At 36.6% G+C, this 115,343-nt stretch carries 106 protein-coding genes, 1 tRNA gene and 1 riboswitch (1 of these 108 running past the window's edge); of the genes, 22 read left to right on the top strand and 85 right to left on the bottom strand.

Annotated features, from left to right (window positions below; all coding sequences use genetic code 11):
* From AB3I20_RS10705 to AB3I20_RS10695, 3 genes are all read right to left on the bottom strand, one after another.
* Nucleotides 1-100, bottom strand: the beginning of a protein-coding gene (locus AB3I20_RS10705) for a LacI family DNA-binding transcriptional regulator (protein ID WP_067485049.1). 848 nt of this gene lie to the left of the window's left edge; only the first 100 of its 948 coding nucleotides appear in the window; the start codon lies at nucleotides 98-100; the stop codon falls past the left edge of the window.
* 273 nt (nucleotides 101-373) lie between these two features.
* Complete coding sequence (locus AB3I20_RS10700) at nucleotides 374-1,150, bottom strand: alpha/beta fold hydrolase (RefSeq protein ID WP_368027301.1); 777 nt, start codon at nucleotides 1,148-1,150, stop codon at nucleotides 374-376.
* Complete coding sequence (locus tag AB3I20_RS10695; protein ID WP_067485042.1) at nucleotides 1,147-1,545, bottom strand: hypothetical protein; 399 nt, start codon at nucleotides 1,543-1,545, stop codon at nucleotides 1,147-1,149. The genes AB3I20_RS10700 and AB3I20_RS10695 overlap by 4 nt, the downstream gene beginning before the upstream one ends.
* Nucleotides 1,546-1,682: 137 nt before the next feature.
* Between AB3I20_RS10695 and AB3I20_RS10690 the strand changes: the two genes are divergently transcribed.
* Together AB3I20_RS10690 and AB3I20_RS10685 are read left to right on the top strand one after the other, a co-directional pair.
* On the top strand, nucleotides 1,683-2,225 hold the full coding sequence (locus tag AB3I20_RS10690; RefSeq protein WP_067485041.1) for a DUF2179 domain-containing protein: 543 nt from the start codon (nucleotides 1,683-1,685) through the stop codon (nucleotides 2,223-2,225).
* A gap of 159 nt (nucleotides 2,226-2,384) precedes the next feature.
* Nucleotides 2,385-2,999, top strand: coding sequence for a hypothetical protein (locus AB3I20_RS10685; RefSeq protein WP_067485039.1), 615 nt, complete (start codon nucleotides 2,385-2,387; stop codon nucleotides 2,997-2,999).
* A 37-nt stretch (nucleotides 3,000-3,036) separates the two neighbouring features.
* Here the strand turns inward: AB3I20_RS10685 and AB3I20_RS10680 are convergent, their stop codons facing one another.
* The 7 genes from AB3I20_RS10680 to AB3I20_RS10650 all read right to left on the bottom strand — a co-directional run bounded on the left by AB3I20_RS10680 (nucleotide 3,037) and on the right by AB3I20_RS10650 (nucleotide 13,474).
* Complete coding sequence (locus AB3I20_RS10680; protein ID WP_368027300.1) at nucleotides 3,037-3,903, bottom strand: DUF1803 domain-containing protein; 867 nt, start codon at nucleotides 3,901-3,903, stop codon at nucleotides 3,037-3,039.
* A gap of 90 nt (nucleotides 3,904-3,993) precedes the next feature.
* Complete coding sequence (locus AB3I20_RS10675) at nucleotides 3,994-4,920, bottom strand: manganese-dependent inorganic pyrophosphatase (protein ID WP_086271049.1); 927 nt, start codon at nucleotides 4,918-4,920, stop codon at nucleotides 3,994-3,996.
* Between the two features lie 86 nt (nucleotides 4,921-5,006).
* A complete protein-coding gene (gene pflA / locus AB3I20_RS10670; RefSeq protein WP_368027299.1) occupies nucleotides 5,007-5,768 on the bottom strand; it encodes a pyruvate formate-lyase-activating protein in 762 nt (253 codons plus the stop codon).
* 81 nt (nucleotides 5,769-5,849) lie between these two features.
* Nucleotides 5,850-8,078, bottom strand: coding sequence for a formate C-acetyltransferase (gene pflB / locus AB3I20_RS10665; protein WP_067485029.1), 2,229 nt, complete (start codon nucleotides 8,076-8,078; stop codon nucleotides 5,850-5,852).
* 278 nt (nucleotides 8,079-8,356) lie between these two features.
* The gene (gene parC, locus AB3I20_RS10660) at nucleotides 8,357-10,804 is read right to left on the bottom strand and encodes a DNA topoisomerase IV subunit A (RefSeq protein ID WP_067485026.1); all 2,448 of its coding nucleotides are present in this window, start codon (nucleotides 10,802-10,804) and stop codon (nucleotides 8,357-8,359) included.
* 11 nt (nucleotides 10,805-10,815) lie between these two features.
* The gene (gene parE / locus AB3I20_RS10655) at nucleotides 10,816-12,861 is read right to left on the bottom strand and encodes a DNA topoisomerase IV subunit B (protein WP_368027298.1); all 2,046 of its coding nucleotides are present in this window, start codon (nucleotides 12,859-12,861) and stop codon (nucleotides 10,816-10,818) included.
* A gap of 184 nt (nucleotides 12,862-13,045) precedes the next feature.
* Nucleotides 13,046-13,474, bottom strand: a complete 429-nt coding sequence (locus tag AB3I20_RS10650; RefSeq protein ID WP_368027297.1) for a CoA-binding protein — start codon at nucleotides 13,472-13,474, stop codon at nucleotides 13,046-13,048.
* A 94-nt stretch (nucleotides 13,475-13,568) separates the two neighbouring features.
* On the opposite strand from AB3I20_RS10650, the gene plsY reads away from it, so the two are divergent.
* A complete protein-coding gene (plsY, locus tag AB3I20_RS10645; protein ID WP_067485017.1) occupies nucleotides 13,569-14,204 on the top strand; it encodes a glycerol-3-phosphate 1-O-acyltransferase PlsY in 636 nt (211 codons plus the stop codon).
* A 55-nt stretch (nucleotides 14,205-14,259) separates the two neighbouring features.
* Here plsY and AB3I20_RS10640 read toward each other — a convergent pair whose 3' ends face one another.
* The 10 genes from AB3I20_RS10640 to ylqF form a co-directional block, all read right to left on the bottom strand.
* On the bottom strand, nucleotides 14,260-15,135 hold the full coding sequence (locus tag AB3I20_RS10640; RefSeq protein ID WP_071869353.1) for an aldose 1-epimerase family protein: 876 nt from the start codon (nucleotides 15,133-15,135) through the stop codon (nucleotides 14,260-14,262).
* Between the two features lie 62 nt (nucleotides 15,136-15,197).
* Nucleotides 15,198-15,989, bottom strand: a complete 792-nt coding sequence (gene codY, locus AB3I20_RS10635) for a GTP-sensing pleiotropic transcriptional regulator CodY (RefSeq protein ID WP_067485011.1) — start codon at nucleotides 15,987-15,989, stop codon at nucleotides 15,198-15,200.
* A gap of 16 nt (nucleotides 15,990-16,005) precedes the next feature.
* Nucleotides 16,006-17,403 (bottom strand): ATP-dependent protease ATPase subunit HslU, encoded by a 1,398-nt coding sequence (gene hslU, locus AB3I20_RS10630; protein ID WP_067485008.1) that lies wholly within the window; start codon nucleotides 17,401-17,403, stop codon nucleotides 16,006-16,008.
* A 12-nt stretch (nucleotides 17,404-17,415) separates the two neighbouring features.
* A complete protein-coding gene (gene hslV, locus AB3I20_RS10625) occupies nucleotides 17,416-17,964 on the bottom strand; it encodes an HslVU peptidase proteolytic subunit (RefSeq protein WP_067485006.1) in 549 nt (182 codons plus the stop codon).
* A 32-nt stretch (nucleotides 17,965-17,996) separates the two neighbouring features.
* Complete coding sequence (gene xerC, locus AB3I20_RS10620) at nucleotides 17,997-18,896, bottom strand: tyrosine recombinase XerC (protein ID WP_067485004.1); 900 nt, start codon at nucleotides 18,894-18,896, stop codon at nucleotides 17,997-17,999.
* Nucleotides 18,897-19,131: 235 nt separating this feature from the next.
* Nucleotides 19,132-20,454 (bottom strand): FADH(2)-oxidizing methylenetetrahydrofolate--tRNA-(uracil(54)-C(5))-methyltransferase TrmFO, encoded by a 1,323-nt coding sequence (gene trmFO / locus AB3I20_RS10615; protein WP_368027296.1) that lies wholly within the window; start codon nucleotides 20,452-20,454, stop codon nucleotides 19,132-19,134.
* Between the two features lie 18 nt (nucleotides 20,455-20,472).
* A complete protein-coding gene (topA, locus tag AB3I20_RS10610; protein ID WP_067484998.1) occupies nucleotides 20,473-22,551 on the bottom strand; it encodes a type I DNA topoisomerase in 2,079 nt (692 codons plus the stop codon).
* 129 nt (nucleotides 22,552-22,680) lie between these two features.
* Entirely contained in the window at nucleotides 22,681-23,538 is an 858-nt protein-coding gene (gene dprA / locus AB3I20_RS10605) for a DNA-processing protein DprA (protein ID WP_071869356.1), read from the bottom strand.
* A gap of 59 nt (nucleotides 23,539-23,597) precedes the next feature.
* Nucleotides 23,598-24,362 carry a ribonuclease HII gene (locus AB3I20_RS10600; RefSeq protein ID WP_067484993.1) on the bottom strand — a complete coding sequence of 255 codons (765 nt, stop codon included), beginning with the start codon at nucleotides 24,360-24,362 and terminating at the stop codon, nucleotides 23,598-23,600.
* Nucleotides 24,355-25,215, bottom strand: a complete 861-nt coding sequence (gene ylqF, locus AB3I20_RS10595; RefSeq protein ID WP_067484988.1) for a ribosome biogenesis GTPase YlqF — start codon at nucleotides 25,213-25,215, stop codon at nucleotides 24,355-24,357. Before ylqF ends, AB3I20_RS10600 begins: the two co-directional genes overlap by 8 nt.
* A gap of 256 nt (nucleotides 25,216-25,471) precedes the next feature.
* Here ylqF and AB3I20_RS10590 point away from each other — a divergent pair, with 256 nt between their 5' ends.
* A complete protein-coding gene (locus tag AB3I20_RS10590; RefSeq protein WP_075491767.1) occupies nucleotides 25,472-25,870 on the top strand; it encodes a VOC family protein in 399 nt (132 codons plus the stop codon).
* 195 nt (nucleotides 25,871-26,065) lie between these two features.
* Here AB3I20_RS10590 and AB3I20_RS10585 read toward each other — a convergent pair whose 3' ends face one another.
* The 7 genes from AB3I20_RS10585 to AB3I20_RS10555 all read right to left on the bottom strand — a co-directional run bounded on the left by AB3I20_RS10585 (nucleotide 26,066) and on the right by AB3I20_RS10555 (nucleotide 31,242).
* Complete coding sequence (locus tag AB3I20_RS10585) at nucleotides 26,066-26,977, bottom strand: RICIN domain-containing protein (protein ID WP_143139936.1); 912 nt, start codon at nucleotides 26,975-26,977, stop codon at nucleotides 26,066-26,068.
* A 249-nt stretch (nucleotides 26,978-27,226) separates the two neighbouring features.
* Entirely contained in the window at nucleotides 27,227-27,778 is a 552-nt protein-coding gene (gene lepB / locus AB3I20_RS10580) for a signal peptidase I (protein ID WP_368027307.1), read from the bottom strand.
* Between the two features lie 102 nt (nucleotides 27,779-27,880).
* Nucleotides 27,881-28,108, bottom strand: coding sequence for a YozE family protein (locus tag AB3I20_RS10575; RefSeq protein WP_067484975.1), 228 nt, complete (start codon nucleotides 28,106-28,108; stop codon nucleotides 27,881-27,883).
* Nucleotides 28,105-28,623: a peptide-methionine (S)-S-oxide reductase MsrA gene (gene msrA, locus AB3I20_RS10570; RefSeq protein ID WP_368027295.1), complete on the bottom strand. Its 519-nt coding sequence runs from the start codon at nucleotides 28,621-28,623 to the stop codon at nucleotides 28,105-28,107. The genes AB3I20_RS10575 and msrA overlap by 4 nt, the downstream gene beginning before the upstream one ends.
* Before the next feature lie 36 nt (nucleotides 28,624-28,659).
* Nucleotides 28,660-29,340: a YpmS family protein gene (locus AB3I20_RS10565; RefSeq protein WP_082294057.1), complete on the bottom strand. Its 681-nt coding sequence runs from the start codon at nucleotides 29,338-29,340 to the stop codon at nucleotides 28,660-28,662.
* The gene (locus AB3I20_RS10560) at nucleotides 29,337-30,230 is read right to left on the bottom strand and encodes an SGNH/GDSL hydrolase family protein (protein WP_067484969.1); all 894 of its coding nucleotides are present in this window, start codon (nucleotides 30,228-30,230) and stop codon (nucleotides 29,337-29,339) included. Before AB3I20_RS10560 ends, AB3I20_RS10565 begins: the two co-directional genes overlap by 4 nt.
* Nucleotides 30,231-30,399: 169 nt before the next feature.
* On the bottom strand, nucleotides 30,400-31,242 hold the full coding sequence (locus tag AB3I20_RS10555) for a DegV family protein (RefSeq protein ID WP_067484967.1): 843 nt from the start codon (nucleotides 31,240-31,242) through the stop codon (nucleotides 30,400-30,402).
* Between the two features lie 129 nt (nucleotides 31,243-31,371).
* Between AB3I20_RS10555 and AB3I20_RS10550 the strand changes: the two genes are divergently transcribed.
* A complete protein-coding gene (locus AB3I20_RS10550; protein ID WP_368027294.1) occupies nucleotides 31,372-32,025 on the top strand; it encodes a hemolysin III family protein in 654 nt (217 codons plus the stop codon).
* 94 nt (nucleotides 32,026-32,119) lie between these two features.
* Here the strand turns inward: AB3I20_RS10550 and AB3I20_RS10545 are convergent, their stop codons facing one another.
* The 8 genes from AB3I20_RS10545 to AB3I20_RS10510 form a co-directional block, all read right to left on the bottom strand.
* On the bottom strand, nucleotides 32,120-32,614 hold the full coding sequence (locus AB3I20_RS10545) for a dihydrofolate reductase (protein ID WP_368027293.1): 495 nt from the start codon (nucleotides 32,612-32,614) through the stop codon (nucleotides 32,120-32,122).
* A 14-nt stretch (nucleotides 32,615-32,628) separates the two neighbouring features.
* Complete coding sequence (locus AB3I20_RS10540; protein ID WP_095803524.1) at nucleotides 32,629-33,576, bottom strand: thymidylate synthase; 948 nt, start codon at nucleotides 33,574-33,576, stop codon at nucleotides 32,629-32,631.
* A gap of 11 nt (nucleotides 33,577-33,587) precedes the next feature.
* Nucleotides 33,588-35,474, bottom strand: a complete 1,887-nt coding sequence (locus tag AB3I20_RS10535) for an ABC-F family ATP-binding cassette domain-containing protein (RefSeq protein ID WP_368027292.1) — start codon at nucleotides 35,472-35,474, stop codon at nucleotides 33,588-33,590.
* Between the two features lie 155 nt (nucleotides 35,475-35,629).
* Nucleotides 35,630-37,732, bottom strand: a complete 2,103-nt coding sequence (locus AB3I20_RS10530) for a sodium:proton antiporter (protein ID WP_067484955.1) — start codon at nucleotides 37,730-37,732, stop codon at nucleotides 35,630-35,632.
* Between the two features lie 12 nt (nucleotides 37,733-37,744).
* Complete coding sequence (locus tag AB3I20_RS10525; protein ID WP_067484952.1) at nucleotides 37,745-38,020, bottom strand: hypothetical protein; 276 nt, start codon at nucleotides 38,018-38,020, stop codon at nucleotides 37,745-37,747.
* Between the two features lie 309 nt (nucleotides 38,021-38,329).
* Nucleotides 38,330-38,785 carry a hypothetical protein gene (locus AB3I20_RS10520; RefSeq protein ID WP_067484949.1) on the bottom strand — a complete coding sequence of 152 codons (456 nt, stop codon included), beginning with the start codon at nucleotides 38,783-38,785 and terminating at the stop codon, nucleotides 38,330-38,332.
* 447 nt (nucleotides 38,786-39,232) lie between these two features.
* Nucleotides 39,233-40,441: a CCA tRNA nucleotidyltransferase gene (locus tag AB3I20_RS10515; protein WP_067484946.1), complete on the bottom strand. Its 1,209-nt coding sequence runs from the start codon at nucleotides 40,439-40,441 to the stop codon at nucleotides 39,233-39,235.
* 38 nt (nucleotides 40,442-40,479) lie between these two features.
* Nucleotides 40,480-40,827 (bottom strand): nucleotide pyrophosphohydrolase, encoded by a 348-nt coding sequence (locus AB3I20_RS10510; RefSeq protein ID WP_071869072.1) that lies wholly within the window; start codon nucleotides 40,825-40,827, stop codon nucleotides 40,480-40,482.
* Between the two features lie 151 nt (nucleotides 40,828-40,978).
* Between AB3I20_RS10510 and AB3I20_RS10505 the strand changes: the two genes are divergently transcribed.
* Nucleotides 40,979-41,869, top strand: a complete 891-nt coding sequence (locus AB3I20_RS10505; protein WP_067484940.1) for a YitT family protein — start codon at nucleotides 40,979-40,981, stop codon at nucleotides 41,867-41,869.
* Nucleotides 41,870-42,145: 276 nt separating this feature from the next.
* Here the strand turns inward: AB3I20_RS10505 and AB3I20_RS10500 are convergent, their stop codons facing one another.
* Genes AB3I20_RS10500 through AB3I20_RS10490 form a run of 3 tightly spaced genes read right to left on the bottom strand, consistent with a single transcriptional unit; the run spans nucleotide 42,146 to nucleotide 45,037 of the window.
* On the bottom strand, nucleotides 42,146-42,721 hold the full coding sequence (locus AB3I20_RS10500; protein WP_071869071.1) for a ReoY family proteolytic degradation factor: 576 nt from the start codon (nucleotides 42,719-42,721) through the stop codon (nucleotides 42,146-42,148).
* A gap of 12 nt (nucleotides 42,722-42,733) precedes the next feature.
* Entirely contained in the window at nucleotides 42,734-43,987 is a 1,254-nt protein-coding gene (locus tag AB3I20_RS10495; RefSeq protein WP_075491761.1) for a tetratricopeptide repeat protein, read from the bottom strand.
* Complete coding sequence (locus tag AB3I20_RS10490; protein ID WP_067485102.1) at nucleotides 43,988-45,037, bottom strand: hypothetical protein; 1,050 nt, start codon at nucleotides 45,035-45,037, stop codon at nucleotides 43,988-43,990.
* 711 nt (nucleotides 45,038-45,748) lie between these two features.
* Here AB3I20_RS10490 and AB3I20_RS10485 point away from each other — a divergent pair.
* A complete protein-coding gene (locus tag AB3I20_RS10485; protein ID WP_067484931.1) occupies nucleotides 45,749-46,336 on the top strand; it encodes a cell envelope integrity protein TolA in 588 nt (195 codons plus the stop codon).
* Nucleotides 46,337-46,560: 224 nt separating this feature from the next.
* Here AB3I20_RS10485 and AB3I20_RS10480 read toward each other — a convergent pair whose 3' ends face one another.
* The 12 genes from AB3I20_RS10480 to AB3I20_RS10425 form a co-directional block, all read right to left on the bottom strand.
* On the bottom strand, nucleotides 46,561-47,544 hold the full coding sequence (locus AB3I20_RS10480; RefSeq protein WP_270660579.1) for an N-acetylmuramoyl-L-alanine amidase: 984 nt from the start codon (nucleotides 47,542-47,544) through the stop codon (nucleotides 46,561-46,563).
* Entirely contained in the window at nucleotides 47,544-47,945 is a 402-nt protein-coding gene (locus AB3I20_RS10475; protein WP_270346456.1) for a phage holin family protein, read from the bottom strand. The genes AB3I20_RS10480 and AB3I20_RS10475 overlap by 1 nt, the downstream gene beginning before the upstream one ends.
* Before the next feature lie 68 nt (nucleotides 47,946-48,013).
* The gene (locus AB3I20_RS10470) at nucleotides 48,014-48,715 is read right to left on the bottom strand and encodes a glycerophosphodiester phosphodiesterase family protein (protein ID WP_270346488.1); all 702 of its coding nucleotides are present in this window, start codon (nucleotides 48,713-48,715) and stop codon (nucleotides 48,014-48,016) included.
* Nucleotides 48,716-48,737: 22 nt separating this feature from the next.
* On the bottom strand, nucleotides 48,738-50,822 hold the full coding sequence (locus tag AB3I20_RS10465; RefSeq protein ID WP_271027187.1) for a BppU family phage baseplate upper protein: 2,085 nt from the start codon (nucleotides 50,820-50,822) through the stop codon (nucleotides 48,738-48,740).
* Nucleotides 50,823-50,836: 14 nt separating this feature from the next.
* Nucleotides 50,837-51,967, bottom strand: a complete 1,131-nt coding sequence (locus AB3I20_RS10460) for a BppU family phage baseplate upper protein (protein ID WP_095803519.1) — start codon at nucleotides 51,965-51,967, stop codon at nucleotides 50,837-50,839.
* Between the two features lie 12 nt (nucleotides 51,968-51,979).
* Nucleotides 51,980-54,874: a phage tail spike protein gene (locus AB3I20_RS10455; RefSeq protein ID WP_368027291.1), complete on the bottom strand. Its 2,895-nt coding sequence runs from the start codon at nucleotides 54,872-54,874 to the stop codon at nucleotides 51,980-51,982.
* Nucleotides 54,871-55,659 (bottom strand): distal tail protein Dit, encoded by a 789-nt coding sequence (locus AB3I20_RS10450; RefSeq protein WP_368027290.1) that lies wholly within the window; start codon nucleotides 55,657-55,659, stop codon nucleotides 54,871-54,873. The genes AB3I20_RS10455 and AB3I20_RS10450 overlap by 4 nt, the downstream gene beginning before the upstream one ends.
* 9 nt (nucleotides 55,660-55,668) lie before the next feature.
* Nucleotides 55,669-57,294, bottom strand: a complete 1,626-nt coding sequence (locus AB3I20_RS10445; protein ID WP_368027289.1) for a hypothetical protein — start codon at nucleotides 57,292-57,294, stop codon at nucleotides 55,669-55,671.
* Nucleotides 57,295-57,309: 15 nt separating this feature from the next.
* Nucleotides 57,310-57,594: a hypothetical protein gene (locus AB3I20_RS10440; RefSeq protein WP_231885462.1), complete on the bottom strand. Its 285-nt coding sequence runs from the start codon at nucleotides 57,592-57,594 to the stop codon at nucleotides 57,310-57,312.
* A gap of 53 nt (nucleotides 57,595-57,647) precedes the next feature.
* The gene (locus tag AB3I20_RS10435; RefSeq protein WP_067484904.1) at nucleotides 57,648-57,995 is read right to left on the bottom strand and encodes a tail assembly chaperone; all 348 of its coding nucleotides are present in this window, start codon (nucleotides 57,993-57,995) and stop codon (nucleotides 57,648-57,650) included.
* Nucleotides 57,996-58,084: 89 nt separating this feature from the next.
* Complete coding sequence (locus AB3I20_RS10430) at nucleotides 58,085-58,588, bottom strand: phage major tail protein, TP901-1 family (protein WP_067485098.1); 504 nt, start codon at nucleotides 58,586-58,588, stop codon at nucleotides 58,085-58,087.
* Between the two features lie 252 nt (nucleotides 58,589-58,840).
* Nucleotides 58,841-59,248 (bottom strand): transcriptional regulator, encoded by a 408-nt coding sequence (locus AB3I20_RS10425; RefSeq protein ID WP_067484901.1) that lies wholly within the window; start codon nucleotides 59,246-59,248, stop codon nucleotides 58,841-58,843.
* 266 nt (nucleotides 59,249-59,514) lie between these two features.
* Here AB3I20_RS10425 and AB3I20_RS10420 point away from each other — a divergent pair, with 266 nt between their 5' ends.
* Nucleotides 59,515-59,850: a helix-turn-helix domain-containing protein gene (locus AB3I20_RS10420; RefSeq protein WP_071869064.1), complete on the top strand. Its 336-nt coding sequence runs from the start codon at nucleotides 59,515-59,517 to the stop codon at nucleotides 59,848-59,850.
* A gap of 12 nt (nucleotides 59,851-59,862) precedes the next feature.
* Complete coding sequence (locus tag AB3I20_RS10415; RefSeq protein WP_368027288.1) at nucleotides 59,863-60,207, top strand: ImmA/IrrE family metallo-endopeptidase; 345 nt, start codon at nucleotides 59,863-59,865, stop codon at nucleotides 60,205-60,207.
* A gap of 122 nt (nucleotides 60,208-60,329) precedes the next feature.
* Here AB3I20_RS10415 and tnpA read toward each other — a convergent pair whose 3' ends face one another.
* The 8 genes from tnpA to AB3I20_RS10375 form a co-directional block, all read right to left on the bottom strand.
* The gene (gene tnpA / locus AB3I20_RS10410) at nucleotides 60,330-60,785 is read right to left on the bottom strand and encodes an IS200/IS605 family transposase (RefSeq protein WP_368027287.1); all 456 of its coding nucleotides are present in this window, start codon (nucleotides 60,783-60,785) and stop codon (nucleotides 60,330-60,332) included.
* Between the two features lie 201 nt (nucleotides 60,786-60,986).
* Nucleotides 60,987-61,262 (bottom strand): HU family DNA-binding protein, encoded by a 276-nt coding sequence (locus AB3I20_RS10405; RefSeq protein WP_002290178.1) that lies wholly within the window; start codon nucleotides 61,260-61,262, stop codon nucleotides 60,987-60,989.
* A 243-nt stretch (nucleotides 61,263-61,505) separates the two neighbouring features.
* Entirely contained in the window at nucleotides 61,506-62,816 is a 1,311-nt protein-coding gene (der, locus tag AB3I20_RS10400; protein WP_067484889.1) for a ribosome biogenesis GTPase Der, read from the bottom strand.
* 188 nt (nucleotides 62,817-63,004) lie between these two features.
* Nucleotides 63,005-64,237: a 30S ribosomal protein S1 gene (rpsA, locus tag AB3I20_RS10395; protein WP_368027286.1), complete on the bottom strand. Its 1,233-nt coding sequence runs from the start codon at nucleotides 64,235-64,237 to the stop codon at nucleotides 63,005-63,007.
* Nucleotides 64,238-64,386: 149 nt separating this feature from the next.
* Entirely contained in the window at nucleotides 64,387-65,064 is a 678-nt protein-coding gene (cmk, locus tag AB3I20_RS10390; protein ID WP_071869061.1) for a (d)CMP kinase, read from the bottom strand.
* A gap of 41 nt (nucleotides 65,065-65,105) precedes the next feature.
* On the bottom strand, nucleotides 65,106-65,723 hold the full coding sequence (locus AB3I20_RS10385; RefSeq protein ID WP_067484880.1) for an SAG1386/EF1546 family surface-associated protein: 618 nt from the start codon (nucleotides 65,721-65,723) through the stop codon (nucleotides 65,106-65,108).
* Between the two features lie 66 nt (nucleotides 65,724-65,789).
* A complete protein-coding gene (locus AB3I20_RS10380; protein WP_368027285.1) occupies nucleotides 65,790-67,199 on the bottom strand; it encodes an ATP-dependent DNA helicase RecQ in 1,410 nt (469 codons plus the stop codon).
* Nucleotides 67,183-68,217, bottom strand: coding sequence for a helix-turn-helix domain-containing protein (locus tag AB3I20_RS10375; protein ID WP_368027284.1), 1,035 nt, complete (start codon nucleotides 68,215-68,217; stop codon nucleotides 67,183-67,185). Before AB3I20_RS10375 ends, AB3I20_RS10380 begins: the two co-directional genes overlap by 17 nt.
* 31 nt (nucleotides 68,218-68,248) lie before the next feature.
* On the opposite strand from AB3I20_RS10375, the gene AB3I20_RS10370 reads away from it, so the two are divergent.
* Nucleotides 68,249-68,470 (top strand): ferredoxin, encoded by a 222-nt coding sequence (locus AB3I20_RS10370; RefSeq protein WP_067484872.1) that lies wholly within the window; start codon nucleotides 68,249-68,251, stop codon nucleotides 68,468-68,470.
* 191 nt (nucleotides 68,471-68,661) lie between these two features.
* On the opposite strand, the gene AB3I20_RS10365 is transcribed toward AB3I20_RS10370, so the two are convergent.
* The 16 genes from AB3I20_RS10365 to AB3I20_RS10290 form a co-directional block, all read right to left on the bottom strand.
* Nucleotides 68,662-69,402 carry an alpha/beta hydrolase gene (locus tag AB3I20_RS10365; protein ID WP_368027283.1) on the bottom strand — a complete coding sequence of 247 codons (741 nt, stop codon included), beginning with the start codon at nucleotides 69,400-69,402 and terminating at the stop codon, nucleotides 68,662-68,664.
* Between the two features lie 188 nt (nucleotides 69,403-69,590).
* Nucleotides 69,591-70,931: a M20 family metallopeptidase gene (locus tag AB3I20_RS10360; protein WP_075491236.1), complete on the bottom strand. Its 1,341-nt coding sequence runs from the start codon at nucleotides 70,929-70,931 to the stop codon at nucleotides 69,591-69,593.
* Between the two features lie 130 nt (nucleotides 70,932-71,061).
* A complete protein-coding gene (locus tag AB3I20_RS10355) occupies nucleotides 71,062-72,582 on the bottom strand; it encodes a YfcC family protein (protein WP_071869055.1) in 1,521 nt (506 codons plus the stop codon).
* Between the two features lie 390 nt (nucleotides 72,583-72,972).
* Nucleotides 72,973-73,578, bottom strand: a complete 606-nt coding sequence (locus AB3I20_RS10350; RefSeq protein WP_067484859.1) for an ECF transporter S component — start codon at nucleotides 73,576-73,578, stop codon at nucleotides 72,973-72,975.
* Between the two features lie 124 nt (nucleotides 73,579-73,702).
* Nucleotides 73,703-73,828: riboswitch (FMN riboswitch) on the bottom strand.
* 82 nt (nucleotides 73,829-73,910) lie between these two features.
* Nucleotides 73,911-74,627 (bottom strand): pseudouridine synthase, encoded by a 717-nt coding sequence (locus AB3I20_RS10345; RefSeq protein ID WP_067484857.1) that lies wholly within the window; start codon nucleotides 74,625-74,627, stop codon nucleotides 73,911-73,913.
* A complete protein-coding gene (scpB, locus tag AB3I20_RS10340; protein ID WP_067484853.1) occupies nucleotides 74,627-75,202 on the bottom strand; it encodes an SMC-Scp complex subunit ScpB in 576 nt (191 codons plus the stop codon). Before scpB ends, AB3I20_RS10345 begins: the two co-directional genes overlap by 1 nt.
* Entirely contained in the window at nucleotides 75,186-75,956 is a 771-nt protein-coding gene (locus AB3I20_RS10335) for a segregation/condensation protein A (protein ID WP_280522225.1), read from the bottom strand. The genes scpB and AB3I20_RS10335 overlap by 17 nt, the downstream gene beginning before the upstream one ends.
* A 17-nt stretch (nucleotides 75,957-75,973) precedes the next feature.
* Nucleotides 75,974-76,324, bottom strand: coding sequence for a GNAT family N-acetyltransferase (locus tag AB3I20_RS10330; protein WP_067484850.1), 351 nt, complete (start codon nucleotides 76,322-76,324; stop codon nucleotides 75,974-75,976).
* Between the two features lie 18 nt (nucleotides 76,325-76,342).
* A complete protein-coding gene (xerD, locus tag AB3I20_RS10325) occupies nucleotides 76,343-77,230 on the bottom strand; it encodes a site-specific tyrosine recombinase XerD (RefSeq protein ID WP_067484847.1) in 888 nt (295 codons plus the stop codon).
* Between the two features lie 105 nt (nucleotides 77,231-77,335).
* On the bottom strand, nucleotides 77,336-77,794 hold the full coding sequence (locus tag AB3I20_RS10320) for a Fur family transcriptional regulator (RefSeq protein ID WP_067484844.1): 459 nt from the start codon (nucleotides 77,792-77,794) through the stop codon (nucleotides 77,336-77,338).
* A 108-nt stretch (nucleotides 77,795-77,902) separates the two neighbouring features.
* Nucleotides 77,903-78,766, bottom strand: coding sequence for a S1 RNA-binding domain-containing protein (locus AB3I20_RS10315; RefSeq protein ID WP_067484841.1), 864 nt, complete (start codon nucleotides 78,764-78,766; stop codon nucleotides 77,903-77,905).
* 170 nt (nucleotides 78,767-78,936) lie between these two features.
* Complete coding sequence (locus tag AB3I20_RS10310; RefSeq protein ID WP_368027281.1) at nucleotides 78,937-81,174, bottom strand: cell division site-positioning protein MapZ family protein; 2,238 nt, start codon at nucleotides 81,172-81,174, stop codon at nucleotides 78,937-78,939.
* Nucleotides 81,175-81,449: 275 nt separating this feature from the next.
* A complete protein-coding gene (gene rpoD / locus AB3I20_RS10305; protein WP_067484835.1) occupies nucleotides 81,450-82,559 on the bottom strand; it encodes an RNA polymerase sigma factor RpoD in 1,110 nt (369 codons plus the stop codon).
* A gap of 23 nt (nucleotides 82,560-82,582) precedes the next feature.
* The gene (dnaG, locus tag AB3I20_RS10300) at nucleotides 82,583-84,421 is read right to left on the bottom strand and encodes a DNA primase (protein ID WP_368027280.1); all 1,839 of its coding nucleotides are present in this window, start codon (nucleotides 84,419-84,421) and stop codon (nucleotides 82,583-82,585) included.
* Between the two features lie 181 nt (nucleotides 84,422-84,602).
* Nucleotides 84,603-86,915 (bottom strand): cation-translocating P-type ATPase, encoded by a 2,313-nt coding sequence (locus AB3I20_RS10295; RefSeq protein ID WP_176694874.1) that lies wholly within the window; start codon nucleotides 86,913-86,915, stop codon nucleotides 84,603-84,605.
* Between the two features lie 179 nt (nucleotides 86,916-87,094).
* Nucleotides 87,095-87,727, bottom strand: a complete 633-nt coding sequence (locus tag AB3I20_RS10290; RefSeq protein WP_075491228.1) for a lysozyme family protein — start codon at nucleotides 87,725-87,727, stop codon at nucleotides 87,095-87,097.
* A gap of 211 nt (nucleotides 87,728-87,938) precedes the next feature.
* Between AB3I20_RS10290 and AB3I20_RS10285 the strand changes: the two genes are divergently transcribed.
* Nucleotides 87,939-88,655 (top strand): alpha/beta fold hydrolase, encoded by a 717-nt coding sequence (locus tag AB3I20_RS10285; protein WP_095803511.1) that lies wholly within the window; start codon nucleotides 87,939-87,941, stop codon nucleotides 88,653-88,655.
* 12 nt (nucleotides 88,656-88,667) lie between these two features.
* The gene (gene mprF, locus AB3I20_RS10280) at nucleotides 88,668-91,262 is read left to right on the top strand and encodes a bifunctional lysylphosphatidylglycerol flippase/synthetase MprF (protein WP_368027304.1); all 2,595 of its coding nucleotides are present in this window, start codon (nucleotides 88,668-88,670) and stop codon (nucleotides 91,260-91,262) included.
* A 70-nt stretch (nucleotides 91,263-91,332) separates the two neighbouring features.
* Here the strand turns inward: mprF and tuf are convergent, their stop codons facing one another.
* Nucleotides 91,333-92,520 carry an elongation factor Tu gene (tuf, locus tag AB3I20_RS10275; protein ID WP_067484820.1) on the bottom strand — a complete coding sequence of 396 codons (1,188 nt, stop codon included), beginning with the start codon at nucleotides 92,518-92,520 and terminating at the stop codon, nucleotides 91,333-91,335.
* A 292-nt stretch (nucleotides 92,521-92,812) separates the two neighbouring features.
* Here tuf and AB3I20_RS10270 point away from each other — a divergent pair, with 292 nt between their 5' ends.
* Entirely contained in the window at nucleotides 92,813-93,166 is a 354-nt protein-coding gene (locus tag AB3I20_RS10270; protein ID WP_067484818.1) for a YxeA family protein, read from the top strand.
* A 104-nt stretch (nucleotides 93,167-93,270) separates the two neighbouring features.
* Here the strand turns inward: AB3I20_RS10270 and AB3I20_RS10265 are convergent, their stop codons facing one another.
* Nucleotides 93,271-94,275: a nucleoid-associated protein gene (locus AB3I20_RS10265; RefSeq protein ID WP_067484815.1), complete on the bottom strand. Its 1,005-nt coding sequence runs from the start codon at nucleotides 94,273-94,275 to the stop codon at nucleotides 93,271-93,273.
* Between the two features lie 181 nt (nucleotides 94,276-94,456).
* On the opposite strand from AB3I20_RS10265, the gene AB3I20_RS10260 reads away from it, so the two are divergent.
* The 3 genes from AB3I20_RS10260 (at nucleotide 94,457) to AB3I20_RS10250 (ending at nucleotide 96,539) form a co-directional block, all read left to right on the top strand.
* Entirely contained in the window at nucleotides 94,457-95,308 is an 852-nt protein-coding gene (locus AB3I20_RS10260) for an aldo/keto reductase (protein WP_067484812.1), read from the top strand.
* A 16-nt stretch (nucleotides 95,309-95,324) separates the two neighbouring features.
* Nucleotides 95,325-95,570 carry a hypothetical protein gene (locus AB3I20_RS10255; protein WP_067484809.1) on the top strand — a complete coding sequence of 82 codons (246 nt, stop codon included), beginning with the start codon at nucleotides 95,325-95,327 and terminating at the stop codon, nucleotides 95,568-95,570.
* Nucleotides 95,571-95,822: 252 nt separating this feature from the next.
* Nucleotides 95,823-96,539 (top strand): hypothetical protein, encoded by a 717-nt coding sequence (locus AB3I20_RS10250; RefSeq protein ID WP_071869050.1) that lies wholly within the window; start codon nucleotides 95,823-95,825, stop codon nucleotides 96,537-96,539.
* Between the two features lie 85 nt (nucleotides 96,540-96,624).
* Here AB3I20_RS10250 and AB3I20_RS10245 read toward each other — a convergent pair whose 3' ends face one another.
* The 3 genes from AB3I20_RS10245 to AB3I20_RS10235 all read right to left on the bottom strand — a co-directional run bounded on the left by AB3I20_RS10245 (nucleotide 96,625) and on the right by AB3I20_RS10235 (nucleotide 100,677).
* Nucleotides 96,625-97,584, bottom strand: coding sequence for an RICIN domain-containing protein (locus tag AB3I20_RS10245; RefSeq protein ID WP_270608507.1), 960 nt, complete (start codon nucleotides 97,582-97,584; stop codon nucleotides 96,625-96,627).
* A 66-nt stretch (nucleotides 97,585-97,650) separates the two neighbouring features.
* A complete protein-coding gene (locus tag AB3I20_RS10240) occupies nucleotides 97,651-98,004 on the bottom strand; it encodes a hypothetical protein (RefSeq protein ID WP_218658146.1) in 354 nt (117 codons plus the stop codon).
* Between the two features lie 225 nt (nucleotides 98,005-98,229).
* On the bottom strand, nucleotides 98,230-100,677 hold the full coding sequence (locus AB3I20_RS10235) for a hydroxymethylglutaryl-CoA reductase, degradative (RefSeq protein WP_368027279.1): 2,448 nt from the start codon (nucleotides 100,675-100,677) through the stop codon (nucleotides 98,230-98,232).
* A gap of 184 nt (nucleotides 100,678-100,861) precedes the next feature.
* Between AB3I20_RS10235 and AB3I20_RS10230 the strand changes: the two genes are divergently transcribed.
* Nucleotides 100,862-102,022 carry a hydroxymethylglutaryl-CoA synthase gene (locus tag AB3I20_RS10230; protein ID WP_067484797.1) on the top strand — a complete coding sequence of 387 codons (1,161 nt, stop codon included), beginning with the start codon at nucleotides 100,862-100,864 and terminating at the stop codon, nucleotides 102,020-102,022.
* Nucleotides 102,023-102,162: 140 nt separating this feature from the next.
* Here AB3I20_RS10230 and AB3I20_RS10225 read toward each other — a convergent pair whose 3' ends face one another.
* Together AB3I20_RS10225 and AB3I20_RS10220 are read right to left on the bottom strand one after the other, a co-directional pair.
* Entirely contained in the window at nucleotides 102,163-102,894 is a 732-nt protein-coding gene (locus tag AB3I20_RS10225; protein ID WP_311798292.1) for a class I SAM-dependent methyltransferase, read from the bottom strand.
* A 95-nt stretch (nucleotides 102,895-102,989) separates the two neighbouring features.
* Entirely contained in the window at nucleotides 102,990-105,665 is a 2,676-nt protein-coding gene (locus AB3I20_RS10220; protein ID WP_311798293.1) for a cation-translocating P-type ATPase, read from the bottom strand.
* A 349-nt stretch (nucleotides 105,666-106,014) separates the two neighbouring features.
* Here AB3I20_RS10220 and cls point away from each other — a divergent pair, with 349 nt between their 5' ends.
* Nucleotides 106,015-107,466 carry a cardiolipin synthase gene (gene cls / locus AB3I20_RS10215; protein WP_067484788.1) on the top strand — a complete coding sequence of 484 codons (1,452 nt, stop codon included), beginning with the start codon at nucleotides 106,015-106,017 and terminating at the stop codon, nucleotides 107,464-107,466.
* A gap of 104 nt (nucleotides 107,467-107,570) precedes the next feature.
* Here cls and AB3I20_RS10210 read toward each other — a convergent pair whose 3' ends face one another.
* The 3 genes from AB3I20_RS10210 to AB3I20_RS10200 form a co-directional block, all read right to left on the bottom strand.
* Nucleotides 107,571-108,011, bottom strand: coding sequence for a universal stress protein (locus tag AB3I20_RS10210; RefSeq protein WP_067484785.1), 441 nt, complete (start codon nucleotides 108,009-108,011; stop codon nucleotides 107,571-107,573).
* Nucleotides 108,012-108,077: 66 nt separating this feature from the next.
* Nucleotides 108,078-109,484: a C69 family dipeptidase gene (locus AB3I20_RS10205; protein WP_368027277.1), complete on the bottom strand. Its 1,407-nt coding sequence runs from the start codon at nucleotides 109,482-109,484 to the stop codon at nucleotides 108,078-108,080.
* Nucleotides 109,485-109,636: 152 nt separating this feature from the next.
* Complete coding sequence (locus AB3I20_RS10200; protein ID WP_067484779.1) at nucleotides 109,637-111,031, bottom strand: glycoside hydrolase family 1 protein; 1,395 nt, start codon at nucleotides 111,029-111,031, stop codon at nucleotides 109,637-109,639.
* A gap of 150 nt (nucleotides 111,032-111,181) precedes the next feature.
* Between AB3I20_RS10200 and celB the strand changes: the two genes are divergently transcribed.
* The 4 genes from celB to AB3I20_RS10180 all read left to right on the top strand — a co-directional run bounded on the left by celB (nucleotide 111,182) and on the right by AB3I20_RS10180 (nucleotide 115,029).
* Nucleotides 111,182-112,450: a PTS cellobiose transporter subunit IIC gene (celB, locus tag AB3I20_RS10195; RefSeq protein ID WP_067484776.1), complete on the top strand. Its 1,269-nt coding sequence runs from the start codon at nucleotides 111,182-111,184 to the stop codon at nucleotides 112,448-112,450.
* Between the two features lie 126 nt (nucleotides 112,451-112,576).
* Complete coding sequence (locus tag AB3I20_RS10190) at nucleotides 112,577-113,296, top strand: GntR family transcriptional regulator (RefSeq protein WP_067484773.1); 720 nt, start codon at nucleotides 112,577-112,579, stop codon at nucleotides 113,294-113,296.
* A 131-nt stretch (nucleotides 113,297-113,427) separates the two neighbouring features.
* Nucleotides 113,428-114,399, top strand: coding sequence for a ring-cleaving dioxygenase (locus AB3I20_RS10185; protein WP_095803508.1), 972 nt, complete (start codon nucleotides 113,428-113,430; stop codon nucleotides 114,397-114,399).
* Nucleotides 114,400-114,429: 30 nt separating this feature from the next.
* Entirely contained in the window at nucleotides 114,430-115,029 is a 600-nt protein-coding gene (locus AB3I20_RS10180; RefSeq protein WP_368027275.1) for an alpha/beta hydrolase, read from the top strand.
* A gap of 208 nt (nucleotides 115,030-115,237) precedes the next feature.
* Here AB3I20_RS10180 and AB3I20_RS10175 read toward each other — a convergent pair.
* Nucleotides 115,238-115,321, bottom strand: a tRNA-Leu gene (locus tag AB3I20_RS10175).
* Nucleotides 115,322-115,343 lie beyond the last annotated feature (22 nt).

The following is a 115,343-nucleotide window of genomic DNA, read 5'->3' as shown; positions in this document are numbered from 1 at the left end:
CTTTCAGCTCATCAGTGACTTGTTCAGGATGATTGATAACCCTTGATACAGTCATCTTTGAAACATTTGCTAATTTTGCTACGTCTGCTAGAGTTGTCATAGCTCTACCTCTTTCTAACAAAAATTTCGCGAATACAGCTCACGATGAAGGACATAGACCAATTTATTTCAACTTCTATTATACCGAAATTCATCTCATTTTATAGTCAAGTTTCCATATCTTTTCTATCATTAAACAAAAAAGTCAAAAAAAAAGAGATTGGAATCAAAGAAATTTCCAACCTCATTTTTCTAGAGATAAGTACTTTGCTCAAAAAAGTCAGCTCTTTATTCAAAAATCCTCATTCTATTTTCACTACTAAATACTATTCTCTTACATCTTTCCTTCATGATTTTCTTTAATCAAACACTTGTAAAAAAATTCAGCAGCTTCTTCCATCAATGGAATTTCAACTAAATGACCTTGCTTTTCTGAAGGATGAAAAATAATTTGTCGTCCCGCTTTGGTCCATTGATTCGCCTTCACGAAATCAGCGGTTTGCTTGAAAGGAATTTTTTCATCTTCCTTTCCATGCCAGAAAAACAAAGGTCTTCCTGCTAAACGTTCAGGGCTTAAAGATAAATCATATCTTTCTACCCAAGAAATCAATTCAAAATAGTCCTTAGGTAAACGAAAGCCGAATTCTTTTGCACGGGCTTGAATTCCTTGTCCATAAGCAAGGGGCGCAGGAGAACCCATTAGACAGGCTCCTGCAATTAGCTTAGGATGCTGACTAAGTAATGCACAAGTAGTCATCCCTCCCATTGAAACACCACCTACAGCTACTTTTTCATGTAAAAGTCCACGTTTATCAAGATGTTCTATTAGTGTGTCAAATTCAAATAAATTACCATAAATACTATTCCAAAACGTATATGAAGGAATGGAGGATACCGGTTGTTTTCGCTCCCCATGATTCATTGCATCTGGCAAAATAACTCGAATCCCATATTGAGCAATCTTTCTGCCTTGTGTCAAAACTAATTCCTTACTTGTCTGCCAGCCGTGATAATAAATGACCACTGGAATTTTTGTCTGTTTTAGTTCCTCTAAAACAATTTCTAATACAGGAATTGCTTTCACATTACGTTTCATCATGATTGGGTTCATTTCGAGTCACCTAACTTAATTAAATTTATATGTTGAAAAAATAACCAGCTACTACTTAAAAATTGAAAAAAACTAACACTACCAAAAAGCAGTAAAGCTGGCCTTAAATACCATTGTGGAAATAAAAAAAGAGCAACGATTCCGATTATTCCTAAGATCAGAGTTAATAACGGATAAATCGAAAAACGAAGAAAACTCGCTACACCACCAAACATACTTCCAATAAAAAGTACTAAAAAGAAAATAACACTTATCAGGAAGTAATCAATAATGGATAACGGAAAGAACAGATTTTCTACCTCAAACGTTTCTTGAACAGCATAAACAGCTAAATACACACTAAAGATCATACTTAATAGATGGCTAACACAAATCAGTTGATTGATTTTTTTCATTGCATCACCTACTCACTGTCTTTATAATATAATTATAATCATTTTTTAATTTATTTCAAATGAAGATACTTTAAATTTTTCCCAATTTTTGTTTTTTTTGCTATTGTAGAGAAGAAAGATATAGAAGGAGTGGTTTGATGGTTGATCCAAAAATGTTACTGATGATTTTTATTATCAATTTTGCGTATATTACGCTAAATACCCTACGATTTATGCTGACAATGAAAGGGTATCGTTTAATTGCACCACTTGTTAGTATGGTTGAAATAATCATTTATATTATGGGACTTTCGCTGGTCCTTGATCGTTTAGATAATCCTTTAAATCTATTTGTTTACGCACTGGGCTATGCTGTGGGGATAAGTGTTGGCATCTTAATCGAAGATAAATTAGCGCTTGGCTACATCATGGTTACAACAATTTTACCAACGAATACTTCGGAAGATAAAAACCTTCCTCGAATTTTACGAGAAAATGGCTATGGTGTTACACAGACTTCTGCAATGGGGCTTGAAGGTGAACGTTTAGTTTTAGAAATTCTTTCCCCTCGTAAAAGTGAACGTGAACTATATAACTTGATTAAAACAGTTGAAGAACGTGCATTCATTATTTCCTACGAACCAAAATATATTTCTGGTGGATTTTGGACAAAAAAAGTTCGGAAACGTCAGAAAAATTAAGTTTTACTAATTGAAAAATCAAAAGTGTTTTCTCCTACCGGATCAGACAATATTACTTGTTTGATCCGGTTTATTTTTGTCTAAACCTCGACAAAAGCTCATTGTTTTGTTATGATAATATATGCAAACTATCATTTTCAGTATCGGAGAACAAGTTGAATGAATCGAAAAACAATGATTTATCTCCAATTAGCTTCACTATTTGGACTCTCGGCAATCCTATTCTTTGCACTACATACCTTTTCTACAACTTCTGATGCACCAAATCATGCGCTGGGATGGCTCTTACTAGATTACTCAACGCTTAATACGCTAGACCAAAGCGCTGGTTTACTTATCTTGTCTTCTTTATCATCGCTTCTGTTTGCAATCTTTTTTTCACGCTACGTCTACCTAGAAAAAACAGAAGCATTAGCAGAAGCTTCCTTTATTTTTATCGCACTAAAATTGTTTTCCTTTTTAGCTGTGTTACTGTACACCTTTAATCAAAATTCGCTGTTCTTTTTCATTTTAAATGGCTTGGTTGTCACCTTAGCAATTTTTTCTTTCTTTTTCTTCGCATTGGTTTTTAAAGAATTAAAATTAAGTCCTTTTTTCTGCTGGGTCTCACTCATTTGTTTTGGTTATAATTTCTTTGCCTTTTTGTTTCTGGCATTTGCACCAACAATTCAAACAACGATTATTCAAGATGTAAGTAATTGCTTTGATTTCTTATTTGTGATTTGTTTAGCATTTCTAATGTGGCAATATCAACGAAACAAATCCTATAAGTAAAAAGACAGACAAACGATTGAACGTTTGTCTGTCTTTTTTATTTTGCTTTGATATAAGAATACACCGTTAAACCAAGTGTTTTTTTCACTTCTTCGTAAATTCTTCTGTTAACAAAAGCAAGTTCCGATTCTGTTAAATCAACAATCTCAGCAAACTGGATGGCAGTCAACTCTTTTTTACTCTCAAGAACTGGTAACAGTAATTCAAACGTTGGTTCTGCTTGAATTGTCTTCGTTTGGATTAAGGATTCCAAAAAAATATTTGGACGACGATTTTTAAATTTATTTAATCGAACGCGCTCAATAATCACTTCTACTTGATCAAAATAATAGGATTCATTCACATCTCCCAGCAAAGTTGCTAATGAAAAGAAATCGGGGAACTGCGTAGGTTTATTTTTTTGAACGAAGAAATAATTAGCCAATGTTACTGGAAAATTTTCTGTAGTAGAAATCGAAACAAATTGATAGTCTTCATTTCCGGCAATTGTTTTTCGTGTCGTTTCCCCTTTTCCCTCATAACCATAAAAAGCCTGATTGTCTTCTTCAAAACAAGTGGACCAAAGTGTTTCTCCCACGATGAATTGTTGTTCCACTTGGGAAAATTTAGACAACTGTTCACTTAATCGTTGTACTTGATTAGCTATGATTTCTTGATAGCTAGCTTCATTTTCTGTAAAGATGGGAAAGTTTAACTTATACCTTCTTTCCTCACGCAGAATTAGTCCAGCTTCAATTAGTTGATCCAAAAAGTGTTCAAACTTTCGCTGAGGAAATACTTTTTTTAATTCTCTCAAAATGACCGGCTCAGGCTGTTCATTTAAATAAGTAATAACTGGTGAGAACAGCGGATCAGCCACCAATTTTTGATAAACTTTATTTTTTGGTGAATAAAAATAATTCATTTGCTCCCTCATTCCATTTAAATTTTATCTTTTATTCGTGATAAAAAAAGCTGAGTCGTAGTTTACACTCGACTCAGCTAGATCAGTAAATTAACTAAAAACTTCTGTTAATTGAGGAACAACTTGTTTTTTACGAGAAACAACACCTTTTAAAAATGCACGATTGTTTGTTAATTTTGTTTGGAATGCTGCTTCAACTTTTTCTTTGTCATCTCCAGCAACTAATAATTCTGAGTCGCTATCTAAAATATTTGTTACGACTAAGACAAACAAATCATAATCATTTGTAGTCATTTCTTCAGCCATTGCTGCTTCTAACTCAGTTTGACGATCCATTACTTCATTCAAATCAACCGTGTTGACTTGGGCAATGCGGACGTTTTTGTCACCCATTGGAAAACTTTTTGCGTCTAAATCAAGCAAAGTTGCAGCTGATTTATCACTTAATTTTGTACCAGCTTTTAGCATTTCTAAACCATAAACATTTAGATCCACTTCTGCGATTTCTGCAAGTTCTTGCGCTGCTTTTTCGTCTTCTGGTGTAGAAGTTGGTGATTTGAATAGCAATGTATCAGAAACAATAGCAGAAAGCATGATTCCTGCTATTTCTTTTGGAATGCTTACTTGATTTTCTTTGTACATTTTTAAAACGATTGTACTTGTGCAACCTACTGGCTCTGCACGGTAGTATAAAGGATTAGCTGTTTCAAAATTTGCGATACGATGATGATCAACTACTGATAAAATCGTTACCTCAGCAATATCTGAAATACTTTGTTGAAATTCATTATGGTCAACCAACATGACAGCTGCATCTTCTGCTTTCGCTGACTCTACTACGCGAGGTGCCGCTAAACCAAATGATTCCAAGGCAAACTGTGTTTCTTCATTAGGCGTTCCTAATGCTACAGCTTCTGTTTGTTTGCCTAATTCATTTTGTAAATGTGAGAATGCAATCGCCGCTCCAATTGCATCGGTATCTGGATTTTGGTGTCCAAAAACTAAAATTTTTGACATGTCATTCGCTCCTTTGTTCTTTCTCCTATTTAATAATAGCAAAAAAACGGAAAAGAGCAATACTAACTTCCTTTTCCGTTTCAAAACTATCTAGTTAAATATTCTTGGTAATCTTCTGTATGCAGTAGTTGTTTTGCGTTTTCTACACGCTCTTTCGTTGGTGGTTCAATTCCATCCAGTGGGTATTTCAAGCCTAATGTTTCCCATTTATATCGACCCATAGTGTGGTAAGGAAGAATCTCCACCTTATCAACATTGTTCAACGTTTTAATAAACTCATCTAACCGAATCAGATACTCATCGTAGTCACTACGTTCAGGAACAAGGACGTGTCTAATCCAAACTGGTTTACCGATTTCTGACAAATATTTTGCCATTTCCAAAATGTTTTGGTTCCCATTTGCTGTCAAAATCTTATGTTGATCGTTATCGATATGTTTGATATCAAATAATAACAAATCCGTGTATTCCATTAGTTCTTCAAATTTACTGAAAAACGGTTCTTCGCGGGAGAATGGTTTGCCACAGGTATCAATCGTTGTATGAACCCCTTGATCTTTTGCTTTTTTGAAAAGATCGATTAAAAAATCTAATTGCAGTAATGGCTCACCACCACTAATGGTAATACCACCTTTATCTCCCCAAAATTCTCGGTAAGCAAGTGCTTCATTTAACACATCGTCTGTTGTACGTTCAACACCACCGCCAATATTCCAAGTATCTGGATTATGACAAAATTGACAACGCATCCGACATCCTTGCATAAATGCGATAAAACGGATACCAGGGCCATCAACGGACCCAAAACTTTCAGTTGAGTGAATAAAACCTGTTACAGGTGTTGTCATAGACGTGTCCTCCTAATAATGACTTTTCGAGTAAAAAAAGGCGAATCGACTGAATCAGTCCATCCGCCTCCTTGACTTTTGTTACATTGATTCGTGCATTGTACGTGCAATTACATCGTTTTGTTGTTCGCGTGTTAACTTAATGAAGTTTACTGCATATCCAGAAACACGGATAGTTAATTGAGGATATTTTTCTGGATGTTCTTGGGCATCCAATAAAGTGTCACGGTTGAACACGTTGATATTCAAGTGGTGACCCATTTTCTTCGCATAACCATCAAGCATTGTTGCCAAGTTTTCTTCTTGCGTTTCTTCGTCGCGACCTAAAGCTTTAGGTACGATTGAGAATGTATTTGAAATACCATCTAATGAATATTCATATGGTAATTTTGCTACTGAAGACAAGCTTGCTAATGCTCCGTGTGTATCGCGACCATGCATTGGGTTAGCACCTGGTGCAAATGGTTCGCCTGCGCGACGGCCATCAGGTGTATTACCAGTTTTCTTACCATACACAACATTTGAAGTGATTGTAAGAATTGACGTTGTTGGTGTTGAATCACGATAAGTTTTGTTACGTTTAACTTTTGTCATGAATGTTTTTAATAATTGAATAGCAATTTCATCTACACGATCATCATTGTTACCATATTTAGGGTAGTCGCCTTCAATTTCGTAATCTTCAACAATTCCATTTTCATCGCGAACTGTACGAACAGTTGCATATTTGATTGCTGATAATGAGTCAACTGCTACTGAGAATCCAGCAATACCAGTTGCCATTGTACGCAAGATGTCTGTATCTTGTAAAGCCATTTCAATACGTTCGTATGAATATTTATCATGCATATAGTGAATGATATTCAATGTATTTACATATAATTCAGTAATCCAGTCCATCATAACGTCGTATTTTTCCATTACTTCATTGTAATCAAGAACTTCTGAAGTAATTGGTTGATATTTAGGTCCAACTTGTGCTTTTGATTTTTCGTCAACCCCGCCGTTGATTGCGTATAACAATGTTTTCGCTAAGTTTGCACGAGCTCCAAAGAATTGCATTTGTTTACCGATTCGCATAGCTGATACACAACAAGCAATTCCGTAGTCATCGCCCCAATGTTTACGCATAACATCGTCATTTTCGTATTGGATAGCTGATGTTTGGATACTCATTTTAGCACAGAAAGTTTTAAAGTTATGTGGTAAACGAGTTGACCATAGAACAGTTAAGTTTGGTTCTGGAGCTGGTCCTAAGTTTGATAATGTGTGTAAGAAACGGAAACTATTTTTAGTTACCATGTGGCGTCCGTCTTCACCCATACCAGCGATTGATTCTGTAACCCAAGTTGGGTCCCCTGAGAACAAAGCGTTGTAATCCGGTGTACGAGCAAATTTTACAAGACGTAGTTTCATAACGAAATGGTCAACGATTTCTTGTGCTTCTTCTTCAGTGATAACGCCATTTTGTAAATCACGTTCTACATAGATGTCTAAGAATGTTGATGTGCGTCCTAATGACATTGCCGCACCATTTTGTTCTTTGATTGCTGCTAAATATCCAAGGTATAACCATTGGAAAGCTTCTTTTGCATTTGTAGCAGGTTCTGAAATATCGAATCCGTAGATATTGCCGAGTTCTTTCAATTCGCTTAACGCACGAATTTGTTCGTTCAATTCTTCACGTTGACGAATAATATCATCTGACATGATACCAATACCACAGTTAGATAAATCAACTTGTTTTTCTTTAATCAAATAATCTACACCATAAAGTGCTACTCGACGATAGTCACCAATGATACGTCCACGTCCATAAGCATCTGGAAGACCAGTGATAACACCTGAACGACGTGCTGCACGAATTTCTGGTGTGTATGCGTCGAAAACGCCTTGGTTATGTGTTTTACGATAGTCACGGAAAATGTGAGAAACTTCTGAATCAATTTCAAATCCGTAAGCTTCAGCTGCTTGTTCAGACATTCTGATTCCACCAAATGGTTGTAAGCTGCGTTTGAATGGTTTTTCTGTTTGGAATCCAACAACCGTTTCCAAATCTTTGTTCAAGTAGCCTGGACCATGTGAAGTAATTGTAGATACAACTTTAGTATCCATATCTAATACGCCACCAGCTTCACGCTCTTGTGTGTTCAATTCCATTACTTGATCCCAAAGTTTTGTTGTTGCTTCTGTTGGGCCAGCTAAAAATTCGTCATTACCGTCATAAGGGGTATAGTTTTCTTGGATAAAATCTCTAACGTTTACTTCTTCTTTCCAGGTTTTTCCTTTAAATCCATTCCATTGCTCCATTGTATGGACCTCCTAAAAGTTTCTGTTTTATGTAACAGTTTTTACGTGATTAGTATAACACAGAGCGTCATCTTTGCAAGGGTTTTCTTGTTTTTTCTTTAACAATTTTTAGATTTTAATTGATGTATCTTTAAACAATGCTTTAATACCAAGCATTAGGCATTGTGAACACTTTCATCTTTTAATAAAAAAGTAAGATTTCTTCGATATTACAAATGAAAAAAGGAGCACGAACTGTACTACTACAGTTCGTGCTCCTTCAAGAAAAAATGATACAGTTATTCTTCGATTTTTGGGACGGGTGCTTCAAGTACAGCAATAATCTCTCCGCCTTGCTTTTCGTCCAACACAAATGAACCATTCGACGTACGATCACCAATTGGAAAATCAGTTGGATTAAATTCCACTTGTTTGCCCTTTTGATTCACGATTGTTAGCTCACGACTTGTTCCTTCAGACATATAAATAACTCGGTGAGGGTTTTTCTTTAGTTCTCTTAAAACTTGCACCCCACGTTTTGCACGTGATGTTTGCGAGATTTCTTGTGCAAGCATTCGTTTGACGGCTCCTCTTTGTGTGACGATTACGATTGGTGTATCGCCTTCAGCAAAAACTAATAAGCCATTGATGACTGTGTCATCATCTTTCAGATTGATTGCCTTCACTCCTGCTGCTTTTGCACCGACGACTGGTACTTCAACTAGCGGATACCGTAAGCCAATCCCTTGATGCGTAACTAGAAAGACGTCTAAATCCGCTTGTCCTTCTTCCAAATAAACAGCTACCAACTCGTCCTCATCTTTTAGTTTCATTGAGCTGAGCGGACGACTCTTATACGTACGCCATGGTTCAAACTCAGTCATTCTAGTCTGTTTGATCATGCCATTTTTACTAATAAAGATAAAGGTTTGTTCTGGTTGTATTTTCGTATATGGGAACACTGCGATAATTGATTCATCCATTGATAAATTCAAAATCGTTTGTGAAATGTGCTCACCAACTTCCTTCCATTTTAGATCTGGTAACTCATGGACTGGACGATAGATCACATTCGCTTTGTTCGTCACAAACAAGACATGATCTAATGTACTTAATTCACCAGTATACAAAAGATAATCGCCTTCACGCATACCAATCTCTTCTGGCTTCGAAGCACTATAAGAACGCAAGCTGCTTCGTTTCACATAACCTTCACGCGTTACGCTAACGACTACGTCTTCTTGCGCAACCAACACTTTCGTATCAATTTTTATTTCTTCGATTTCATCTTCGATTTTTGTAATACGTTTCGTTGCATAATTTTTCTTCACTTCACGTAATTCTTTTTTCATCAATGAAAACAGCTCTTTGTCATCTGAAAGAATTTTATTTAGTTCCGTAATTTGCGCAATCAATTGTTCAGATTCTTTTTGAAGATCAGTAATATCGGTGTTTGTTAAACGGTAAAGTTGCAGCATCACGATTGCTTCTGCTTGTTCTTCAGTAAACTGAAAAACATCCACTAAGTTTTTCTTTGCATCACGTTTATCTTTACTTTCACGAATTGTCGTAATCACTTGATCTAAAATCGATAATGCTTTCATCAAGCCTTCCACAATGTGTTGACGTTTTTGTGCCTTTGCCAAATCATACTGGCTACGTTTCGTAATGACATCTTTTCTATGTCCGATATAACTGCTTAAGATATCTCTTAGCCCAACTTGATGTGGTGTCATATGATCAATGGCTACCATATTAAAGTTGTAGTTGATTTGTAGTTCCGTGTTTTTAAATAAGTAATTTAGGATCCCTTGTGCGTTTGCATCTTTTTTTAATTCCACAACAATTTGCAAACCTGTTCGATCACTCTCATCACGAACTTCAGCAATTCCATCTACTTTTTTATTTAAACGCACTTCATCAATTTTTTTCACAAGGGTTGCTTTATTCACTTCGTAAGGAATTTCTGAAATGACAATTTGTTCTTTGCTTCCTTTGATTGCTTCAATTTTGGTTTTAGAACGTAGAATCACTTTTCCCCGTCCGGTTTCAAAAGCTTTTTTGATTTCATCTTTTCCCTGCAAGATTCCTCCTGTTGGAAAATCAGGTCCTGGGATAAACTCCATTAGTTTATCTAAACTTGCATTAGGGTGGTCAATCAGATAGATAGTTCCATCAATGACTTCTCCTAAATTATGCGTTGGTATCTCGGTCGCATACCCTGCTGAGATACCAGTTGAACCATTCACCAATAAATTCGGATATCTAGCGGGTAAAACAGTTGGTTCTTTTTCAGTATCATCAAAGTTCCAAACCATATCAACCGTATCTTTTTCAATATCCGCTAACATTTCACCACTTAGTTTAGACAGACGCGCTTCTGTATAACGCATTGCCGCTGGAGGATCGCCGTCCATACTACCATTATTCCCGTGCATTTCAATCAGCACTTCTCGAAGCTTCCAGTCCTGGCTCATCCGAACCATTGCTTCATAGATACTACTGTCTCCATGTGGGTGATAGTTACCCATGATATTTCCGACTGATTTCGCAGATTTACGGAATCCTTTATCATAGGTATTTCCATCTTTGTTCATTGCATATAAAATCCGACGTTGGACTGGCTTTAACCCGTCACGAATGTCGGGTAAGGCACGCTCTTGAATAATATATTTTGAATAACGTCCAAATCGGTCACCCATTACTTCTTCTAAGGTTAATTCTTGGATTTCTTGTCGATTTTCCATCAGGTGACCTCCTATTCTACATCAAACAACTGAATTGGCTTTTCAATCTCTTCATGCTCTTCATCTAATCGTTCGCTTGAAGTTGAAGCTGTCATTTCAGTGTCTTCTTTTTTTTCTAAAATACTACCGTCTTCTTCCATTGTAAATTGGACGTGGCTTTCAATCCATTTTCTCCGAGGTTCAACTTTATCCCCCATTAATGTCGTCACACGTCGTTCTGCTTGTGCCGCATCATCAATTCGAACACGAATTAATGTCCGTGAAGTTGGATCCATCGTTGTTTCCCATAATTGGTCGGCATTCATTTCACCTAACCCTTTATACCGTTGCAATGAATAACCTTTCCCAACTTTTTTGATTTCTGCAGCTAATTCTTCATCTGTCCAAGCATATTCAACCACTTGCTTCTTCCCTTGGCCTTTTGAAACTTTGTATAAAGGTGGTAAAGCAATATAGATCTTTCCGGCTTCAATTAATGGTTTCATATAGCGATAGAAGAAAGTTAACAATAGCACTTGGATATGCGCACCATCCGTATCTGCATCGGTCATGATAATGATCTTGTCGTAGTTACAATCTTCAACAGAAAATTCTGGTCCTACGCCTGCACCAATCGTATAAATCATGGTGTTGATTTCTTCATTTTTCAAAATGTCTTGCAATTTCGCTTTTTCTGTATTGATTACTTTTCCTCGAAGTGGCAAAATTGCTTGGAATTTACGATCTCGTCCTTGCTTGGCAGATCCACCAGCAGAGTCTCCTTCGACTAGATAAAGCTCATTCTTTTTAGGATTACGCGATTGTGCAGGGGTCAATTTACCTGATAACAAAGATTCGCCTTTTTTGCGTTTTTTACCATTACGGCTTTCTTCTCGCGCTTTACGTGCAGCTTCTCGCGCTTCACGAGCCTTCACTGCTTTTCTGACCAACATTTGGCTCATTTCACTGTTTTCTTGTAAATAAAAGCCCATTTGTTCGCCAATGACATTATCAACGACTGTTCGAGCAACTGGCGTACCCAATTTTTCCTTGGTTTGACCTTCAAACTGTAATAAGTTTTCTGGTACACGAATTGATAAAACCGCCGCTAAGCCTTCACGAAAATCGCTACCTTCTAAGTTCTTATCTCGCTCTTTCAAAAGTCCAACTTTACGAGCGTACTCATTATAAGCTTTCGTCATCGCTGTTTTCATTCCTGCTTCATGCGTACCGCCATCTTTCGTCCGTACATTATTAACAAAAGACAAAATATTCTCCGAATAGCCATCATTGTATTGATAAGAAACTTCCACTTCGATACCGTCTTTTTCACCAGAAAAATAGACAACAGGTGTCAATGTATCTTTTTCTTCATTCAAGTATTCGACAAATTCTTTGATTCCTTCTTCATAATGAAAAACTTCTGTAACCTCTTCTTCACCGCGAAGATCACTTAACGTAATTCGAACGCCTTTCAAAAGAAAAGCGGACTCGCGCAAACGCTCTGATAATATCTCATATGAAAATTTCACTGTTGAAAAGATCGTATCATCCGGTAAGAAATGAACCGTGGTTCCATTTGCTTTTTTTGTTTTACCAAGTTTTTTTAATGTCCCCTGTGGCTTACCACCGTCTACAAATTTTTGTTGGTATTCAACACCATCACGAACAATAGTTACAGTCAACCATTTTGATAAGGCATTTACCACACTGGCACCGACACCATGCAGTCCACCAGAGGTCTTATAACCTCCTTGACCAAACTTTCCTCCAGCATGTAGCACTGTAAAAATCACTTCAACCGTTGGAATTCCTGAAGCATGCATTCCAACTGGCATTCCGCGACCGCTATCTACTACAGTGATACTGTTATCTTTATGTATCACTACATCAATTTCATTTCCATAGCCTGATAAAGCTTCATCGACTGCATTATCAACAATTTCATACACTAAATGATGTAAGCCTCGGCTATCAGTGGAACCGATATACATCCCTGGTCGTTTTCTAACTGCTTCCAATCCCTCAAGAACTTGGATAGAAGCATCATTATATTCATTGATTACTTTTTTTGCCAAGGCAAACGCTCCTTCAATAATACTTGCGGAATTTAAAAGACCGCATCGAACTAATCATACTAAAAAAAACTGCGAAAAAAAAGAGGTTGGGAAAAAATCAAGAGAAACAGTCACCCAACCTGCTTTTAATTAACACCTTTCGCACATTAAAACTTTATTTATTTGGTCGTTGCACTTGCTCAGACTAGTTATCGTCCATTTTAGCTAGTTCAATTTTTATACAACGATTCATCACGATATCTTTTCGACCGGCAGCTTGTAATAATTTTGCTGCCTCTTCATTTTCAATTCCTAATTGTGCCCAAAAAACTTTTGCATCTGTTTGCAAAAAGTCCTGTGCTACTTCAGGTAAAAATTCACCACGTCGAAAAATATTAACAATATCAATTGGTTCTGTAATCTCTGTCAGATGACCATAAACTTTTTCACCTAGTACTTCTTGTCCAGCCAAAATTGGATTCACAGGAAAAATTTGATATCCTTTTTCTTGTAATAACTTCGCGATTTGGTAACTTGTTCGTTCTGGTTTATTACTCAAACCGACAACAGCAATATTTTTTGCTGACTTTAAATAATCAAAAATTGTTTCTTGGGTTGGATTTTCAACTGCCATCCTACTCATTCCTTTCATTCGTGAATTTCGATTGTTCCTACTACTCATTCATGCTAAAATAAACATTAGTTTTCAACTTGAAAGAGGTAAAAAAATGAAATTGATCTTATTACTTATTGTAGCATATCTTTTGGGTTCTATTCCTTCCGGCGTCTGGATTGGAAAAATCTTTTTCAACAAAGACATTCGTGCATATGGTAGTGGAAACACTGGAACGACCAATACCTTTCGTGTATTAGGCAAAAAAGCAGGAATCGTTGTCTTACTAATGGACATCTTAAAAGGAACACTGGCAACTTGTCTGCCAATTATTTTTCACATCACGACAATCAATCCACTTTGGTTTGGGGTCTGTGCAATCCTCGGTCATACTTTTCCGATTTTTGCAAAATTCAAAGGCGGAAAAGCAGTCGCAACCAGCGCCGGCATGCTCCTAGGTTTCAGTCCCATTTTCTTCGTCTACTCTGCAACAATTTTTGTCGTAAGTCTTTACTTCACCAGCATGGTAAGCTTAAGCAGTATGATCAGTGCTGTGTTGATTACTTTATCAACGATTTTCTTACCGTATATTGCACCGGTTATTTTACCTGAACATAATTGGCTGTTAACTATCATTGCTTTCTTAGTGTCATCTTTTATTTTTCTTCGTCACAAAGAAAACATTCAACGTATCAAAAACAAAACTGAAAGTCGAATTCCTTTTGGTTTAAATAGCAGCAAAAAAAAATAATTTTTCTTTCTCAAAAAAAGTGAACTGCGACATTTGTCGTAGCTCACTTTTTTGTTTATTTCACGGTGATTGAGTATTTTGTTTGGAAAATTTCATGAGCACCTAATTGATTGATTCCCACTTTTTCCATCAGACTTCCATTACTATTCACCGTATCCGCAATCCCACACCAAGGTTCGATACAAACAAACGGCGCTTCTTTTGGATAAGGTGACCAAATACCAACGTAAGGCATATCTTTATAGCTTAATGTCACACTGTGGCGTGATTTTTCACTACGAATCGAATAGGCATTTAGTCCTTTCGTTTCAAAAACAAGTGCATCTTGGTCAAACAACTCACGATCTAATGCCAAGTTCGTATTTGTTTGCCCCAATGTTCGTTGATCTAAATCGATATAAGGTCCTGCCAATGGTAAACGTAATCTTGATTTTCTTGGCGAGAAGGCCAAATAAAAATCATCAAACGACAAGCCTTCTTCCAATGGTACATTAAACGCTGGATGCCCACCAATTGAAAAATACATTTCTTCTTCTCCAACATTTTCCACTTGGTAATGAACAGTTATTCCGTCGCCACCTAATTCATACGTGATGACTAACTCGAAGTCAAACGGATAATTTTTTTTCGTTTCTGGTGTACTTTTCAACAGAAAACTTGCTTGCTCTGGTCCTTGCTCAATAACTTCAAAATCCATATCTCTTGCAAAACCATGTTGCCCCATCGAATACGTTTTCCCTTGATACATGTATTCGTCATTTTTCAAACGACCAACAAATGGGAAAAGAACCGGTGCATGACGTCCCCAAAATTCTGGATCCCCTTGCCAAATATATTCAAGATTATGCTCTTTTGATTGTAAGCTAATTAGTTCTGCTCCATGTTCAGCTATTTTAGCAATAAGCTGATCATTTTGAATAATTACGGTCATTGTGACTCCCCCATTTTTTGAAATTGCTACTGCCCTCAGTGAACTGAAAAATAAGATTCCGTTTAGTAGCTATGTTTTGCTAATTCTTCTTTAAAACGTGAATTAAGGACTTTTAAGTAGGTTCCTTTCATTCCCAAAGAACGTGATTCAATGATACCTGCAGACTCCAATTTGCGCAAAGCATTAACGATCACGGAACGAGTAATTCCGATTTCATCGGCAATATTTGACGCCGTCAAACGACCTTCGTCGCCATCAAGCGCATGGAAAATTGCTTGAACTGCTTTTAATTCACTGTAAGAAAGAGTATTGATTGCCATTTGCACAGCTGTGGCACTTCGCACATCTTCTTCAATGCTACGTGACTGTTGGTAAAGAATTTGCATTCCTACAACTGTTGCCCCATATTCCGCTAAAACTAAATCATCGTCAGTAAATGCTTGTTCCATTCGTGACAAAATAATTGTTCCTAAACGTTCTCCCGCACCAAAAATCGGTACGACTGTCGTTAAGCCAAATGGATATTTTTCTCTTGACTCTACTGGAAAAGCTGTAATTTCACTAGTGATTGGAATATTTGCTTCTGTCTTAACTAGTTGATCTACGGTATCTGTGTAAGAAAGTGGAAATTGTTTTTCAACGAACATAGTTTTCACACGTTCATTATTCACATCATGACGTTCATTATAACCAAGTAGCACGCCATCGCTACCAATGATATACGTATTACTGTCCAACACTCCACCTAGTGTCACTGCCATTTTGTCATACGGTAAATCAGCATCCATATCAAAGGTATTTTTTTGTTGTAAAAGTTTGTTGATCTTTCGGGTTTTCGTTAGCAAATCCGTCATAGTCGTCCTCCGATTCTTAAAGTATATAGCGGCTTAGATCTTCATTTTGTGCAATTGAAACCAATTTGTCATTGACATATGCTTCTGTAATCGTAATCTCACCCATCTGCATATCTGGTGCCTCAAATAATAAATCTTCTAATAATTTTTCCAAGATTGTGTGTAAACGGCGTGCACCGATGTTATCCGTGTCGCGATTCACATCAAAAGCAATTTGCGCGATTCGTTCGATTGCTTCCTTAGTAAACGTAACGGAAACATTCTCCGTTTCAATCAATGCAATATATTGTTTGATCAATGCATTATTAGGTTCTGTCAAAATTTTCACAAAATCTTCCGCTGACAAATCATCTAATTCGACGCGAATCGGGAAGCGTCCTTGTAATTCTGGAATCAAATCACTTGGTTTGGATAAATGAAAGGCACCTGAAGCAATAAATAAAATATGATCTGTTTGTAACGTACCATATTTCGTGTTGACTTGTGAGCCTTCAACAATTGGTAAAATGTCGCGTTGTACACCTTCTCGAGAAACTTCACCAGACTGTTGTGATTTTGAAGTCACTTTATCGATTTCATCGATAAAAATAATACCACTTGACTCAGCCAATTTGATTGCTTCGCTATGAATATCTGCATCTTTCACAAGTTTAGCAGATTCTTCACGAATTAAAATTTCGCGTGCTTCTTTTACTGTGACTGTTCTTTCTACTTTTTTAGTCGGTGTTAACGCGCCTAATGTCTCATTCAAATCAATGCCCATTTGTTCCAAGCCATTGTTCATCATTGGCGCGGACTTCTTTTGTTCTTCCACTTCGATTGTCACTTCACGCGTATCCAGCAAGCCTTTTTCCAATTGTTCCAAGACGGTGCGACGATTAACTCGAATGTCTTCGGTGATTTCTTCTTGTGGTTCAGCCTGTTGTGCAGAGGCATTGAACATGTTCATCATTTGTTCAAATTGGTTTGTTGATTGTTTTTGTTCCTTCTTGATACCAGGTACTAAAACTTTCACTAACCGTTTTTCAGCATTTTTCTTGGCTTTTGTATACACACGACTGTATTGTTCTTTCTCAACAATTTGAATCGCGTTTTCGACCAAGTCACGAACCATTGATTCTACATCTCGGCCAACGTAACCAACTTCTGTAAATTTAGTTGCTTCCACTTTGATGAATGGCGCATTGACGATTTTTGCAAGTCGACGAGCAATTTCTGTTTTCCCAACCCCTGTTGGCCCAATCATCAGCATATTTTTAGGTGTAATATCTTGTTGCATTTTTTCATCTAACTGGAGTCTACGGTAGCGGTTTCGTAAAGCGACAGCCACAGATTTTTTAGCTGCTTCTTGTCCCACGATGTATTGATCCAACTCACTCACGATTTGTCTTGGTGTTTGTCTTAATTCATTCATTCTAATCACCTCTTATAATTCTTCTACAATGATATTATGGTTTGTGAAGATACAAATATCCGCTGCGATGTTCAACGCATTTTCAGCAATCTCTTTTGCACTCATCTCATTTTGTGCATAATTTTTCATTGCACGTGCAGCGGCTAACGCAAAGTTTCCGCCAGAACCAATGGCTAAAATACCATCATCTGGTGTAATCACTTCACCTGTTCCAGAAACTAACAGCATTTCCTTATCATTCATAACAATCAACATTGCTTCTAATTTCTGCATGGATTGTTGTGTTCGCCATTCTTGTGCTAACTCAACAGCCGCACGTTGTAGATTGCCATTATATTCATTCAGTTTACCTTCAAATTTTTCTTCCAAAGTAAAGGCATCTGCTACGCTTCCAGCAAAACCAACAACAACTTCGTCATTATAAATTCTGCGAACTTTGCGAGCTGTTCCTTTCATAACAACAGATTCTCCCATTGTTACTTGACCGTCTCCAGCCATTGCAAATTTTCCGTCTTTTTCAACTGCACAAATCGTGGTTGAATGAAATTGTGATTCTACCATTTGTAGACCCTCCTAATAAAATAATATCCTTGCTACGCTCGTGGATGAAAAGAGCGATAGTTTTTTTGTAAACTTTCTTTCGTCACATGGGCATAAATCTGAGTTGTAGACAAATTCGCATGCCCTAATAATTCTTGAACTGTCCGCATATCTGCACCATTGTTCAATAAATGCGTTGCAAACGTATGACGCAACATATGAGGATGAATATCACTATCTAGACTACTTTTCTTGATTATCTGATTTAGTATATATTCGATTCCAGTTGGTGTAATTGGATCACCATGGTGGTTAACAAAAACAAAATCGTGCTCTTTATGGTATTTATTCATCAAGAACGAACGACTTTTTTCAAAATATTCTTGTAAAGCTTCTTGAGCAAAGGATCCCAGTGGCGCATATCTTTCTTTGTTTCCTTTTCCATGAATCAACATTACCTCTGCTTGAAAGTCGATGTCCTTAACCTTTAACCCACTACATTCACTTAAACGGATACCAGAACCATATAAAACTTCTAGTACTGCTCGATCTCTGAAGTCCAACGGTTTATCCCCAGCAACGCTTTCAAACAAAGCCTGCATTTCATTTTCATAAAAAAAGCGCGGTAACCGAATATTTTTTTTCTTTAAATGGACATAAGAAAAAGGATTTTCCTCGATCAGTTCTTCTTTTAAAAGATATTGATAAAATGAACGCAAACTGGCAATTTTTCTGCTAATTGTGTTTCTACTGTATTCTTTATCTGATAAAAAACCTAAATAGACTCTCACATCTAAGTGATCAATACTCAACAAATTTTCCTCACCAGATTCTTTTAGAAAATCTTTGAAGTCATCAATATCTTCCTTGTATGCTTGACGCGTCTTATCCGAGTATCCTCGTTCAACAATCAAATAGCGTAGAAACTTTTCTTCCCAGCTTTGTTCTGCCATTTTTTCACCTTCCTTACAATCCCAGAAATAAATTTAGCATAGCCCTTATAAAAAAACAAATAAATTGTCAGAATTTAATCAATATTTCTAAGTTTGTTCACAATTCGCACAATTTTTCGTTTTGTTTTCATTTTTCTCGCTAATTTTTCAGTGAAGCATTCATTTTACGCGACAAAAAACTTAGTAAATTATGAATAGCTCAATCATAACTTACTAAGTCGCTTCGTTTTTTTGTTTATTTTGCAGGAATAAGCGAAGCTAATTCTGCAATCACTTTTTCATTAGCTGCTAATGCTCGGTTTGCTAATGCTTCATAACGTGATTTTTTATCACGAATTCGTTCAGGTAGTTCTGGGAACAACCCGTAGTTTGCATTCATTGGTTGGAAATGTTTTCCTTCGGCATGCGTGATATAGTACGCCATACTTCCAATCACTGTTTCTTGTGGGAAGACAACAAGCTCTTCTTCTTTTGCAAGTCGTGCAGCATTGATTCCAGCTAACAACCCACTAGCTGCACTTTCCACGTACCCTTCAACACCAGTCATTTGACCTGCAAAAAATAAATCTTCGCGCTTCGCTGATTGGTAAGTTGGTTTCAATAATTCTGGTGAATTCATAAAACTATTACGATGCATGACACCATAACGTACAAAGTCAGCATTTTCTAAACCAGGAATCATGCGGAATACTCGCTTTTGCTCGCCCCATTTTAAGTGAGTTTGGAAGCCAACAATATTATAAAGAGAAGCAGCTGCATTATCTTGGCGCAATTGAATGACAGCATAAGGGCGTTTGCCCGTTTTGGGATCTTCTAGTCCAACTGGCTTCATTGGACCAAATAGCATCGTTTTAAATCCACGTTGTGCCATTACTTCAATTGGCATACAACCTTCAAAATATTTTTCTTTTTCAAATGCTTTTAATTCTGCGACTTCTGCATGAACCAACGCATCATGGAACGCAGTAAATTCTTCTTCTGTCATTGGACAGTTCAAGTAAGCTGCCTCACCTTTATCATAACGTGATTTCAAATATACTTTGTCCATGTCAATCGTTGATTTATCAATAATTGGTGCAGCAGCATCATAAAAATAAAAACCATCTGAACCATTAAATTCTTTGATTGCTTCTGCTAATGGATGAGAAGTTAACGGCCCGGTTGCGATAACAGTAATGCCTTCTGGTATTTTGGTTATTTCTTCATTGATAACCGTTACTAGTGGATGCTCTTTCACTTTTCGAGTAATCGTTTCTGAAAATGAATCTCGGTCAACTGCCAATGCGCCACCAGCAGGAACAGCTGTTTCGTCAGCCGAAGTAATCACTACGGAATTCAAGCGACGCATTTCTTCTTTCAATAGGCCAACAGCATTTGCTAAACTATTTCCTCTTAAAGAATTAGAACAGACTAATTCCGCAAAATTTTCAGTATGATGTGCTTCCGTCGATTTAACTGGACGCATTTCATATAGACGAACAGGAACTCCAGCTTGTGCAATTTGCCAAGCTGCTTCACTTCCGGCAAGGCCGGCACCAATTACATTTACAGTTTTCAAGTAAAAACCTCTTTTCGATTATTTTTGAACATCTTCTTCATAGTCGCCATTTACACAGACAACCTGTTTGCCACCTTTAACTTTCTTCTCAACCAAATATTGATCACATTTCGGACAATTTCTGCCCACTGGTTTATCCCAAGAAGTAAATTCGCAATCTGGGAAACGAGAACAACCATAAAAAATTCTGTTTTTCTTGGATTTACGTTCAATCACTTGGCCTTCATGACATACGGGACAAGTAACACCGATTTCTTTCACGATTGGTTTGGTATTACGACATTCTGGAAAATTACTACATGCGTAAAATTTACCATATTTTCCTAATTTAATCACCATTGGATGCCCACAGACATCGCAATCAAATCCAGCTGGTTCATCTTTGATTTGAATTTTTTCCATTTTTTCTTCTGCATTACTTAATTCTTTTTCAAAAGGTTTATAGAAACGATCAACTACTTGGACCCAAGCTTCTTTTCCTTCTTCCACTTTATCCAAGTCATTTTCCATTTCCGCTGTGAAATGGATATCAACGATTTGAGGGAAGAATTCAACAATTAATGAGTTAACGATTTCTCCTAGCTCCGTTGGTTCGAAACGTTTTTGTGTCAGTTTGACATAGTAGCGGCGTTGGATCGTATCCAATGTTGGCGCATAAGTTGATGGACGACCCACACCGTTTTCTTCTAATGCTCGAATAAGCGTTGCTTCACTAAATCTTGCTGGTGGTTGCGTAAAGTGTTGTTTGGGTTCGATGTCCACAGATTGAACAATGTCTCCCTCAATTAATTCAGGCAAGATGTTTTCTTTGTCTTCTTTACCATCATCGCGACCTTCAACATAAACTTGCATGAATCCTTTGAACTTGACCTTTGAACCATTGGCAATAAAGATGACACCGTTTTGGTCTAGAGTAACTTTCATTGTATCTAAAATCGCTGGTGTCATTTGACTGGCAACAAAACGTGACCAGATCAATGTATATAATTTTAATTGGTCTTTATCTAAATATTGTTTGATTTCATCAGGTGTGCGCAAAACACTAGTTGGTCTTACTGCTTCATGGGCATCTTGTGCGCCTTGAGCATTTTTTACCTTTTTATTTCCGTGAGCAGAGAATTCATCACCATATGTTTCTTGGATAAATGAAGCTGCTTCTGCTTTGGCTGTGTCAGCAATCCGCGTTGAGTCGGTACGCATGTAGGTAATCAAACCAACTGTTCCTTGTTTTCCCAATGCGATTCCTTCATATAGTTGTTGTGCAACCATCATTGTTTTTCTTGTGCGGAAATTTAATTTACGTGCAGCCTCTTGTTGTAAACTACTCGTAGTAAATGGATTGGCTGGATTTCTTTTACGTTCTTTCTTTTCAACTTTTTTCACTTCAAAGTCTTGGCCATCAATTCTAGCAGTGACTTCTTTCACAGCTTCTGCATCTGGTAATTTTTTCTTCTTGCCATCGATTCCCCAGAAGTTTGCTTTGAATTTCTTACGTGCCTTTTTAAAGTTTCCATCGATACTCCAGTATTCTTCTGGAATAAATTCGCGGATTTCTTGCTCACGATCAATGATAATTTTTAAAGCAATAGATTGAACGCGTCCTGCACTTAATCCTTTTTTCACTTTACGCCAAAGGATTGGACTAATCGAATAGCCAACTAATCGGTCTAATGCGCGGCGTGCTTGTTGTGCATCAACTAAATCCACATCGATTGAACGAGGTTCTTTAAACGCAGCTTTCACAGCATCTTTAGTGATTTCATTGAAAACAACACGATTTTTGTCTTCAAGATCTAATCCTAATAAATAGGCTAGATGCCAAGCAATCGCTTCTCCTTCTCTATCCGGGTCACTTGCGAGATAAACTTTCTGCGCTTTTTTAGCCGCAGATTTTAAACTTTTAATAACATCGCCTTTTCCTCGGATAGAAATATAATGAGGTTCATAATTATTTTCGACATCAATTCCCATTTTACTTTTTGGTAAATCACGAATATGGCCTACACTTGCCATTACTTTATAATTTCGGCCCAAATATTTTTCAATTGTTTTGGCCTTTGCTGGTGATTCTACAATCACTAAATATTTATATGCCATTCTTGAATGGACTCCTTTCATTGTCGAGTTCCTACTATATATACTTATACTAGAGGTTTCCTACAAATCGTAGCTAATCATATCCATTCAGAAATCGTTTGTCAAGGAAAGCAAATGGGAAATGTGATGTTATTCTTTCAATTCTGCTAAAATATCCTGTCCTGAAATCGTACAAATTGCCCCATCTTGAATGAGGTGATGACAGCCTTCAGAGTGTTCTGTTAAAACATTTCCAGGGACGGCAAAAACAGCCTTGCCTAAATCTAATGCTTGCTGTGCTGTTATTAGTGAGCCACTCTTTTTCCTTGCTTCGATTACACAAGTACCCAGTGATAAGGCAGCAATGATTCGATTTCTCATCGGAAAGCGGTGTCTCCTTGGTCCTGCTTCTGGCGGATATTCACTTAACAGCAAATGCTCCTCAGCAATTTTCCTTTGTAGTTGTTCATTTTCTCTTGGATAAAATTTTTCCAAGCCTGTTCCAACAACAGCAATCGTTCGTCCACCTTCTTTAATTGCCGCACAGTGACTATATGTATCAATTCCCTTGGCACAGCCACTCACAATCACATAACCCTCAGCAATCACTGGACGTAAGAGCTGAAGAACTGTTTTCTTTGCAAGAACTGACGATCGTCTTCCTCCAACAACGCTCACCATTTTATACGTCAATAACGATAGGTCCCCTCGATAAAATAATAGAATGGGAGGATATGTCAAATTTAATAATTGTGAGGGATAGCATGGGTCCAAACAAGTAATATACTGTTGGTTTTGTTTGATTGTTTCCCAGTGATTTTCGACCTCCAACCAGCTTTGTCGAAACAGTTCACGATGAATCGTAATAGAGGCAATCTTACAAATCTCTTCTATTGTTAAGCGTACTTCTGGATTTGCCAATAAGTACTGAAGTATTTGCCACTTTCCCTGGCTACTAATCCCTTTTGCGTAAGTCAAACGTAATAAATATTCTTTTATTTTTTCCATAAAAAAAATCACCTCTTGCTTTCTTTTTAATAAGATACGCAAAAGGTGTGTTTAAATTTTTATAAATATTTTTTGACTGGAGCAAATGTCCGACGATGAATTGGTGTAATTCCTTGTTTTTCCATACCAATCAAGTGTTCTTTTGTTCCATAGCCCGCATTGTGACCAAATCCATAGCCTGGATACAATTGGTCATAATCTGCCATTAAACGATCGCGATAAACTTTAGCAATGATGCTCGCTGCAGCAATCGAAACAGAGCGTGCATCTCCCTTGATTAGTTTTTCTTGTTGAATGGGCAAATCTAATTTCATCGCATCAATCAACAAGTAGGTTGGCTGGACAGTTAATTTTTCAACTGCTTGAATCATTGCCAACTTGCTTGCCTCATAAATGTTTACTTCATCGATCACTTTTTCGTCAACAATCCCGATTCCAATAGCCAAAGCTTTCTCTTGAATTTCCTGATAAAGTAATTCACGTTTTTTCTCAGATAGCTGCTTAGAGTCATTTAAGCCAAGAATTTCTTCATCTTTCGATAAGACAACTGCTGCTGCAACGACAGGGCCAGCTAATGGTCCACGACCAACTTCGTCAATGCCAGCAATCCATTGATGACCATTGGCATATCCTTGTTTTTCAAAAACAAACATTTCTTGATACTTTTCTTTGATTTTAGCCTCTTTTTCAAGCCGCTTTGCTAAAGAGTTGAGTGCTTGTTGTACCCCTTTTCGCGGATCTTGCTTCAAATATTCAAGTGAAGGATCAGTCAAGGAAGTGATTGTTGTTAATTTTTCCTTAATGGCTTGAATCGACTCACTCATTCACTTCTTGCCCCATTTCTTCACAGCGATCTAACGTGTAGCGACCTAATCTGCCATCTCTGATTTCAAACACAACTAGTTCACTTCCACGAGCGTAATCATCTCTGAAGCCTCTTTTAGCCGTGACCGCCATCAAAATTTCTGGCGCAAGACCCTGCTCCTGCTCTTCTGTTAAATGGTAACGTTCTTGAATTCTTCCTGGGTAATAACGGGCAAAGAAGTCCAAGCCATAGATGGCCAAATCATCTAAGTGAAGTAATTGATCTTTGATTGCACCAGTCAATGCCAGCTTTTTCCCAATCTCTTCATCTTCAAACTTAGGCCAAAGAATTCCTGGTGTATCTAATAATTCTAGTTCCGTTCCATGACGTAACCATTGTTGCCCTTTCGTCACTCCAGGTTTATTCCCTGTTTGTGCAATTTTTTTTCCAACTAAGCGATTCATTAATGTCGATTTTCCAACGTTAGGGATTCCTAAAACCATTGCTCGAATTGCACGGGGTTTCAATCCTCGAGCAGCATCTCTTGCTCTTTTTTCTTTTAACACTTCTTTGGCGGTCGGAATCAGTCCCTTCACGCCCTTGTTTTCTTGTGCATTGATTGCTAATGCAGCGTGACCTTGTTTTTTGAAATATTCTTGCCACTGCTTTGTTTGTTGTGGATCAGCCAAATCAGCTTTATTTAATAAAACGATACGTGGTTTTTGTTGAATAATTTGATCGAGCATCGGGTTTCTTGATGACAACGGTAAACGCGCATCCACTAACTCAAAAACGATGTCAACGTATTTCATTTTTTCAGAAACTTCACGACGAGCTTTCGCCATGTGTCCCGGGAACCATTGAATGGTCATAGTTGTGTTTCCTCCTTGATATATCAATCTCACTGATTGGAACTCAAATAGAATGTGCTTTTTCATTCTGTTGTTCACAGTTTGATCACTTACAAGCTATTTTAGCATAAATTGAACTAAAAAAAAGAAAGCATCGTTTGTTTTCTTAGCGCTATGCCTTTCCAAAATTTATTTTACCAAGAAAAAAACGAAGCAGAATTTTTGACAGCGTTTTACAAACAGTAGATGATAAGAATATAGAAAGGGGTCGAAAAAAATGAGTACGATGGTTTTTGTCAATTTTCCAGTCAAAGATGTAAAGAAGTCAACGGAATTTTATACGAAACTCGGCTTTGAGCAAAATCAAGAATTTTCGACAGAACAAGCAAGCTCTATGGTATGGGATGATCACTTTTGGATTATGTTGTTGAATCATGAATTTTATCAAACATTTATCAACGATCGAAAAATTGCAGATGCACAGACAACCAGTGGCGCACTGATTGCTTTCAGTCTACCTAATGCAGAAGCAGTCAAAAAATTTGCCGAAACAGCAAAAGAAAATGGTGGGTCTTATTATCATGTGGACATGGGTATTCCAGAAGATCAAATGTTTGGCCTTGAAGTACAAGACCTAGATGGAAATATGTTAGAACCCTCTTGGATGGCAATGTAGAAACAAAAAATACACTTCGTTAGTTACTATACGAGAAGAAATCCATACCATTCCCCCACAAGTTTGGGATGATTTCTTCTTATTTTTTATAATCTTGCAGGGAACTATCTAAAGAAAGAGGAAACACAGATGACGTGTTTCCTCTTTCTTATCTACTAATAGCACATTCATTAAAAATAAAAGACTGATTCGCTTTTATTTGTAGCCTTCAATATGTAAAATAAATTTTTGATTTTCTGTCCCTGTCTTATTAAAGGTGATGATATTTCCACCATCTAGATTGCTTTTTTGAATATCCATTACATGTCCACTTTTTACGTTCTTCAAGAAAAATGCTTCGCCGTTGGTTTGACTACTTTCCCAAATCAGTTGCCACAGTGCACTATCGTTATTACTAACATTGGGTTTGACGCCAACCTTTTTATCACTATTTTCTAACAAACTATATGCAGTTTGTTTATAACTATGGATACTGTAAGCATTTTTTGCTGCATGATATTTTAAATACCACTTTTGATTACTATTCCCATCATTGTTCCAACTCACAGCTACGTTATGTGTTTCATCCCAATCAACAACTTTCCAATTATCCATTTTGCTTTGAATCGAAACAAGTATGTCATTGTAATTTTCTGGTATTTTTGTATTTAGATTAATGACCAGCTCGTTGTAAACAAAGTCAAAATCTACAATTGTCTTTATATGGATAACTGTATTAGAACCATTTATGTATTGGCTTTTGTCAAATCGAATCGTGTAATAGCGTTGCCCATTTTTCTTTTCACGAAGAATTCGTTTGCCCTCCACTTGATACTGACCCCTTGGTCCACTGGATAAAGTCTGTACCTCAATCGGGTTCCCACACTGGTAAAGATCATCTCCCATGTTAACATCAAATTCAATTGCATCTTCTGTTACTCTCATGCCCTCGACTCCCCAACCCTCAGTAAATGAGCCTACTATAATATTTCTAGTAATTGTATATTCCATTTGCTGGTTTTTCTCACTACTTTTTGCGTCAACTGCTTGACTTGCTTCATCTGCGTGAACCATTACTTGAGGAAACAATAAAAATAAAGTAAAAAATAATCCAATCATCTTTTTCATTTTCTTTCTCCTTTTTTGTTTTATTTTTTCTTTTAAACAAATTCTTCCAGCTCTCTTTTCCATTTTCACCTCCTCGAAAAAAAGATAAGATAAAACAACTAACAAAAAAATTTTACCTCTCTAAGAAAACGTTAACATAAGCGAATGTGAGTTGTCCAAAGATAACTTTAGCTATATTTAAAAAAACAAAAAAAAGACAATTGATCTCATTCAATTGTCTTTTTGACTGATACTATTTCAAGCCATCAATTATTTGATCCATTTGATTTCACTTAGAGGATAGTACACCATACGTGCCTTACCCAAGATATCTTCACGAGAAATCGTACCAAAAGAACGACTGTCTTTTGAAATTCGTCGATTGTCCCCCATTACGAAATAATTATCTTCAGCTAATTTTTCTTCCCCAGTCAATCCTTGCAAGGTGAAATCGGTCGTATACGGTGCAGTCTCATGATCTGATTGGATATTTTTACTTAAAAATGGTTCTTTGATATCTTTTCCATTGATTTGTAATGTATCATTTTGGTAGCTGATCGTTTCACCTGGTAAGCCAATCACTCGTTTGATATAAATCGTGCCATCTGCCAATTGAAAAACGACGACATCAAATCGTTTGATCTCGGTAAATTTCTCCATCATCGTCATATTTCCTTGACTCAACGTATTTTCCATTGAATTTCCTTCAACCGGTACTGGAATAAAAAGAAAGCCACGTAAAATAAATGCCAGAAAAATCGAAATCAGTAAATATTTCACAGCTAACCAAAAACGATTCGTCCACTTCTGTTTTGTTGTCAACATTCATCCCTCATTTGTAGTTCTGCTTTTATTATAGAAAAATTTCAAACAAATTGCGACTAAGAGATGAAATTAATCTTTTTTTCAAAGACAAACAAAAGCTTAAGAAGCATGATTGTTTTCCAAATATTGTTCCCAAGCCGCATCAAATACATCCATGGAAGTTAAATAGTCCACATTCATTTCCAAATAATCAGAGAGTTCTTCATAGTCTGAACTATGTTTTGGAAATTGAATATCTTTTCCTGCTTCATTTGCAAATTCAGTCACTTGATCTAGCTGATTTGGTCCACGAAGAGTCATTAAATAATGGTAAAAGCTTCGATTCACTGATGATTCCCCCAATTTTTCTCGACAAAAGCCGCTCTTCTTGCATGATTGCGTGCAAAGTTTTCTGGATTCTTTTTATAGTAGTCTTGATGATCAACTTCAGCCAAATAAAATGGCTGTGCTGGCTCAATGGTCGTCACAATTTTTTCTGTAAAACGACCACTCTCAGCTAAGCGTTGTTTGCTTTTTTCTGCAATCGTTTGTTGCTCTGTTGTTGAATAAAAAATGACAGGTCGATAACTACTTCCTCGGTCTTCAAACTGTCCAAACGCATCAGTTGGATCGGTTTGTTCCCAATAAAGCTCGACTAATTCTTGATAGGAAATCACTTGTGGATCATAAATGATTTCAACTGCTTCTGTATGGCCAGTTGTTTGGCTCTTCACTTGTTCATAGGTTGGATTAGCCAGTTGTCCGCCAGTATATCCTGACATAATTGAGTAGATACCTGGTAAACTGTCAAATGGCTGAATCATACACCAAAAGCAGCCACCTGCAAAAATTGCACGTTCCATCAAAGCCCTCCTTTTATTTATCTATTTTGATTTCACTTATTGATTTAAACTTTCTTTTGTTGTTTCTTCACTTGCGGGTAAGTATAGACTAAAACGAATATCATCGTCTACTAAATTTATTTTATCTGCTTTGATATACATGCCATTTTGCATTCTAAATTTATCTAGTCGAAGCATGACTGTTAAGTCTTTCGTATCAATCTCGACCCATTTAGGTAAATTATAATTACGTTTAACCATGTTCATCACATCTTTGATTGGCAAACTTAATGTGCCGATGGATAAACTTTTTGCTTTCAGCTGAACGTTTCCATTTTCCATAACATAGGGTTCAAAATAGAGATAAAAATTCACTGGAAAACCTAATACTTCAAACTGACCATTTAACATGGCTTCATTTTCTAAATAAAATTTATACTCAATGTCGCCTTCTTTTTGAAAATCACTTAAGAAAAAACTAATCAACTGATTGACTTTTTCTTTATTTGAATTAATTGTCAGGACTGGTTCGCCTTCGATTGCCGTAATTTCTGGCATGTTTTTGTACTCAGGTTGGCTCGAAAAAATTCGAACGCCTAGAAAAATGGTGATACCAACCACGACACCTAATAGAATCAAGAAAGCCATTCGCCAATAATTCGATGCTTGACTTTGTTTTTCGTTCAAGGGTTCTTTCACTTCTACTTCTGATTTCTTTGGATTTTCTGATTCTGTCATTTGTCACCCTCCTTTATCAGCCACTGTTCTTTGGTTGCAACTAATTTTTCTTTTACTGCATTTGCCATCAATTGATAGCCCAAGTTGTTTGGATGAAAATGATCCTCTTCATACAAAACATTATTTTTTATATCATTCAAGCTTTCTGCCATACTATCTGTTGTATTTGTTTGTTCTTCAGCTACACCAACTTTTTGATCTAACCCCTGATATAGTAAATCGTTGATTGGAATAAAATAGCAGTGATCCGTTTCTTTGACCATGGCTTCTGTTCCTTGATTCCAATTATCTACAATCGTTTGCATATCTGTGATTTCTGGAAAGTTCAAATAAAAAGGATTGTAAATACCTAGAACATAGATAGGCGCATTTGGGTTTAGCTCTCGGATCTCTGCTAAAAGTTCAGTCACATTTTCTTGATAGTTTTTTAAAGGTTTTTTAAAAGATCGTGTTGTTAACCCAAAAAAATTATTTTGAATCACCTTCATCAAATCATTTCCACCCACAGTCAATGTGATAATGTCAGCGGTCTTAATGTTTGTTTGAATTGTTTCTTTTTCCTTCACTCGCTTAAGTATCTGGTCACTTCGTTCGCCATTGACACCATAATTTTCTGTTTCAACAGTCTTCAGCTGATAGTCTTCTCGTAAATCATTTGCAACTAGCGGAACAAAACCTCCTTGTTTGGTTTGGTCTCCCACTCCCTCGGTTAAAGAATCACCAATCGCTACATAATGAAGTTTACTTTTCATGTTCGACGTTTTTTTAGTCGCAACTGATGGCTTTACTAAGGGTTCTGCTTTCGGAATACTCAGTGATAATCCAGCGAAAACGATGACTGCAATGACGATTGGAATAAAAAATAATCCATATCTCTTGAGTAATTTCATTTTCTCACCTCTGTCTTCAATTGTGTCTAATCTTATCAAAAGTTATTTGAAAAAGGTAGTCTTTCGAAACAAATCATAGGAATTTATCTTTTTTTCAAAAAATGCACACAAAAAGAACTAGTGAAATGAACATGCCACTCAACTAGTTCTTTTCTTACTCTATAAGTTGTTAATCGACATAATACATGATCGCAAAAGCACCTTTACCCGCATGTGTAGCAATTACTGGATTTGTTTGTAAAACTGGGATATGCATTTCAGGAAATAGTTCTTGTAGACCTTCTTTGAACTCTAATGCTAATTCTTTTGCATCAGCGTGGGAGATCGCAATTTGATGAACATTAGGTAACTCTTTTAGTTCTTTTTTCAAACTATCAAACCATTTGTCAAAAGTTTTCTTTCCTCGGCCCTTGGCAACTGGAATCAAATCTCCATGAGTAAAATTCATGACCACACGAATATTCAACATACTTGACAGCAACCCTGTCGCACGACTGATTCGTCCACCTTTGACTAAGTTATCTAAGGTAGCAATTCCAATATATAATTTGGTGTTGTCGCTAATTTTTTTGATTTCAGCTAAAATTTCAGTTGAAGATTTGCCTTCTTTTGCTAATTTTGCTGCTTGAATGACTTGGAAAGACAAACCTTGATCTGTTGTATCGCTATCAATAACTGTTACTTTACTTTTAGTTAAATTGCTCGCTTGACGCGCAGCTTCCACAGTTCCACTTAATCCTTTTGTCATGTGAATGGAAATAATTTCGCTACCATCTTTACCCAATTCATCATATAATGAAACAAATTCGCCAATTGGTGGTTGGCTCGTTTTTGGTAAAGCTTTAGCAGTAGACATCATCTGCATGAATGTTTCTCCATCTAACTGATCGTCATCAGGATACATAACGCCATCAATCATTACTGATAGTGGCATGACATGAATATTTAAAGTGTCTCGTACATCTTTTTCCATTGTACAAGAAGAATCTGTTACAATTTTTACATTTGTCATTGTTTTCTCACTCTTCCTTTAACAGCTGCCTTATTCATGTTAAACTTACATTCAAGGCAATTTCTTTTTTTAGTATAACAGACAAACAATGATTTTTCATTAAATACGTCAAACAAAGGAGCCGTTTTCATGGAAAAAACAAAATTTAGTCGCAGTTACTTGATTGTCAACGAAGTTTTTAATGCGATCACTCACGGAATTGGTGCTGGATTAAGTATCGCGGGCTTAGTCATTTTACTCGTCAAAGGCGCGCATCTTCATTCTCCCCTTCATGTTGTCACTTATGCGATTTACGGATCAATGATGATTCTTTTATTTTTAACTTCAACGTTGTTTCATTCATTGATTTTTACCAAAGCAAAAGGTGTTTTTCAGGTCTTTGATCATAGCTCCATTTTCCTATTGATTGCCGGAAGCTATACACCATTTTGCCTCTTAAGTGTTAAAGGTTGGCTAGGTTGGATGCTTTTTGGCTTGATTTGGGTATTCGCGATTGCAGGAATCGTCTATAAGTCACTAACCTTACACAAAAAGGAAACGGTATCAAAAGTTTCAACCTTTATTTATATCGTGATGGGCTGGCTTTGTTTGATTGCTGCAGTTCCCCTTTACCATTCACTAGGTTTAGTAGGAATTTCGCTAATGGTTTTAGGTGGACTTTCTTATACAGTGGGTGCCTTCTTCTATAGTTTGAAATCCGTTCGCTTCATGCACGTCGTATGGCACCTTTTTGTTATGTTAGGTGCAGGCTTTATGTACTTTTCTGTTTTATTTTTCACTTGATTTTTTAAAATAGGTAAAAAAAAGAACTTTGCGCCTAATTCGCGTAAAGTTCTTTTTTTATGCGTACAAACAAAATTAAATTTGCTTGTCGACATTATTTTTCGTTTCGTTGGTACGTTTCAAATTGATGTGCATACGGATTGACGTCGTTCACTTCACCTGTGCTGACATTGATTAGTGACCAGTCTTCCCATTTGACGGCAGGAAAATAAGTATCACCCTCAAATGCGTGCTGAATCACGGTGCGATACAATATACTACAGTAAGGTAAAAATTCTTGGTAAATAGCAGCACCACCAGCGATAAAGACGATTCCGTCTGCTTCTTTTTCAAAAGCAAGGACTTCTTCTAACTCGTGCATGATGGTTACGCCCTCTGCTTGATAATTTTTATCATGCGTAAGGACAATTGTTTGGCGATTTGGCAATGGTCGACTGCCCATACCTTCAAACGTTTTTCTTCCCATTACTAAAATATTTGATTCAGTTGTTTGTTTAAAAAATTTCAAATCATTCGGTAATCGCCAAGGAAGTTGATCATTTTTACCAATCAATCCATTTTCATCTTGTGCCCAAATTGCAGCTAGCATCTTCTCATCCTTTCTTACACAGCAATCGGTGCTTTAATTGCTGGATGTGGTTGGTATCCTTCCAATTGGATATCATCCATTTCAAAATCGAATACAGATTGTTTTTCTGGATTCAGACTTAATGTTGGAAACTCACGTACTTCACGACTTAACTGTTCTTTCATTTGTTCTACGTGATTAGAATATAAATGCGCATCGCCTAGCGTATGAACAAACTCTCCGACTTCCAATCCTGTTTCATGTGCAATCAAATGAGTAAGCAACGCGTAGCTAGCAATGTTGAATGGAACACCTAAGAATACATCACCACTTCGTTGATATAATTGACAACTTAAACGACCTTCAAAGACGTAAAACTGAAACATGGTATGGCAAGGAGGTAACGCCATACTTGGAACATCTTCAGGATTCCACGCTGAAACAATTAAACGTCGAGAATCTGGTGTTGTTTTGATTGCTTCGATTACTTCTTTAATCTGATCAATAAAACGACCATCTTTTGTTTCCCAATGACGCCATTGGTACCCGTAAATATGACCTAAGTCGCCATATTCAGCTGCAAATTCTGGATCATTAATAATTTTTTCGCAAAATAGTTTACTTTGTTCTTGATAAAGTTCATTAAATGCTTCATCAACTAAGCTTCGATGACCAAAGTCTGTCATATCTGGACCAGTGTAGTCCTCACTTTTGATGTAGCGTTCAAACGCCCATTCATCCCAAATGTGATTATTATTTTCTAAAAGATAACGGATATTCGTATCTCCTTTTAAAAACCAGAGTAACTCACTTTTAATGAGACCAAATGGGACTCTTTTGGTTGTTAACAAAGGAAAGCCTTCTTGTAAATCAAAGCGCATTTGATAGCCGAAAGTACTAAGCGTACCTGTCCCTGTTCGATCACCTTTTTGGTTTCCTTCTTCTAACAACTTTTTTCCTAAATCAAGATAAGCTTGTTCCATTCATTCTCCTCCTAATTATCGGCCCACTCACTAAGATACTCCCAGCGAGCCATTTTTTCTTCCAGTTGTCCTTCTGTCAAACTCACTTCTTTTTGTAATTCTTGGAGACGTGTAAAGTCATCTCCTTGATGGTTCATTTCTTCTTGCAGTTCACCCAGTTTATTTTCCAACTCTGCGATATCATCTTCAATGGTTGCCCATTCTTTTTGTTCCATGTAAGAGAGCTTTTTCTTTTTGGCTTCGTCTTTTGGTGTAGCTTTTGGCTTTGCTTTAGCAATGACTACTTTATCTTCTTCTTTTTGCTTTTGTAAATAGTCAGACATATCTCCGTAAAAAAGCTCTTGCTTGCCGTTGCCTTGAAAAACAAGTAACTTATCGACTACTTTGTCTAAGAAATAACGATCATGGGACACAGTGATAACTGCACCTGGAAATGTTCGAAAATAATCTTCTAAAATAGTTAATGTTGCAATGTCTAAATCATTGGTTGGTTCATCTAATAATAAAACATTTGGCTGCTGAATCAAGAGTTTTAATAAATATAAACGTCGTTTTTCTCCACCAGAAAGTTTGCCGATTCGAGTACCGTGCATATACCGTGGGAATAAAAATCGTTCCAATAATTCGGCTACACCGATTTGAGCACCGTCAGCAGTTTTAACTTCTTCTGCAGCTTCTTGCAAATAAGAAATCATTCGTTGGTCTGGTGCCATTTCCTCGTTTTCCTGTGTGTAGTATGCTAATCGGACTGTTTCACCAATAGAATACGTGCCACTATCCAAAGTCATTCGCCCTGCCAAAATATTTAACAAGGTGGATTTTCCGGCGCCATTTTTCCCAGTAATTCCTAGTCGTTCTTTTGCTTGAATCAATAATTGTAAATCAGCTAATAAAATTTGGTTGTTAATGGAATAATAGCCATCTTTGATTTCTAAAACTTTTTTTCCAAGACGCTGTGTTGCGATGTTCAATTCAAGGTCCGCTTCTTGGTTTACCTGATACAAGTTTTCTTTTAAATCTTCAAAGCGATTGATTCGGGCTTGCTGCTTTGTTCCTCGTGCTTGAACACCCGCGCGAATCCAAGAAAGTTCTTGCTTATATAGTCGTTTACGTTTTTCTTCTTGTTCGACTTCTACACGATCTCGCTCCGCTTTTTCTAGAACATAGGCTTCATAATTTCCTTTATATTCATGAAGCTCTCCAAATGCCAACTCAAAGATTCGATTCGTCACTCGATCTAAGAAATAACGATCATGGGTAACCATTAGCAATGCGCCACGATACTGTTTCAAATATGATTCAAGCCATTCAATTGCTGCATAATCCAAATGGTTTGTTGGTTCATCTAACAATAACAAATCTGGTTCATCAATCAAGACCTGAGCTAAGCTCACGCGTTTCTTTTGGCCACCAGAAAGTGCGCCGATTTTTTTGTCTAATTCACTGATACCTAGTTTTTGCAAAATAATTTTTGCATTGGTATCTGTTGTCCAAGCGCCTTCTTTATTCATTGCTTCTTCCGCTTGTGCATACTGTTTTTGTGCGAGTGGATCATCCCCATTAGCACTTAAACGTAACAAAGCTTCTTCATAAGCACGTACCGTTCGAATGAGTGGACTTGTTCCTTGGAAAACTGCTTGTAGAACGGTTAACTCATCTGAAAAATCTGTTGATTGTGACAAATAGCCTATTCGATAATTCGTCGGATAAAAAACTGTTTGACGATCACCATCACCACTATCTATGCCGGCTAAGATATTTAAGAGACTGGTTTTACCAGTACCATTCGTTCCAATTAATCCAATCCGATCTTTTTCATGAATCAAAAAAGAAATTTGATTAAACAAATCTTTTTCGCCGTAAGTTTTTTTGAGGTCAGTTACTTTTAATTCTTTCAACTTGTCCCCTCCTTATCTCGGTTATTGTATCATAAAATCCATATGAATAATGAGACTTTTTCACTTAACTGTTTTCAAAAATAAAAAAGCAAACTTGAAACAAAAATCACCATGATTTTTCTTTCAAGCTTGCTTAATGCCATTACTTACATCAATTATTTGTCGTGAACCTGTTGCTTCAATTTTTTCGTTTGCAGCTCACGCTTTTTTCGACTATACGCAAATCGTAAAGGTGAAGCATCAGCTGGTTTGTTCATTGTATAGGACTCTAAAAGATTGATATTTTTTCGATAATCATTCGCTGAAAAAGTCGTAATTTTTTCAGCAACTTCGTATTCATCAACAACTTTTCGTTCTAAATAGTAGCCTCGAAGCATTTTTTTCGTAAACAAAGTTTCTTGTTGAATCATCATCGTAGAGAAAAAGTTTTTCGACATCATACGCATTTCTTGCGCTTTTCTTTGTTCAATAAAAAATTGAATCATCACATCGCCATACACATCTGTTAAGTTATCCAAACTTTCGATGATTAATTGCGTGTTTTTATGATAAACATCTCTTACATCACTAATATCTTTTTTCGTAACAATTGTTTGTTGTTCTCTTTTACGACGTTCCCAAAACATTTTTGGATGTAAAATAATTCGAATCACTCGACGAACAAATAATAGCCAAAAACCGATGAATGAGAGAATCTCACCTGTGATTGAGCGTTCAAAACGTGATAAAAATCGTGAATAGAAACGATAACCATTGACTGTCAATTTTCCTGAACGATAGCTTTCATCTAAGCCATCTCGTTCAATCGATAAAATAAGTGCTTGGATTTCTTGCACTTCTTGTTTTTCATCTTCCGTTAAGTCTTCAAAGTACAGTTCTCGAATTCGCTCTTGATAATTTTCAATCACAGCTTCTGTTGCCAGATACTCTTTCGAATTTTTCGGTAATTCTTTTGCCTCTTGACGCAAACTTTCAACAACTTCTTCTAAAATCATCAGTGCGTTTAAATCTGTTCCATTTATTTCTTGTTCTTCAGTTAAAATTGGTAGTGCGAGTATCCCCACAACTAATGTAACCAAGATAACTCCTGCAGTTAAGAACAACAGCAATGATCGTTGGTGAAAGACCATTCCATTAATTGTTAGCGGCAAAATAAAAATCGTTGCTAAACTGACTGTTCCCTTAACTCCACCAAAGGTTAAAATTAAAATTTCGTTGAGTTCCTCTTTAAATCTGGTTAAGCCACCTTTAAATAAATAAAAAGCTGTAATTGAAACAAAACGAATAACAAATAACATAACTGAGATCAACAAAATGACAAGAATCAACATCCAGTTAGAATATAACCCATTTTCCCAAACAGGAGAAAAGACTTGCGTCAATTCAATTCCTAAGAAAATAAACACGAGTGCATTCAACGTAAATGTCACAGTTGTCCAAGTGCTATTGGATAAACTAGATAACTCCGCATCAAAAATCGTGATTTTCCGAAAACTGGATGCTTGTAATATTCCAGCAACGACCGCGGAAATAATTCCCGAAACACCAAAAACTTCTGCTAACACATAAGCTAAAAAGGGTAGCAAAAGTTCGATTAATAAATACCCTGTTACATCTCTAGCCGAAGCTTTTTCAATCATATTGATTACTTTTCGTTTAACCCAAACCAACAAGAAACCAACAAGTGCCCCACCCAAACTTGAGATCACTAGACTCACCCCTGCATTTACTGCAGAAAAAGAGCCTGTAATCAATGCAGCTAAAGCAAATTGGAAGGCTGTAACACCTGATGCGTCATTTAGCAATCCTTCGCCTTCTAAGATATGCATAGCTTTTTTGGGAATATTCACTCGTCCTGATAATGAACTAACGGCAACGGCATCTGTCGGGCCAAGTGCCGCACCAAAAGCAAAACAGGCAGCAAAGGGCAAACTTGGTAATAAAAATGACAGTGTCATCCCTACGCCAAGTAACGTCAAAATGACCCCACCAAAGGCTAAAAATAAAATCGTATCGAAATTTTTAAGAATCGACGTAACATCTGCTTTTTCACCTTCACGAAACAATAAAGGAGCAATAATCATCACCAGAAACAATTCTGGTTCAAAGCTGATGGATTCTCCCCATTCAGTTAGACCTAAAATAACTCCAAGAAATATTTGAATTAATGGTGCTGGTATTACCGGTAAGATGCGGCTGACTATATTTGATGCAGTAATCGTTACAGCAAAGATGATTACTAACTCAGCAAATTCCATGGCCCATCTCCTCTATTTTTTATTTTGTGCAAGTACCTTTAAAAATTGTTCCTTTTTTTTCAAAATCTTACTTTCGACAGCTTCAGCTTGTACTTCATTGCCATCTAATTCACACTGTACTCGTTTTGATTCTAAACGAAGTAATTCATGCTTCAAACGTTCCATTTGACGATACGTTAAAATATTTTTCTTTCGTAAATAGCAAAGAATTCGACGACGATCTTCCATCGAAAATGCCCCATAGCGATCATGCAACAGTCTTTTTTGTTTTTCAAAACTCTCTCTCATTTTTCAGATCTCCTATATACAAACTGCACATCTGATAGCAAAACTATGAACTCTTGTCTCTAAATTCAACTTTTGTTTTACTACTGCCCCGTTTGCTGTTTACAATGATTTTTCAAGACCCTATTCTATTCCAAAAGATGCAAGATAGCAAGTTTTCCGCAAAAAAATTAAAAAGTTTTTTCAGAAAACAAAAATGAAGTTTTCATTCCATTATACCAAGTAATTTTACAAGTAAACATAGCAAAAAATGTATTCATTTTTCGCCCCATTGTTATCGAGGAAAAAAACAAATACATTTTACTACTTTCTCTATTCGAAAAATTGACCGTAAACTTCTTCTACACGCTGTTCAGGATTGATTACGATGTACAAGCTTCCAGTTTGTTCACTAATTTTTGTTGATTGATATTGATTATCCAAACCTTCTGTTCCTTTGTCCATATAAGGGAAATAAACCATGTCAGGCGCACCATTACGATACAAAATTTCCATTCGTTCAATATCTTCATATTTTAACGCACGGCTAAACATACCCATCTCTAAGCCACCCAAGTTGATGTCATGAGTTGCAACTGAATCGCCTTCTTGAAAAATTTCGATTTTAAATCCAGCACATGGATGAATTTCAACAAATTCACTTCCATTGATTCGTCCAAAACTCGTTGTAATTTGTTTGATCCATAAGTCACCGATATGACGACGATCAATCGTCCAAGTTTCTCCATTACGGAAATAAAATTTTAGCGCTGTCATTTCTTTTTTCATAAAAAATCTCCTTCTTCCAAATAATAATCAGCATTGCACTACAAGTTTAGCATAACAAATGTAAGTGGTCACATTTTAAGTTCTAAAAATCATTCAGAACATGGTGCGAACCAAAATTTTTTTCATGGTTCAAAAAAGATTGTACACGAAGTGCTCAGCTCCAACAAATAAGAATAAATTATCAGAAATTATTTCCTAAATTTTTGAATAATTTAGACTTATTTTGAAGTGGCTGCAAGCTATTTCGAGGAGTTACTTGGAGAACACCGTAGTTAAGGTTGTGGCGCAAAACGTTTAGCTCCAACAAGTTAACGAGCAAACATCAAATAGCTTTCAAACTTTTGAAGTGAACAGAGGCTAGATTAATAAGTTGTTTTGGAAACAACATCTGTTAGGACAAGAGGAGCTACAAAAATACTTTTTTGTCATGGTTCCTCTCTTCACACTCTAGTTACTTAGTTGCTCCTTCACGTAAGTCAATAATGCTTCCCGCTCATTTTTCACTACTTGGTTAATGACAGCCTCTTCTGCTGATTGTAGCGCCTCACTGACCCATTGACCCGGTTTTCGATCCATCGTAGCTAGTAAAATTTTTCCATCAATTGCTAATTCTCGTAACGATTTGATTGGAAGTTCTTGATAAGCTTGTCTCACTTTCGCAAGCTCAGGCATTTTCTCAAAGTAAACCATCAGCTCTTCTACTTGAACAGCTGCTGTTTCACCTAACTGATAAAGAGCTGTTGGCAACAATGGTCCTTCTTGACGTAAATCCAAACCTTGAACCAGTGCCTGCACCTCTTTAATCATTTGATTGGAGCACTTCCATTCTTTTAAAAAAGGTCGGACTGCTGAACCAGATAAATCCAATTGATTTAGCAATAGTGCCCATGCTTGGCTTTCTGTTTTCAAGGGGATTTCTGGCAAATCAGCCATTCGTAGTAATGCTTCCCCTTTTCCACTTAAACCAGGACAATAGATGTAACATTCGGTTTCGACAAATGCCCGCAAACCTGCTTGACGATTTTTTCCCAGTAACATTTTAACAAATTCGATATTGACTCGCTCCACTGAGATTTTTTCCAGCAAAGCATGATTTTCTTTGATTGCTTCAAGTGTTTCTGGTTCTAATTCAAAGCCCAGTTGACTGACAAATCGTAGCCCACGCATCATTCGTAATGCATCTTCATGAAACCGTTCATGAGGATTTCCTACAGCTCGCAAAACATGATTATGCAAATCATCTAAACCATCAAAAAGGTCGATAATCTTTCCATCTTCTTTTAAAGCAAACGCATTGATTGTAAAATCACGTCGCTTTAGATCTTCCTCAAGCGAACGAACAAATTCGACTTTATCTGGGCGACGAAAATCTTGGTAAGTTGATTCGGTTCGAAAGGTTGTGATTTCATATTGTTCCTCTTCTTCTAACACCAAAACAGTTCCGTGTTCAATACCGACATCAATCGTTCTTGGGAACAACGTTTTGATTTCTTGTGGAAACGCACTCGTTGCAATATCCACATCATGAATTTCCTGATGCAATAAAATGTCACGAACACTTCCACCTACAAAGTAAGCTTCATACCCAGCATGTTCTAATTTTTGTAAAACTGGAATCGCTCGTTGGTACTCCAGCGGTAATTGTTCTAATTTCATTTTTTCTACCTCTTTAGCATTTCTCTTTGATTGGCTGTTTATCCTTCGTCGACTTGGCCATCTTTTCTCTCAAAACGATAGCGATCTCTTTGATTGAATTTTTCCATATTTTTCTCGAAAATTTCTGTCAAATCGATATCCAGTGAATTAGCCATAATCATTGTAACAAAAAGTACATCACCTAACTCTTGTGCGACAGAATTTTCTTTCTCTGTTTTCTTTTTCGCCTTTTCACCATAAGAGTGATTGACTTCTCGCGCAAGCTCACCGACTTCTTCTGTCAAGCGTGCCATTTGAGCTAATGGGGAAAAATAACCGACCTTGAATTGCTGAATATACTCATCCACTTCCATCTGCATACTTCTTAATGTCCGTTCTTTCTTCATAACGTTCCCCTTTCAAGACTATCCTAACAAAACTTTACAGCAAAACATAGCTAAGAGCAATTGTGAAAATGAAAATTCCATGCTACATTAAATATTGAATTGAAAAAATTTTCTAACTTTTTCAGCTATTTTTATCGAAAGCAGGGATCACATGACAGTATCAAAAACAATTAAAGAGGTTTTCTTTATTATTATCGGAACAAGTATCTATGCCTTTGGACTTGTCTATTTAAATATCGCCAACCACTTAGCTGAAGGTGGCGTTTCGGGGATTACTTTGATTTTACGCGCACTCTTTGGCATTGATCCCGCTTATACAACTTTGCTTATCAATATTCCGTTGATTCTCATTGGTGGAAAAATTCTTGGCAAACGTTCATTAGCATACACCATTTTAGGAACTGTTTCCTTATCAGTTGCTCTTTGGGTTTGGCAACGTGTTCCCATCGAAATCAATTTAGAACATGATTTATTGATTGTTGCCTTATTAGCAGGTCTTATTGCTGGCGTGGGTAGCGGTTTGGTCTATCGGATGGGAGGAACGACTGGCGGTAGTGATATCATCGCACGTATTTTAGAAAAAAACTATGGTATTTCTATGGGACGTTCATTACTCACTTTTGATATTATCGTGTTGCTTGCTTCATTAACTTATCTTGATTTGAAGCGAATGATGTACACCCTGATTGTTTCTTATGTGTTTAGTCGAGTAGTTGATTCAATTCTTGATGGTGGTTATTCTGCCAAAGGTCTATTAGTGGTTTCAAATAAAAGCGAAGAACTGGCGCCTTTATTGATGACTGGATTACAACGTGGCGTCACCTTTTTAAATGGTGAAGGTGGCTTTTCTGGTCATTCAAAAAAATTGATTTACTTAGTTGTTAGTTCCAGTGAATTGACCTCTGCCAAGCAAATCATTCATGAAATTGATGAACAAGCATTCATCTCAGTCATCAATGTTCATGAAGTTGCCGGTGAAGGTTTCACCTATTTGAGACCTCAAACCAAACGATTGAGATTCAGACAAAAAAAAGGGCTGTGACAAAAATATTGTCACAGCCCTTTCTTCTAAATAAACGGTGTTCCCAAACAACTCCTCCACATAGCTTTCATTCACTTCAAAATATGAAGAGCTATTTTGAGTGCTTGCTCGCTATCTTGTCAGAGCTGAACGTTTTGCGCCACAACCTTATTCACGGTGTTCCCCAAGCAGCTTCTTTGTCAATAAGTCCTCTTTTCATAAAAATAGAGAGAGCTATTTTTATGAAAAGCATCCTTATTGCTTGAAGCTAATCGCTTGGAGCCACAAACTCTTTGTTTAGCTAACACCATTTTTATTTGACGCTCTTTGTGCATCTGCTAAAATTTGACGATTGACTTCATCGGATAGTTTCAAAAACGCATCCTTATTTCCGTCTTCTAATGCTTGATCAATTTGTGCGTAAAGCATCTTTAACTGGGCCTCTTGCTCTTTTGCATGGAAGTACCTTTCGACTGCTTCTGTTTCTTCTTCTGCAATCGTTAAATCCCAAGTAGCAAAAGGATTGTCTTCTAAAATGGATAGATATTCACTCGTTTGCCAAGCGTCTTCAAAGAAACATTCCACATACAACGGTTCTGTTCGATTCAATCGAATTTCGTGAAAAATTTGATCTGTATCCGTAAACACTTTCCCTTTTAAAAACAATTTCATCGGTTCACCAGCTACAGACAGGTCACTGATTTGTAACCCACGGGTAGTTTGATCCGCCCCCTCAACAAAATGAACATTTTTCAAAATCGCTTCATGATTTGACAAGTAATTCAAAATCCAAAAAACTTCACGGCGACTAAATGAAACATGGTTCACCATCCACGTTAAAAAATTCTTTTTTTCCCGCACATTTATAAACATCTTGATCACCCCTTATGATAGATCATCTAGTAAAGACAGGGCCTCCATATCTCCAGGTTCATGATGTAAGTAATGTTTTAATAGTTCTTTTGCTTGATCCAGCTTTCCTTCTTCTCGTAAGAAAAATGCGTATTCTTTCAAGAAATCTGGTTCATGTTGCAACTCGTGGAAAGCCTGCTCGTAATGGAGCGCTGCGACAGCAAAATCTTCTAATTCATTATATGCATGAGCCAAATTCCATTCGGCATATGGATTTGCTGTTTCTTCCATTTGGTTGACTGCATTAATAACGTCTTCATAACGTTCTTCATTTAAATAAAGATTACTTAAAGTCAATAACGTATCATCTTGTTTTTCACCTAGTTCAAGAGCTTGCAACAATAATTTTTCTGCACTTTCTTTGTCACGCAAACGAAAAGCATTTTCAGAAGCCAAATGATACAATTCAACTTGATAAGGATTTTCTTTGATTCCTTCCTCCAATACCGTTTGTGCTTCTTCAATCAATTCTTCTTCCTGTAGCGCTTGTCCTAAATACAGATAAAGCGATTGGTACTGAGGATTAACTGTTCGTAGTTCTTGTAAGTAATTGATTGCTTGTTGGTTTTCTTTTAATTGTAAGTTTGTAAAAGCTAACTGGAACAATCGATCATCTGTGCGATCTTCCTCTAATGCTGCTTCTAATGGTTTGATTGCTGCCTCAAATTCGCCTTGCATGCTTAGTGATTGGCCTAGACGCTCTTGCATCGAAATGCCAGAAATTTCTTTGATCTGGCTATTTAACAAGTTGTCATAAATGACAGCAGCTTCTTTAAAGCGATCCACTGAAAAATACAATTCTGCTAAAGCAAATTGAATCAAAGGTTCATCAGGAAGCAAACTAGCAGCTTCTTTTAACTTTGCTTCACTTACTTCTGGAATACCAATTACTTGATACAAATCAGCAATTGCCAATAACGCTTGCGGATAATAATCACTTTCTTTACTTACCTTTTCTAGATACGTAAATGCTTCGTCAATCTCATTATCTTCAATCGCAATTTCTGCTAATGGAATATTTAAGCCATCATTTTCAGGATATTGCGCTACAAGTTGTTCAAAAATTTGTTTTGCTTCTTCTAAAAAACCAATCGCTAACAATTCTTCACCCAATTCAGCTAAAACGTCTGCTGGATCTTCCTTTAACGCCTGTACAAGTAATAGTTGAGCCTGTGCTAAATCTTCTTCAGACAAGGCTTGTAACATTTTTTCACTGTATGTTTTCATTCAATTCCCTCTAATCTCATTGACAATCCTTTGATATCTTGTCATCATTTTCAACAATTCATTCTCATTTGGCGAATGGTATCCTTCTATTATACCAATTTTTTCTAAAACAAGAATCTTTTTGCTTTTTTCTGCTAAAATCAAGACATTTTCTAAATATTCAGCTTCAGATAACTGTTCCAGCCAATCAATTGGATAACCAAGATGCTTCAACCAAATAAAAAAATTTTTTAATTGAAAAGAAATCTCGTTACGCTCAATGTTCCAAACTAGTTGAAAAAGTAATCCTAAAAATTTTTTCATGCTTGCTGATAATAAATGTCCGTTTTCTGTTAGATAAAAAGCTTGCTCAAATAGTTTACCATAAGTTGCAAGATTTTCCGCCTCTTCCTGGTAAAAATGAATCATTTCTTCGAGCATCCCAGCAAAAGGTACGTTGTGTAGTTTTTGCTGTGTTGAGTAATTTTTGTACAAGTTCTGTAAGAAACCATAATCACAAATCAATCCACAAACAACGAACGTCAAAAAGTCGATCTGTTTGCCTTCAACTTGGCGATCACTAATCGTTTGGTCAAAGAAAATTCGTTCTGGCAAATTTTCTGTTTCTAATACAGCCTGATAAGGCGACTGTAAAATGCTGCGTTTGTTTGTCAATGCTCCACCAAACGAACGGGCAGATACAGGAATCAACCAAAGTTTCGTTGAAAGGATCGTGTGTTTTTGAAAAAAACTAGCTAATTCCATAATTCCTTCATTTCCAAATCCAATCACGATCAGTCGTTGATTTTCCGGAAAACGTTTCACATAGTCTAAGAGATGCGCAAGCTCTGTTAAGTTATTGCATTGCGCACTATTCGTGCAAATATACCAATCAATATTCGCCTGATCCGCAAAGAATTGATTCATCTTTTCTGAAAACAAATCATAATAACGCTGATTCGTTAAGAACAAGATTGGTTCTCTGATAGCCAATGGTTTTAACAGACTGCTTAACGTTTCGCCGTAAGAAATCGTCGTGGTTTGATTAACCATGGAAAACGTAAGTTCCAACACGCATCCCCCCTTTTCTTTATTTTACCATTATTCAGGAAAATCCTGAAAAGAAAACCAATACATCTTCTTCAACCCAAAAGAGAAACTTTTCACTCAAAAAATAATTAAATGAACCACACTAAATTATTTTTATGTATTTTACTACTAATAAAAGGAAGCCTCTTCAAAAGGAAAGTATGTTTAACGATGAAAAGAATAAAAAATAGTTTTGATTCCGCAACTTTACTTGTTCACTGTTGTTTTTAGTAAGTTATGCTACCAAGAATAATTCTGAACATTCAGCAATCACAATTGAAATCATTTCAACAACTCAAATCATTTCGATAATAATTATCACAACTAACACTCAACTACAATCAATTTACCAAAAAAGTAAATCTCCAGAAAAGACTACCCAATAGGACTTAATCAAAACATTGTTGCAAAAATAATTAGATTATCTTGAATTATTAAAAGCCCCTCGTGTTTAGCAATCTGTTCCAGCGTCTGCAAATGCCACAACTGCTGACTCAACTAGACTTCAAAGTGAGAAGCCTACCAATCCGCAACAAGTTCAGAAAAATATTGAAGCAACCCTCGGATGGTGAATAAAGCAATCCGTTGCTTTATAGTTCTATTTCGGTTTTTATTTTATGTTTATTAGCAAAACTTTATATTTACGGACTGTTAATTGAGGAATAAAATTAAACTTGAATGGAGGAGAAAAGAATGAAAACATGGCAAGTGATTGTGGGTGTATTGGCAGGAATTGTAGTGTTAGTTGGCGTTTTTATCTTGGGGTTACTCACCTTCCCACTTCTGACCTCAAAAGAAAAAACAGAACCATCCGTATCAACACAAGAAATAGTCCAACAGACTGCTTCTTCAACCACTTCAAATGAAGGAATTACTGAAGCAACCCAGCAAACGACACAGCTGCAACCAGAAAAACAAACATCAGCAGAGCAGCAAGTGCCAGAAGAAAAAGTTACAGTCGATCCAGTATTAGCAAAAGCACTAGCTACTAAAGCGATACCTTTAACAGAATTTACTTATAATCCTTATGATTTTGATTTAGACCAAGCTACGATTACAAATGGCACAGCTAAATGTATTGGGTGGATCCAAGCTGAAAATCCAGCTGGACTAATTGAAGTGGAATATCATTGTTTTGCTTGTGATAGCATCTGGACTGGGAAAAACTACACTTATGATTGGACGAATCAACAAGAAAGCGCTAGAATTACTAATTTCACAATCGTTGGGGAACCTTGTGAACATCAAAAAGCGTTAAAAAATAATGGATATATCAGTTGATAGCCTAAGTGAATCATTTTTATTTCTATGTAGAACGAGACGGGGACAAAAGTAAGTAGTTGTAAGAAAGCCTTGCTTTTTGGTCGCCATCTATTCATGAAAAAGTGTCTGAAGCAGAATCATTTTGATTCGTATTTCAGACACTTTTCTATTTTATTTACTCAACATTTGTGAAAATAAATTTTCTCTGTCTGTTAAATTTCAGAGTTTGTTTGTGTGTATTTTTATCGTTTTGGAATCGTTAAAACATATTCTTTGAAATCAACGTCTTTTGCACCGCCTACTGTATTACCATTAACATCATTAGTCAAACGAATTTTAACATAAGCTTTTTTACCAGTATGTTTAGTGATATCAAGACTCCCATCAAACCCCGGTCTATTGTCGCTTGATAACCCGTAAGCTGCGTTCACATCAGGACGATCAATATCTTTTGCTTTTTGACGGTCAATTTCTTGACCGTTTGTTGCATCCATCAAAAAAATAAAGCAGTAGTTAAATTTTTCTTTTCCTGCATGTGCCCAACCAGCTTCACGGAATGAGCCGACTGGATATTCAGTGAATTTTTCTAATTTTGCTGTCATACCATTAACCGTTTTTGCAGGGCTTTCAGCAATAATTTCATCATGTTCATTGTTTCCTTCACTACTTCCATCTGGCTGCAAAGCTGGATTATCATAATATTTTTTGATTTGAGTAATAAAGTAATCTTGCATTTTACCGGTAATTTCTGTTGGTACTGCAAAAGTCGAATCGTATCCGCAATGTTCCATCAAAGATCGCTTCGGACACTCAGTTGCTGAAAACTGATGATGACATTTGACCGTATCACGGCTTACTGGTAAGCCATAATAATGCAAGTCAATCGCAGCTTGCCAAAAAACATTTTGTTCTGCTTGTAAAAAAATGGCCTTCACTGTTTCACGATTCCCACGAACTTCATAACCTAAATAACTATTGTTCCCATCAGAATTTGCTACATGCCATGCGCGATTGTAAGTATCTTCTGTGCGAATAATTGTCTTTTCATCCACATAATAATGGGCAAATCCAGCTTCTAATTGTTTAGGCGTCATATTTGCCAAGCGATTCATTTCTTGTTCTGCTGTCGTGTTCGTCCAAGTGTTGTGGATGACAACGCCTTTTACACTCCCAGCCCGCTTACCTGCCACACCTCGGCAAACGGAATTATTAATAATTTTGACCATTATTTTTTTCCTCCATTCTCTTCCTCACCTTGTTTTTCTGATGTCTCTTTTAATTTACTAAAACGACTTTTGACAAATTCTGGTACTGGAATTCCCAGTTGTCCTAGATTTTCAATGACAGAAATGCCGTATACCGCAATATAAGAAAAGACAAATGCTGTTGCTACTCCTTCAAATCCCATAATTTTTAAATACGGGTAAGCAACCAAAACCAAGCCAACAACAAGCAAATGTTTTACAATCCCCATCAAACCTTTCGTACTATTCGTTTCTTTAACAAAAATCCCTTTGCAGATTCCCGTTACAATATCTGCAATCACAATCCAAACAAAAATTTGAATGTAGATGTTATTTAGTAATCCTCGGAATTCATTCCATAGTAATAAATTATCAATAATCAATCTGTTGCCACCTTTCTCTTGTTAAATTTCTGCGTAAAAAAGCGTACTCAATTGAGTACGCTCGCTAGCTATAAGTTAATATCATTTATCGTTGTCGTAATATGATCAACGTTACAATCTAACAAGTGTTGATGATCTTGTTTTTGGTATAAAGTCCACGTGTTCACTTCTATACCATGATTATGAAATAATTTCACCTGTTCAGCCGTTAAATCTTCTGCGCTCTGAATCACATCCACATCAAAATTATATTGTTCACATGTATTTAGTACATCGTCATTTAGATTGTACGTAATCCACCATATATTGGCATTAGGTAAATGTGCGCGTAATGCTTTCACTACATCAATTCCAAAACTCATCAAAACACAATTATTCAAACAAATATATTTTGAAATTGTCGTGTATAACGTTAAGTATGCTGACATCGGATAATTTCGTTGTCGCAATTCGATGACTGGTACAGCTTCATTTGCTACACATGCTTGCAAATACTCTTCTAATGACGGAATAACTCTCTCTCCATCCGTTAAATTGTCGATATTTGGTCCTACATCTAACCGATATTTTCTTAATTCTTCAAAAGTCATATCTTGCACCCATCCTGTCCCATTTGTTGTATGATCAATGGTTAAGTCATGCATCAGTACCCAGACATTGTCTTTTGTATTGATAATGTCATTTTCATATGCCTTTATGTTTTTTGGCGCTTTATAAAAACCCGGCAATGAGTTTTCAGGATATTCCTGACTGTTCCCTGCATGTAGGATGTATTTTGGAACAACCAGGCTACTATTTTTCTCGGCTTTTTGCCGTCCCTATCACTTGACCCGCAAATTGAGCTGTCCCAGATGTGCGGTTCCATGAAGCAAACTGAAACCCAACAGTTGTCATACCAGCTTGACAAACATCATTGCCTATATTTGATGTTGCAATACTACCAGTTCCATAAGCATTATTGTTAAATTGAAATTCTTCAGGAATACTTGCAATAGAAAGTGGTGTTTTCCATGTTCCAGTATTCGTAGATGGGCTTAACGCATAACTTACAATAACTGTTTCACCTACCCGCTCAAAATTGATCCAACCAGTAAATCCATCACTAAATCCAGACGTAACTTTCAAGCTAGACAAATTATTTATGACTTTATTATACACATCTGCAAAACTAGACTCACTCACAACGTTTGACTGTTCAATCGTTGGAATTTCCGTAAAATCTTTTTTGCCACCTACCGATTGATTTTTCGTCAAGTTAACAACGTCGTCACTTTTAGCTACTGTCTGCCACGGCTGAGCCAAGGTGTTTGTAACTACTCTATATATTTGAGTGAACGGTGCTTGATACATCGTCAATGTCTGACGAGCATACACACTTCCAGCTCCTCCTTGAATCTCCATGTGAACATGTGAGTTAGCAAATTCTGGCGGAAGTGTGCTATAGTCACTCATTGTTTTTAAGCTAGAGTTCGGTATATAGTACCAACCTTTATACAACCTCGCCCACTGTTCTAATCCATCTGGCTTAGCAGGCAAGTCTTCTAATCTCCAGCTATCGCCATTGTCTTTAGTCGTCTTGTACATTTGTGCATCATCTTGAGAAACGTACTTACGCCATTTTGTGGCGTCATAACCACTATCCGTTTTCACTACAATACGCCAGTAACTGACAGGTAATTGAGCCTTTCCGTCCAAAATATTACTAGTAATTTTTTGGAAATAATTTCCAAGTGACGAATTCGGAATATTTTCGATATATGTCCCATAAATAAATTCTGACGGTAAACTAGAAAAATCAGACATTGCTTTGCTTTCGTTTGTGGTTAAATAATATATTCCTGAATTCTCGCTTAATTCAAGATAGCTAGTTGCTTGTTTTCCGTTAGTGGTTGCTTCAGCAATTCGATGTGCTGCACCTTGATAATAGCTACTTGATAGCATCGTGCTGTTTGTCTGCGCATATTCTGACCAAGGATTCCACGTAACGGGCGAAGCTGATTCTTGTTTACGATATAAATGTCGAGTGTTTGCTACAGCACTTGCCGTATTTCTATACCATTCTTGTACGACTACTCCCCCTGCGTCACCAGGATAGACAGTTATCCAGCCAGACCCTGCCATACCAATTTGCCGAATATAATGATCCGCCGGAATAAAGGTATTTGATTCTGCGCTTGTAATGTAGTAAAAGCCTGGTCGAGTTAAATCATCAATGGTACTTGGACGAGGATTTAAGTCTGCTAAACGTAATGCCTTGCCACCGTCTGAAGTCAGTTTTGATTTTTGAAAAGAGCCAAAATCAATTGTTCCTATTTCAGCTTTGAGTTCAGCCAATTTTTCGACAGTTTCTTCAAGTGTTTTTTCTGTTTCTGGTAATTGCTTGTTTATTTCATTGATAGCATTCTCTTTCGCCAATTCTACTTCATGTAGTAACACTTCAAAATTTGCTACATAATAGTCTTTAGCCTCTTCGTATGCAGAATCAAAAGGACTTTTTTTCATTGTAAATGCTAAATGTAGTTCATCAGAACTTGATCCATCATCAAAAGTTAAGCCGACATACATATCAACCTTTCCACGATAACCTAGAAGAAATTCAGGAATAGTGATAGCTATCTTCCCATCAATGATACTAATTTCTTCTATATCTGTTCCCTCAAGTACAACTTTTTTCCATTTTCCGTCTTCTTCGATGATTAAAAGCACTGTAGGATTTGCATTTAATAAATCATATGGTCTCCCTCTGTGATCTACAAATTTCAGGATAAATTGTGAACTGTTTCTATCAAAACTATAAAAAACATAGTCGTTTCGCCCTTCAACACGGCCACTCGCATGTGGTTTGATAACAATATCATCTTTTTTTCTAATTGACATTTTTTTCACCTCCCTCACTTATTCCTAGCAATACCCACAAGTTGGCCAGTAAAGGCTGCAGTACCGCTTGGCCGATTCCATGCTCCAAATTGAAGACCAGCTTCGTTCATCCCAACCACGCAATTTGCATTAGCTACTTCACTAGAAGAGATAGCGCCTGCAGAATAAACAGATTGATTAAGAAGATAAGTATCTACGATTGTGTCGATAGGTATAATGGTCATCCATGTCCCCGCATTTGCTTTTGGTGAAAGAGAGTACGAAATGATAACAATTTCGCCAAAACGTTGCATTTTCACCCATCCAGCCGTTTCATTTTTAAAGCCTGATTCAATAACTAAAGTTGTTGATGATAATGCAAGTGATTTTCCTTTAAATGTAGGTGCTTCTACGAAATTCTTTTTTCCTGTCACGTCTTGATTATCTGTGATAGTTACTGCTGTTTTTCTTATGACTTGAGTAGTTGTCGCTGGCGTCATTAGTTTTGTGCTATTCGTCCCTGTTTGCACTTCTTCAATTGTCGCTAATCGAGCATCAGTTTGCTGCACAACTCTTTGTGGTGTCATGAACTTATTGGCTGCCGTTCCTTGCTCCGCTTCTGTTTTTGTAGCAGTGGAAAAATTATCTATTTGATCCGTTTTCCCTTCAATTTCGGCAATTTTATCAACTAATCCACTGAAATCCTCATTTTCAATAATATTAGCAATAATATTTTTGTAACGTTGATAATAGTCAACTAATTCTTTTAAGTCCCAAAAGTAATTTCCTTCCCAAACATTTTTTCTGATTCCGGGAAGGATTTTATAAACGAATTTCATCGTACTGAATGAGTCCGACTCTGGTGTGTCACTATCAGCAAAGCTAAACCAAGCTTCAAATTTACCCACTTTTTGCAAGAATGCATCAATTAACGTATATGAAGCGCGACTATTTGTATAATCAACACTTTCTACCTTATCGCGTACTTTATAAGGTCCGATTTGAGCATTAAAAAAAACAATTTTTCCCTCAAAATCTAGTAACTTTCCTTCTTCTATTATTTCAGCTTCAAAAATTTGGCTATTTTTGTCGTCTTGAATGATACGAATTAAAGGTACATTGTTGTTAGGTGTGGTAGTACTTAATATCATTTTATGATTTGTCATTGTTTTCCTCCTTTAAAATTCAATATAGTTTCTTGGATTATGAAAATGATTACTCGATGACGGGTAAAACTCATCCATAAATTGGAAATGCAGATGTTCACCTGTGGATGGTCCAGTCGTTCCCATCAAGCCGATTTGCTGACCAGCAACCACTTTTTGCCCTTTAGAGACATCTACTCGACTTTGATGCGCATAGCCAGTAAACATTCCATTTGGATGTTTTATAACTGTGTAATTTCCGTACCAATCAAAATATTCTGCACCCGCAGTGATGACTTCGCCATCGCATGCTGCAAAAATCGGGGTGTTAGAATTTCCATTCACCAAATCAATTCCATTATGAAATTCTTGTTGTCCAGTAATTGGCGATGTGCGCCATCCCATCTCGCTTGTAACTGTGATTGGACTTGCAATAGGCTTGACGTAACCCTCATTTTGGGGAATTTCCAAATTTACAAATTTGTCATACCATTCTTGTGCCCACACACTTCTTTCCGGATGCGGTTCGCGTGGTCGTTCAAAATTGGCCACAAACGCTTCTGCAGCCAGATTAATATCAGTTAAATTCATGAATTGCGTCCATGTATATGGATAAGCGCTAGTTGCAATCCATTGTCCGTTCGACGAATGCCACATTAATAACTTGAACTGAGCTGTGATTGTATCTGGATCTTCTGTGACTCCTGCTTGTGTCATCAAATTAATCATATATACACGCCCACTACTCACACCTGTCGAATCTGTCCACTGCCACACACCGTAGCCAAACCCTGGGGCACCATTTCCTTCATCTGCAACTGGACTCGCATCAGATTCACCTTGTGCATTACCTAATAGAGCGGCTGCAGCTTGTTTCGTAAATCCAGCACTAATAGCCATTGCCCAAATTTGCCAATAACGTTTGTCACGATCAGAAGTGACTTCTGGTGGATATTGTCCATTCCAGCTTCCATCATTTCCTCCAGAATTCCCACCACCATTTGTATCAATTTTCACACCATTTACATAAAGCTCTTTGACATCCAATCGCCCATTTACTTGTACTTTCCCTTCAAACGTTACGTCGTTTTTAAAGACAACCTTTCCCTCACTAAACGTACCTTCTCCCAAAAGTTTGTACTTCCTCTTTTCGCCATTCGATTCTTTGGGAATCTGGAAAACAGCTCTCGAACTACCACTTTCATAAGCAGAATTAATGGAAAAAATCTGTCCCGGATACTGGATGACTGCAAATCCATTTGGTTTACCAGCTCCCGAAGTTCCTTCGATTTTACCTACAACTTCCCCCTCAACTGCCTTTTGCCAATTCTCATTCGTGTAATTTAAATCTTCTGGTGTTTCTTTGTAGTATTGAAATTCTAATGATCCTCTATCTAAAACGGCTTGGTAAGTCATATTTCGATGAGCCGATTTCAACATGACACCCTCCACAAGTACTCCATTCAAAATACCTGCACGAATAAAATTCGCATTGAATTGACCATCTAATGACCAAGCGGTTGTTGAAGGACCATTATGAACATCTTTGATTGTTTTCCATTGGCCTTGCTTACATTGCTTAAATGAAATTCCAGAATTATTTTCAATCATAAAATACTTCGAGTTAGGAATATTTTTCCCGTCCATATAAACCGTTTCATATACTTCACGGCTATTGCTAACACCCGCTTCAATTCCATTTACCTGATAAACAGAGCCACCATTTTCTCCAGCACCACGCATGATATCATCTTGATATTTTCCGATTTCAGTCGATTGATAGAAGTTCATTTTCGTTGTTTCCAAATCAGATAAGTTAGTTGAAACTTTTGCTGACTGTTTTCTTGTATCTTTTGTTAAATTGTCACCTAATTCAACCGTTGTTTTTCCAGTTAAACGATTGATTTTCGTCTTATAGATTCGAGTGGCATAATGATACCCTTTGTCATATCTATGAATAGTTACCGTATTACCAATCACATCACCGTCTGTTACTTCTGCTCGAAATTGCGCCAATGGTCTAGCCGAATCCAGTAAAGTCAGATAAGTATTCTTTAGCAATTCTTGTGGGTCATCAATATCGTCAAAAACAACAACCGTTTCTCGTTTATACATCTTTCCATTCTTTTGTGGGATACCAAATTTTTTTGTTGCTACAGGATCTTCAATGAAAACTTGCCCTTTAGGTTTATCTAATGGATCTCCGCTTGCTTTTTTCCATTCCACATTGGTAAAATCAAGTCGCTTTCCTTGGCCATTTCCAACATTTTCACCTTTTCCACGACCGATTATTGAAGTATAAATAGTGCTTTGATCGACTTCTTTAATCACAGTCAATGCTTTGCTGCCATAAGTAAATCGCGTATTAGAAAGTGAACCAATCTGCTGATGTACTTCGATCCACTTATCTTTGATTCCATCCGCATCAAGCGTGCAGAAAAATAAAAACTCCATTCCGAAAGTTTGCAATTGCTTTAGTGCTTCTCGTACAGAAAGATAATCAAAAGTTACTGTAACCTTAGATAACTCTGGTTCGACATAACCCAGCCGCCAGTTTCCGCTAGTAAAAGCCAATAGCTCATTAAGTAAAGAAGTAATCGATTGATTCTTTGCTAGTACCCGGCTGATAATATACGAATCCAATTCATCCGGTGCAAAACCAATTCCAGTAAATTCAAGCGTTTCATTCGGATCACTTACTTTAGTAATTCGATACAATGAAAAAGACGATTCGCTTTCACGAACCGCCATAAATTGCGCGTTTGCAATTGTCTCATCAAATTTCGTTGTAACATAAAGCACGTCGTTCAATAATTCTTTTTTCTCTGCAGTAATTTCTTTTTCTTGAGAAACTTCAATTAAATTCTTCACATCTTTTCGTTTAATCAAATGCTGAAAGTTATCAAAAAAATAAACTGTCGAATTCAAATAGTCGCCCCCCTATAATAAATTTTTAGTGTTCCGTTACTGCTTTTTATCTCTTGCCCTTGTTCCAGACAAAAATTTTCAAAATCACTGTCCAGATCAATGATTGATGTCCAGTCTGCTCCGTTTACTAATACACGTTGCTCAGCAAACTGAAAAACGATCTTATCACCGATTTGGATTGGTGCATCACTGATGCTAATGGTCTGTTTTCCATTAGTGATAGTAATTGATTGATTATTTGACAACACCGCTTCGATTTTACGTGGTGTCACCGGGAAAAAAGTTGGTATACCAACATAACCATCTGTCACAAATTCTTTCGTGTACTTTAATGGATCAACACAAAGAATTGTAAAACTAGAAATAACAGAGTTAGATTCACCACTGACTGTTTCGGCAGAAGTATAGCGTCCATAATAATAGTAATCTAGCTCATCATAAAAACGGAGCTCAACATCATTTGATCGATACAAGTGATTCAATAAGGTTTTAAACTTAAACTGCAAAGTTTCTGGATTACGATCCTCAAGTTTATACGTGATTTTCAGTTCTCGTACTGGAAGTGTCTGGTTCATCACAATTGCGCCCACTTGGATTGCTTGCTGTTCAATTTCTGCTGAAAGCATTTCTCTTCCCTCAACTTTTAGCGTTTGGTAACCTTCAATTAGTTCTTCCAAAAAAACACCATCATAGCTCATGGCAGAAGTTGGAAGAAATTGTTCGAACATGTGCCAGCTCATCACGGTATCTTTAAATGAATATAATTTATTTTTCCATTCTTCCATTTTTCCCTCCTAAAATTCTAAATTCAATTCTGTTCCTTCTCCTAAAGCTTGTGAAATATCATCCACGAAAGCTCTAAAATTCTGTTTGCCCAATGTAATCGTAAATACTGCTGGCTTTGCGGAACCTGTAGAATTTATTCGATGTTCAACTTGTGTATTCATCTGACCGTTCGCTCGAGTTAATGTCGCTTCCAAATCTAAGTCGCGTACTGGTTGAAATCCATCGGCTAAATGATCCGCCATTGTTCCAATATTTTTTTGAACAGTATAGAAGCCATTGGTTAATCCTTGATTTAGTCCTGACATCATTGCTTGCCCTGCAGGAATCAAAATTTTACTGTCATAACTAACTGGGCCCTTATGTTTAACAATCCAATCTGCAATGCCAGTAACAAATTCTTTTCCTGCTTCCCAGGCTGCTTTTAAACCATTGATAAAGCCATCAATAATCGCTTTTCCTGCTTCTAAAAGATCGATTTCTGACAAGGAACCAAACAAATCTCGAATTCCTCCAATAATGCCATTGACAATCTCTTTCGCTGTTGCCATAAAGGTTGAAAAAGAAGATGTTACAAAATCACCAAAAGTACGGACAATTGACTGAATTCCCGCTAATACACCATCCCAATCACCTTTAATTAAGGCTAATACGGTTTGAATGATTCCCGAAATAAAGCCCATAATAAAATGAATCGTATTTTGAATCTGATTAAACACACCACTGACTACTGACAAAATGACGGATAATACTGTTTTGAACACATTAGAAATGATTGCCCAAGCTGCTTGAACAATTACTTGTACTACCGTGCTCCATGCAGTCCAATATGCTTGAATTTGACTCAAAACAACTTGAACAACTAGTTGAATTGCAGCTAAAACAACAGTAAAAACATTCTGAATACTTGTCCATACGGTACTGACAACATTCATAATCGTCTCCTGATTTGTTTGCCACCAAGTTAAGAGCATCGCAAACATGGTCTGAACAAAAGTCGTGATCGTTGTGATTACTGGTTCCAAAAATGACTGGATTGCTGTCCAAGCAGTAATGATCGCTTGACGAAATGTTTCATTGGTGTTCCATAAATAGATCAATGTTGAAACTAAAGTCACGACAGCAGTGATAATAATTGCTATCCAGTTCGCATTCATTGCAGTCGTTAATAATTTCTGTGCAATCGTTGCACCTTCCGTAGCCTTTGTCCAAGCTTGATATGCAGTACCTAAACCAGCAATCTTATCCTGGATTCCAACAACTGTAGAATAAGTGGTTAAAACATCATCAAAACCCGCCATCGTTTCACCAAAGCCAGCCCCTTGTATCCCATTATTAACAGCACTTGTTACCTCGGAAATTTTTCCAATCAGGTCTTGAAAACTTTCTACTTCTTTTGAAGAGGAACCAGCTAGATCCATTGTTGAAGCTTTACTAGTAAGCTGTTCAAATTGCTTGACCGTTTCCTTTAATGAATCAGTGACTGTGTTAATAACTGAATTAAGTGAGTCAAAACCAGAAAGATTACTTGTCATTGATTTGATTGCTTTGCTTGCCTTCTCAATGCCTGTATTCATTGCACCCAAAGATCCTTCACTAAAAGCTACAAGAATACTTTCCGCTGTATAGTCTCCCATAAATAACCTCCTTTCTTAAGTATTTGCCTTTTTGACCAGATCCAAGAATTCTTGATTTTCACCTTGTGGTAGATAGCCAACAATTTTTTCTTGTAGTTTTTCATAATCAAAGAATGACTGAAATGTTGGATAAACAGGTACTTGTTTTTTCCCCTTTTTAGCCTGGGCTTGAACTTCATAATTTTTCCAGGCTGCAAGATGTAGAAAATATTCTTGATCCAATTGTCTTAACTGATATGCTTTTTGTCGTAACTGATATTCAGAAATCGTCATTCGATCAATTTCAAGAAAATCATTCATTTCTAAATAACGTAAACAGTTCAGTTGCACTTGCTGGTATATCTCAGTAAAATTTATTGGTTTGCTTGAATGCGTTCTAGCAACTGTAGGGTCTTGTTCTTCGTAAATTCCGACTTTTTTAGCTCTTCTAAGAGTTCTTCAAACAATACCTCAGACCCATTTTCCACGATATAATTTGCTAAATCGTCTTCACTAACCTTTGGTGTCTCGGTGCTGTTTGCAACTTTTAGCATCTCAACTAACGTTTCGACATCTTTATTAAAAAAATTCGATAAAATACTTTCTAGGCCCATTTTCAAAGTTAAGCCATTTTCTGTTACCGAATAACGACGATTCATTTCCTTGATAAAACCATAGCCAAATACAAATTGGTAGTCTTTTTCTTTAATCACTAAGTTCATCTTGTCTCTCCTTTTTAATTCTGATATTCAATTGTTTTTGATAAAAAATGGATTGTGTTAGTCATGAAACCACACAATCCATCATTAGGTTAAACTGTTTCAGAAACAGTGTCCTTAAACGTATACTGAATCACTTTTGCTTGGTCTTCAGATAACGTAGCATATCCTTCCTGACCAACACCGTTAACAGCGAAAGCTAAGCTTAGTTCCACATTATCTTCTGCTGTCGCATTTGGTGTAAATTCCGAAACATAAGCTTGATAATAAGTTGCTTTATATTTATCCGCGTCTTCACCAATTCCATTTTCTGCTTTGTTAATTTCCCAAATTTCAACAATTTCGCCATCTAATAATGCTTTTTTCATCTCGTTGACATGTGTGTCTCCTTTGGCAACAATCGAAGTTGCAGAGAAATCATATTCAACGGGACTCAAAGTATGGACATTTCCATCTTTCGTCACAGTGGCTTCTGACTCACGGGTTAAGCCATTTTCGTGTTCCGTTTGAAACGCCATTTTCCATGCGGGTCCTTCACTTGATTTGCTTAATAAACGATAAAGCAAAATAACGTCAATTCCTTTTAGTGCTTCCATTTTTCTTCCTCCTGTTTTTGGTTCAAACAAAATAGCTCCATTTTTGACCATCTTATTTGAATTTTTTTGAAACAAAAAACATTAATCTAAGTAGAAATCACCACCTTATAATAACTTCAAGAAAATCTTTCAATTCTAGTTTAGTTTTCTTCATTTTTAAGAAGCAAGTTAGTTCATTCTGAAATGTTTATTTTCTTGATGATATTATTTTAGCCTGTTGACTATGAAAAAAATTCCTGAGTTTTTCCATAGTTACAAACCTAACTCATCTGCAACAGTTTCAAAAAATTCATTTCTTAGTTCATAAGCCTTACTTTTACTAATAAACAAACGTTGACTCATTCCTAGTAAATTAACTGTTGCATTTTTTTGTAAATAGAGTTTTTCAATAATTTCTCTCGTATTTTCATCCGCACGCGCCAAACAATCTTTCACTACGTCACGATTCCTTTCCAAATTCCAAAGTCGGCGATCCATCGCAATGGTGATGGCCATTCTTTCAGTTGCTATACTATGGCTTCCTTGACCACGAATCGAACTATTTAAATCAGCTTCTATGAATGGATGACGTAATTCTTCTTCTCTTTGTTTAATATACGCATCTGTTTGATAATAGTCGGATAAAATATCCTTAATATAATTAAATGTTGATTTTCGCAAAATACTTCACTCCTAACTAATTTTATATAGGTAAAAAATATATTTTATTGTAAATTTCTCCTCTCACTATCTTCATAAAAAAATATAATTAACCAGATAAATCAAACTTACATTGACACAAATCCCAAAGTTCTATAAAATAAAAGTAACAAAACGACTCTTCTCATTCGTTTTGTGTTTCTATGAGTAATCTATAAACAATATTATCCCATTATTTTATAATTTACAATATTTTTATAAAAAAATATAAAAAAGGAGCTTTTACAATGATTTTATACGAAAGAGTTTCAGAACTTTCAAAAAAACAGGGAATCAGTTTAAACAAACTGGCAGAAGATATTGGATTATCTAAAAATGTGATTTATCAGTGGCGAACAAGTAGTCCAAAAGCTGAGACTCTTGAAAAAGTAGCAGAATATTTTCATGTTTCTGTAGATTATCTGCTTGGACGAACAGATACACCTGCTCTAGGAGATAAAGTAAAACTACCTGAGGATCTCGACAAAATTCTAGACAATGTGAAAAGCTTTGATGGAAAACCAATGACTGATAATGACAGAGAGGCCATTCGCGCATTTTTAGAAGGACGAATGAGTAAGTAAGGAGTCTTTTTTATGAAAACAATAAAGGAGCTACTCGCTAGTCATGGAATTGAGCTAGTCGTAATGGAATTAGAAAAAAGAGGCTATTATTTTGATGAGTTGAAACTGATGGTCGTTAATCAAAATCAATCGGAAGAAAAACAAAAACAAGTGATTCTTCATGAACTCTATCACGCTCTTAATCATTCAGATTTTAACGCGTTATACACTAATCCTGTCTTCCATTCAAAAATGGAAAACGAAGCAAATACTTCGATGATTAATTATTTGATTCAAGAAAATGATGGTCAATTCAACTACACAAGTGTGCTAGAAGAATTTAATTTGGGGTTAGGTTGGGAATGTCACCTGAATTAAAAAGCCACCCGCATAGCGGGTGGCTTTTTAATAGCCCTAGAAGGGCTCACTACTTACTGCTCCCTTCAAGGGAGCTTTTTTAAAAGACCGCGAACCGCTATCTCTCTATTTTTTTCTAGTCTTTATTTGCTAAATGGATCGCTGTACTCTCTTTTACTTATACTATCTCTTACTCGATCTTCCGCTTCTTGTTCTCGTATATATTTTGCAATTGTTTTTTGATTTAATCCTACAGTACTCACGTAATATCCTTTAGCCCAAAACGATCGATTCCCATAATTATATTTAAGATTCCCGTGACGCCCATGTATAATTACAGCACTTCTCTCTTTTAAATAGCCCATAAAACTTGATACACTCAGTTTAGGCGGGATTCTGACTAACATATGAATATGATCTGGCATCGCATGGGCTTCGATAATTTCTACCTCTTTCATTTCACACAGTTTTCTCAATATTTTCCCAATGTCTTGTCTCAACTTTCCATAAATGACTTTTCGTCTGTATTTTGGCGTAAACACAATATGATACTTACAATTCCATCGAGTATGTGCTAAACTTTTATCGTCATTTGACATAAAAAACTCCTTTCGATTTGATAACGGTTGGTAGCCTTTATCTAGTATATCGAAAGGAGTTTTATCGCTAAAGCTACTTCTTCCACGCGCAGTACGCGTGGTTTTTTTGTTTCAATCGCTTTAGCGATTGAAACCGACTAAAGTCATTAAAAAGATAAAACCCATTAGAGCCCTAAAGCTCCAATGGGTTTTATTGCACAATTATTTAACTGCGTCTTTCAATGCTTTACCTGGTTTGAATGCAGGTACTTTGCTAGCTGGGATTTCGATTTCTTCACCAGTTTGTGGGTTACGACCTTTGCGAGCTGCGCGTTCGCGAACTTCGAAGTTACCAAAACCGATTAATTGAACTTTTTCGCCGTTAGCTAAAGCATCTTGAATAGTTGAAAATACAGCGTCTACAGCTGCAGTTGCGTCTTTTTTAGTTAAATCAGTAGCTGAAGCAACTTTTTCGATTAATTCTGCTTTGTTTGCCATGGATTAGATTCACCTCCTCAACAAGAGATATGATGTAAAACATCAACCAATTAAACAATCTGAGTGGTCCAGAATGTTTAATAGAAATATTGACTTACTTCAATATTCTGTTATCACGATATCATATAAACCGCTTAATGGCAAGGTTTTTACTGATTTTAACGTGCTTTTTTTGGTCATTAAAACGTAATAAAAGAAAGTACCTTTATCCTTTGAAAAAAAAGAATGACTATGGTAAAATGCCTATTTTCTTCTTCTTGGAATGATTCGAATCGAAGTTCCTTCAAAAGTAAATGCCTTACGAATTTGATTTTCTAAAAATCGTTCGTAAGAAAAATGCATTAATTCTTCTTCATTAACAAATACCACAAAGGTTGGCGGCTTAACAGCCACTTGTGTTGCATAAAAAATCTTCAAACGTTTGCCTTTATCTGTTGGTGTTGGATTGATTGCCACAGCATCCATAATGATGTCGTTCAACACTGCAGATGAAACACGTAGATTTTGATTCATGCTGACATCTTCAATCATTTCTGGCAGACGATTCAAACGTTGTTTCGTCACTGCAGAAACAAAAACAATCGGTGCGTAGTCAAGATAACGGAACTCATCGCGGATTTCTTGTTCAAAATCACGCATTGTGTTCGTTTCTTTCTTTACTAAGTCCCATTTATTCACCACAATGATGACTCCGCGACCTGCTTCGTGTGCATATCCCGCAACACGTTTATCTTGTTCACGAATTCCTTCTTCAGCATTTAAGACCATCAAAACGATATCTGAACGATCAATAGCGCGCATAGCACGCATAACACTGTATTTTTCAGTATTTTCATACACTTTCCCGCGTTTTCTCATACCTGCTGTATCAATCATCAAGAATTTTTGACCATTTTCTGATACAAAATGAGTATCGATTGCATCACGAGTTGTTCCTTCAATGTCCGAAACGATTACACGATCTTCGCCTAAAATTGCATTGATTAAAGAAGATTTACCGACGTTTGGACGACCAATTAGACTAAATTTGATTGTATCATCGTCTTCTTCTTCCGTATCAGTGGCAAAATATTTGACTGCTTCATCTAAAATATCACCAATTCCCAGACCATGACTCCCAGAAACAGGGTATGGATCACCTAATCCTAATGCATAAAATTCATAAATATCATTACGCATTTCAGGATTATCTACTTTGTTAACTGCTAAGATAACAGGTTTATTACTGCGATATAAAATCTTTGCAACCATTTCATCCGCATCAGTGATACCTTCTCGTCCACTGACTACACAAATAATCACATCTGCTTCATCAATCGCGATTTCTGCTTGATGCTTGATTTGTTCCATAAATGGTTCGTCACCTAAATCAATCCCGCCTGTATCGATCACGCTGAATTCACGACCTAACCATTCGCCTTTTGCGTAAATACGATCGCGAGTCACTCCTGGAGTATCTTCGACAATCGAGATACGCTCGCCAGCGATGCGGTTAAAAATCGTAGACTTACCGACGTTCGGACGGCCAACGATTGCAATTGTTGGATTTGCCATATTTTTTCCTCCTCACAAGTTTCCAATCCTACTTAGTTTAACGAATGAACCCCAAACTTTCAAGCTTAGTTATTCAATTCATCCAACTATTTTACATTTTTCTTGATTATCTGTAATCAATAACGAAAAAAATAAGACCAAGACAAAAGCTTTCACTTTCGTCCCAGTCATAAACTGACGTTACTTAATTATTTATCTGATTCGTCGTCTGCTGTTTCTTCAACTTCTTCTTTTAAAGCATCACCTAAAATATCACCCATTGTGAATCCAGTATTTTCTTCTGGTAATTCATATGATTCAATATTTTTTGGTTCTTCTTCAGAAGCTGGTTTTTCTTCCAGTGCTTTGATACTTAAAGCAATACGATGTTCTTCTGGATTAACTTCTAACACTTTCACATCAATTGTTTGACCTTCTTGAAGTACTTCATGAGGTGTCGCAATATGTTTATGTGAAATTTGAGAGATATGAACAAGCCCTTCTACCCCAGGAAAAACTTCCACGAAAGCGCCAAAACTTGTTAGTCGTTTAACTGTGCCTTCTAAAACAGCTCCAACTGGTGCTTTGGCTTCAATGTCTGTCCAAGGTCCAGGCAATGTATCTTTGATTGATAGTGATACACGTTCTTGTTCAGGATTGATTGATAAAACTTTTACGTTTACTTCATCCCCAACAGCCAATGCATCACTTGGTTTTGCTACGTGAATGTGTGAAATTTCTGAAACGTGAACAAGTCCGTCGATTCCGCCTAAGTCAACAAAGGCACCAAAGTCAGTCAAGCGTGCAACACGCCCTTCAATGACATCACCTTCATGAATAGCAGTTAACACTTCTTTTTTCTTTTCTTCTTTTTCAGATTCAACTACTGCTTTATGAGAAAGGATCAAGCGATTTTCTGATGGTTCGATTTCAATAATCTTGAAGCTCAACGTTTGACCTTTATAATCTGAAAAATCAGCTACAAAGTGATCTTCAACCATTGATGCAGGTACAAATCCACGTACGCCAACATCAACAACTAAGCCACCTTTAACTACGTTTGTTACTGGTGCTTCGATAATTTTACCAGCTTGGAAGTCTTTTTCGATGTCTTCCCAAACTTTTTTTGCATCTAAACGGCGTTTTGATAATAAATAACTTCCGTTTTCTTTATCTTTACCAATTGTACTAATAACAACTAAGTCTAAAAGATCGCCTACATGAACAAGTTCATCAATGTCATCTACAGGTAATGTCGATAATTCTTTTGCTGGAACGACACCTTCAACGCCAGCACCTTCGATTCCAACAATTACTTGTTTGTCTTCAATAGCTAAAACTTCACCTTTAACTACATCGCCAACACTAACTTCTTGAACGCTCTTCATTGCATCTTCCATTGACTGATTGCTATCTGCTTGATTTTGATCAAATTCTGTCATAACACTTGTCCTCCTAACCAACATTATGCCGTAAATACGGTACTAATTTAAGTTTAATTGATTCTTAAAAAAAAATAAAGCGATTTCGCCCGGTTTATTTGAAAATTATTGACTTTCCGCCAATTTCATCGTTTTTTGTCAATTAATACTTACAGTTGGTAGCCTTTTTCAGAAACAACGTTTTTAATCATTGCTACCACTTCTAAAATAGATTTTCCAGTTGTATCAATTCGGACGGCATCTTCTGCTTGTTTCAACGGAGAAATTTCACGCGTTGAATCATAATGATCACGCTCTTGGATTTCTTTTGTTAGTGTTTCTAAGTCAGTTGGGATTCCTTTTTCTTGGTTTTCTTTATAACGGCGTTGTGCTCGTTCAGAAACACTCGCTACTAAAAAGATTTTGACCTCTGCATGTGGTAGTACGGCTGTCCCAATATCACGTCCGTCCATTACTACGCCACCGTTCTCACCAATTTGTTGTTGAATAGCAACCAGCTCTTCTCGAACTTTTCCATGTGCAGAAACCTCCGAAACAGCTTTCGTTACATCTGGTTGTCGAATTTCAGCTGTTACATCTTGTCCTGAAATAAACACATGTTGACCATCTGCTTGTTGTTGGAAAGAAATCGGATTTTCTTTAATCAAAGTAACTAATCCTGCTTCGTCAGCAAACGAAATTTGATGCTTGATTGCCAAATAAGTCACTGCTCGGTACATGGCTCCTGTATCTGTGTAAATATATTGAAAATCTTTTGCTAAAATTTTTGCTACAGTACTTTTGCCCGAAGAAGCCGGCCCATCAATTGCAATACTAATCTTTGTCATAAAAACGCTCCTCAAAAAAAAGCCGCAAAATGCGGCTCACATTATTTCACTCGTAATTCTTGTCCAGGATATAACATATAATTATTTGGATCCATTCCATTTAATTGGAATAGTTGATCAATGGTGATTCCAGCACGCTCAGCTACTTGTTTTGGTCCTTCACCTGCTTGAACAACTGTCGTTGAACCAGCTGCCACTTCTGTTGATGAAGAAGGCGTTGTTTCTGCTTCTTGTGCTACTGTTTCACTTGAAGCTGGTGGTGTAACTGGTGCAACTGAACTTGAAGTTTCAGGCTCAGTGATACTTGATTCTACTGTTTCAGAGCTTTGAACTGTTTCAGTAGTTGAAGAAACAGTTGTTGACTCTTCTTTTGAACTCATAGTTGAACTTTCAACAATTGATGAAGTTGTCGATGTTGAAGACGAACTTGCTGCATTATTACTTGAACCATTTCTAATCCAGAAGTAAGCACCTGCTGGGATTGCGATACAAAGTACTAATAAAAACAAAAAGAGTGACAAGAAAACAGTGTTTCCTTTCTTTTGCTGTCTTTGAGAGCTTCTTGAAGAATTTTCATCTTCTGTGTCATAAATTGGTTGCTCCCATGGTTCTTGTGTTTCGTTATTTTCTGATGATTGATGTCTATCTTTTCTGCTCACCTTTGCTACCTCCTAATTTCTTTCGTGAGTATTATACCATAGGAAAATGGGCCATGCCTAAAAAAATTACCCCTCCACGTTTTTTTTAAATAAATTTAGTAAAATCTCTTCCCAGTTATTCTCAAAATTACTTGTTCCTACTTTTGTTTCTGCTAAAAGGAGCCATGATGCTTCATCAATGTCACAACAATTTTGTGGTTTTTCTGTCAATTTTTCGCCAAAATAGTTCAAAATAAATTCTCTGCGACAAGTCGTTGCATGAATATAACGTAACATTTGATATAAACGAAACTGCTTCTCTTTTTCTTGAATCTTTAATTTTTCCATCCATTGATCTGGCTGATTTGTTTTTTTGACAATTTCTAGCCATTTTTGCTGAAGTTCGTCAAAGGGTTGTTCGATCTCTTGCTCATGTGCTAAATAAATTTCAAAACCTTGACGCTGCTCTTTCGCTAATTGATTAAAAAAATGATGAATCACTTCATCTCCTGTTTGATACAATAAAATTGCTGTACTTGGCTTCTGATCGCGGCCAGAACGTCCAATTTCTTGTACATAATTTTCCAGACTATCTGGTAAATCATAATGGATAATATAACGAATATCCGCTTTGTCTATCCCCATACCAAATGCGTTTGTTGCAATTAAAAATTGCAATTGATTTTGGGAAAATTGTTGCTGTAACTGGCGTCTTTGGCTTGCATCTAGACCACCGTGATAGTAGCCAATTGAAAAGCGACCACGCAATTCTGCATACAAACGCTCCACTTCTTTTTTAGTTGCACAGTAAATAATGGTTGCGCCATTGATTTCTTTCATAATGGCTTCTAGCTCAGCTGCCTTTTGAGTTGTTTCCCTTACAAATAGAGCGATATTTTCTCTGTTCACAGAATGCTTAACGATTTTGGGTTTGTTAGTAAATAACACAGTTTCAATATCTTGTTGAACTGCGCTTGTTGCTGTAGCTGTAAGTGCCAAAGTCACTGGAATCGCTAATTGTGTTCTTATTTCGCCCAAACGTTGATATTCTGGGCGAAAATCAACCCCCCATTGTGAAACACAATGTGCTTCATCAACCACAAAAAGACCGATTTTTTGTCTTTTTAATTGTGTTAATATTTCTGATTGCACTAACATTTCCGGGCTTAAAAATAAAAATTTGTATTGAGATAAATGCTCCATAACGTATTTCCGTTCTGAAAAAGTCAGCAAACTATTAAATGCTACAACTCTTTTTTCTCCCATTTTTTGCAACTGCATAACCTGATCTTCCATTAGCGATAGCAAGGGTGAAACCACAATGACCAAACCTTCCGATAGATATCCAGTTAACTGGTAACATAAACTTTTCCCATTTCCAGTTGGCAAGACAGCTAGTACGTCGTCTTTATCCAGCAATGTTTGAATAATTTCTTCTTGGCCTGGACGAAAAGTTGAAAAGCCAAAATAACGTTTTAACTCAGCTGATAAGTTCATCTTTTTGGCCTCCTTTTAATGCTCGTATTTGATAAAAACGAAATTCACCATAATCAAGTGTACCTGTTTCATTTAACTCTTGGTAACGCCAAGTTTGAACAGGAGCTGTTTGACTAGCTAATAATTGGTTCGTCTCTTTTGAAATCAACTGATCAAACGGAAAGTCGTCTAAGAACAAGGCCCATTCAACTAGATGATCCGTGATTGTCCCCTTTTTCAAATGACGACGTGCCATAATTTCAGTAAGTGAATATCCTTCAAGAAAAAGTTGCCGTGTAACCAGCATACTTTGATTGTAATTTTGTGCCACAACAGGTAAAAGCAACTGAGCCAATAAGAAATCCGGAAACTGTTTCAATTGGCTCAAAAAAGCGTGAACAGCTTGCGCCTGTTGTAAATAAATTGTCGTTTCATCCTCGTTCGTCTCAATTAGCTGATAAGGCAGTAAACCGATTTGTTCAAAACCAGAAAACTGATTGGCTAATAAATTGGCCTGCTCTGTCGTTAGTTTGCTTAAACAAGCCGATAGCTCGTGATAAAAAGTATCAGCTAGCTGTTCTTTTGAACAATCGCTATGGGCTAGCCAAGATTTGATTCTAGTTGTATAAAATGGGCTAGTCTCTGCAGGTAAGTAATCTGACTGACTTACAGCTAAATATGAAACAACTTGAATTGCGAATTTTGTCAGTCGCCACACCTCTTCCCAGTTTCTACCGTAGAGGTCAAAATGTAATTCAGGATATAAGACATTCAATTTCTCTTGACGTTCTCTCCCTCTCGCTGTCAAGAAAACTTCATTTTCTTCAATTTGAATCAAGCCTGATGTTTCTAACTCAGTTAATCGTTGCTGGTAGGTTTCCTGAGTTAGTTCTGGTAAACTACTGTGAGCTGGCAACAATTCATTCAAGAAACCAAAAATCAATACTGAAGTTGTTTTTTTACCTGTCAGTAATTGATAAAAAGAACTGACTCGCAACTTGTTTCTTGTAGGAAATAAAGATAGAATAAATGAAAGCATAGCAATTCTCCTTAAGTTAGGATGGTTAAAAATGTCACTATTATGTAAACTTGTACCCGAACGTTGTATTGCTTGCGGTCTTTGTCAAATTGAGGCCCCTGATATTTTTGATTACGATGAAGAAGGAATCGTGCTTTTTGCACAAGAACCAGAAGCACATCAACAATTTGTCACTGAAGCAGAAACTGAGTATGTAAAGAAAGCCTATCAGAAGTGTCCCGTTCGAGCAATACTATTGGAGGAACAAAACTAATTTGTCATTACTTCGGCAATTCAATTATGAGTTTCATAAGAAGAGTTGTCTATAAAATAGGATGAGCAAAGCTTCTGCTCAAAAAAAAACGTGAGTCCAATCAGAAACCGTCTGAAAAAATTAGCTCAATCGCTACTTTTTCAAGCTGTTTCGCTAGACTCACGTTTTTTACTTACTAGTGGTGAAAGGGATTACCAACCATTTTGCTTCAACCAATTTTCAATCGTATTTACAAGAGCGATTTGCTGGTCTTCGTTCGTAATTTCTGCTTCTCCATCTTTTTTCTGTTCACCATATGCACCAAATCCACTGTGGTTTCCACCATTAATCACCACATACTTTGTTTGTGCAGGTAAGTATTGTTTGGCCTCTTCATATGCTTCGTGATTTAATACTTGATCTTTTGATGCCGTAATTGAAAGTACCGGAATTTTCGACTGAGATAGTTCTCCTTTTTTGTCAGGATAACTTGCTAAGAAAAAAATGCCTTTATTCTTATCTGTTACATTTTGAGAAACATACCGACTACTCATTACCCCGCCAAGTGAATGTCCGCCAAAAACAAAGGTGCGATCAGGAAAATCCTCAATCACTTTTTCTGCACGATTTTTATCTAGTATTGCTAGATTGAGTGGCATTTTAACAATTGCCACATCGTAGCCAGTTTCAGAAAGTTTATTTGCCCAAACACTGTAACTTTCTGGCTCAACTAAAGCACCTGGATAAAAAATAATGATTGGATGTTGTTGTGCCAGTTTCTTTTTTGGACTTTTAAAAAAAAGATACTCCTTATTATCAATTGCTTTTTTACTGGTTGTTAATGCGGTTTGGCTTGGTTCATAAGTATTTTCTTTTAAATAATAATAGCTTCCAACACTAATCAAAACTAAAATAACCAGTAAGCCTAAAAATATTTTTCCTAATTTTTTCAAGCAACCACCCTCCTTCAATCATCTTTTAATTTATTATACGTGTATTTCAAAAAAATGACGAAAGAAATTTCTTAATTGCTTCAAAAAAAGAGATGTGACAGCATCGTCACACCTCTTTGATTAAACCTTGTACAAAAAATTTTCTCTCATAGAATTAAGATGTTTCTATAAGATTACTCACAAGCTACTTATTTTGCACACAAGCGATAAACAGCTTCAGCATAAATTTCCATTGCTTTATACATGCTGCTTAATTCCCAACGTTCGTTGGCTTGGTGCATGAAATCTGGTGTATCAGGGAACATTGCTCCAAATGCCACACATTGATTCATTGTACGAGCAAAAGTTGCGCCACCTGAAACAAATGGTTCAGTCATGTCGCCAGTGATATCACGATAAGTTTGCAAAAGATTTTTTACTAGTTCACTATCTAGTGGCACGTATAGTGAATCTAAGAAATCAAAATCTTCATAAGTTAGTTCATATTTTTTAGCTGTTTCTGTTAGTTTTGCTACTAAATCATCTTTTTTAAATGTTACTGGAATACGCATGTCTACACCAATTTTTGTTTGTTCTGGTGTAATTTCTAAACTAGCAAAATTCATTGTTAATTCGCCAGATTGTTCATCTTTCGTCTTTCCAACAACATTTTCACCCGTTGCGTTTTCTTTCACTAATTTACCTAAGAAATCAATTGGTGCAAAATCAAAGACTTCAGCTAAAGCCATAGACAAACGTGAAATAGCATTTACGCCTTCTGGTGCATCCTTCGCATGAATGCTTTTTCCAAGAACAATAATTGAGTCACCATGATCTTCAAAATCAAAACCAAGTTTGTTCAATGCTTCTTTCACTTCTTCTAATTTTTCACCAGCGTATGGTGCAGCATCAGGAACGACGTTTAATGCGCCACCTGCTTTCACAGAAAAATCAGATGTACCAGGACCTGTCAAATAGGCTTGTAGTAATCCTTTTTCAGCATAAATCAATGGGAATTCAGCATCCGGTGCAAAACCTTGTGTGATTCCTTCTTCTTTTTCATTGTATTTATCTAAGCAGCGCCATAAGTTTTCTTCATCTGTCCCAAAAATAAAGCGAATCCGTGTATTAAATTCAATTCCAGCATCCATCAATGATTTAACAGCATACATTGCCGCAATTGATGGTCCTTTATCATCTTGTGATCCACGTCCAATCAACCAGCCATCTTTTACAGTTGGATCAAACGGCTTTGTATCCCAATTTTTTTCATCCCCAGCAGGAACAACGTCCATGTGACACAAAATACCAAATAATTTATCACCAGAACCAACTTCTGAATAACCATAATAGCCTTCTGGGTCTTTAAATGTGCGGAAGCCTAATTCTTCACTGATTGCTAAAACCTTATCTAATGCTTCAACAACTTTTGTTCCGAAAGGATGGCCTTTCCCAGTATCCTCTTCATCTAATACAGAAGGGATTCTGATTAGTTCATTAAGTGATTGTAACGCTTGTTCATGATGTTCTTTTGTAACAAATTGTTTCATTCCACTTACCTCCTAATAAGATAAAAGACCCGATAGTTTGCCTACCGAGTCTTCTTAAAGCCAACTCAGTTAGCTTTGTTTACTTTATTATTTAATGATAGATGTTTCTAACTGTTTTGTCTAGGCAAAACTAAATCATTGCCGCAACACCGAGAATCACACAGATAGCTACAAATAAAATAGCAATCAGTTTACCTGTGAATTTCCACCAAACAGAGATGTCAAAACGAGCAATCGCAACAGCCCCCATAACAATAGCAGAAGTTGGTGTAATCAAGTTAACCAATCCAGAAGCAGATTGATAAGCAGTGATAACTAAGTCTTTACCTACACCAGCAAATTCACCCATTGGTCCCATAATTCCCATTGTAGCCGCAGCTAAACCTGATGTTGATGGAATCAAGAATGACATTGGGATATAGAAGATGAACGTAATGATGATGAACACGCTTGAAGATAATGTGCTCAATCCTTGTTCTCCCCAGTGTAAAATAGTATCAGTAATCAAACCATTGTTCATAACAACTTGGATACCACGAGCAACAGCAACAACGATTGCTACGCCGATCAAGTCTGATGCACCAGCTAGGAATTCTGAAATAAATTCAGATTCTTTCATGCCGTATGTGAATGCAACAACGATTGCCATAACTAGGAATAACATAGTGATTTCTGGGAAGTACCAGTCACCAAGTGGTAACATGTCAATCCCTAATACTGTACCAATTACAGGAAGTCCTGTTAACCAGTTTGTTAATGATTCAAAAATAGTAAAGTTTTCATTCAATGTTGTCCAAGGAATCAAACTGATGATCATGATACCAAACGTAATAAAGAATAAAATATTAACAGATTTTTGTTTGCTTGTAATTGTTTCTTGACGACCAATCGATTCGATATCGAAATGTTTCATGTCTTCTTGTCGTTGGCTATAAACCAAAGACTTGGTTGGATCTTTTTCGATTTTTGAAGCATAACGATAAACATAAACGATTGAAATACCTAATAAAATCACAAACATCAAGAAACGTAAGCCAATTCCTTCACCCATTGAGATACCAACAGCTTGAGAAGCTACCCCTGTGGCAAACGGATTAACAGTTGATGCCAAACAGCCTACTTGCGAACCAACTAAAACGATTGCAACAGCTACTACAGTATCAAAACCAACCGCCATCATAACTGGAATTAGTAATGCATAAAAAGGAATTGTTTCTTCGGCCATTCCGTAAGTTGAACCACCTAAAGCGAATAAAATCATTAACACAGGAATCAACATTTTTTCTTTGCCTTTAAATTTCTTAACGACAGAAGCGATTCCGGCATCTAATGCACCCGTTTTATTGATAATTCCTAAAAATCCACCCACAATCAAGATAAAGAACGAAATCGGAATAGCAGCTGGTGTCGCACTTGTTAGCTCACCTGCTTCAACCCCCAACATCCCATTGATTGGTGCCATGAAAATATCCCAAAGACCTTGTGGATTTTGTTTTACTCGTTGATAAGATCCAGCAATGATGTTGCCTGCATCATCTACACTATAGTGACCAGCCGGAATAAACCAAGTAAGGACAGCGATAATTGCAATGATAATGAATAAGACCGTATACGCTGACGGCATCTGAAATTTTTTCTTTTTTTGTTCCATTTTCTTCTTCCTTTCCCTTTTTCATTTTTTAGAATCAAGTAACATTGGTTCTATCGTTATTTTATCAAAAAGAGCGGCAGAACAAAAATAATATCTCAAATAAATGATACTTTTTGTTCATAAAACCATTTATAATGACGAATCATTGCCTCCTTTCAGCTAAGATACTTCTTTCAAAGTAATTGTAGCCTGTCTTTTTGTTTTTCAAACAAACCTATTCGTCATTTGAAAAGAGAAGAATTTCACATTCGTTCATTACAAATTCATGTTTATGCATAAAAAAATAAAATACTCAATAACAACTAATAAAACGTTTACATTTGCGGTTTTATTGCATTTTTTTTCAAAAAAAAAGGACCAAAAAATTACTGGTCCTTTTGAATATACATTTTAAATCGTATGTCTTTGTTCTAAGGCATGCTGTTTACGACTTAACCAAGGTAATAACTTAGCATGTAAAACTAAGAAAGCAGCACTAACGATAAATCCTTTGATTAAGTTAAACGGAACAATTCCAATCAATACATAATTAACCAACGGCATACCTAGCATTTGATTAGCATTCAATCCAAAAAACATAAGATATAATGGTGTAATAACAAAATAGTTTGCGATACTCATGAAAATTGTCATTGCTAAAGTTCCTGTGACAACACCTAAAATTTTGTTTCTATTCGCATGTTTTTTATTTTGTTTGAAGAAGTAGAAAATTGGTAACGTAAAAATTGTCGTTGCCAAAAAACTTGCAACATCACCAACTAAATTGTCTGGTGAAAATCCTGTTGTCACCAAATGTAAAAGTGAGCGTAAGAAAGCTGTTGCGACACCAGCTACCGGCCCGAATAAAAACATACTGATCAAGACAGGTATATCACTAAAATCAATTTTTAAAAAACTAAATGCCGGCATAATTGGAAAAGCAATAAATTGCAAAACCAATCCGATTGCAGCAAACATCGCTACCATGACCATTTTTTGTACCCGTGTGTTCTTCATTTGAAATCCTCCTGTTAGGACTCCTCTTCAGCGAACTATCCAACTAATTTTTTCAAACAAAAAAACTCTACTTTTACAGGGAAAATAGAGTTAGAGTTATCTGATAAATGATTAGTCAAATAAGCTCTATCTTCTTTATCCAGACTTTACTGTCGGTATCGGAATTTCACCGATTCAGCTATTTCTTAGAGAAATAGGTCGTGGACTGTAACCACCGGTCGGGAATTGCACCCTGCCCCTGAAGACGAACCTTTTATATTATTTTGTTTACACTTACATTATACATAGCCTTGAAAAAAAAGCAACATTTAGTTCTTACAAAAAGTAAGCTGTCATTTTGAATGATTTAATAATGTACTGATTTCTTTTTTGTTTAATTCACGATACTCTCCTGGACGTAGCCCTTGAAGAGTCAGATCACCATATTTTTCTCGTTTCAGTTTTTGTACGGGTAAGCCAACTGCCTGTAGCATGTTTTTCACTTGGTGATTACGTCCTTCATGAATTGTTAACTCAACAATACTGTGATTCGTTTTAGGATCAACTGACAAGATTTGAACTTTAGCAGGTGCCGTTCTTCGTCCTTCTAGTTTAATTCCTTTCGTTAAAGGAGATAGCACCGATTTTGTAGCGATTCCTTTTACTTTTGCAACATAGACTTTATCTACCTCATGCTTTGGATGCGTCAAACGTTGCGCAAATTCACCATCATTTGTTAATAGTAAAATACCAGATGTATCATAATCAAGGCGTCCTACAGGATAAATTCGTTCTTTTACCATCGGCAACAAGTCAGTAACCACTTTTCGGTTTTTATCATCTGATACTGCAGAAATGACCCCTTTTGGCTTATAAAGTAAATAGTAACCATATTCTTCTTGATAAATTGGCACTTCGTCTACTTCAACAACATCGTGTTTTCCAACTTTTACACCTAATTCTCGCACAACTGTGCCGTTGACTTTTACCCGACCAGCTAAAATAAATTCTTCTGCTTTTCTTCGAGAAGTAATTCCCGCATGCGCGATTACTTTTTGCAATCTTTCCATTACATTTTTTCTCCTTCGCTCACTCCATCAAAAAATAAATCCAATGATTCATCATCTTTTAACGCGTTTTCTAATTCTTGTGTATCTGGCAACTCAGTTAAATCTTTTAATCCAAAATAATCAAGGAAATAGCCAGTTGTTCCATACAAAATGGGACGACCAGGACCTTCCACCCGCCCTTTTTCTTCAATTAGCTTATGAGCAACCAATCGCTGAACGGGACCAGAAGCTTGGACACCTCTGATTTGTTCGATTTCTGTACGTGTAATTGGTTGTTTGTAAGCAATGATTGCTAACGTTTCAACTGCTGCTTGTGATAACGTATTTGATGATCCTTGCGCATATTTTTTTAAGAGTGGCGCTAATTCTTTCTTAGTTGTTAAGACGAAATGGTCTTCTGTTTCAAAAATGTGTAACGCTGAATCAAGAGTTGCTTGGTATTTTTTTTCTAAGGCTAAAATCAATTCAGCTAATTCTTGTTTATCAACATTCAATAAATAGCTTAGTTCTTCACTACCGATTCCTGCTTCGCCGGCCACAAAAAGGATAGCTTCTAGTTCACTTAATTTTGTCATTCGTTGTATCTCCTACTACTGGATAAAGCATGATTGAATCATAATTTTCAGCCTGCTCAGCAAAAATCTGTCCATTTTTCATCAGTTCAAGTAACGCTATGAAGGTCGTCACGACTTCTGCTTTTGTTGGTGCTTCAAAAAATGATTCAAATGTACAGCCCGCTTGACTGTTCACTAGCTTTTCCTTAATAAAACTCATACGTTCTTCGATTGTCGTGTCGTCTGGGGCAATCGTCTTTTCCACTTTTTGTGAAAATTGTTTGCGCTCCAAAATGGCTTGCATCGCCCGAAATAAATCGACTTTTTTTACTTGTCCACGTTTGAGAGGCAATTCTTTTTCTGCTAAGTCTTCTACCATCGTTGGCTCTTTTGAGTAATATAAACTACGTTCCTCAGCTTTTTCAACTAGTTTTTCTGCTGCATACTTGTACTTTCGATATTCTAAAAGTTGCGTAACCAATTCGTCTCGTGGATCTTCTTCCCACGTTAAATCATCTTCAATGGCGAGTTCCTGAACAGGCAATAATGTTTTACTTTTGATTGCCATCAATGTAGCTGCCATCACCAGGTATTCTCCCGCTAGCGCTAGCTCCATTGTTTTCATCGTATGAATATAGTTCATGTATTGCTCAGTAATTGTCGCAATTGGAATGTCATAAATATCAATTTCCATTTGCTGAATCAAATGAAGCAATAAATCCAGTGGTCCTTCAAAAATATCTAGTTTAATATTGATTTCAGTCAAATGATTCACTCTTTCTTCATTATGCTTCATTGCCATTTAGACAAGTAAGGTTTCGTAACCTCAGTTGCTAAAAAAGTCACTTCTGGATATTTTTCTTGAAGCTCATTTAGCATCAAGAATCCCATGTTTTCTCCTCGATAAGAAGGGTTCAACGAAATATCATGAATGACTAATTGATTCTTGTCGATCCATTCAATACCGATAATTCCTTGAATATTTGTCGAGTCTTCTGGTGTGAAGAAAAACAGTTCATAATCATTTTCTGCCTCATAAACATCGATTTCTTTTAACAAATCGGTTTGATCCGTCAATTTTTTATGAAAGCTTAATAAGCCCATTGCAATTTTTCGGTTCTCTTTTCGGTAATGTGTTAACATTGTTTCACCTTCCTCTGATTAAGCCCTTGGAAAATGCTGCTTGTAAACATCTGTCATTCTTTTCTTAGTGATATGTGTATAGATTTGTGTTGTTGAGATGTCTGCATGTCCCAATAGTTCTTGTACCGTCCGTAAGTCTGCTCCGTTTTCCAATAAATGTGTAGCAAAACTGTGACGTAAAGTATGTGGTGTGACATCTTTACGAATACCTGCTTGTTGTACTAATTGTTTTAAATTTTTCCAGATTCCTTGTCGAGAGAGTCCTTTTCCATGATTGTTTACAAATACATGTAGTTCGGAAGTATCCTTTACTAACAGAGGGCGCGCTTCATCCAAATAACGTTCTAACCATTGAATTGCATAGTCTCCTAAAGGAATGATTCGTTCTTTATCTCCCTTACCAATTGTTTGTAATAAGCCGAGGGAAAGATGAAGATCACCTAATTTTAGACTGATTAATTCACTGACCCGCATGCCAGTTGCATACATGACTTCCAAAATTGCTCGGTCGCGAATCCCTAATGTTTTGGATGTATCTGGTGTTTCAATCAATGTTTCGACTTCTTTAAGTGTCAATGTACTTGGTAATTTTTGCGCCTTCTTTGGTGTATCAATATGCTGCATAGGATCATGGTCTGTATAGCGTTCTTGTCGCAAAAACTGATGAAATCTTCTTAAGCTAGAAATCATTCGAGTAATCGTCGCAGTCGCCTTTTGTTCTTCATGTAGTTTTTCTAAATACTGAATAACTAGATAACGATCGACCATTTGCCAAGAGGTAATCTTCTTTTCTTCCATAAAATGCAAATATTGTTCCAAATCACGTTCATAACTTTTACGCGTATTGGCCGAGAGTCCACGTTCAATATTCAAATAATGAAGGTACTCACTTAGTTCTTCTTTCATACTATAACCCACCTCATGCTTTCTCTATCATATCAGATACACCCTTATTTCGATAGTCCATTTACGTTATCTGCACAAAGAAAAAGCCGTCTTTTAACAGACGGGCTACTTTTTCTTTTCGTTTTCTTGACAGTCGTGACAAATTCCATGAAAGGTCAAACGATGATCTTTCACTAAAAAATGATATCTTTTTTCAACAACTTGTTCGACTTCTCCTAAAAGATCTTCTTCAACTTCCTCGATAGCACCACAATTAAGACATAACAAGTGGTGATGAAAATGTTTCGCACCCTCTTTTCGTAAATCGTAGCGTGCTAATCCGTCATTGAAGCTCACTTTATCGACAATTTTTAAATCAGTTAGAATTTCTAATGTTCGGTAAACCGTTGCAAGACCAATTTCTGGACTTTTTTTCTTAACCAAAAAGAAAATCTCTTCAGCAGACAGATGCTCTTTTTCATTTTCTAAAAGTACGAGCAGTGTCGCCTCTCGCTGCGGAGTTAACTTAAAACCCGATTCATGTAATTGTTGTTTCGTTTTTTTCATTGCCAATATAGCATTCATCCATTAATTCAACTCCAACAATTTATAATAATTACAAATAAACAAATGATAATACTCCGTTAAATTATAATAATTATAAGCTAGTTAAGAAAAACATGCAAGATATTCTCAATTAGATTTTTCAATTAATTTTGTGACGCCATCTTCTTGTTTGATTAATCCTTGCTTCATCAGATTACCCATTGCACGTTTGAAGGCGCCTTTGCTGATTCCAAAAGTTTTCATGATATCTTCCGGATCTGATTTGTCGGTAAATGGTAATTGTTTTTCTGCTGAGCGCTCTAAAATTGTCAAAATCATTTGTGCATCATCACTGATGGCTTCATGCGCACGTGGTTTCAACGAAATATTCAAAACACCGTCTGGTCGAACGCCTACAACACGACCGCTCACGTGTTCGCCTAATCGTGGCTCTTGATAACGTTCGGAAGGATGAATAAACGCCACATAAAAATCATCGGTTAAGACATACGTTCCTGCTAATTTCAAACGGTACGTTGTTCCAGAAATATCTTTATTTTTTAACTCTTCATTCCCATGTTTACTCAATGACTTAAAGATTTTTTCATCTGCGAGTTCACCCCAAATGCGATCTTTTGCATCCACCTTCAAGGCAATCATCAATCGATCCCCTTTTTTAGGCCACAATTCTGTCATCGTGGGTAACTCGTCTAAAGAAACAACAAAGTCTTTATCTGGTAAGCCAATATCAACAAAAGCACCTAGATCTCTTCTAGTTGCTGTTACGGTTCCAAAGGCATAATGGCCAATGCGACTTTTAGGAATCAATGTTGTTAAACGATTTTCGTGTTTTTGATTTTGATAACCAAATCCTTCAACTGCTTCACCAATTTGATGCTCTCCTTCTGACTTGCTTAATCCAAAAGTTTGTCCGTTTTTTTGGACAAAATAATTTTTTTCATTTTCATCAATAATAATTCCTGTAAATATGTTTGCTAATAAATTATTCATTTCGATCTCCTTTTAATTGAAAGGCTTTGATTTCCCGTCACTTTTCTCTGCTATCATAACATACAGCTTTCACCAAGAACAACGTTCGAAGCAGTACTCCATAAAAAAACTTAGGCGAATCATTCATCCTGATTCGCCTAAGCCAGTCATCTGTTAGATTAGTAAGTTTTTTAATTACTTCCATTCCCGCCAAACCAACCTGTTTTACAGTTGATTGTTACGATATAAAATGGTAAGGCACTTTCCCCAATACCACTCATTAGAGATGATTTGGTTGAAGTCGCATAAAGATTATAATAGCCCTCACCATTTTTAATTTGCGCTTTTTCTAACTTATAGCCGCCTTCGACAATATAGCCTCGTTGAATACACGTAGCAATGACACTTTCTCTCACTCCAGATGCCCAGTTCCACGCTGTATTAGAACTATCTGCTACATCACTTGCATTCGTTCCCATGATTGGTTGATTTGCTGTTGAACCTGAACCTACAGTAGTCGTACTAGAAGCTGTACTTGCTTTCGCGGCTTCTTGAGCTGCTCTTTCTGCTTGGGCTGCTTGAGCCGCAGCGGCTTGCTCTTCTTTTGCCTTTTGCTCTGCTTCTTGTTTTGCTTTTTCTTCCGCAGCCTTTTTCTCAGCTGCTTGTTTTTCTTTTTCAGCTAATTGATGATCTACTTTTGTTAATTGTTGTTTGAACGGCTCGGCAAGTTCTTTGTTTACGATTTTATCAACCGCTTCTTTCGCTACTTTGTATTGATCCCGTGTAGCTGAATCAACAACTTTTTCATTTTGATACACAACTTTTATTTTTTCTTTAGCTGTTTCAATTTGTTCAAGTTGTTTTTTTGCCTCTTGTTGTGCTTTTTGAATAAGTGCTCCAAAAGCTGAATCATCTGTTTCAATTGCCTCGATTTTATCAGTATTTTTTAGTACTGGCTGTTCAACTAAATGATCATCTTCAATCACAGGTTCAGTAAACAAATCATTTACTTTTTTGATACTGATTATCTTTTCTTGAATGTCGTTGTATGTTTCATTTAATTTTTGATAATCTTTTGTAGAGTCAACTTCTTTTAACTCTTGCTTGATTTTTGGCAAGTCTTGATTCAAGTGGTCTGTACGAATGAACTCATTTGTATCATCAACATAAAAACTAGCTAGTTCTTGTTTCATTTCAGAAACTTGCTTTTCTTGTCTGGCTACCTCAGCAATTCGCTCGGCTTCGACTTTTTGTTGATTGTCATAGTATGCCCAACCACCAACACCTAATAAAATAACTGCAGCTAATAAAAGATAAGGTCCTTTTTTAGCTTTTTTTGGTTGTTCAGTTGGTTGTTTTGTTTCTGACATTGTCGGTTCTGATTCTTTTTGAAAAGCTTCTTTATCTGTAGCGGATGTTACAGTTGGTTTTTCAAGCTTTTCAGGCTTCACAGTTGTTTGCTCAACCGTTTCTTTCGTTGATTGTTTCACTGCATCGGCATTTTTTTGAGAACTCATTTTCTCTTTTTTTACTTGAACTGGCACAGCTTTGCTTGTATTTTTTTTAGCAACTTTTAAGGATTCATCTTTTGTTGATTGTTTCTTAGAAACAACTGTTGGTTCTTCAGTTGCTTTTTCTACTGTTTTTTTTGCTTCGTCAACTTTAGATTTCTGGTCATCGACAACTTGCTCAACAGTTTTTTCTTTTGTTGCCAAATCTTCTGAATGTTCTATGTTTTTTTCTTTTTTGTCGTCACTCTTAGCAGAATCAGATACGATAGCTTCTGTGTCAGTACGGTTTTCTTCTTTGATATCTGCTACATCTTCTGCAATCTCAGGTGCCTGTTCAGCAGCAATCTTTTCGTGGATCATTTGCATTAATTCTTTTGATTGTTCTTCATCCACGTCTTCACGATGAGCCTGAATGTACGCTGCAAGAATTGACTGGTTATCTTCTTTTTCAACATTTTCTTTTAGCTGTGCAATGCGTTCTTGTTTTTCTTTTTCAACCGTTTCATCAATCGAAAGTTCTTGTTTCACTTTGGTTTCTTTTTGATTTTCTGGTTGGTTATCTTGATTTTTTTTCATAGGTTTGACAGCTTTCTCTTTCTTTTCTTCCAATTGTTCACCTGCAGTTTCTTTTACTGCTGTTTCTTCTGGGGTTTCAGACGTATCAAACAATTCCATAACTGATTCAAGTGGCAAATCTTTTAGCTCTGACCATTCGATTGGGTCATTTAACTCTGTATCTGGAAAATCTGGTTGATTATTTTCTTCAGGAATTTGTTCAAGAGATTGGTCTGTTGTTTCGACAACATCTCGTTCATTTTGAATGTGCTGATCATTTTCTTCAAGGCTAAAGCCGCAATCTGGACAAACTTTTTGGCCTTTAATTTTTTTTGATCCACATTTTGGACATTTTTTTTTCACTTAGTGATCGGCTCCTTTAACTAAGTTTAACGCTAACATTTAATCTATCACATTCTAGCCTATCAGCCAATAGTTTATCTTTACGATTTTCTAACAAATCAGTAAATCGAACGTTAAAAATAAGAGTTAAAAAAATTTTGTTAAGTACCAAAAAAATTTTTTCACACAAAAACAAGTTTTAGAAAGCAAAGATTATGTGAAAAAAATTATCCATTTGAACAACTAAAAAAAGCTGACACAAAACGAATTAACGTTTTGTGCCAGCTTTTTAGTTTTTATTCCAAGAAATCTTTTAATTGTTTTGAACGTGATGGATGGCGTAATTTTCTTAGTGCTTTTGCTTCGATCTGACGAATACGTTCGCGCGTTACACCGAAAACTTTCCCAACTTCTTCTAAAGTTCTTGTTCGACCGTCATCTAAACCGAAGCGTAAACGCAACACGTTTTCTTCACGGTCAGTCAATGTATCCAATACATCTTCCAATTGTTCTTTTAATAATTCATAAGCCGCATGTTCAGCAGGGCTTGTAGCTTCTTGATCTTCAATGAAATCACCAAGATGTGAATCATCTTCTTCACCAATTGGTGTTTCTAATGAAACAGGCTCTTGCGCAATTTTTAAGATTTCGCGTACTTTTTCTGTAGGTAGGTCCATTTCTGCCCCAATTTCTTCCGGTGTTGGTTCTCTACCTAAGTCTTGAAGTAGTTGACGTTGGATACGAATCAATTTATTAATTGTTTCAACCATATGAACTGGAATACGAATTGTACGTGCTTGGTCAGCAATCGCACGTGTGATTGCTTGACGAATCCACCAAGTCGCATAAGTTGAGAATTTGAATCCTTTACGGTAATCAAATTTTTCAACGGCTTTCATTAAGCCCATATTTCCTTCTTGGATCAAATCTAAGAACTGCATACCACGACCCACATAACGTTTTGCAATACTTACAACTAAACGCAAGTTTGCTTCAGCTAAACGTTGTTTTGCTTCTTGGTCGCCTTCTTCGATTTTCAAGGCAAGTGCTACTTCTTCTTCAGCTGTTAAAAGGGAAACTCGGCCGATTTCTTTTAAATACATACGAACTGGATCGTTGATTTTTACACCAGTTGGTGCAGATAAATCTTCTGTTTTTGCTTTTTCAGCTTTTTTCTCACCACTTTTTAAACTGTGAATTGATGGATCACCATTTTCATCGACAACACTGATTCCAGCATCCTCAACTTTTTGAATTAGTTTGTCCATTTCTTCAGCACTCAATGTAAATGGTGTAGCAAGTTGGTTTGATAGATCATCATAGACAACTTGTCTTTTAGGTTTGTGTTCTTTGATGAAAGCTGTCACTGCTGCTTCATACTTTTTCTTATCTGTTACATTTGCCATAAAAGAAGGCCCCCTTCAAGTAGCTATTTGGCTTGTTTTAACTGTCTCGTTAAATTAATGATCTCGATTGTCAATTCTAATTCTAACTGTTTATTACCTGTACGTCTGGCTTCTTGCTGCAATTGTTTTTTTTCGATTATTTTATCAGCTAAGCCAGATTTACTGATAACAGCCAGTAAATCTTGAATTTCTCGCGTAGAGCTTTCTTCAGCGACTCGCAAATAGGCAATCTCCACCACTAAACGCCTAATTTTTTCATCTTGCAAAAAGTTTAAAAAATCTGCAAGGTTAAACTCTTCATATTGTGATAAATACGCATCAAACAAAAAATAGATTTCTGCGTACTCATCGTGGATAAATTGAAACTCTTGTTCTTTCAGCAAATTCCGAACAGAAATTTCTTTAAACACCCGATACAACAACATTTGCTCCGCTTTTTCGACTTGCGTCAGAGGTTGCTTTTGTTGCGGTAACTCCTGCTTGACCATTGGTATATTCGGCTCAGCAGTCCGTTGCTGTTCTTGGCGGTTTGCTCGTTTCAATTCACGCAATTGTTTTTGAATCGTTTCACGACTAACTTGAAATTCACTTGTCAGTTGTGAAAGATACATATCTTGCTCAATTGGCGAGACAACTTTACTTAATTCAATCAACACTTCTTGAAGATAATCTAACTTATCTTTTTCATTATCCAAATTCTTATTTTGCTTTAGATAGCGTGTTTTGAATGTAAAGACTGTTTCACGACCATGTTGAATCAATTCCTGAAAGGATGCTTCACCATATTTTCGCAAATATTCGTCTGGATCTAGCTTTTCTGGTACAACTACAATTGATAACTGTAATCGACTATTTTCACGTAGAAGTTCGATTCCACGATTGGTAGCCTCAAATCCTGCTTGGTCACCATCATAACAAAACACCAGGTCTTTCGTTAAGCGCTCCATTTGCTGGATTTGTTGAGCAGTTAAACTGGTTCCCATTGAAGCTAAACCATTTTTGATTCCGGCTTGCCAAGCTGCAATTACATCCATAAATCCTTCAAATAGTAATATTTCACCAGTTTTTCGGATCTCGCTTCTTGCTTTATCCAAGTTAAATAAAACTTGACGCTTATTAAATAGTTCTGTCTCTGGACTATTTAAATACTTGGGTTGATCTTTTTCTTGACCTTTTTCTGGTGCTAACCACCGACCAGAAAAGCCAATCGTTCGACCTTGCGGATTGTTGATTGGAAACATGATACGCTGATAAAAGCGATCAGAAAAATGACCATCATCATGCTTGATAAACAATCCAGAATGCTCAAAAACATTACTTGATAATGATTCATTATTGAACACTTGAACTAAAAATGAACGTTCATTTGGTGCAAAACCAATCTTAAACGCTTCAATTAATTCCATTGTTAACCCACGATTCAGTAAATAATCGAGTGCAGGCTGTCCAGCTTTCGTGTGTAGTAACATGTGGTGATAGACCTCTACAGCTTTTTCATGTGCTGTAAGTAACTTACCTGTAGCTGAATTTGTTTCATCAGTAGCATACGTTTGTTGTTTCCATTGATCTGCTAAGGGAATTTGTTCAAATTCTGCAACTTTTACCACTGATTCTGGAAAAGTTAATCCTTCAAGTTCTTGAAGAAAAGTAAAGACATTTCCACCTTTCCCGCAACCAAAACAATGAAAAATCTGTTTGTCTTCAGCTACAGAAAACGAAGGTGTCTTCTCTTCGTGAAAGGGACAAAGTCCTAGATAATTTTTTCCAGATTTCTTTAATTGAACGTATTGTCCAATCACCTCAACGATATTCGTTTGACTCCGAATATTTTCAATCACTTCCTGAGGAATTCGCTGAACCATTGTTTCCACCCCCTCATTTGTATACTCCATAAAAATCGAGTAAATCTATCAGGAGAATAACCGGTAAAAAATCGCACCAACCGAAATCAGCGCGATTTTAAAGGACACAATTATACATGTTTGATTGTATCATATTCCTGTTCTTTTTCAAGTATAACGTTTTAAGAAGTTAATGAATTGTTTAAGCAAACTTATTCAACAGTTTTTCTTGAATATTGGCACGCCAATAAGCTAGACGAAGAACAATATTTATTGCCATGAGCCCAACGAATAAGCCAAGTTGATTTCCCACACCTAAATTCACTTCTAAAATGCCATGGAAAAGCATCGCTGCCACATAAATTCCAACAACCGTCGTAACAGCTAAGAAAATTCGTAATGGGTTGAAAGGATAACAAGCTTTGATTACAGCTAAACAACTAATTCCAATCAATAAATAATACATTAATGTTGTCGTTTCACCATTCGACCAATCCAATCGTTGTCCCAATAGATAAACTGTCACAACATTTAAGACAACTAAAAGTGCATTTGGTAATGCATTGATAAGCGCTGTTGGCAAGTAGCGATAATTGACTTTTCGTTTATCTTGCTCAAAAGATAAGAAGAAAGATGGGTATCCTTCAATTGCTAAGTCAATCAATGTGATTTGAATGGGAATGAATGGGAACCCAATCGCAGTAATCGCACATAAGATAGACAAGATGAAAGAATAAATTGTTTTGATAAAGAAAATTCCTGAAACCTTCGTCACATTGTTAACCACTCGACGACCTTCAAACAAAACTTCTGGCAACGTCGTGAAGTCCGAATCCAGTAAAACTAAGTTGGCGATTTGACGAGTTGCGCCATCACCTTCTGCCATTGCAATACTACAATCAGCTTCACGAAGTGCTAACACATCATTTACACCATCACCTGTCATCGCAACTGTTTTACCACTTTCCTTTAGCTCATTGACTAAGATTTTCTTTTGTTGAGGGCTTACTCGGCCAAAAACTGTATAGTCATGCGCAGCTTGTCGTACATCTTCTTCATTAATTAAATCAGAAAGATCAATATAGGCATCGTAATTCGGTAAACCTGCACGTCGCGCAATATTCGAAACGGTAAAAGGGTTGTCCCCAGAAATAACTTTTAGATCCACACCTTCTTCATGCAAGTAAGCTAATGTTTCTGGTGCATTTTTTCGAATAGGATCGTCAATTTCAAATAAAGCAATCGGATCAATACCGGTTGGTTTATCCTCTGATAATTTTTGATTAGGTGCAACACCTAGCATCAAGACACGATAGCCATTTGCTTGTGCGGACATTAGTCGATCTGGCAACTGATTTTCTGGAACTAATCGTTCTGGTGCCCCAACGTACACTACACCTAGTTCAGGAAATTCCATTGCTCCCCATTTTCGGTCAGAAGAGAACGCTAAGACTTCTTCTACTTGGTAACGATTGGAAACTGCAAAATAATTACGTAAAGCTTGCATCGTCACATTATTATCATTGCTTTCTGCTAAATAAGTACCAATTATTTCTGGAATTGCCTTTTCATAACGTACATCCAACGCCTCTACATGTTGGATACTCATTTTTCCTTCCGTAATGGTTCCCGTTTTATCTAAGCAAAGTGTATCGACATGGGCTAAGGTTTCAATTGCATACATGTCTTGAACAAGGATTCGTTTTTTTGCTAGCTTCGTAACTCCAGTTGTCAAAGCAATACTAATTAATAATACCAATCCCTTAGGCAACATTCCTAGTAACGCAGCGGCTGAAGCAACAACGGATAGTTTGATTGATGCATCTCTGATGAACAAGGCTTGTAGAAATAAAATAATCCCTAATGGAATAATGACAAAACTGGTAAATTTTGATACTTTTCTGATTGAGTCAACTAATTCAGACTGGATTTTCTTGTGCTTCTTAGCTTCGCTCGTCAAACGAACTGCATAGTTGTCTGCGCCAACGCGAATCACTTTTGCAAAGACTGAACCACTTGTTAAGAAACTTCCAGAAAGCAATTCTGCTCCAGCTTCCTTAATAATTAAATCTGATTCGCCCGTCAACAAAGCTTCATTTGCTTCTGCTCGACCACTCAACACTTCCAGGTCTGCAGGAATTTGCTCTCCCGCACCAATTTTTACTAAATCATCTAGTACAAGTTCTTTCGTCGAAATCGCTCGCTCTTTTCCATCTCGCACAACTGTTACTTCAGATTGAGAAACAATCGACAATTTGCGGACAAGATTTCTTGCATGAATTTCTTGGTAGATTCCGATAACGATATTCATGATAATGATTGCGATATAAGCCATGTTGGAATACGCACCAACTAATAGCAGGCAGACCCCAATTCCAAAGTTCAGGAAATTGAATAATGTCAGAATATTATCGCTGAAAATTTGTCTAGTTGTTTTTGAAGCATCTTCTTGATAGTCATTTTGCTGACCTAAAGCCAGCTTTTGCCTAACTTCTTCCTGTGTTAGACCAATCATTTTTTTATTTTCCATTTTTCGCCAACTTTCAAAAATAATCACGTCTTTAAGTCTAGCGGTTTCCAGACTTAAAAACAACTTGTTTTTTAGGGTTCAAACAGATTCTCAACTAAAAAATTAAAGTCTGTCCCTCGAATCTGTCTAAATAAAATTCAGACAGATCGTGCGTTCATTTTTGCTTAATTAAAGATTTCTTCATACGCTTGAATAATTTTTTCATTCATCGCAACAATATCCGCATAAAACATATTTCCACCATTATGGTAAAGGTAACCACCATTATATAAAACGGATTGGACTCGCCAATAACGATATTGTGTTTGCTCTTCATTTCCTAACAGTGGACTCAAAATTGTTTTAGAATATTTTTCAGCTAACTTAACTGTGTTTTCACCACCGTTTTCTTTTACATACGCAATATAATCCTTTCCAAAATTATACGCTTGAATCGCAGTCGCTAAATCACAACCTTGTTTTTTAGCTTCCGTTATCATTTCTGCCAGATAGCTTACACCTTGATTGATACTTTCTTGTGGGTTATCGATTACGTTAGCTTCCCCATGCGCACTTTCAGAACTCTGCATCAAATCTTTACCAGAACCTTTTGATTCCGTTAAAATGATTGCTTTGACTAAAGCTTCATAATTTTCCATTTGATATTTTTGCGTAGCTTCTGTTATTTCTGTTTGATAAGCTTCTACTTTTTTTACAGCTTGGTACGTCCGATTAGCAAAAAAGATTGCGCCTCCGACCAGCGCGAGCACTACTGTAAAAAAGAAAGCTTTCAGTATTGAAAATCTTTTTTTCTTCATCACACATCACCTAGTTATTTAGACATCTTTTTTTATCTTACTATTTCTTTTCAAGATTCGCCATTTCTTCCTTGTTTTCTGTAAATTACTTAATAAAAAATGAAATTTTCCAATAAAATTTGTCAACTTACAAAATTGATCGGTAAGTTTCAAGGAAAACAATTGTCTAAAAACAGAAAAAATCGTTATAATTTAAACAGTAGGTGATTATGTGGAAAAAGAAAAGAAATATGCAAAAATGGCAGATGGCAGTCAAATCTATTATGAAAAAAGTGGTAGTGGATTCCCTCTTTTTTTGCTTCACGGTAATGGTGGTAATGGAAACTTTTTTTCACAACAAGTACCGCTTTTTGAACAACACTTCACAGTTTATTTAATTGATAGTCGTGGGCAAGGACACTCAACAAACGAATCAGCCAATTTGAGCTTCAACTTAATGGCGGAAGATCTAGCAACCATTTTAGCTTTGGAAAATATCCAACAAGTAGACATTTTAGGATTTAGTGATGGGGCAAATTTAGCTTTAGTTTTTGCAAGTTCCTATCCCAAAAATGTTCATCGCTTGATTTTAAACTCTGGAAACACCCTGGTTCAAGGTGTTCGTCTACTTCCATTGATTGGTAGCTATCTTCACTATGGCATTATTTGGATTACTTCCTTATTTTGGCCAAAGTTGCGAAAAAAATTAGCAGTGATTTCTTTACTGTTACATAATGTTGGTTTGACTGAAACACAATTAAGTAATATTACGTGTCCAACACTGATTTTAGTTGGGAAAAAAGATGTGATTAAGCTCCAACACTCCCTTTTCTTGGCGAAAACTTTACCTAACGCCTCTTTTGTATTAGTAAAAGGAAGTGGCCATCAATTAGCGCGTCAGGATCCACAACGATTCAATCAAGAAGTACTCAAATTTTTAGAAGAATAGTAGGTGATTTATGTGTTAAAAACAGCCCTTCAATGGTTTAAAAATCATTTAGGACTATTTAAAACAATTTTTTTGATTTCTGTTGTTGTTATTATTTTTGGAGAACTCTTATCAATTGGTAAAACTTTATCTGTCGATCAGCTTGCTCAAACTTTCTCCGACATCCCAATTTGGAAAACATTTTTGATGTTCATCATCGGGCTACTTTGTGTCGCACCAATGATTGGTTACGATATAATTTTAAATCGTTTATTGGGTCAAAAATTATCTTGGAGTTATTTACTCGAAACTAGTTGGTTAATCAATTCGATTAACAATGTCGCTGGTTTTGGTGGTTTTGTAAGTATCGGTCTTCGTTCAGAACTTTACGGACAAAAAAAGGATGGAAAAAAAGTCATGCAGGCCCTCTCAAAAATTTTCTTATTTTTGATGGCAGGACTCTCTATCTATAGTTTGTTGTCATTTTTGCTGGTACTTTTTACGCCTGTCACTCCCTTTATCAAACAATATTGGATTTGGTTAATTGGCGGCGGATTATATTTCCCGGTTGTCTTGTTAGTCACCACCTTAAAGAAAGAAGGCTACTTAGGTGGGTTGACTTGGAAGCTACGTGGGCAACTACTTCTTGTTTCTATTTTGGAATGGACAGGTGTATTGCTAAGTTTTCTTTCGGTCGGTTTTTTGATGGAGATTCCGATTGATTTATGGCAAACAATTCCTTTATTTATTGCAGCTTCTGTCATTGGGATTGTGTCAATGATTCCCGGTGAGATTGGAAGTTTCGATGTAATGATGATTCTTGGGTTATCAGCAATTGGAGTTCCTCGTGAAATTGTAGTAGTCTGGATCTTGCTCTTTCGGATTTTCTATTACTTTATTCCATTTTTATTAGGCATCGTCTTTTTCTTCAAAAATATTGGTGCCTCTTTCAATCAAAGATATTCTGGCATTCCTAGACAACTAGCAACAGAAATCGCGCACAAAATTGTTGTCGTTTTACTTTATTTTTCTGGAATCATGCTCGTATTATCTGCTACAATTCCACAAGCTTTTTCGGAGTTTCATTGGTTACATACATTGAACCCGCTAAAATTCCATTTTATCATTCAATTTCCAAGCATTATTTTAGGTTTCTTACTATTGATTATGGGACGAGGAATCGCCGCGCGGGTCACTCGTGCCTATTTACCAACCATTATCATTGTAGGACTCGCTTTACTTTACGTTATTCTTGGTGATTTTACCTTAACTGGATCAATTTTCTTGACCTTATTATTAGTAATCATCATCGCTTCAAAAAATGAACTTTTCCGAGAACAATTAGTTTATTCTTGGGAATGGTTAACTGTCGATGGCTTGTTGATTGGCACATTAACTATTTTATATCTGGTGATTGGCGTCTATAATCTGCCAACCTTTCCACATCGGAAGCATCATTTTATTTCATTCTTTTTATTCCCATCTGAAAAAATTTGGCTTTCTGGTTTCTTAGCCATTGTTACCGTTAGCTTGATCATGATTCTCTTTGTTCACTTTTTACAAGGGAAAAAAAAATTAGTCGGTGAAGCTTTTGATGAAGAAAAAGCAAAAGCTGTACTTGTTAATTATGGAGGGAATTCTGATAGCCAACTGATTTTCTTGAAAGATAAACGAATGTTTACTTACGAAGCAAATGGTGAACCAACTGTATTATTACAGTTTGCTTCTTATAATAATAAATGTGTTGTTATGGGTGATCCTTCTGGGAAAAAGGAAGACTTTCCAAAAGCAATTGAAGCATTTATTACAGAAGCAGATCGTCTTGGCTACTTACCTGTTTTTTATGAGTCAAGTGAAGAACTTGTAATGATTCTCCATGATGTGGGCTATGATTTTATCAAAATGGGCGAAGAAGCGTATGTTGAGTTACCTGAATTCACAACTTCAGGTAAAAAGATGAAGGGCACGCGAGCAGTCATTAATCGAATCGAACGTGAAGGCTTCACATTCGAAGTCCTTTCTCCACCGTTTTCAGTAGAACAAATGCAAACATTTAAACAAATCTCAGATAACTGGCTTGGCAGCCGTAAAGAAAAAGGATTCTCTCTAGGTTTTTTTGCTGAAGATTATCTCCAACGCGGCCCCATCGCCGTTGTCCGAAATTCCGAACAAGAAATAGTTGCCTTTGCTAACATTATGCCAACTTATACTGATAATAAAGTTGGAACAATTGATTTGATGCGCTATGATCCAAAAAAAGCGCCTTCTGGTAGTATGGATTTCTTATTCATCCACCTATTCAATCATATGAAAGAACAAGATATTCAATGGTTCAACTTAGGAATGGCTCCCCTTTCAAATGTAGGAACGTCGAGAAAAAGTTTTCTTCAAGAACGAATTGCTTACTTGGTTTATGAATTTGGCTCCCACTTTTATTCTTTCCACGGATTACGTGAATACAAAGAAAAATATGCAACACATTGGACACCTCGATATACGCTTTATTCCCGAGATAGCTGGATTGCGTATGTCATGATTGCATTACTGATTATCGATAATGCTCCTGTCGAAAAAAATGGAAAAATGAATCCTTTACAAAAAGGATTTAAAAAATGGTGTAAAAAATAGCAAAAAAAGGATTCCAGAAATCATTTCTGGAATCCTTTTTAATTGTAACAAATTGTTTTTCTCAAAGTTTTTATGCTTCAATTTCAGTAACGATACCTGAACCAACAGTACGTCCACCTTCACGAATTGAGAAAGTTGTACCATTTTCAATTGCGACTGGGTGAATCAATTCTACGTCGATTGTTACGTTATCGCCTGGCATAACCATTTCTGTACCTTCTGGCAATACGATTGTACCTGTTACGTCCGTTGTACGGAAGTAGAATTGTGGGCGGTAGTTATTAAAGAATGGTGTGTGGCGTCCGCCTTCTTCTTTTGTCAACACGTAAACTTCTGCTTTGAATTTTGTATGTGGTGTGATTGAACCTGGTTTAGCAATTACTTGTCCACGTTCGATATCTTCACGTTGAATCCCACGAAGTAACACACCTACGTTATCTCCTGCTTCACCGTAATCAAGTGTTTTACGGAACATTTCAACACCCGTAACAACTGCCTTTTGCGTTTCTGGTTTGATACCAACGATTTCAATTTCATCACCAACACGAACGGCACCGCGGTCAATACGACCTGATGCAACAGTACCACGACCAGTAATAGAGAAAACATCTTCCACTGGTAATAATAATGGTTTTTCAGTGTCGCGCTCTGGCGTTGGAATATATTCGTCAACTGTATCCATTAATTCCATGATTGCAGCTTCAGCATCTGGATCACCTTGCAAAGCTTTCAAAGCTGAGCCTTTGATTACAGGTGTATCATCACCTGGGAAACCATATTCACTTAATAGTTCACGAACTTCCATTTCAACTAAGTCAATTAATTCTTCATCATCAACTAAATCTGTTTTGTTTAAGAAAACGATTAGATATTTAACACCTACTTGGCGTGATAACAAAATGTGTTCACGAGTTTGAGGCATTGGGCCATCAGTAGCAGATACTACTAAGATTGCACCATCCATTTGAGCCGCACCGGTAATCATATTTTTTACGTAATCCGCATGTCCTGGTGCATCAATATGTGCATAGTGACGTTTTTCTGTTTCATACTCTACGTGCGCTGTATTGATTGTAATTCCACGTTCACGTTCTTCAGGAGCCGCATCGATACTTGCATAGTCTTGAGGATTTGCTAGGCCTTTTTTCCCTAATACTGTTGTGATTGCAGCAGTTAAAGTGGTTTTACCATGATCGACGTGTCCAATGGTACCAATGTTAACGTGTGGTTTACTTCTGTCATAATGTTCTTTTGCCATAATTTACAAACCTCCTAAATAATATAGATCACTGAATTTTTCAGCTCTCACGCTTTTATTATAGTCCTTTTTTTATAAAATAAAAACGAATATGTCCTCCTTACTTTTTGTAAGGTTGGAACTATGATTATTATACGTCAAAATTGGTCAAAGTCAACTAAGAACACTTTCGCTGAACTTCTCTCTTCTACGCTTACCTTTTGTATCCTTTTTATAAATAAAAATTAGTTTGAGCGGATTCAATAGACGAATCACAACTTTTCAGGAATAATAGAGAACAGAGGTGAAATAGATGAAAAAATTAATTGGACTAATTGCCCTACTAGCCGTCTTTCTCGGTGGCAGTCTGTTTGCTTATGATTATTTTTATGGTGGCGAAACTTACTACACTGAAATTACTACAAATGGGGAAAAGCATACTGAACTCTCTGATAACGGAGAATCTTATACCGCGTATACGTACAAACAAAATGCCTACAATAAAAATGGCGAAAAGAAACGAGTTACTTTGAACGAAATGCGGGAACGTCCTTTAAAATTAAATGCCTATTTAAAACTTAAGGTCAATCCACGTAAAGGCGTCATGAGTTGGGAAGAAGTCAAAGAAACTGATGTTCCAAAAGAGGCTTTAGAAAAAATGGAATAATCCTCTCATGTTCTCGAAACAAAAAGCAGTTCAGAAAAATTTATCTGAACTGCTTTTTTGTTTACCTTTTGTCTATTGTTTCTCGTTGATTGATCAAATTTTTATTACAATCGATTCAAGACTTCATCAACGTTTTTAATCATTACAGAAATTGTTCCATCTGGATTGTTCACAAATTCAATCAAATCTGGATTGCGATAGACATCTACTGGAACGATCAATTCAATTCCGTTAGATAATTTGAACTTTTGCTTGCCAAATTTTTTCTCTGAGATTTCTTGTACTTCTTTCACAGGAATTGCTTCTGGAACAAAGCCATGTTCCTGTACTTCCTCCTTAAAAGCCATCTTGGCAGAGATATTTTCCTTGAATACTTTTTCGGCAATCATTTCATGATCCAGACGACCTTTTTCCTCAATGGTATCGTAAACAGCTTCTTTCAGATCAGCAACCATATCAAATTCATCAGTCTCAAATTTCTTGCCTATTTGTTTCGCCACTTTTTGAATTACTTTGACGTTTTGCTCTAACGAAGGTGCTGGTACACTTTCAATCACTTTTTCTGAGAAATACCACTCTTTTTTTCCAGAAAACTCATATTTTTTCTCTAAGAGTTCATACGATAGCTCTTTCAGATTCACCGCAATTGCCTCATCTGCCTTTTGAGATTTAGAACCTAAGATTGCGCGGTTCAAGATTAATTTATTTTCAATCCCAGTTTCATCTGCGTCAACGAAATGGGTATACGATTCACGATAATTCACCTTTAATAGTGCCACATAAAGTTCTGTGTCTAGTTCATACAACACAACAAATACATCGGCACTTGGCGCCTCTTCACTTTCTTGATAGATTTCATACCAACGCGCCACGATTTCTTCACTGGCTACAATGAAATCTTCAGAAAAATGCTGGACGCTTTTGGCAAATTGGCTTTCTTCTGCTAAGTGACCTGTTTTGGTTTGTGCAGAAGAAATTTTTTGAATTTTTTTTTGTAAAAAATCACGAATGAAGTCCTTCGTTAAGTCTAATTCTTTTTGTGAAAAAACAGGTGAACCTGTTTCGCGATCAATAATATGCAAGATTGCCTTCTTTAAATAAATATCCATGAGCTCATTCCCTTCTTGTCTAGTTTACCGAAAAAACGAAAAAAAGCTAGCTTGGTCAAAAACATTTTTGTTCAAGTTTTCTTTTTCCTTTTTCTCGTGATAAAAATCAAAGCATGATGCCTTACTTTTTGTAAAAAGTGCGCTAAACTAGATAAAGGAAAAAAGAAATGGAGATGTGAACATGGAAAACTTAACAAGCACGTATCGTTTAGCAAATGGTTATGAAATCCCAGTTGTTGGTTTTGGTACTTGGCAAACACCTGATGGCGATGTAGCAGTTGCCTCTGTAAAAGAAGCATTAGCGGCAGGTTACCGTCATATTGATACAGCACAAGGCTATAAAAATGAAGAAAGTGTTGGTCAAGCAATCAAAGAAAGTGGTATTCCTAGAAAAGAAATTTTCTTAACAACAAAATTGTGGAATACCAATCATAGCTATGATTTAGTAATGTCTTCTTTTGAAGAGTCTTTAGAAAAACTACAAACAGACTATCTTGATCTTTTTCTTATCCACTGGCCAAATCCAATTACTTTCCGTGAAAATTGGGAAGAAGCAAATGCTGAAACTTGGCGTGCTTTTGAAGAATTATATGAAGCAGGAAAAATCAAAGCAATTGGTGTAAGTAATTTCTTGCCTCATCATTTAGATACTTTAGCAAAAACAGCAAAAATCATGCCAATGGTGAATCAAATTTTCTTAGCACCAGGTGAACTACAACCTGAAGTAGTTGACTATGCTCGACAACATGACATGATTCTTGAAGCTTACAGTCCTTTAGGAACAGGAAAAATCTTTGATGTTCCTGAAATGCAAGCAATTGCTGAAGCACATGGAAAAACAATTGCACAAATCTCATTACGCTGGTCTTTACAACACGGCTTTTTACCTTTACCTAAATCGGTCACACCAAGTAGAATCAAAGAGAACACAGAGTTATTTGACTTCGAATTGACTGAAACAGAAATGGCACAAATCGATTCATTAGATGGTGTCGTAGGTAAAGCCAAAAATCCTGATACAACTGAATTTTAATTTAGTAGGTGATTGTATGAATCCCATTCAAAGGTTAGAAGCGTTACCTGAAGAAATTCTTCGGACATTTCATCCAGATTTTATCTTTTTGATTGAACCCGATAAAATCCAACACTTTCCAGCCAGAAATATGTCACATAATCAAAAAATCCACGAAGTCAAAAAGCGCTTGGATCATTCGTTGATGGTGACTCACTGGAACGAGCATGAAATTATCTACTCGCCGGAACTAACCGTTTTTGCGTTACTACCAAAAGAGTAAAAACAGCTTGGACAATCTCTTTGTCCAAGCTGTTTTTTTGTAGCCATTTATCTTCTTCATTATTCTTCTGAGCAGAACTTTTTTATTCGTTTTCCCCGCTTAATATTAAAAAAAACAAAAATTTTTGATAAAAATCAACAATTATTGGGTCATTATGCGTACTTACGCAAGTTTTTTCCTTTAAATCCTTTTCAATTGGCAAAATTTTTCTTATAATCGATAAGGTATGAGTGAAGGAGAGAAATCAAAAATATGAAGAAAAAACAAAAACAAAAATTATTAAATCAATTTCGTCCCTCTTTAGATGGAATTAGAAGTCAACTATTCAATTCATTAGAAGAAGAAAGTTTACGTCGTTACGGCTTACCTTTACAAGTAATGCTTGATCCAAAGAATCGTCAAATTTTAACAATTGGTTTGGCTGGAAATTCAAACGAATCAACTCGTATTAACGTACCAATTGATGAGAACTTTACGAGTGTGTTAAAACGCATTCGTTCTGGTGAACAAGATATCTTTGAACGTTTTCGTGATAACTTGTTGATTGAAATTGTTTCTTATTGGAACGATCAACGAATGAAAAACGATGAACCAACTGCAGAAGTTGTTTCAACTCCAGTCGCTCCTGTTGCTGAAGTGAAAGAAGAAAAAACAGAAAAATCAGTTGCAACTGAAGAAGTCAACGCAGAACCTGTCACTGAGGAAGCACCAGCAACAACTTCTAACTTAACCTTTGATCAGTTTGCAGCCGCTGTTGCAGAATATCCAAAATTCTATGTTGAAAAAACAGCAGATGCTGCAATCGTTTTTGAAAAAACAGCAGATGAGCCACGCCAATTAGCTGAAATCTCAATGACTTCTGAAAACGAGTTTACAGTTGAAAAAGCACTTGAAAGAAAGTATAAAGTGAAATTAACGCTTGTACCATTAATTGAGCAATTTGCGGCAATGCCAATTGTTAATCGCTAATAATAAAAAAGATGACATCCATGCGTATGGCCCTTCCGTTAGACAAAAAATCTAACGAAAGGACAGACATGGGTGTCATCTTTTCTTATCTGATTACATTTATCACAAATTTTTGATTTGTTTTTCCTGTATATGGGTAAGTAATCAACTCACCGGATTGATTATGAACACTGTTTTTTACATCTAGGTAAAGATTACTTGCACAATTTTTTAAGTAGTATACCTTGTTCTTGCCATGTTCTCCTGCTGGAATAAGTTGCCATAATCCCCTGTTACTGTCGCCCGCACGTTCAATCACAACATTATATCGTGATGTATTATAAGGGGTAGTTGCTTGTCTTAGTGCAAGGTGACCATAGTCATATGTATGTATGCGATAGGCTTTTGTATTTGAATCGTACCACATTTGCCATTTTTGGTTACTTCCGTTTTTATTTGGATAAATAATACCCAAATCGTTGGCTTGGTTCCAGTCGACAATTTTATTTGTATCCAGTAAAGTTTGGATTGTTACAATCGAGCTATCGTATACTCCATAGTTCTCTGGATTTTTTAAAAGCCGTTGATTTAAATCAATAACGCTATTCACTAACTCACTGCTCGGATAATCAGCTATTACGATCCCTGCATGTTTCACTTGATTATTACGAATATAATCTACAACAAATGGATTCATTTTTCCTGCAAAGCCTTTAATTTGATAAAAGAAATTTGATGCACTTAAATAATTAATATATTTAATATTATCTGTTCCTCCACTCTTTGTGGATTTTACCAATTGTTGCTCAATTGCCCAGCGTTTATCTTCGGGATTCACTGGCTCCCAATAATCTTGAATATCAAATTGACTCGGATAGGAGATTCCAACACTATTTCCCAAAAAATTGCGTAAAATGACGATTTTCCCTCTCGTTTCGCCCAAAGTTGGATTACTATTTCCGTAATAAAAAAAATCTTTCCAACAACTATTTTTTAGGTATTTTTCATTTAAAACTTGATTGAATATCTGATCGTTTACTGAACTATTTTCTTGCTTCAGACGCATATAAACAACTTCACTTGGATTTTTTGTAAGAAAACTCGTTACTTGATTCAAAACATCGCCAAACATTTAATTCAAATAAAAACTACCATGATGCATCGCAAAAGAACCATTTGTTTCACACACACGCGCATCTAAAAAGCGGATTCCATTATTCAATTGTCTCGTGATATCAATACTTTGTGTCTTCACATACCCAAGTCCCACAGTGTGTTTGATAGCATGTGTTGCTGAATCGTGTGTTCCTGGAATTGACAGCTCTGAAAGGCGTGTATTATCTTTAAGTTCATTCATCCAGTATCTATTTTTTGCTCGACCTTCCCAATAAAAATCACTCATCTCAGCATTTACCGTTATTGCTGGTACTATACATCCCAAAAAAATTATTCCTACGAACAACATCTGCCATACTTTCTTTCTCATAGATTCTCTCCTTCATATTTATTTTTGTTGCTTTTTTATTTTATCATTTATACATTTAATTAAAAAAACGATAACTTAAGTAATGACAGTGTTTCAAAGAAAATAATATAATGTTATAAAAAATACAATCTATCTTATCTTAAGATATTAAAAAGCAAAAAAACTAAGACTATAAATTTGCCCCAGTTTTTGCCTATCTATCAAAAATAGTTTATTCAATTGATTTTATGTTGCTTGCTGAACATCAAGTAATATTTCTTTCGCAATTTCTTGGTTCATTTTTGCTTTACTTCTTAGTGCTTGCGCAACTTGCTCGATTTCGGCTCCTTTTGCACCAACAGTCATCGCTAATGTTCTTGCTTGAAGTGCCATGTGTCCTTTTTGGATACCGTCAGTTACTAACGCACGTAACGCAGCCAGATTTTGAGCCAAACCAACGGCTGCAATTAGTTGTGCAAGTTCTTTTGCAGAATCGACGTTTAGTAGCTCAAAAGACGCTGCAGCTTTTGGTAATACCTTTGATGCACCACCAACACTTGCCACAGCTAACGGCAATGTGATTTCTCCAACCAAACCATCCTCAGTTACACGCCATTGTGTCAAGCCTTCGGAGTGGCCATTTTTAGCAGCATAGGCATGGATAGCTGCGCCCGTTGCGCGAGTATCGTTACCTGTTGCTAAAATAACTGCATCGATTCCGTTCATGATTCCTTTGTTATGCGTTGCTGCACGGTAAGGATCTAATTTAGCATATTCTGCAGCTTGTTGGATTTTTTTAGCAATTTGTTCACCCATTTGACGATCAGCAGCTAACCGATCAAATGGAATAATACAATGAGCGGTTGCCAAAGACTCAGTGGCTAAATTACTTAAAATACTAAACAAAATTTCTCTTTCTGGAAACCATTCACGAAGTTTTGTCGCCACACCTTCTAGAATAGCATTAACAATATTGGCACCCATCGCATCTTTCACATCAATCAAAAAATCAATTGATAAGTAAGCTTGGTCTTCTCCCTGAAATTCGCGACTTGCGATTTCACGAACTCCTCCACCACGTTTAACAATGGATGGATAGCTGTCATTTGCGCACAGAATCAATTCTTCTCTGCGTTCTTCAAGTGCTTGAATGATGTCCTGATACGCTTGTTGACCAGCTAAAACAATTTGCCCACGCATCAATCGTTGTGGTGTTTCTGCCTTGATATCTCCACATAATTTTGCACCATTACTGGCTGCTGCAATCACTGAGGGTTCTTCTGTAGCCATTGGAATCCATTTTTTAATCCCATTAATTTTAAAATGCTGTGCAACGCCTAAGGGAATTTCAACTTCACTGATTTGATTTTCAATCAAGTGATTCGCTATTTCTTCGGGTAATGTTTGTTGAGCAAGCAGGTCAGCAGTGTTTTCTGTTAGCTCACCTTCTTCAACTAATTGATTTCGACGTTGTGCTGGCGTCAACTGATAGAACTTTTTTTTTTGTAAAAATTGTTCTTCATTCCATTCTAGATTTGCTTCAAGTAACATCGCTAATCCTAGACCACCACCAATGCATAATGAAGCGACACCATAGCGTTCTTCTTCTCTTAATAGCCCATAGCCTAAAGTTGTCAAGATTCGAGCACCACTTGCACCGATTGGATGGCCTAAAGCAATGCTACCGCCATAAATATTGACTTTGTCACTTTCCAACTGAAGTTCCTGATTCACAACAAATGAAGAAGCTGCGAAGGCCTCGTTGATTTCAAATAAACCAATTTCTTCTAAAGGAATATCCGTTTTAGCCATCAAATGATTAATGGCAGTAATTGGCGCAATGCCCATCATTGATGGGTCGATACCGACTTCCGCTACTGCTTTGATTGTCGCCAAATAAGGAAGATCATTTGCGATAGCATATTCTTTTGAAGCCAAAATTAATACAGAGGCTCCATCATTTAATGGCGAGGCATTTCCTGCCGTTACTGTTCCATCCTCAGCAAATACGGTACGCAATGTTCCTAATTTTTCTACCGTACTGTTTCCGCGAACAGATTCATCTGTTGCTAACCAGTGCGTTTCCTCAACTTCAATTGGAATAATTTCTTCCTTAAAAACGCCTGCTTCTGTTGCTTTAGCTGCTTTAAGTTGTGAAGCAAGTGCATATTCATCTTGTTCTTTTCTAGTAATGTGATAATGTTGGGCAACATTCTCAGCTGTTAATCCCATATGCGTATTTGAAAAAGCATCGGTTAATCCATCATTGACCATGCTTGAAATTGGTTCACCATAACTATTTGTTTCAGATTCATAAGGTTGAAGCAAAGGTGCTTTGGACATACTTTCCGTCCCACCAGCGATAACGACTTGTGCTTCACCTAATTGAATCAATTGGCGTGCTAAAATAACTGCTTTCATTCCTGAACCACATACTTCATTGACTGTCATCGCGGGGACACTTGTAGGAATCCCACTGTTGATTGAAATTTGTCTAGCAACATTTTGGCCATTACCGGCTTGCAAAACATTTCCAAAAATGACTTGGTCAATTTGTTCTTTGTTGATACCAGTTTTTTTCAATAATTCTTTCGTAGTCAAAGTTCCTAATTCGACAGCAGAAAAACGGCTCAAGCTCCCACGGTATTTACCTATAGGGGTTCTTGCAGCATCTATAATTACGACTTCTTTCAAGTAAGCCACCTCCTACAAAAATATAACATTCTTTCAAGTAAAAACAAATAGCTCACTACTATCGACAGTTTTTTCCGCTTGAAAATTTTAACAATCCTTAAATATTATCTTTTTTATATTTCTTTTAAACATTTTGTGATACTTTATTAAAGTAAGTTTTAATTATGAGTGAAGAGGTGTTGAAATGAAAATCGGGATTGATCGTCTTTCCTTTTTTATTCCAAATTTATATTTAGACATGACAGAGCTAGCTGAGAGTCGTGGAGATGATCCTGCCAAATATCATATTGGTATTGGACAAGATCAAATGGCGGTTAACCGCGCAACAGAAGACATCATCACTTTAGGAGCGAATGCTGCTAGTAAATTAGTTACAGCTGAAGACCGTGAACAGATCGACATGGTCATCGTTGGAACAGAATCTGGTGTTGACCATTCAAAAGCCAGTGCCGTCATTATTCATCATTTATTAAAAATCCAACCATTTGCTCGTTCATTTGAAGTAAAGGAAGCTTGTTATGGAGGGACCGCTGCTTTACATATGGCAAAGGAATATGTCCGCAATCATCCTGAACGAAAAGTTTTAGTGATCGCTAGTGACATTGCTCGCTATGGTTTAGCAACTGGCGGAGAAGTTACTCAAGGGGTCGGAGCTGTAGCGATGATGGTCACTGCCAATCCAAGAATTCTTTCAATTGAAAATGATAGTGTCTTTTTAACAGAAGATATCTATGATTTTTGGCGCCCAGATTATAGTGAATTTCCTGTTGTTGATGGTCCATTATCAAATGCGACATACATCGAAGCTTTCCAAAAAGTTTGGCAACAACATAAAAAACAAACTGGTTTGACCTTAGAAGACTATCCAGCATTATGCTTCCACATCCCTTATACAAAAATGGGAAAAAAAGCGTTGCAAAGTGTTCTAGATGAAACAGATGAAGCAAATCAATCACGTTTGCTGACTCGTTATGATGAAAGTATCCAATACAGTCGTCGTGTTGGCAATTTATATACTGGTTCTCTTTACCTTGGCTTGATTTCCTTACTTGAAAATTCATCCGCTTTGCAAGCAGGTGATCGCGTTGGACTATTTAGTTATGGTTCTGGAGCAGTAAGTGAATTCTTCACGGGAATTTTAGAAGAAAATTACCAAGATTTTCTAGACAAAGAAGACCATCAAGCTTTATTTGATAACCGCCAACAAGTTTCTGTAGTAGAATATGAACAAATATTTAGTGAAACTCTGCCAGAACATGGCCAACATGCAGCATATAACAGTGACGTACCATTCTCAATTTATAAAGTAGAAAATGATATCCGTTACTATAAAGAAGCAGAATAAAAAGCAACTGCCCCGTACCAATCAACAAAAAATTGGTACGGGGCAGTTTTGTATTCAATCATGCGGATACGCTAAAATAATCAATTATCTTTTATTCTGATTACAAAAAGTACTATTCATTCTCACTAAGTTTTTGGGGACTAGTCCCGTATCTGCCACAGAAGCACGCGATACGTTACTGTCGTTGTACTGATTTGTTCAGCTTTTTGGCTAAATAACTGTGAAATTTTTTCTTTCAGCTCAGCTGTCATCTCTGCTTCATAATATTCAGTTAACAGCTCTCGTGAAATCGTCTCTTTGATCTGATAAGTAAAATCTTTTTTCTTAACTGGAATTTCTTTACTCTGTAAAAATTTTTCTATTTGGTTACTAATGAAGGGTGTGGTGTTTGGATCTCTCACTGTTATACCTAATTCGTCATCTATAACTGTGAAAAGATCATCTTCTGATTGGATTACTCGTACCATGACACACCATTTTTTCGCTTTCTTCATCAGTTTTTCAACTTGTGTTGTTTGAGTAAAAGCTGGATTTGCCGCTGAAAAAATCACCTCGTACTGCTCTTTAGAATCCAAAAACTTAGCAAAAGTTTGTTTCTTGAACACCACATTTTCTGCTCCAGAACGTTTTGCTTTTTGTTGCGCGTATCGTAACATTGACGCTGAAAAATCAATTAACTCATACTTAGCAACCTGTTCAGCAAGTAATGGTAGATACCGACCTGATCCACCGGCAACATCTGCTAGTGATTCTGCGGGCAGTACAGATTCCTTGTATAAAAAGTCTACGATGTCCGCAACGATTGGCACTTGTGACTCTTCTTGAACTGCGTAGTATTCTTCTGCAAATTCGTCCCATGCTTCTTCATTCATTTCTTTCACCCTTAATTTCAAAAAAGAAGTATGCCAATCACTTAGCACACTTCTTTTTGTTTTTCTAGCTAACTACTCTATGACTAATCGCTTGTTTATTCTTTTTCTGTTCCATTTTGAACATGAACAATAATTAGTTTTGTGATTTCCATTAAAAGAATGGTTACAAAAGCAATCCCTAAACAAATCAAGATTTCTGATACGCCAAAAGCTGTTGGAATAGAAAAGACTTCTTTTAGTCCCGGGATCATTGTTAAGCTAAACAAAGCACTACATACAACTACTGCAATCAAGACAACTTTATTGGCAAAGAAGCCTGCTTGAATTGCTGTTTGCGTATTTGAACGTGCAGGGAATGTTTGTAACGTACGACACCAAATCAATGTTGTAAATGACATTGCTACACCAAATTCAGGTGAATGCTGCATCCCTAACCATTGTGCAAAGATAACCGCAATCCCAATCAAGATCCCACGATAAGTCACTGAAACCAATGTTCTACCTGTAAAGATCCCTGTATTTGGATCTCTCGGTGGGCGACTCATGGTTGCAGGTTCTGCTTTTTCTGTTCCTAAAGCAATTGCAGGTAAAGAGTCATTTACTAAGTTGATGAAGAGCAGCTGCAATGCTGTGAATGGATTTGACCAATCAGCAACCAATGCAAAGATGATTGCAATGATGGCACCTAAGTTTCCAGCAAATAGATAAGCAACAGCTTTTTTGATATTATCAAACACATTACGTCCAACTTCTACTGCACTAACAATTGAAGCAAAGTTATCATCTGTTAAGACCATTGCCGCTGCATCTTTGGCAACATCCGTACCAGTTCCCATAGCAATCCCAATGTCTGCTTGTTTCAATGCAGGAGCATCGTTGACACCATCACCAGTCATTGCAGAAATATGCCCCTTCGCTTGCCAAGCGCGAACAATTCGAATTTTATTTTCAGGAGAAACACGTGCGTAAACGGTCACGTTTTCTAAGATATTCATCAACTCATCTTCTGATAAAGCATCTAGTTCTGTACCAGTTAATGCTTGGTTTCCTTCTTCAAAAATACCGATTTCTTTTGCAATTGCAACAGCTGTTGTTTTATGGTCCCCAGTAATCATCACTGTTTTGATTCCCGCGCTACGAGCTTCTTCAACAGCTTGTGTTACTTCTTTTCTTGGAGGATCAATCATTGCTAAGATTCCGACTAAAATCAGATCATTTTCATCATCAAAAGTTAAGTCTAAGTTATCGATTGGACGATAAGCGAAAGCCAACACACGTAAAGCACGATTAGAAAAGGCTTCGTTTTGATTTTGGAAATTGGTCATCAATTCATCTGTCATTGGTACAACTTCACCATTCAACAAGACTTTTTTACTACGGTTAAAGACGATGTCTGGTCCACCTTTAACCAACAAATATTTTTCATTGTCAAATGTATGTGCAGTTGACATCAATTTACGATCTGAATCAAATGGCAGTTCTGCTTCACGAGGAAAGTTTGAACGGATTTCTTGATAAGGTTGATTTAATTTTTCACTAAAATCAATAAAAGCAACCTCAGTTGGATCACCTAGTTTTGTTCCGTCTTCACTGATTGACGCATCGTTTGCTAACACAGAGATTTCAATCAAGCGACGTTCATCATCAGACCATTTTTCTGGATTGTCTGTAAAGTCTCCGGAATTGCCATTTGCCAAGTAATAATCAACAACCGTCATTTTATTTTGAGTCAAAGTACCTGTTTTATCGGTACAGATAATACTTGTCGAACCTAATGTTTCTACTGCCGGTAACTTACGAATAATCGCATGACGTTTGGCCATCTTATTTGTTCCTAAAGATAACACGATTGTAACGATTGACTGCAACGCTTCTGGAATCGCAGCAACAGCAACGGCAACAGCAAACATCACCGCATTAACAATATCAGCAGTTAAGTCACCTGTACCTTCACCAAGGAAAATACGTAATAACTGGATGCCTAAAATCAGCAATGACAAAGCAAGAATTGCTAAACTTAACTTCTTACTAAATTTATCTAATCCACGTTGTAATGGCGTTGCTTGCTCTGTTGTACTTTCCAACAAACCAGCAACTTGACCAATCTCAGTGTTATTTGCAGTTGAAGTAACTAAGAATTTACCACGACCATATGTCACAATGGTTCCACTAAAAACCATATTTACACGATCACCAACTGGAACAGTATTTGTAATTTCAACAACTTCTTTTTCAGCTGCAGTCGATTCACCTGTCAACATACCTTCATCTACTTGTAATGAGCCAGCTTCTAATAAACGACCGTCAGCTGGAACGTAATCTCCTGCTTCCAGTAATACTAAATCGCCAACTACTAATTCTTTTGCTGGTACTGTTTTCTCTTTGCCATCACGAATGACGCGAGCGTCGGGTGCTGAAAGATTTTTTAATGCTTCTAATGAACCTTCTGCTTTTTTCGCTTGGACCACACTGATAACCGAGTTAAGCATCAATACCGCAAAAATAACGAAGAACTCAACATATTCGCCCATGATCATTTGAATAAGCGCAACAATCAGTAACACAATTACCATCGCATCTTTAAATGTTTCTAAGAACAACTTCCAAGTCGGCTTTTTCGGTGCTTCTTTCAATTGATTTAGTCCGTCTTTTTCCAGTTTTTCTTTTGCAAGCGTCGTGCTCAAACCATTATTTGAGCTGTTTGTTTGCTGCATCAACGAATCAATTGGTTCTTGATAAATCACTCGTTGTGCTTGTTCTTTGTTTTCCAAATTTCATCCCCCATTTAATCTTTTTGCTCCTAGTATTATTTGACTGAAAAAAAAGAGACCCAAGACAAATCAACATTTGTCTTAGGTCTCACCATTTCATACAATACCAGAAAACCAATTGGTTAACTTACTGTTGATATTATCGCAACGATTTGTTGCCGGTTACTCCCCTAAGGAGATATTCAACTGTACTAATATCCTATCGTATTAAATGACAAAAAGCAACTATTTTATTCAGTTTATTCAACTAATTCACTAGGTTTTCGTTGATTGAAGGCAGTTCTCCCACATAGGTTTATTTTTCGACTCATGTTATACTAACACTATTGAAATAAAGGAGGATAATTATTTGGTAGGATTTATTGTTTCAGCAATTTATTTAATTAATGCCGTCTTTGCATTGATAACTATTTTAATCAAGCCACGTGATGTCGCAGCAATTTGGGCTTGGCTACTTGTTCTGTTTGCATTACCTATTGTTGGATTTGTTCTATATTTATTTTTTGGACGCGGTTTAACAGACAAGAAAAAATTCTATTTACGACAAAGCGACTTAAAGGAACTAGAGAATTTTCAAAATTTTCGTGATGATACCATCGAGCACTATGATTCTCAAACAAATGAAATCGAAAAACAAACCTTTGTTGACTTTTTCTCATCCTTGAATCAGATGCCTTTAACTCGAAAAAACGGACTTACATTACTCACTGATGGACAAGAAAAGCTAACCTCTTTACTAAAAGATATTGAAGAAGCCCAACATTCTATCCACATTGAGTATTATGCATTTGTAACTGATGAGATTGGCAATCAGATTTTGCGTTTATTAGAAAAAAAAGCAGCGCAAGGAGTTCAAGTTCGCCTACTTTATGATGCGTTTGGCTCACACGGTACAAAAGCAAAAGATTTTAACCAACTAATCGCTAATGGTGGAGAAGCTCAAACCTTTCTAACTTCTCAAGAAGCCCTGCTTCGTTTTCGTTTAAATTACCATGATCATCGAAAAATCGTCGTAATCGATGGAAAAATTGGATATACTGGTGGCTTCAACATTGCCGATCAGTATGTCTACACAACCAAGAAATTTGGTTATTGGCGCGATACTCATATTCGAATTTTCGGTGCTGCTGCTTCACTGCTTCAACTTCGCTTTTTAATGGACTGGAACGTTTCCGTCTCAGAAGAAAAAAAAGTTGGCTATCATTTGGATTATTTCTTTAAGAAAGTTGACGAAAATAATGAACAACATGGTAACGCTGACATTCAATTAGTTTCAAGTGGCCCAAATAATGAACGCGAACAAATCAAGTTAGCTTTTATCAAACTGATTACTTCAGCCAAAAAGCGAATTTGGATTCAAACACCTTATCTCGTTCTTGATGAGAGTGTGATTGCTGCATTAAAAATTGCTGCTGCTTCAGGTGTCCATGTTAAAATCATGATTCCAAATAAACCCGATCATCCATTCATTTACCGTGCTACACAATATTATGCACGACAATTGATTAAGGAAAACATTGAAATTCTAGTTTATGAAGCTGGTTTTTTACACGCAAAAACATTGATTATGGACGATGAAATCTGCATGGTTGGTTCCGCCAACCAAGACATCCGTAGCTATCGTTTAAACTTTGAAACCAGTGCAGTCATTTATGATCATAAATTTTTAGAGCAACTTTCGAACAAGTTTCTTGAAGATGAAGAAAACTGTTCTGCTATGACAACAGAGACAGTCAAAGAAATGTCGACTTGGCTGTTATTCAAACAACAAATTTCCCGACTACTATCACCAATTTTATAAAAACGACGAAATAAAAAAAGCAATCCAACAAATTGACGTATCTTATTGTGAAGCCACTAATTGGCTCACCTTCGTCACTTGTTGTTGATTGCTTTTTTTACTCTTTATTTTACTACTAACACATTGCATGACGCATGGTTCACCACGTATGCAGTAGTCGAGCCTACCAAAACACGTTCCACTGCATTTAACCCAGTTGATCCCATAATAATCAAGTCGATTGGTTCCTTTGACTCATTGAAGTTAGCAATAAGTGTCTTAGGATAGCCATAAAGGATATACGTTTCAATATCTGTCCACCCTTTTTCAATTGCTAAATTTCGATGAGCTTTCATTTGATTTTCTGCTACTTCATCGAGCTCTGCTTGTAAATTAGTTGTTACAAACGCAAAATCACCAAAATAATTCCCTGTTACTTCATTAACATATAAGATGTGCAAAGTTGCTTGGTTTCGTTTTGCAATCGCAATGGCTTCAAGAAATGCCTTTTCTGCTTTTTCTGAGCCATCAATTGCAACTAAAATATTTTGATATGTGTCCGTCATTGTAAACGCCTCCTTTTTCTTTAGTTTATCACTGTTTTTTTCTAGGGACAACCAATGTGGTCCTATTTAATCACCTAAATCAAAACGCAAAGTCATTTGTGTTGCTCCCTTTTCAACCATTTGACCTAGCAACGCAACCGTTCGATTGTAGCATTCTTCCGCAAGTTGTTGGTTGATTTTTTCTAAATAGTCGGTGCTAAAATTCTTTGTTGCTTGTGCATCAGCTAGCAACTGTTTATTTCTAAAAGAAGCCATACTTTCTTGTTCATAGTCAGCATAAATATCCGTAAAGCGGTCATAATCATAATCCCCAATCAATGCTGCCATGCAGAATAACCAATACGGATGATTAAAATCAAAACTAGTCGACGTGTCAGAATAACGTGCAGGTGTTTGTTCAACATTGGTATAAAAAGGAACCAACACATTAAATGTATTAGGCCCAAATGCTAGCCATTGAATACCGGAGATTGATTTAGGAACATCATTTCGCAATTGTAAAATATGACATTGGATATTGCGATTGATACCAATTGGACGGAAGCTTTTCTTTTGCTGATCTGTTCCCACGCCGTACGCATCAAATACAGTATCTTGATAATGTGAACTCAAAACAAATTTAATCTCTTCAACTGATATTTTTCGATTTGCATAGCAAATGAACGGCAAATCATCATCCATTGGATCTTGCACGATTTCTGGAGTGAAATATTTTTGGCCATACCAAGCACGTGGATTATTATAATGATGATCTTTGATTGTGGCACTCCCAAAAATGTGGCGCAAATTAAGTGCTTCCTCTGGATTAGGATTCAAGTGATTGTTTTCGATTAATTCAACTAAATCTTCAGAGCACATTGTATTCTCTGAATCCACCTCAAAAGTATCAATATTCATTCGGTTTGGTGCAATGACATACGCTTCATCAGGAATCTTGATTGCTGCCCAATGATGCCCGCCGATTGTTTCAAAGTACCAGATTTCGTCATTATCTGAAAACGCAAGGGCATTAGGCTCGTAAGTTCCATATTCTTCTAATAACTGACCTAGTCGTGTAACTCCTTCGCGGGCACTGGAGATATAAGGTAAGACAATCGTTAATAGATCTTCTTCACCAATTCCATTTTCTACATATGGATCAACACCTAAAATTCGTGAATTCGAAGTAATTGTTTCCGTTGCTGTCATCGCTACATTTGCTTGATTGATTCCTGCTTCACCCCAAATTCCGATTGAATCATCTGCATTTGGGGTGGCTGTGTATCGCAAAGGATTTTCAGGTAAGGGAATTGATACATGACTAATCTTAGACTCATAAATTTTAGGTTGAGATTCCGGTTGAACAACGATAAAACGTTTAGGTTCGATTGCTTTCTCACTGTCTTCATTTCGAGCAATCATTGTTGAACCATCGATGCTCGCCTTTTTACCAACTAAAATTGTTGTACATGAACTTTTTACTTTATTTCGCATGTTCTCCACTTCTTTCTCATTCGTTCTACTATTAGTCTACTGCGAATATTCCCAGAAGTGAAATGATACCCTAGCAAAAAATTAAACTGGAGGAAAATTTTGACATTTCCTCCAGCCTTTCACATTCATAATTTACTTCATTGCTTGGTTAATCAATCAAATCCATGATCATCAGCTACTTGTTTAAACCAATGACCAGATTTCTTGATGGTACGCGCCCCTTCTTTATCTAAATCAACAGAAATGAAGCCGTAACGATTCTTATATGCATTTGTCCATGACCAATTATCCATGCACGTCCACATATGATAGCCGACACAATTTGCTCCTTCTTCAATTGCTTGATGAACATATTTCAAATGATCTTTAACAAATTTGATACGATAATCATCTTCAATTATACCAAACTCATTAACAAATCGTTCTTCTCCTTCGACGCCCATACCGTTTTCTGAAATGAAACATTTGATATTACCATAGTTTTCTCGCGTATTCGTTAAAATATCATAGATTCCCTTTTCGTAAATTTCCCAACCACGATAGGGATTCATTTTTCTACCTGGCATTTCATAATTATCAAAGAAGTCTTCTGGCATTGGTGATACTACATTGACCAACGGTGTTTCTTTTGCTTTGATCCGTCGTGGTTGATAATAATTGATTCCTAACAAATCAACAGTATTGTCTTTTATCAATGTTAGATCCCCTGGAACAATTTCGGGAAGCAAGTTTAATTCTTTTATAATTGTAACTAGATCTTCTGGAAATTCTCCTTTGACAGCCGGATCCAAAAAGGAACGATTAAAAAACGCATCCGCAATTTTTGCTGCTTTGACATCTTCTGGATTAGCATTATCCTTTGGATAGCTTGGTGTCAAGTTTAAAATAATCCCGATTTCTCCTGATTGATTCAGTTGATGATAAGCTTGAATTGCCTTAGCACTCGCAATATTTTCATGATAACCAACTTGAATTGCTTCCTTCAAATTAATATGGTTTGGAAAATGAAACTGATACAAATACCCTCCCTCAACAGGTACGATTGGTTCATTATGCGTAAACCAGATTTTAACAATATCTCCAAATAGCTCAAAACAGGTTTTAGCATAGTTCGCATATGCATCCACTGTTTCTCGATTGAGCCAACCACCTTTTTCTTGCAAAGCTAAGGGCATATCAAAATGATATAAGTTTACAAATGGTTCAATACCATTTTCTCGTAATCCCTGAAAATATTCTCGATAAAAAGTGACCGCAGTTTGATTAATCTCTCCTGTTCCCTTTGGAATTAATCGACTCCATTGAATAGATGTTCTAAATGAATTATGGCCTGTTTCTTTCATCAATTGGATGTCTTCTTTGTATTTTGTATAAACCTGTGATGTTTTATCTGGGCCAACCTCATTAAAAAATTTTTCTGGTTCCTTTGTATACCAATAATCCCAAATGTTTTCACCTTTGCCGTCTCCAGCAATGCGTCCTTCTGTTTGTGGGCCGCTTGCAGCAGATCCCCACCAAAAGTTATTTGGAAAGTTATATTTTTTCATTTTAAAGGTCCTCGCTTTTTAGTTGATAACGCTATCTTATCTGAGGAATAAATAAAAATCAACACTTTTTATATAAATGACTAGACATTTATATAAATAGATGCTATATTTTGTTTGTAATCGATTGCAAAAAACTCAGAGGTGAAAAATATGAATGGATTTATGGACAAACTTTCCGAAAAAATCATGCCCTTAGCCAATCTCTTAGGGCAAAATCGTTACTTGACCGTTTTACGTGATGCTTTCATGCTTTCTTTTCCATTAACAATGTTTGGTTCAATTGTTGTAGTTATCAATAATCTTCCATTTTTCAATGATGCGACCAAAGGAACTTTATCTACTCTCTTTGGAAATGGACAAAATGCAACAATGAGTATCATGTCAGTATTTGTTACTTTTGGTATTGGCTATTATTTATCTAAATCTTATGACGTTGAAGGTATTTTTGGTGGAGCTGTTTCTTTTGCTAGCTTTTTGATTCTTACTCCGTTTGTTATGACTACAGCTGGTGGTGAGGAAGTTTCCGGTGTACTTACACTTGATCGACTTGGCGCCAAAGGAATGTTTATTGGCATGATTGCTGCCTTCTTAGCAGCGGAAATCTATTGTCGTATTACAAAACGTGGCTGGCAAATCAAAATGCCTGATGGTGTGCCACCTGCAGTTACGAAATCTTTTGCTGCTTTGATTCCTGCTGTTGTAACATTAACAGTCTTTTTATTTATCAACGCACTTGTGACTGGTATGTTCAATACTAACTTACACGATGTTGTTTACGAAGTAATCCAAAAACCTTTAACAGGACTTGGTAGTAGCTTGCCAGCAACTTTACTCGCTTTATTTTTTGTTCAATTTTTATGGTTCTTCGGGCTTCATGGACAAATCATCGTCAACTCAGTAATGGATCCAATTTGGAATACTTTAATGTTAGATAACTTAGAAGCTTATCAAGCTGGTAAAGACCTTCCGCACATTATTACAAAACCTTTTATGGAAACATTTACTGTTGGACTTGGTGGATCTGGAATGACTTTGGCCGTAGTTTTGATTATGGCTTTCTTCTTAAAGAAAAAACAGTACCGTGACGTTGGCCGACTTGCCCTTGCACCTGGTATTTTTAATGTCAATGAACCAGCTATTTTTGGCTTACCAATTGTTTTGAATGCAACAATTTTAATACCTTGGGTGATTGCACCACTTGTTGTGACCACATTGAACTATTTAGTAATGGCAGCTGGAATCGTTCCTCCTCCAACCGGTGTTTCTGTGCCATGGACTGTCCCAATCGTTGCTAGTGGTATTCTTGCAACTAATTCATGGTTGGGTGGTCTTTTACAAGTGATTGATTTCATTATTGTTGGACTAATTTGGTATCCGTTCCTGAAAGTTTTAGATAAACAACCCGTGACTGATATTTAAAACAACAAAATTAAGACCAAAGCATTGGATAGTGTCTAATGGATTTGGTCTTTTTCTTTTCACTTCTTTCTTCTAGTAGTTGTCCGTTGTTCCAACTTTCGCTATACTCAAAGAGAGGTGAATGTCGTGCCAAAATATGAAGATATAGCGAACACATTAAGAGATCGTATTCGCTCAAAAAAATACCCACCAGATAGTTTTTTACCAAATCAAACTGACCTAGTCAAAGAATTTGATGCTAGTCGTATGACAATCAAAAAAGCAATCAATATTCTCGCAATGGAAGGTCTCGTCTATTCCCAGAGAGGTTCTGGAACAAAAGTTTTGAACCATCCTTTTTTCAAAAAAGATACTTCTCCAGCCAATGAATACGAGGGGCTTAGTCATCAGATGGCGCGACGTCAGCAGTCATTAGCTAGTCAAGTTATCCAGTTCGACGTTGAATTTCCAAATGAACAAATACAAGAACATTTAATGATTCAGCCTGAACAACCTGTCTACAATATTCAACGATTACGAATTTTAGAAAATGAACCATATATATTAGAGCATACCTATATGCCTATCCATCTGGTTCCTGGTTTAAAACAAGAGCATTTGCTATCTTCTATCTATGATTATTTACATCAGTCGTTAAATATTTTCTTTGCTGGTGCCTACCGAACAATTTCTGCAGATAAAAGCACAGAATTTGATCAAGAATACTTGAATTGTTCTGCAACTGATCCTATTTTAGAAGTTCAACAAATTGTTTACTTAAAAGATGGTCAACCAATTGAATATTCAACAAGTCGTAATCGTTTTGATGTACGTAGCTATTCGATCTTAGATGTTCAATCAAACTAAAAACGGACCCAAGCTGGGTACCGTTTTTTTTCTTTTGCTAAAAGGACAGAATAATTGCATTATCTGCAGATTCTTACTATACTAGTGAAAATCAAACTTACTTTTTGTAAGTGTTTCTTGGAGGAACAATTATGGACACACAAATTAGAGGCTTACATCATGTTACAGCTATGACTTCCAGCGCAACCAAAATTTATCGTTTTTTTACTGATGTTTTGGGCTTGCGTCTGGCAAAGAAAACAGTTAATCAAGATGATATCGAGACGTATCATTTATATTTTACCGATGAAAATGGCGCACCTGGAACAGACATGACTTTTTTTGATTTTCCTTATCAATCTAAAGGTTCTAAAGGAACAAATAGTATTTCTCGCGTTTCTTTCCGTGTTCCTGACGACTCTGCCTTAAATTTTTGGCATGAACGTTTATCAGAGTATCAAGTTGCTCATTCAGATATTAAGGAACGTTTTGGTAAAAAATATTTAGAATTCGAAGACTTTGATAATCAATCCTATCAATTGATTTCAGATCAACAAAATCATGGAGTTGCTGCTGGTGTGCCTTGGACAAAAAGCAATGTCCCTACTCAATTTGCACTTATCGGACTTGGACCAGTTTTTGTTCGAGTCAGCCGACTAGAAAATATTGAACAAATTCTCAAAACATTACTTGGATTTCATGAAACTGCTAAAGAAGGAAATTTCCATCAATTTGAAGTTGGCGAAGGAGGAAACGGCGCAACCATTATTGTTGAAGTTCGTAATGATTTACCCGATGCAATCGAAGGTTTTGGAAATATTCATCACCTTGCACTCCGAGTTGCTGATAAGCAAGCTTTGCGCTACTGGATTCAACAAATTCAGCAAGTAGAATTGCCTGATTCTGGTTTTATTGATCGTTTTTATTTTCAATCTGAATATTTTTTAGCCTCTTCACACGTGCTTTTTGAATTGGCAACAGACGGTCCTGGTTTCTTTGAAGATGAAGAGAAAAATCATGCAGGGGAAAAGCTTTCTTTACCACCTGCTTTTGAAGAAAAACGTTTGGCCATCGAAGAGATCGTTAGACCTTTTGATACTAGCGATGCGAACATGCAACGTTAGCAAAAATAATAACAACTCGAGGTGAGCAATATGAACTACATTTTTGAACAAGGAACAAAAAATGCAGCAAAATTTATTTTACTGCATGGTACAGGCGGAGATGAACATTCTTTACTCGAACTTGCGAGATTTATTGATCCAGATAGCTCAGTTTTATCGTTTCGCGGAAATATCCAAGAAAATGGAATGAACCGTTTCTTTAAGCGACATGGACTCAACCAATTCGATCTCAAAAATTTAGAAGAAGAAACAGATAACTTATTAAAGCAAATTAAAGAAATTAGTGTAGAAAAAAATATTCTGTTAGAAGACTGGATACTACTTGGTTACTCTAACGGAGCAAACATTGCTGCGCACCTATTACTAGAAAGAGAACACGGACTATCTAAGGGAATCTTTTTTCATCCTATGTCACTGGGTGTAAAGAATCACTCGATTGACGGTAAAGATAAAACAGTCTGGCTTTCTTATGGCAATGGGGATCCAATCGTTTCGAAAGAATCTTTTGATGAACTAGCTAATGCTTTTGAAAGTAACGGTAGCCTCACTTATGTCTATTCTTCAAATCAAGGTCATGAGTTAACAATGACAGAACTAGAATCAGCTAAAGCATGGGTAAATAACTTATAATGCAAAAAAGAGACTGGCAACACTAAAGATACAGTTGTTCTTAACGAATCCTTCAATTAAAAAAACCTAAAATCCGCGTTTTCAAAAACGAATTTTAGGCTTTTTTTAGGATAATTTTGTCCTAGATGTCTTTATTTCATTAAATATAATAAATAAATATTTTCTATAAAAAAACACCAACATATTTTTTATGTTGGTGTTTCATTGATACCGGCGGCCGGGGTCGAACCGGCACGACCTCGCGGTCACTGGATTTTGAGTCCAGCGCGTCTGCCAATTCCGCCACGCCGGCATATTAAAACTTATTTTAAAAT

This window comes from Enterococcus sp. C50 (assembly GCF_040887505.1).
GTDB classification, from domain to species: domain Bacteria; phylum Bacillota; class Bacilli; order Lactobacillales; family Enterococcaceae; genus Enterococcus_B; species Enterococcus_B thailandicus.
The sequence above is the reverse complement of the archived record's forward strand: the minus strand, read 5'-3'. Positions and strand labels throughout refer to the sequence as shown.

What these genes read in the sequence shown, in the direction of transcription:
- AB3I20_RS10685 (WP_067485039.1), top strand. Translation starts at nt 2,385, where the DNA reads ATGAATCGAAAAACAATGATTTATCTCCAATTAGCTTCACTATTTGGA.
- der (WP_067484889.1), bottom strand. Translation starts at nt 62,816, where the DNA reads ATGGCAAATCCAACAATTGCAATCGTTGGCCGTCCGAACGTCGGTAAG.
- ylqF (WP_067484988.1), bottom strand. Translation starts at nt 25,215, where the DNA reads ATGACCATTCAATGGTTCCCGGGACACATGGCGAAAGCTCGTCGTGAA.
- AB3I20_RS10295 (WP_176694874.1), bottom strand. Translation starts at nt 86,915, where the DNA reads ATGATTGGTCTAACACAGGAAGAAGTTAGGCAAAAGCTGGCTTTAGGT.
- AB3I20_RS10600 (WP_067484993.1), bottom strand. Translation starts at nt 24,362, where the DNA reads ATGAGTGAGTCGATTCAAGCCATTAAGGAAAAATTAACAACAATCACT.
- AB3I20_RS10450 (WP_368027290.1), bottom strand. Translation starts at nt 55,659, where the DNA reads ATGGAAGAATGGAAAAATAAATTATATTCATTTAAAGATACCGTGATG.
- AB3I20_RS10230 (WP_067484797.1), top strand. Translation starts at nt 100,862, where the DNA reads ATGAAAATCGGGATTGATCGTCTTTCCTTTTTTATTCCAAATTTATAT.
- AB3I20_RS10695 (WP_067485042.1), bottom strand. Translation starts at nt 1,545, where the DNA reads ATGAAAAAAATCAATCAACTGATTTGTGTTAGCCATCTATTAAGTATG.
- pflA (WP_368027299.1), bottom strand. Translation starts at nt 5,768, where the DNA reads ATGACAACACCTGTAACAGGTTTTATTCACTCAACTGAAAGTTTTGGG.
- AB3I20_RS10440 (WP_231885462.1), bottom strand. Translation starts at nt 57,594, where the DNA reads ATGAATGATTTTCTTGAAATTGATCGAATGACGATTTCTGAATATCAG.
- AB3I20_RS10260 (WP_067484812.1), top strand. Translation starts at nt 94,457, where the DNA reads ATGGAAAACTTAACAAGCACGTATCGTTTAGCAAATGGTTATGAAATC.
- AB3I20_RS10680 (WP_368027300.1), bottom strand. Translation starts at nt 3,903, where the DNA reads ATGAATTATTTTTATTCACCAAAAAATAAAGTTTATCAAAAATTGGTG.
- AB3I20_RS10405 (WP_002290178.1), bottom strand. Translation starts at nt 61,262, where the DNA reads ATGGCAAACAAAGCAGAATTAATCGAAAAAGTTGCTTCAGCTACTGAT.
- AB3I20_RS10640 (WP_071869353.1), bottom strand. Translation starts at nt 15,135, where the DNA reads ATGACCGTAATTATTCAAAATGATCAGCTTATTGCTAAAATAGCTGAA.
- AB3I20_RS10245 (WP_270608507.1), bottom strand. Translation starts at nt 97,584, where the DNA reads ATGCGTCTGAAGCAAGAAAATAGTTCAGTAAACGATCAGATATTCAAT.
- AB3I20_RS10540 (WP_095803524.1), bottom strand. Translation starts at nt 33,576, where the DNA reads ATGGAACAAGCTTATCTTGATTTAGGAAAAAAGTTGTTAGAAGAAGGA.
- AB3I20_RS10430 (WP_067485098.1), bottom strand. Translation starts at nt 58,588, where the DNA reads ATGGAAGCACTAAAAGGAATTGACGTTATTTTGCTTTATCGTTTATTA.
- AB3I20_RS10515 (WP_067484946.1), bottom strand. Translation starts at nt 40,441, where the DNA reads ATGAAATTAGAACAATTACCGCTGGAGTACCAACGAGCGATTCCAGTT.
- AB3I20_RS10330 (WP_067484850.1), bottom strand. Translation starts at nt 76,324, where the DNA reads ATGTTAACACATTACCGAAAAGAGAACCGAAAAATTGCAATGGGCTTA.
- AB3I20_RS10445 (WP_368027289.1), bottom strand. Translation starts at nt 57,294, where the DNA reads ATGGGAGACTATACAGCGGAAAGTATTCTTGTAGCTTTTAGTGAAGGA.
- dprA (WP_071869356.1), bottom strand. Translation starts at nt 23,538, where the DNA reads ATGGAAAAAATAAAAGAATATTTATTACGTTTGACTTACGCAAAAGGG.
- parC (WP_067485026.1), bottom strand. Translation starts at nt 10,804, where the DNA reads ATGGAAAATCGACAAGAAATCCAAGAATTAACCTTAGAAGAAGTAATG.
- AB3I20_RS10650 (WP_368027297.1), bottom strand. Translation starts at nt 13,474, where the DNA reads ATGGCAGTTGAAAATCCAACCCAAGAAACAATTTTTGATTATTTAAAG.
- msrA (WP_368027295.1), bottom strand. Translation starts at nt 28,623, where the DNA reads ATGGAACGTGCAATTTTTGCAGGTGGCTGCTTTTGGTGTATGATTCAG.
- AB3I20_RS10550 (WP_368027294.1), top strand. Translation starts at nt 31,372, where the DNA reads ATGGAAAAAACAAAATTTAGTCGCAGTTACTTGATTGTCAACGAAGTT.
- AB3I20_RS10200 (WP_067484779.1), bottom strand. Translation starts at nt 111,031, where the DNA reads ATGAAAAAATATAACTTTCCAAATAACTTTTGGTGGGGATCTGCTGCA.
- AB3I20_RS10420 (WP_071869064.1), top strand. Translation starts at nt 59,515, where the DNA reads ATGATTTTATACGAAAGAGTTTCAGAACTTTCAAAAAAACAGGGAATC.
- AB3I20_RS10290 (WP_075491228.1), bottom strand. Translation starts at nt 87,727, where the DNA reads ATGAAGAAAAAAAGATTTTCAATACTGAAAGCTTTCTTTTTTACAGTA.
- tnpA (WP_368027287.1), bottom strand. Translation starts at nt 60,785, where the DNA reads ATGTCAAATGACGATAAAAGTTTAGCACATACTCGATGGAATTGTAAG.
- AB3I20_RS10345 (WP_067484857.1), bottom strand. Translation starts at nt 74,627, where the DNA reads ATGGAAAGATTGCAAAAAGTAATCGCGCATGCGGGAATTACTTCTCGA.
- AB3I20_RS10180 (WP_368027275.1), top strand. Translation starts at nt 114,430, where the DNA reads ATGAACTACATTTTTGAACAAGGAACAAAAAATGCAGCAAAATTTATT.
- AB3I20_RS10690 (WP_067485041.1), top strand. Translation starts at nt 1,683, where the DNA reads ATGGTTGATCCAAAAATGTTACTGATGATTTTTATTATCAATTTTGCG.
- AB3I20_RS10585 (WP_143139936.1), bottom strand. Translation starts at nt 26,977, where the DNA reads ATGAAAAAGATGATTGGATTATTTTTTACTTTATTTTTATTGTTTCCT.
- AB3I20_RS10500 (WP_071869071.1), bottom strand. Translation starts at nt 42,721, where the DNA reads ATGTTTATAAATGTGCGGGAAAAAAAGAATTTTTTAACGTGGATGGTG.
- AB3I20_RS10545 (WP_368027293.1), bottom strand. Translation starts at nt 32,614, where the DNA reads ATGCTAGCTGCAATTTGGGCACAAGATGAAAATGGATTGATTGGTAAA.
- AB3I20_RS10485 (WP_067484931.1), top strand. Translation starts at nt 45,749, where the DNA reads ATGAAAACATGGCAAGTGATTGTGGGTGTATTGGCAGGAATTGTAGTG.
- AB3I20_RS10495 (WP_075491761.1), bottom strand. Translation starts at nt 43,987, where the DNA reads ATGAAAACATACAGTGAAAAAATGTTACAAGCCTTGTCTGAAGAAGAT.
- AB3I20_RS10675 (WP_086271049.1), bottom strand. Translation starts at nt 4,920, where the DNA reads ATGTCAAAAATTTTAGTTTTTGGACACCAAAATCCAGATACCGATGCA.
- AB3I20_RS10465 (WP_271027187.1), bottom strand. Translation starts at nt 50,822, where the DNA reads ATGTCAATTAGAAAAAAAGATGATATTGTTATCAAACCACATGCGAGT.
- dnaG (WP_368027280.1), bottom strand. Translation starts at nt 84,421, where the DNA reads ATGGTTCAGCGAATTCCTCAGGAAGTGATTGAAAATATTCGGAGTCAA.
- hslV (WP_067485006.1), bottom strand. Translation starts at nt 17,964, where the DNA reads ATGGTAGAATCACAATTTCATTCAACCACGATTTGTGCAGTTGAAAAA.
- AB3I20_RS10205 (WP_368027277.1), bottom strand. Translation starts at nt 109,484, where the DNA reads ATGCGAAATAAAGTAAAAAGTTCATGTACAACAATTTTAGTTGGTAAA.
- AB3I20_RS10530 (WP_067484955.1), bottom strand. Translation starts at nt 37,732, where the DNA reads ATGGAATTTGCTGAGTTAGTAATCATCTTTGCTGTAACGATTACTGCA.
- hslU (WP_067485008.1), bottom strand. Translation starts at nt 17,403, where the DNA reads ATGAATGAATTAAGACAAACACCAAGACAAATCGTGAGTGAGTTGGAT.
- AB3I20_RS10265 (WP_067484815.1), bottom strand. Translation starts at nt 94,275, where the DNA reads ATGGATATTTATTTAAAGAAGGCAATCTTGCATATTATTGATCGCGAA.
- AB3I20_RS10590 (WP_075491767.1), top strand. Translation starts at nt 25,472, where the DNA reads ATGAGTACGATGGTTTTTGTCAATTTTCCAGTCAAAGATGTAAAGAAG.
- AB3I20_RS10375 (WP_368027284.1), bottom strand. Translation starts at nt 68,217, where the DNA reads ATGCTTTCATTTATTCTATCTTTATTTCCTACAAGAAACAAGTTGCGA.
- AB3I20_RS10355 (WP_071869055.1), bottom strand. Translation starts at nt 72,582, where the DNA reads ATGGAACAAAAAAAGAAAAAATTTCAGATGCCGTCAGCGTATACGGTC.
- plsY (WP_067485017.1), top strand. Translation starts at nt 13,569, where the DNA reads ATGAAATTGATCTTATTACTTATTGTAGCATATCTTTTGGGTTCTATT.
- pflB (WP_067485029.1), bottom strand. Translation starts at nt 8,078, where the DNA reads ATGGAGCAATGGAATGGATTTAAAGGAAAAACCTGGAAAGAAGAAGTA.
- AB3I20_RS10270 (WP_067484818.1), top strand. Translation starts at nt 92,813, where the DNA reads ATGAAAAAATTAATTGGACTAATTGCCCTACTAGCCGTCTTTCTCGGT.
- AB3I20_RS10565 (WP_082294057.1), bottom strand. Translation starts at nt 29,340, where the DNA reads ATGACAGAATCAGAAAATCCAAAGAAATCAGAAGTAGAAGTGAAAGAA.
- AB3I20_RS10460 (WP_095803519.1), bottom strand. Translation starts at nt 51,967, where the DNA reads ATGACAAATCATAAAATGATATTAAGTACTACCACACCTAACAACAAT.
- AB3I20_RS10360 (WP_075491236.1), bottom strand. Translation starts at nt 70,931, where the DNA reads ATGAAACAATTTGTTACAAAAGAACATCATGAACAAGCGTTACAATCA.
- tuf (WP_067484820.1), bottom strand. Translation starts at nt 92,520, where the DNA reads ATGGCAAAAGAACATTATGACAGAAGTAAACCACACGTTAACATTGGT.
- AB3I20_RS10560 (WP_067484969.1), bottom strand. Translation starts at nt 30,230, where the DNA reads ATGAAATTACTCAAGAGATATGGATTATTTTTTATTCCAATCGTCATT.
- xerC (WP_067485004.1), bottom strand. Translation starts at nt 18,896, where the DNA reads ATGGCAGAACAAAGCTGGGAAGAAAAGTTTCTACGCTATTTGATTGTT.
- AB3I20_RS10480 (WP_270660579.1), bottom strand. Translation starts at nt 47,544, where the DNA reads ATGGTCAAAATTATTAATAATTCCGTTTGCCGAGGTGTGGCAGGTAAG.
- rpoD (WP_067484835.1), bottom strand. Translation starts at nt 82,559, where the DNA reads ATGGCAAATGTAACAGATAAGAAAAAGTATGAAGCAGCAGTGACAGCT.
- AB3I20_RS10505 (WP_067484940.1), top strand. Translation starts at nt 40,979, where the DNA reads ATGACAGTATCAAAAACAATTAAAGAGGTTTTCTTTATTATTATCGGA.
- xerD (WP_067484847.1), bottom strand. Translation starts at nt 77,230, where the DNA reads ATGAAAGAAGAACTAAGTGAGTACCTTCATTATTTGAATATTGAACGT.
- AB3I20_RS10225 (WP_311798292.1), bottom strand. Translation starts at nt 102,894, where the DNA reads ATGAATGAAGAAGCATGGGACGAATTTGCAGAAGAATACTACGCAGTT.
- AB3I20_RS10520 (WP_067484949.1), bottom strand. Translation starts at nt 38,785, where the DNA reads ATGAAAAAAGAAATGACAGCGCTAAAATTTTATTTCCGTAATGGAGAA.
- rpsA (WP_368027286.1), bottom strand. Translation starts at nt 64,237, where the DNA reads ATGACAGAATTTGATCAAAATCAAGCAGATAGCAATCAGTCAATGGAA.
- AB3I20_RS10380 (WP_368027285.1), bottom strand. Translation starts at nt 67,199, where the DNA reads ATGAACTTATCAGCTGAGTTAAAACGTTATTTTGGCTTTTCAACTTTT.
- AB3I20_RS10435 (WP_067484904.1), bottom strand. Translation starts at nt 57,995, where the DNA reads ATGAACTTAGTGATTAAAGAAAAAGACTACCAATTTGTATTTGGCTAT.
- AB3I20_RS10250 (WP_071869050.1), top strand. Translation starts at nt 95,823, where the DNA reads ATGAAGAAAAAACAAAAACAAAAATTATTAAATCAATTTCGTCCCTCT.
- AB3I20_RS10510 (WP_071869072.1), bottom strand. Translation starts at nt 40,827, where the DNA reads ATGAAGAAAGAACGGACATTAAGAAGTATGCAGATGGAAGTGGATGAG.
- AB3I20_RS10185 (WP_095803508.1), top strand. Translation starts at nt 113,428, where the DNA reads ATGGACACACAAATTAGAGGCTTACATCATGTTACAGCTATGACTTCC.
- scpB (WP_067484853.1), bottom strand. Translation starts at nt 75,202, where the DNA reads ATGACAAAATTAAGTGAACTAGAAGCTATCCTTTTTGTGGCCGGCGAA.
- AB3I20_RS10415 (WP_368027288.1), top strand. Translation starts at nt 59,863, where the DNA reads ATGAAAACAATAAAGGAGCTACTCGCTAGTCATGGAATTGAGCTAGTC.
- AB3I20_RS10555 (WP_067484967.1), bottom strand. Translation starts at nt 31,242, where the DNA reads ATGACAAATGTAAAAATTGTAACAGATTCTTCTTGTACAATGGAAAAA.
- AB3I20_RS10210 (WP_067484785.1), bottom strand. Translation starts at nt 108,011, where the DNA reads ATGACGGACACATATCAAAATATTTTAGTTGCAATTGATGGCTCAGAA.
- AB3I20_RS10255 (WP_067484809.1), top strand. Translation starts at nt 95,325, where the DNA reads ATGAATCCCATTCAAAGGTTAGAAGCGTTACCTGAAGAAATTCTTCGG.
- AB3I20_RS10315 (WP_067484841.1), bottom strand. Translation starts at nt 78,766, where the DNA reads ATGAATAATTTATTAGCAAACATATTTACAGGAATTATTATTGATGAA.
- AB3I20_RS10370 (WP_067484872.1), top strand. Translation starts at nt 68,249, where the DNA reads ATGTCACTATTATGTAAACTTGTACCCGAACGTTGTATTGCTTGCGGT.
- topA (WP_067484998.1), bottom strand. Translation starts at nt 22,551, where the DNA reads ATGGCATATAAATATTTAGTGATTGTAGAATCACCAGCAAAGGCCAAA.
- AB3I20_RS10240 (WP_218658146.1), bottom strand. Translation starts at nt 98,004, where the DNA reads ATGAGAAAGAAAGTATGGCAGATGTTGTTCGTAGGAATAATTTTTTTG.
- celB (WP_067484776.1), top strand. Translation starts at nt 111,182, where the DNA reads ATGAATGGATTTATGGACAAACTTTCCGAAAAAATCATGCCCTTAGCC.
- AB3I20_RS10320 (WP_067484844.1), bottom strand. Translation starts at nt 77,794, where the DNA reads ATGAATGCTATATTGGCAATGAAAAAAACGAAACAACAATTACATGAA.
- AB3I20_RS10700 (WP_368027301.1), bottom strand. Translation starts at nt 1,150, where the DNA reads ATGAACCCAATCATGATGAAACGTAATGTGAAAGCAATTCCTGTATTA.
- codY (WP_067485011.1), bottom strand. Translation starts at nt 15,989, where the DNA reads ATGACGGATTTGCTAACGAAAACCCGAAAGATCAACAAACTTTTACAA.
- AB3I20_RS10350 (WP_067484859.1), bottom strand. Translation starts at nt 73,578, where the DNA reads ATGAAGAACACACGGGTACAAAAAATGGTCATGGTAGCGATGTTTGCT.
- cmk (WP_071869061.1), bottom strand. Translation starts at nt 65,064, where the DNA reads ATGACAAAGATTAGTATTGCAATTGATGGGCCGGCTTCTTCGGGCAAA.
- AB3I20_RS10525 (WP_067484952.1), bottom strand. Translation starts at nt 38,020, where the DNA reads ATGAGAGAGAGTTTTGAAAAACAAAAAAGACTGTTGCATGATCGCTAT.